120 protein-coding genes, 1 tRNA gene and 2 pseudogenes (1 of these 123 running past the window's edge) are annotated in these 115343 nt (G+C 42.9%); 17 read left to right on the top strand and 106 right to left on the bottom strand.

The features are described 5' to 3' along the window. Positions 1-247: 247 nt before the first annotated feature. Positions 248-1171: a ketopantoate reductase family protein gene (locus ACFQ0C_RS24590; protein ID WP_379370492.1), complete on the bottom strand. Its 924-nt coding sequence runs from the start codon at positions 1169-1171 to the stop codon at positions 248-250. A 147-nt stretch (positions 1172-1318) separates the two neighbouring features. On the opposite strand from ACFQ0C_RS24590, the gene ACFQ0C_RS24595 reads away from it, so the two are divergent. Further along, entirely contained in the window at positions 1319-1870 is a 552-nt protein-coding gene (locus ACFQ0C_RS24595) for a TetR/AcrR family transcriptional regulator (RefSeq protein ID WP_379370494.1), read from the top strand. Positions 1871-2608: 738 nt separating this feature from the next. On the opposite strand, the gene ACFQ0C_RS24600 is transcribed toward ACFQ0C_RS24595, so the two are convergent. The 9 genes and pseudogenes from ACFQ0C_RS24600 to ACFQ0C_RS24640 all read right to left on the bottom strand — a co-directional run bounded on the left by ACFQ0C_RS24600 (position 2609) and on the right by ACFQ0C_RS24640 (position 10711). Continuing rightward, a complete protein-coding gene (locus tag ACFQ0C_RS24600; RefSeq protein WP_379370496.1) occupies positions 2609-3520 on the bottom strand; it encodes a phosphotransferase family protein in 912 nt (303 codons plus the stop codon). A 33-nt stretch (positions 3521-3553) separates the two neighbouring features. Next, positions 3554-5311: an ABC transporter ATP-binding protein gene (locus ACFQ0C_RS24605; RefSeq protein ID WP_379370763.1), complete on the bottom strand. Its 1758-nt coding sequence runs from the start codon at positions 5309-5311 to the stop codon at positions 3554-3556. 22 nt (positions 5312-5333) lie between these two features. After that, positions 5334-6791: an ABC transporter ATP-binding protein gene (locus ACFQ0C_RS24610; RefSeq protein WP_379370498.1), complete on the bottom strand. Its 1458-nt coding sequence runs from the start codon at positions 6789-6791 to the stop codon at positions 5334-5336. A gap of 35 nt (positions 6792-6826) precedes the next feature. Beyond that, positions 6827-7249: a chromate resistance protein ChrB domain-containing protein gene (locus ACFQ0C_RS24615; RefSeq protein WP_379370500.1), complete on the bottom strand. Its 423-nt coding sequence runs from the start codon at positions 7247-7249 to the stop codon at positions 6827-6829. Then, positions 7246-7680, bottom strand: a complete 435-nt coding sequence (locus ACFQ0C_RS24620; RefSeq protein WP_379370502.1) for a Chromate resistance protein ChrB — start codon at positions 7678-7680, stop codon at positions 7246-7248. The genes ACFQ0C_RS24615 and ACFQ0C_RS24620 overlap by 4 nt, the downstream gene beginning before the upstream one ends. An 11-nt stretch (positions 7681-7691) precedes the next feature. Continuing rightward, positions 7692-8363: a chromate efflux transporter gene (gene chrA / locus ACFQ0C_RS24625; protein WP_379370765.1), complete on the bottom strand. Its 672-nt coding sequence runs from the start codon at positions 8361-8363 to the stop codon at positions 7692-7694. Further along, positions 8337-8605 (bottom strand): annotated as a pseudogene (locus ACFQ0C_RS24630) (chromate transporter); the annotation flags it as partial. The pseudogene ACFQ0C_RS24630 and the gene chrA, both read right to left, overlap by 27 nt. Before the next feature lie 933 nt (positions 8606-9538). Beyond that, entirely contained in the window at positions 9539-9922 is a 384-nt protein-coding gene (locus ACFQ0C_RS24635) for a hypothetical protein (protein ID WP_379370504.1), read from the bottom strand. A 228-nt stretch (positions 9923-10150) separates the two neighbouring features. Continuing rightward, positions 10151-10711, bottom strand: a complete 561-nt coding sequence (locus tag ACFQ0C_RS24640) for a manganese efflux pump MntP (RefSeq protein ID WP_379370506.1) — start codon at positions 10709-10711, stop codon at positions 10151-10153. A 119-nt stretch (positions 10712-10830) separates the two neighbouring features. On the opposite strand from ACFQ0C_RS24640, the gene ACFQ0C_RS24645 reads away from it, so the two are divergent. Beyond that, positions 10831-11388, top strand: coding sequence for a Chromate resistance protein ChrB (locus ACFQ0C_RS24645; RefSeq protein WP_379370508.1), 558 nt, complete (start codon positions 10831-10833; stop codon positions 11386-11388). Between the two features lie 961 nt (positions 11389-12349). Here ACFQ0C_RS24645 and ACFQ0C_RS24650 read toward each other — a convergent pair. From ACFQ0C_RS24650 to ACFQ0C_RS24660, 3 genes are all read right to left on the bottom strand, one after another. Continuing rightward, positions 12350-13081 (bottom strand): methyltransferase domain-containing protein, encoded by a 732-nt coding sequence (locus ACFQ0C_RS24650; RefSeq protein ID WP_379370510.1) that lies wholly within the window; start codon positions 13079-13081, stop codon positions 12350-12352. Positions 13082-13755: 674 nt separating this feature from the next. Next, on the bottom strand, positions 13756-13971 hold the full coding sequence (locus ACFQ0C_RS24655; protein WP_379370512.1) for a VOC family protein: 216 nt from the start codon (positions 13969-13971) through the stop codon (positions 13756-13758). Between the two features lie 246 nt (positions 13972-14217). Then, positions 14218-14661, bottom strand: a complete 444-nt coding sequence (locus ACFQ0C_RS24660; RefSeq protein WP_379370514.1) for a cell wall hydrolase — start codon at positions 14659-14661, stop codon at positions 14218-14220. Positions 14662-14980: 319 nt separating this feature from the next. On the opposite strand from ACFQ0C_RS24660, the gene ACFQ0C_RS24665 reads away from it, so the two are divergent. Together ACFQ0C_RS24665 and ACFQ0C_RS24670 are read left to right on the top strand one after the other, a co-directional pair. Continuing rightward, a complete protein-coding gene (locus ACFQ0C_RS24665; RefSeq protein WP_379370767.1) occupies positions 14981-15325 on the top strand; it encodes an MFS transporter in 345 nt (114 codons plus the stop codon). Between the two features lie 288 nt (positions 15326-15613). After that, complete coding sequence (locus ACFQ0C_RS24670) at positions 15614-16042, top strand: exosporium protein C (RefSeq protein ID WP_379370516.1); 429 nt, start codon at positions 15614-15616, stop codon at positions 16040-16042. A 275-nt stretch (positions 16043-16317) separates the two neighbouring features. Here the strand turns inward: ACFQ0C_RS24670 and ACFQ0C_RS24675 are convergent, their stop codons facing one another. Both ACFQ0C_RS24675 and ACFQ0C_RS24680 read right to left on the bottom strand, forming a co-directional pair. Next, complete coding sequence (locus ACFQ0C_RS24675; RefSeq protein ID WP_379370518.1) at positions 16318-16776, bottom strand: hypothetical protein; 459 nt, start codon at positions 16774-16776, stop codon at positions 16318-16320. Between the two features lie 110 nt (positions 16777-16886). After that, on the bottom strand, positions 16887-17375 hold the full coding sequence (locus ACFQ0C_RS24680) for an NUDIX hydrolase (protein WP_379370521.1): 489 nt from the start codon (positions 17373-17375) through the stop codon (positions 16887-16889). 585 nt (positions 17376-17960) lie between these two features. Between ACFQ0C_RS24680 and ACFQ0C_RS24685 the strand changes: the two genes are divergently transcribed. Then, the gene (locus ACFQ0C_RS24685) at positions 17961-18971 is read left to right on the top strand and encodes a phosphotransferase (RefSeq protein ID WP_379370525.1); all 1011 of its coding nucleotides are present in this window, start codon (positions 17961-17963) and stop codon (positions 18969-18971) included. Positions 18972-19275: 304 nt separating this feature from the next. On the opposite strand, the gene ACFQ0C_RS24690 is transcribed toward ACFQ0C_RS24685, so the two are convergent. The 7 genes from ACFQ0C_RS24690 to ACFQ0C_RS24720 form a co-directional block, all read right to left on the bottom strand. Continuing rightward, complete coding sequence (locus tag ACFQ0C_RS24690) at positions 19276-19446, bottom strand: hypothetical protein (protein WP_379370527.1); 171 nt, start codon at positions 19444-19446, stop codon at positions 19276-19278. Between the two features lie 305 nt (positions 19447-19751). After that, positions 19752-22034: a coiled-coil domain-containing protein gene (locus ACFQ0C_RS24695; protein ID WP_379370529.1), complete on the bottom strand. Its 2283-nt coding sequence runs from the start codon at positions 22032-22034 to the stop codon at positions 19752-19754. A 319-nt stretch (positions 22035-22353) separates the two neighbouring features. Continuing rightward, positions 22354-22491: an S-layer homology domain-containing protein gene (locus ACFQ0C_RS24700; RefSeq protein WP_379370531.1), complete on the bottom strand. Its 138-nt coding sequence runs from the start codon at positions 22489-22491 to the stop codon at positions 22354-22356. A 529-nt stretch (positions 22492-23020) separates the two neighbouring features. Next, entirely contained in the window at positions 23021-24826 is a 1806-nt protein-coding gene (locus ACFQ0C_RS24705; protein ID WP_379370533.1) for a stalk domain-containing protein, read from the bottom strand. A 37-nt stretch (positions 24827-24863) separates the two neighbouring features. Then, positions 24864-25028: a hypothetical protein gene (locus tag ACFQ0C_RS24710; RefSeq protein WP_379370535.1), complete on the bottom strand. Its 165-nt coding sequence runs from the start codon at positions 25026-25028 to the stop codon at positions 24864-24866. Between the two features lie 250 nt (positions 25029-25278). Continuing rightward, positions 25279-25917: a response regulator transcription factor gene (locus ACFQ0C_RS24715; RefSeq protein ID WP_379370537.1), complete on the bottom strand. Its 639-nt coding sequence runs from the start codon at positions 25915-25917 to the stop codon at positions 25279-25281. Between the two features lie 19 nt (positions 25918-25936). After that, entirely contained in the window at positions 25937-28108 is a 2172-nt protein-coding gene (locus tag ACFQ0C_RS24720) for a GAF domain-containing sensor histidine kinase (RefSeq protein WP_379370539.1), read from the bottom strand. A 219-nt stretch (positions 28109-28327) separates the two neighbouring features. Here ACFQ0C_RS24720 and ACFQ0C_RS24725 point away from each other — a divergent pair, with 219 nt between their 5' ends. Continuing rightward, complete coding sequence (locus ACFQ0C_RS24725; RefSeq protein WP_379370541.1) at positions 28328-28885, top strand: hypothetical protein; 558 nt, start codon at positions 28328-28330, stop codon at positions 28883-28885. 146 nt (positions 28886-29031) lie between these two features. Here the strand turns inward: ACFQ0C_RS24725 and ACFQ0C_RS24730 are convergent, their stop codons facing one another. After that, a complete protein-coding gene (locus ACFQ0C_RS24730; protein WP_379370543.1) occupies positions 29032-29193 on the bottom strand; it encodes a hypothetical protein in 162 nt (53 codons plus the stop codon). Between the two features lie 894 nt (positions 29194-30087). On the opposite strand from ACFQ0C_RS24730, the gene ACFQ0C_RS24735 reads away from it, so the two are divergent. Both ACFQ0C_RS24735 and ACFQ0C_RS24740 read left to right on the top strand, forming a co-directional pair. Next, the gene (locus ACFQ0C_RS24735; RefSeq protein WP_379370545.1) at positions 30088-30366 is read left to right on the top strand and encodes a hypothetical protein; all 279 of its coding nucleotides are present in this window, start codon (positions 30088-30090) and stop codon (positions 30364-30366) included. Positions 30367-30605: 239 nt separating this feature from the next. Beyond that, positions 30606-30866, top strand: a complete 261-nt coding sequence (locus tag ACFQ0C_RS24740; protein WP_379370547.1) for a YpbS family protein — start codon at positions 30606-30608, stop codon at positions 30864-30866. 108 nt (positions 30867-30974) lie between these two features. On the opposite strand, the gene ACFQ0C_RS24745 is transcribed toward ACFQ0C_RS24740, so the two are convergent. Both ACFQ0C_RS24745 and fumC read right to left on the bottom strand, forming a co-directional pair. Further along, positions 30975-31604 carry an NUDIX hydrolase gene (locus ACFQ0C_RS24745; RefSeq protein ID WP_379370549.1) on the bottom strand — a complete coding sequence of 210 codons (630 nt, stop codon included), beginning with the start codon at positions 31602-31604 and terminating at the stop codon, positions 30975-30977. A gap of 96 nt (positions 31605-31700) precedes the next feature. After that, positions 31701-33095 (bottom strand): class II fumarate hydratase, encoded by a 1395-nt coding sequence (gene fumC / locus ACFQ0C_RS24750; RefSeq protein WP_379370551.1) that lies wholly within the window; start codon positions 33093-33095, stop codon positions 31701-31703. Positions 33096-33262: 167 nt separating this feature from the next. Here fumC and ACFQ0C_RS24755 point away from each other — a divergent pair, with 167 nt between their 5' ends. Next, positions 33263-34015, top strand: a complete 753-nt coding sequence (locus tag ACFQ0C_RS24755; RefSeq protein WP_379370553.1) for a PAS domain S-box protein — start codon at positions 33263-33265, stop codon at positions 34013-34015. 387 nt (positions 34016-34402) lie between these two features. Here the strand turns inward: ACFQ0C_RS24755 and ACFQ0C_RS24760 are convergent, their stop codons facing one another. Next, the gene (locus ACFQ0C_RS24760) at positions 34403-35341 is read right to left on the bottom strand and encodes an aldo/keto reductase (protein WP_379370555.1); all 939 of its coding nucleotides are present in this window, start codon (positions 35339-35341) and stop codon (positions 34403-34405) included. Positions 35342-35568: 227 nt separating this feature from the next. Here ACFQ0C_RS24760 and ACFQ0C_RS24765 point away from each other — a divergent pair, with 227 nt between their 5' ends. Both ACFQ0C_RS24765 and ACFQ0C_RS24770 read left to right on the top strand, forming a co-directional pair. Beyond that, positions 35569-35871, top strand: coding sequence for a hypothetical protein (locus ACFQ0C_RS24765; protein ID WP_379370557.1), 303 nt, complete (start codon positions 35569-35571; stop codon positions 35869-35871). 173 nt (positions 35872-36044) lie between these two features. Then, entirely contained in the window at positions 36045-36224 is a 180-nt protein-coding gene (locus tag ACFQ0C_RS24770; protein WP_379370559.1) for a hypothetical protein, read from the top strand. 126 nt (positions 36225-36350) lie between these two features. On the opposite strand, the gene ACFQ0C_RS24775 is transcribed toward ACFQ0C_RS24770, so the two are convergent. Continuing rightward, positions 36351-36929 (bottom strand): YitT family protein, encoded by a 579-nt coding sequence (locus ACFQ0C_RS24775; RefSeq protein ID WP_258212315.1) that lies wholly within the window; start codon positions 36927-36929, stop codon positions 36351-36353. 98 nt (positions 36930-37027) lie between these two features. Continuing rightward, positions 37028-37885 (bottom strand): DUF421 domain-containing protein, encoded by an 858-nt coding sequence (locus ACFQ0C_RS24780; protein WP_379370561.1) that lies wholly within the window; start codon positions 37883-37885, stop codon positions 37028-37030. A gap of 231 nt (positions 37886-38116) precedes the next feature. Between ACFQ0C_RS24780 and ACFQ0C_RS24785 the strand changes: the two genes are divergently transcribed. Then, the gene (locus tag ACFQ0C_RS24785; protein WP_379370563.1) at positions 38117-38323 is read left to right on the top strand and encodes a DUF1657 domain-containing protein; all 207 of its coding nucleotides are present in this window, start codon (positions 38117-38119) and stop codon (positions 38321-38323) included. 163 nt (positions 38324-38486) lie between these two features. Here the strand turns inward: ACFQ0C_RS24785 and ACFQ0C_RS24790 are convergent, their stop codons facing one another. The 6 genes from ACFQ0C_RS24790 to ACFQ0C_RS24815 form a co-directional block, all read right to left on the bottom strand. Continuing rightward, positions 38487-39104, bottom strand: a complete 618-nt coding sequence (locus ACFQ0C_RS24790) for a hypothetical protein (RefSeq protein ID WP_379370565.1) — start codon at positions 39102-39104, stop codon at positions 38487-38489. 527 nt (positions 39105-39631) lie between these two features. Beyond that, positions 39632-40075 (bottom strand): MarR family winged helix-turn-helix transcriptional regulator, encoded by a 444-nt coding sequence (locus tag ACFQ0C_RS24795; RefSeq protein ID WP_379370567.1) that lies wholly within the window; start codon positions 40073-40075, stop codon positions 39632-39634. 342 nt (positions 40076-40417) lie between these two features. Further along, positions 40418-40834 (bottom strand): hypothetical protein, encoded by a 417-nt coding sequence (locus tag ACFQ0C_RS24800; RefSeq protein ID WP_379370569.1) that lies wholly within the window; start codon positions 40832-40834, stop codon positions 40418-40420. Between the two features lie 2 nt (positions 40835-40836). Beyond that, positions 40837-41094, bottom strand: a complete 258-nt coding sequence (locus ACFQ0C_RS24805) for a hypothetical protein (protein ID WP_379370571.1) — start codon at positions 41092-41094, stop codon at positions 40837-40839. A gap of 340 nt (positions 41095-41434) precedes the next feature. Then, positions 41435-41516 (bottom strand) — tRNA-Leu (locus tag ACFQ0C_RS24810). 103 nt (positions 41517-41619) lie between these two features. Next, entirely contained in the window at positions 41620-42309 is a 690-nt protein-coding gene (locus ACFQ0C_RS24815) for a YqjF family protein (protein WP_379370573.1), read from the bottom strand. A 154-nt stretch (positions 42310-42463) separates the two neighbouring features. Here ACFQ0C_RS24815 and ACFQ0C_RS24820 point away from each other — a divergent pair, with 154 nt between their 5' ends. Further along, positions 42464-42610 carry a hypothetical protein gene (locus tag ACFQ0C_RS24820; protein ID WP_258212328.1) on the top strand — a complete coding sequence of 49 codons (147 nt, stop codon included), beginning with the start codon at positions 42464-42466 and terminating at the stop codon, positions 42608-42610. Position 42611: 1 nt separating this feature from the next. On the opposite strand, the gene ACFQ0C_RS24825 is transcribed toward ACFQ0C_RS24820, so the two are convergent. The 5 genes and pseudogenes from ACFQ0C_RS24825 to ACFQ0C_RS24845 form a co-directional block, all read right to left on the bottom strand. After that, positions 42612-42983 (bottom strand): spore germination protein GerPE, encoded by a 372-nt coding sequence (locus ACFQ0C_RS24825; RefSeq protein WP_258212329.1) that lies wholly within the window; start codon positions 42981-42983, stop codon positions 42612-42614. A 77-nt stretch (positions 42984-43060) separates the two neighbouring features. Then, positions 43061-43234: pseudogene (locus ACFQ0C_RS24830) on the bottom strand (spore gernimation protein GerPD); the annotation flags it as partial. Further along, positions 43231-43896: a spore germination protein GerPC gene (gene gerPC / locus ACFQ0C_RS24835; protein ID WP_379370575.1), complete on the bottom strand. Its 666-nt coding sequence runs from the start codon at positions 43894-43896 to the stop codon at positions 43231-43233. The gene gerPC and the pseudogene ACFQ0C_RS24830, both read right to left, overlap by 4 nt. A gap of 85 nt (positions 43897-43981) precedes the next feature. Then, on the bottom strand, positions 43982-44188 hold the full coding sequence (locus ACFQ0C_RS24840; protein WP_258212331.1) for a spore germination protein GerPB: 207 nt from the start codon (positions 44186-44188) through the stop codon (positions 43982-43984). A gap of 1 nt (position 44189) precedes the next feature. Further along, complete coding sequence (locus ACFQ0C_RS24845; RefSeq protein WP_258212332.1) at positions 44190-44426, bottom strand: spore germination protein; 237 nt, start codon at positions 44424-44426, stop codon at positions 44190-44192. Positions 44427-44577: 151 nt separating this feature from the next. Here ACFQ0C_RS24845 and ACFQ0C_RS24850 point away from each other — a divergent pair, with 151 nt between their 5' ends. Next, the gene (locus ACFQ0C_RS24850) at positions 44578-45036 is read left to right on the top strand and encodes a hypothetical protein (RefSeq protein WP_379370578.1); all 459 of its coding nucleotides are present in this window, start codon (positions 44578-44580) and stop codon (positions 45034-45036) included. Positions 45037-45071: 35 nt separating this feature from the next. Continuing rightward, positions 45072-45410: a L,D-transpeptidase gene (locus ACFQ0C_RS24855; protein ID WP_258212492.1), complete on the top strand. Its 339-nt coding sequence runs from the start codon at positions 45072-45074 to the stop codon at positions 45408-45410. Between the two features lie 5 nt (positions 45411-45415). On the opposite strand, the gene ACFQ0C_RS24860 is transcribed toward ACFQ0C_RS24855, so the two are convergent. The 24 genes from ACFQ0C_RS24860 to sleB all read right to left on the bottom strand — a co-directional run bounded on the left by ACFQ0C_RS24860 (position 45416) and on the right by sleB (position 70160). After that, positions 45416-46768, bottom strand: coding sequence for a cytochrome P450 (locus tag ACFQ0C_RS24860; RefSeq protein ID WP_379370580.1), 1353 nt, complete (start codon positions 46766-46768; stop codon positions 45416-45418). Positions 46769-46903: 135 nt separating this feature from the next. Then, positions 46904-47299, bottom strand: a complete 396-nt coding sequence (locus ACFQ0C_RS24865) for a YlbF/YmcA family competence regulator (protein WP_258212493.1) — start codon at positions 47297-47299, stop codon at positions 46904-46906. An 84-nt stretch (positions 47300-47383) separates the two neighbouring features. Next, complete coding sequence (miaB, locus tag ACFQ0C_RS24870; protein WP_258212335.1) at positions 47384-48850, bottom strand: tRNA (N6-isopentenyl adenosine(37)-C2)-methylthiotransferase MiaB; 1467 nt, start codon at positions 48848-48850, stop codon at positions 47384-47386. 178 nt (positions 48851-49028) lie between these two features. Continuing rightward, positions 49029-49598 (bottom strand): phosphate propanoyltransferase, encoded by a 570-nt coding sequence (gene pduL, locus ACFQ0C_RS24875; RefSeq protein WP_379370770.1) that lies wholly within the window; start codon positions 49596-49598, stop codon positions 49029-49031. A 125-nt stretch (positions 49599-49723) separates the two neighbouring features. After that, positions 49724-50590, bottom strand: coding sequence for a 2-oxoacid:ferredoxin oxidoreductase subunit beta (locus ACFQ0C_RS24880; RefSeq protein WP_258212337.1), 867 nt, complete (start codon positions 50588-50590; stop codon positions 49724-49726). Beyond that, positions 50578-52329, bottom strand: coding sequence for a 2-oxoacid:acceptor oxidoreductase subunit alpha (locus ACFQ0C_RS24885; protein ID WP_258212338.1), 1752 nt, complete (start codon positions 52327-52329; stop codon positions 50578-50580). Before ACFQ0C_RS24885 ends, ACFQ0C_RS24880 begins: the two co-directional genes overlap by 13 nt. A gap of 230 nt (positions 52330-52559) precedes the next feature. Beyond that, positions 52560-53504 carry a dipeptidase gene (locus ACFQ0C_RS24890; RefSeq protein WP_379370583.1) on the bottom strand — a complete coding sequence of 315 codons (945 nt, stop codon included), beginning with the start codon at positions 53502-53504 and terminating at the stop codon, positions 52560-52562. Between the two features lie 122 nt (positions 53505-53626). Next, a complete protein-coding gene (locus ACFQ0C_RS24895; protein ID WP_025335291.1) occupies positions 53627-53887 on the bottom strand; it encodes a stage V sporulation protein S in 261 nt (86 codons plus the stop codon). A 139-nt stretch (positions 53888-54026) separates the two neighbouring features. Next, positions 54027-54821: a TIGR00282 family metallophosphoesterase gene (locus ACFQ0C_RS24900; protein ID WP_258212340.1), complete on the bottom strand. Its 795-nt coding sequence runs from the start codon at positions 54819-54821 to the stop codon at positions 54027-54029. Positions 54822-54969: 148 nt separating this feature from the next. Next, positions 54970-56517, bottom strand: coding sequence for a ribonuclease Y (gene rny, locus ACFQ0C_RS24905; RefSeq protein ID WP_171651547.1), 1548 nt, complete (start codon positions 56515-56517; stop codon positions 54970-54972). Positions 56518-56812: 295 nt separating this feature from the next. Beyond that, complete coding sequence (locus ACFQ0C_RS24910) at positions 56813-57508, bottom strand: regulatory protein RecX (protein WP_379370586.1); 696 nt, start codon at positions 57506-57508, stop codon at positions 56813-56815. A 66-nt stretch (positions 57509-57574) separates the two neighbouring features. Beyond that, on the bottom strand, positions 57575-58621 hold the full coding sequence (gene recA, locus ACFQ0C_RS24915) for a recombinase RecA (protein WP_308861680.1): 1047 nt from the start codon (positions 58619-58621) through the stop codon (positions 57575-57577). Positions 58622-58814: 193 nt separating this feature from the next. Beyond that, entirely contained in the window at positions 58815-60056 is a 1242-nt protein-coding gene (locus tag ACFQ0C_RS24920) for a competence/damage-inducible protein A (RefSeq protein ID WP_379370589.1), read from the bottom strand. 50 nt (positions 60057-60106) lie between these two features. After that, positions 60107-60685 (bottom strand): CDP-diacylglycerol--glycerol-3-phosphate 3-phosphatidyltransferase, encoded by a 579-nt coding sequence (pgsA, locus tag ACFQ0C_RS24925; protein WP_171651551.1) that lies wholly within the window; start codon positions 60683-60685, stop codon positions 60107-60109. Beyond that, a complete protein-coding gene (rimO, locus tag ACFQ0C_RS24930) occupies positions 60682-62010 on the bottom strand; it encodes a 30S ribosomal protein S12 methylthiotransferase RimO (protein WP_379370591.1) in 1329 nt (442 codons plus the stop codon). The genes pgsA and rimO overlap by 4 nt, the downstream gene beginning before the upstream one ends. Positions 62011-62154: 144 nt before the next feature. Next, a complete protein-coding gene (locus tag ACFQ0C_RS24935; RefSeq protein ID WP_379370593.1) occupies positions 62155-62649 on the bottom strand; it encodes a YajQ family cyclic di-GMP-binding protein in 495 nt (164 codons plus the stop codon). Between the two features lie 193 nt (positions 62650-62842). Further along, entirely contained in the window at positions 62843-63700 is an 858-nt protein-coding gene (locus ACFQ0C_RS24940; RefSeq protein WP_379370595.1) for a helix-turn-helix domain-containing protein, read from the bottom strand. Positions 63701-63739: 39 nt separating this feature from the next. Further along, entirely contained in the window at positions 63740-64504 is a 765-nt protein-coding gene (locus ACFQ0C_RS24945; RefSeq protein ID WP_258212347.1) for a DUF3388 domain-containing protein, read from the bottom strand. A gap of 110 nt (positions 64505-64614) precedes the next feature. Beyond that, the gene (locus ACFQ0C_RS24950; RefSeq protein ID WP_379370598.1) at positions 64615-65451 is read right to left on the bottom strand and encodes a hypothetical protein; all 837 of its coding nucleotides are present in this window, start codon (positions 65449-65451) and stop codon (positions 64615-64617) included. Positions 65452-65616: 165 nt separating this feature from the next. After that, the gene (locus tag ACFQ0C_RS24955) at positions 65617-65874 is read right to left on the bottom strand and encodes a DUF3243 domain-containing protein (protein WP_258212349.1); all 258 of its coding nucleotides are present in this window, start codon (positions 65872-65874) and stop codon (positions 65617-65619) included. 78 nt (positions 65875-65952) lie between these two features. Next, the gene (gene ymfI / locus ACFQ0C_RS24960; protein ID WP_379370600.1) at positions 65953-66708 is read right to left on the bottom strand and encodes an elongation factor P 5-aminopentanone reductase; all 756 of its coding nucleotides are present in this window, start codon (positions 66706-66708) and stop codon (positions 65953-65955) included. Beyond that, complete coding sequence (yfmH, locus tag ACFQ0C_RS24965) at positions 66705-67991, bottom strand: EF-P 5-aminopentanol modification-associated protein YfmH (RefSeq protein ID WP_379370602.1); 1287 nt, start codon at positions 67989-67991, stop codon at positions 66705-66707. The genes ymfI and yfmH overlap by 4 nt, the downstream gene beginning before the upstream one ends. Positions 67992-67993: 2 nt before the next feature. Next, positions 67994-69277, bottom strand: a complete 1284-nt coding sequence (gene yfmF, locus ACFQ0C_RS24970) for an EF-P 5-aminopentanol modification-associated protein YfmF (RefSeq protein WP_379370604.1) — start codon at positions 69275-69277, stop codon at positions 67994-67996. Positions 69278-69365: 88 nt separating this feature from the next. Continuing rightward, positions 69366-70160, bottom strand: coding sequence for a spore cortex-lytic enzyme (gene sleB, locus ACFQ0C_RS24975; RefSeq protein ID WP_379370607.1), 795 nt, complete (start codon positions 70158-70160; stop codon positions 69366-69368). A gap of 184 nt (positions 70161-70344) precedes the next feature. On the opposite strand from sleB, the gene ACFQ0C_RS24980 reads away from it, so the two are divergent. Both ACFQ0C_RS24980 and ACFQ0C_RS24985 read left to right on the top strand, forming a co-directional pair. Beyond that, positions 70345-70560, top strand: coding sequence for a hypothetical protein (locus ACFQ0C_RS24980; RefSeq protein ID WP_379370609.1), 216 nt, complete (start codon positions 70345-70347; stop codon positions 70558-70560). 136 nt (positions 70561-70696) lie between these two features. Continuing rightward, positions 70697-71107: a hypothetical protein gene (locus ACFQ0C_RS24985; protein ID WP_379370611.1), complete on the top strand. Its 411-nt coding sequence runs from the start codon at positions 70697-70699 to the stop codon at positions 71105-71107. Between the two features lie 140 nt (positions 71108-71247). On the opposite strand, the gene ACFQ0C_RS24990 is transcribed toward ACFQ0C_RS24985, so the two are convergent. The 43 genes from ACFQ0C_RS24990 to ACFQ0C_RS25200 form a co-directional block, all read right to left on the bottom strand. Continuing rightward, entirely contained in the window at positions 71248-73767 is a 2520-nt protein-coding gene (locus ACFQ0C_RS24990) for an FtsK/SpoIIIE family DNA translocase (protein WP_379370613.1), read from the bottom strand. Between the two features lie 78 nt (positions 73768-73845). Next, positions 73846-74067 carry a YlzJ-like family protein gene (locus tag ACFQ0C_RS24995; protein ID WP_379370615.1) on the bottom strand — a complete coding sequence of 74 codons (222 nt, stop codon included), beginning with the start codon at positions 74065-74067 and terminating at the stop codon, positions 73846-73848. Next, a complete protein-coding gene (locus ACFQ0C_RS25000) occupies positions 74064-74807 on the bottom strand; it encodes a ClpP family protease (RefSeq protein WP_379370617.1) in 744 nt (247 codons plus the stop codon). Before ACFQ0C_RS25000 ends, ACFQ0C_RS24995 begins: the two co-directional genes overlap by 4 nt. A 184-nt stretch (positions 74808-74991) precedes the next feature. Further along, positions 74992-76668, bottom strand: coding sequence for a ribonuclease J (locus ACFQ0C_RS25005; protein WP_379370619.1), 1677 nt, complete (start codon positions 76666-76668; stop codon positions 74992-74994). 190 nt (positions 76669-76858) lie between these two features. Further along, a complete protein-coding gene (gene dapA, locus ACFQ0C_RS25010) occupies positions 76859-77734 on the bottom strand; it encodes a 4-hydroxy-tetrahydrodipicolinate synthase (RefSeq protein ID WP_379370621.1) in 876 nt (291 codons plus the stop codon). A 35-nt stretch (positions 77735-77769) separates the two neighbouring features. After that, entirely contained in the window at positions 77770-78987 is a 1218-nt protein-coding gene (gene dapG / locus ACFQ0C_RS25015; protein WP_379370623.1) for an aspartate kinase, read from the bottom strand. Continuing rightward, complete coding sequence (locus tag ACFQ0C_RS25020) at positions 78984-79184, bottom strand: hypothetical protein (RefSeq protein WP_379370625.1); 201 nt, start codon at positions 79182-79184, stop codon at positions 78984-78986. Before ACFQ0C_RS25020 ends, dapG begins: the two co-directional genes overlap by 4 nt. Before the next feature lie 36 nt (positions 79185-79220). Next, entirely contained in the window at positions 79221-80261 is a 1041-nt protein-coding gene (locus ACFQ0C_RS25025) for an aspartate-semialdehyde dehydrogenase (protein ID WP_379370627.1), read from the bottom strand. A gap of 31 nt (positions 80262-80292) precedes the next feature. Next, a complete protein-coding gene (locus ACFQ0C_RS25030; RefSeq protein WP_258212363.1) occupies positions 80293-80889 on the bottom strand; it encodes a dipicolinate synthase subunit B in 597 nt (198 codons plus the stop codon). Continuing rightward, complete coding sequence (gene dpsA / locus ACFQ0C_RS25035; RefSeq protein WP_379370630.1) at positions 80886-81785, bottom strand: dipicolinate synthase subunit DpsA; 900 nt, start codon at positions 81783-81785, stop codon at positions 80886-80888. The genes ACFQ0C_RS25030 and dpsA overlap by 4 nt, the downstream gene beginning before the upstream one ends. Before the next feature lie 218 nt (positions 81786-82003). Beyond that, a complete protein-coding gene (gene dut / locus ACFQ0C_RS25040; protein WP_379370632.1) occupies positions 82004-82450 on the bottom strand; it encodes a dUTP diphosphatase in 447 nt (148 codons plus the stop codon). After that, positions 82443-83693 carry a M16 family metallopeptidase gene (locus tag ACFQ0C_RS25045; protein ID WP_379370634.1) on the bottom strand — a complete coding sequence of 417 codons (1251 nt, stop codon included), beginning with the start codon at positions 83691-83693 and terminating at the stop codon, positions 82443-82445. The genes dut and ACFQ0C_RS25045 overlap by 8 nt, the downstream gene beginning before the upstream one ends. A 271-nt stretch (positions 83694-83964) precedes the next feature. Beyond that, the gene (locus ACFQ0C_RS25050) at positions 83965-85008 is read right to left on the bottom strand and encodes a polysaccharide deacetylase family protein (RefSeq protein ID WP_379370636.1); all 1044 of its coding nucleotides are present in this window, start codon (positions 85006-85008) and stop codon (positions 83965-83967) included. 125 nt (positions 85009-85133) lie between these two features. Next, positions 85134-87236, bottom strand: a complete 2103-nt coding sequence (pnp, locus tag ACFQ0C_RS25055; protein WP_379370639.1) for a polyribonucleotide nucleotidyltransferase — start codon at positions 87234-87236, stop codon at positions 85134-85136. Positions 87237-87502: 266 nt separating this feature from the next. After that, positions 87503-87772: a 30S ribosomal protein S15 gene (gene rpsO, locus ACFQ0C_RS25060; protein ID WP_258212369.1), complete on the bottom strand. Its 270-nt coding sequence runs from the start codon at positions 87770-87772 to the stop codon at positions 87503-87505. A 167-nt stretch (positions 87773-87939) separates the two neighbouring features. Then, the gene (locus ACFQ0C_RS25065) at positions 87940-88878 is read right to left on the bottom strand and encodes a bifunctional riboflavin kinase/FAD synthetase (RefSeq protein WP_379370641.1); all 939 of its coding nucleotides are present in this window, start codon (positions 88876-88878) and stop codon (positions 87940-87942) included. Positions 88879-88920: 42 nt separating this feature from the next. Continuing rightward, on the bottom strand, positions 88921-89844 hold the full coding sequence (gene truB, locus ACFQ0C_RS25070) for a tRNA pseudouridine(55) synthase TruB (protein WP_379370643.1): 924 nt from the start codon (positions 89842-89844) through the stop codon (positions 88921-88923). Then, positions 89841-90845 carry a DHH family phosphoesterase gene (locus tag ACFQ0C_RS25075; protein ID WP_379370645.1) on the bottom strand — a complete coding sequence of 335 codons (1005 nt, stop codon included), beginning with the start codon at positions 90843-90845 and terminating at the stop codon, positions 89841-89843. Before ACFQ0C_RS25075 ends, truB begins: the two co-directional genes overlap by 4 nt. Then, positions 90842-91198: a 30S ribosome-binding factor RbfA gene (gene rbfA / locus ACFQ0C_RS25080; RefSeq protein WP_258212373.1), complete on the bottom strand. Its 357-nt coding sequence runs from the start codon at positions 91196-91198 to the stop codon at positions 90842-90844. Before rbfA ends, ACFQ0C_RS25075 begins: the two co-directional genes overlap by 4 nt. Positions 91199-91203: 5 nt before the next feature. Then, positions 91204-94095: a translation initiation factor IF-2 gene (gene infB / locus ACFQ0C_RS25085; RefSeq protein ID WP_379370648.1), complete on the bottom strand. Its 2892-nt coding sequence runs from the start codon at positions 94093-94095 to the stop codon at positions 91204-91206. Then, on the bottom strand, positions 94088-94417 hold the full coding sequence (locus ACFQ0C_RS25090; protein ID WP_258212375.1) for a YlxQ family RNA-binding protein: 330 nt from the start codon (positions 94415-94417) through the stop codon (positions 94088-94090). Before ACFQ0C_RS25090 ends, infB begins: the two co-directional genes overlap by 8 nt. Continuing rightward, positions 94404-94718, bottom strand: coding sequence for an RNase P modulator RnpM (gene rnpM, locus ACFQ0C_RS25095; protein WP_258212376.1), 315 nt, complete (start codon positions 94716-94718; stop codon positions 94404-94406). The genes ACFQ0C_RS25090 and rnpM overlap by 14 nt, the downstream gene beginning before the upstream one ends. Before the next feature lie 68 nt (positions 94719-94786). Beyond that, positions 94787-95884 (bottom strand): transcription termination factor NusA, encoded by a 1098-nt coding sequence (gene nusA / locus ACFQ0C_RS25100; protein WP_258212377.1) that lies wholly within the window; start codon positions 95882-95884, stop codon positions 94787-94789. Between the two features lie 39 nt (positions 95885-95923). After that, positions 95924-96382, bottom strand: a complete 459-nt coding sequence (gene rimP, locus ACFQ0C_RS25105; RefSeq protein WP_379370651.1) for a ribosome maturation factor RimP — start codon at positions 96380-96382, stop codon at positions 95924-95926. A 167-nt stretch (positions 96383-96549) separates the two neighbouring features. Further along, on the bottom strand, positions 96550-100857 hold the full coding sequence (locus ACFQ0C_RS25110; protein WP_379370654.1) for a PolC-type DNA polymerase III: 4308 nt from the start codon (positions 100855-100857) through the stop codon (positions 96550-96552). Positions 100858-100948: 91 nt separating this feature from the next. Continuing rightward, positions 100949-102397: a proline--tRNA ligase gene (gene proS, locus ACFQ0C_RS25115; protein ID WP_379370656.1), complete on the bottom strand. Its 1449-nt coding sequence runs from the start codon at positions 102395-102397 to the stop codon at positions 100949-100951. Between the two features lie 142 nt (positions 102398-102539). Next, positions 102540-103793 (bottom strand): RIP metalloprotease RseP, encoded by a 1254-nt coding sequence (gene rseP / locus ACFQ0C_RS25120; protein ID WP_258212381.1) that lies wholly within the window; start codon positions 103791-103793, stop codon positions 102540-102542. A gap of 164 nt (positions 103794-103957) precedes the next feature. Continuing rightward, a complete protein-coding gene (locus tag ACFQ0C_RS25125) occupies positions 103958-105100 on the bottom strand; it encodes a 1-deoxy-D-xylulose-5-phosphate reductoisomerase (protein WP_379370658.1) in 1143 nt (380 codons plus the stop codon). A gap of 22 nt (positions 105101-105122) precedes the next feature. After that, positions 105123-105923: a phosphatidate cytidylyltransferase gene (locus ACFQ0C_RS25130; protein WP_258212383.1), complete on the bottom strand. Its 801-nt coding sequence runs from the start codon at positions 105921-105923 to the stop codon at positions 105123-105125. A 20-nt stretch (positions 105924-105943) separates the two neighbouring features. Further along, positions 105944-106711: an undecaprenyl pyrophosphate synthase gene (locus ACFQ0C_RS25135; protein ID WP_258212384.1), complete on the bottom strand. Its 768-nt coding sequence runs from the start codon at positions 106709-106711 to the stop codon at positions 105944-105946. A 58-nt stretch (positions 106712-106769) separates the two neighbouring features. Further along, positions 106770-107324 carry a ribosome recycling factor gene (gene frr / locus ACFQ0C_RS25140; protein WP_379370661.1) on the bottom strand — a complete coding sequence of 185 codons (555 nt, stop codon included), beginning with the start codon at positions 107322-107324 and terminating at the stop codon, positions 106770-106772. A gap of 4 nt (positions 107325-107328) precedes the next feature. Further along, positions 107329-108054, bottom strand: a complete 726-nt coding sequence (gene pyrH, locus ACFQ0C_RS25145; protein ID WP_258212386.1) for a UMP kinase — start codon at positions 108052-108054, stop codon at positions 107329-107331. A gap of 95 nt (positions 108055-108149) precedes the next feature. Further along, on the bottom strand, positions 108150-108800 hold the full coding sequence (tsf, locus tag ACFQ0C_RS25150) for a translation elongation factor Ts (protein ID WP_379370664.1): 651 nt from the start codon (positions 108798-108800) through the stop codon (positions 108150-108152). A gap of 92 nt (positions 108801-108892) precedes the next feature. Beyond that, entirely contained in the window at positions 108893-109591 is a 699-nt protein-coding gene (rpsB, locus tag ACFQ0C_RS25155) for a 30S ribosomal protein S2 (protein WP_258212388.1), read from the bottom strand. Positions 109592-109795: 204 nt separating this feature from the next. Then, entirely contained in the window at positions 109796-110314 is a 519-nt protein-coding gene (locus ACFQ0C_RS25160; RefSeq protein ID WP_379370666.1) for a hypothetical protein, read from the bottom strand. Continuing rightward, positions 110304-110885, bottom strand: coding sequence for a DUF6115 domain-containing protein (locus ACFQ0C_RS25165; protein WP_379370668.1), 582 nt, complete (start codon positions 110883-110885; stop codon positions 110304-110306). Before ACFQ0C_RS25165 ends, ACFQ0C_RS25160 begins: the two co-directional genes overlap by 11 nt. A gap of 27 nt (positions 110886-110912) precedes the next feature. Further along, complete coding sequence (locus ACFQ0C_RS25170; RefSeq protein ID WP_379370670.1) at positions 110913-111239, bottom strand: hypothetical protein; 327 nt, start codon at positions 111237-111239, stop codon at positions 110913-110915. 33 nt (positions 111240-111272) lie between these two features. Continuing rightward, complete coding sequence (locus ACFQ0C_RS25175; protein ID WP_379370672.1) at positions 111273-112676, bottom strand: flagellar assembly protein A; 1404 nt, start codon at positions 112674-112676, stop codon at positions 111273-111275. 22 nt (positions 112677-112698) lie between these two features. Continuing rightward, positions 112699-113484: a FliA/WhiG family RNA polymerase sigma factor gene (locus ACFQ0C_RS25180; RefSeq protein ID WP_258212393.1), complete on the bottom strand. Its 786-nt coding sequence runs from the start codon at positions 113482-113484 to the stop codon at positions 112699-112701. 18 nt (positions 113485-113502) lie between these two features. Next, positions 113503-113919 (bottom strand): hypothetical protein, encoded by a 417-nt coding sequence (locus ACFQ0C_RS25185; protein WP_258212394.1) that lies wholly within the window; start codon positions 113917-113919, stop codon positions 113503-113505. A gap of 3 nt (positions 113920-113922) precedes the next feature. Next, a complete protein-coding gene (locus ACFQ0C_RS25190) occupies positions 113923-114417 on the bottom strand; it encodes a chemotaxis protein CheD (RefSeq protein ID WP_258212395.1) in 495 nt (164 codons plus the stop codon). Further along, positions 114414-115034: a chemotaxis protein CheC gene (locus ACFQ0C_RS25195; RefSeq protein WP_258212396.1), complete on the bottom strand. Its 621-nt coding sequence runs from the start codon at positions 115032-115034 to the stop codon at positions 114414-114416. The genes ACFQ0C_RS25190 and ACFQ0C_RS25195 overlap by 4 nt, the downstream gene beginning before the upstream one ends. Before the next feature lie 5 nt (positions 115035-115039). Beyond that, positions 115040-115343: the 3' portion of a chemotaxis protein CheW gene (locus ACFQ0C_RS25200; protein WP_379370675.1), read on the bottom strand. The gene runs 158 nt beyond the window's last position; the window shows 304 of its 462 coding nt (coding positions 159-462); its start codon lies beyond the right edge, outside the window — the gene reads right to left on this strand; it ends in the stop codon at positions 115040-115042.

Genomic DNA, 115343 nt, shown 5'->3' on the forward strand with positions numbered 1-115343 from the left:
CGTCTGTTAGCTACGGAGCAGCTTGGCCTTTACTCCGACCGGACTTTCACCGGCAAGTTGTGCCTAGCTTGGCTAGGCGCGCAAGTCTTAGACTGCCGCTGTTGTTGTTCAATTATCGTCTCCCGTTAGTTAAGTCAAGGATGCTACGAAAAAACTATTTATTTCGATTTTCATATTCAGATTAATGCCCACTTGAAGGATTTAATAAAAACAAATTAAAAATTACCATAATATTTTAACAAAAAAATTACTGAACATGTATTTCTGATTTGATATCATTTTGGCTTAAAAATTTCATTAAATCATTACTCAGCTGCACAATCTCATTGTTAGCATTATTCGCATAATCCGGCAACATCATATCCCTAACCATTTTAGTTCGTAGCCATGTCATGAAGAAAAGATCCAAAAATAAGTTTGGAAATTTAAGCACCATTTTAAGCATTGGTGGATCAATTGAAACGCCAGCTTTTTGTATTGCCCTTAGATACGCTTTTAAAGTGACTGTTATTTTGCGTGCCGTCTTTCTGGTTCTGGCTGTTTTTTTGTCAATTATCTTATTCTCAGAATACAAAACGCTCAACATGGCAATGTCTGATACGGAATGTGTGATTAGATACGCTTGCATATCCTTTTTAATAACGTAGGGAAGCTTTGCTGTTTTAAATAATTTTGCGAGGTTTTCTATGCGTTCTGTCACTACACCATTAATTTCTCCAAATGCAGTTGCCACTATAATCTTTGGTAGAAATCGAGCATGCAATACTCCATCTTTAATCTGTCCGCCGAAGCCGGGAAAAGCTGGTAAAAGTCTATCCCCTACGATATCCAGCCACGAAGAAAATCCAATTGAATTACTAGTCATCGTAACTATATTTTTGCTTTGATTATCTTTTAGCGCTAACAACGCTGATTCGGACCGATCATAACGAACGGTAACGAAAATAAAATCGTATACATCGTCATTTTCGAGCGTATCAATGACATTCACTTGTATCGATCTAACTGTACCTTTTTCTTTATATTGCAGGCCATTTTCTCTTAATGATTTAAATCTATTAGATTGTGCAAACAGGCTAACGTCAAACCCTGCTTCAATAAGCTTAATTGCGTACATGCTCCCGATGACACCTGCACCAAAAATTAAAATTCTATCTTGTTTTGCTGACATTAAAACCACCCCTACTTATTACATTTCTTTTTGATTATCAGACAACATGTTGTATGATGTGATTATAAATTTTTATTATTCCTTGATCAACCATCAGTTTTTTATTATTTGTCGGATGATATTCTTATTCGCTAGTAGGAGGGAAACATGAAAAAGCAACCCCAAATAACGGAGAAAACTAGACAAAAGTTTATAGAAGTTTTTTGTGAGTTATATAGCCAAAAGCCGATTGAGAAAATTTCGGTTCAGGAAATTGCGAATAAGTCAGGATATAACCGCAGCACCTTTTATCAATACTTTACTGACATTTACGAATTGTTAGACTCTGTTGAAAATGACTTATTGAATGACATGAAAAAAGAATTGGCGAATAAAGAGCTATCGATGCATACGGTCCAAGATACGCTCTATTGTCTGGACAAAAGAGAACATCTCCTGGTTCTTAATGCCCTTTTGGGTGATTATGGAAGTACCCGTTTTTTAAAACGCTTGAAAAAAGAAATCACTTTGGATCAATTAGAATTAAACGTTCCGCAAAACCATTCCTTAACGCCATACTTAATTGAGTTTTACCTGACAACTTCCCTTTCTTTATTTCGTCTTTGGCTCCAGCGTCAAAAGGATTTATCGTCAGAAGAATTTTTCAAGTTAGTGGAGAACCTATATTCAAGAGGGATTACGCCCTATTTTAAAGAATGAGTCTGTCATTCAAACCAAATACATATGTTGTATAACAATAAAAAAGCGCGCATAAGCTTGTTTACACAATATACTCCATAAAGACTGACTTAACCTACTCTTAAGGGATTGTTTTTATATGGTGTCATACATTAATATTGTGAATTTCTATTCACAAAAAAAATAAGTTGTTCTTTTTCCCCACCTATAAAAAAACGAAGCACATTTTTTTCGTGTGCTTCGTTTTTTTATCTTTAATCTGAAGAAAATTTAATTAGTCTGTTTCTGACCCGTTCATCACTCATCGTTTGGATGATGTCTTACAGATCCGGAGTATTTGCTCGACCTGTAAGAGTTATCCTTAGAATTGTTGCAACATCTCCGACGTGTCCTTGATAATCTTCAGGGTTTTTCTTAAAGAGTTTCATGTCTCTGGCGAAACCATGCTTCTCCGAGATATCCTTTACTTTTCCAAACCATTGTTCCCGGTCGTCATCTGCATCATAAACTTCTAAGTAATCATTAACGAGCTGTTTTGCAATGCCGTAAGGAATTGTTTTAGGGAGATCTCCCGTGGATCTACTTGGAGAATGGAAAACTTGTGGATTCGTGCCATTTTCCTCTATATTCAATTTAAAAAGAAGGTTGTAAAAAGATAATCCCTTCTAAGGGATGTAAGGTTGTATTAATAAAATCTATCTTTAAAATAACAAAAACAAACCCTCACTGTTTTGTTTCATAACTTACCTAGAGTAACGTTTAATTTAACTTTGCTAACAGAACCTCGATAAAAGCAACACTCAATTCACCTCTACTGTGAGATTCAATCATCGTGTCCAAAATTTCTACAACATTCCATACACGTTTAAAATCAACTCCTATCGGTTGCTCCGAGATATATCCGGACAGAAGAGATTCCCGTTCCGCTATCCCCCATTTCCGAAGATCAAATATGGGATGGCTAATATACGCATCACCAAAATCAATGGTACCCGTATATTCGCCTGTATCTGGATCAACAAAGGTGTGGGTTGTCGCCGGATTCGCATGGACAGCCACTAGCAATCCGGTATCCGGTAGATATTCCATTGACTTCTTAGCAACCATCTGTGCACGTTCGGACTCTCTTGAGCTTCCGTTAATGCGAAGTTTTTCTACTAGACCATCAAACGCTCCATTTATTTTATTTTTTGTATCCTCAAATGTACGATCTCCAGGGAATAATCCGCTATCTATGAATGGTTGCTGTGCAATTCCATGAACTTGTCGTAACGTTATACCAAGCTGGAAAAGCATTTCTTTACGGGCTGGAGCGGATAAGTCGGCGTGCTTCACCGCGATACCCGGTATACGAGTCATACAAGTGTATTCAATACTCCCCTCTTTGCCGTAACCATAAACTCTCGGCACACGAATATCGGGATATTTTGCTAATTCTCTCAAGAAAAATGCCTCTTTTTCCAAACTGGTCTTCGCACGTAAGCGGTGAGGACGCTGGGTTTTTAGGATAATGTGATCATCAACTGCATAGGTTCGAGCCTCTCCACCCGATTCATCAACATCTGTTAAACCTTTTGCGTCCGGGACATGTCGGCGCACGAGAGAAAGAACGGTAGCTTCGTCTAATACTGGATCTGAAGCATTGGGTTGCAAATTAATGTCTTTTGCCACAAGGGATCAATCCTTTCATATTTGAATTCATTTTTACTGCCAACCTAGCTCTTCTAGTTGCTTGAATACACTGTACCAACCCTTTTCACCAGCCAGTTCATCAGGAGTTCCAGACTGCGCTATTCTACCATTATCCATGATATAAACTTCATCGGCGTCAATGATCCCTGATAAACGGTGGCTTATCGTAATGATGGTCCTTCCTTCACATATGGTGCGAAGTGCTTGGAAGATCGCGCCTTCTGTTACTGCATCCATGCCAGATGTAGGCTCATCCAGAAGAAGTAAGGGTGGGTCAGTAACAATGGCTCTGGCAAGCGATAGCAGCTGCATTTGGCCAAAAGATAGTTTACTGCCCGATTCCCCAAGCATCGTTTCATAAGCATTTGGCAAGGTAAGAATAGCTTCATGAAGACCTACAGCCCGAGTGGCATGTTCGATTGCTTCTTGATCAATTAAAGAATCGCGAAGCGTAATATTATCTCTTATCGTACCTTCGAAAATATGGACAGTTTGAGGAACAATCCCAATCATCTTTCGCTTCAAACTCGGTTCCATTCGAAATGGATCGAATCCGGAGATGGAGATACTTCCTGTTTGTGTGCCGTATAAACCAGCAATTAGCTGTAAGAGTGTGGTTTTCCCCGCCCCTGTCCTACCTATGATGGCAACCTTTTTACCAGGTTGGATGGTCATCGAAACGTTTTTGGTGATCATTTTTCTATCTGAGTAGCCAAAACTTACATTTTGAAGCTGTACTTGAACTTGCTTAAAGTCAAAATCAGAAGCAGATTCGAGCTTTTGCAGCTCCCCCCTTTCCTCGGTAGGCTCCATTAGAAATTCAGCAATTCGGCGCATACCGGCTCGTGCCTGCTGGATATTCTGATATTCCTGTGCCAGGTTTTCAATCGGGCTAAACAAGCGGCCAATTAAATCTGCTAACGCAGCTAGTCCACCGACGGTTACACCCACACTGCCTGGAAGCCCTGTTTTCGCACCAAACCATAAAATACAAATAATCGTAAACGCACGAATAATTTGAAGAATGACTGGAAAACAAGAATCATATCGGGACACTCGATTACGTGCAACCAAGTGTTCTTCTATGGGAGCCTGGAAACGATCTTTATAAAATTCTTCTTTCCCATATGCTTTTACGGTTCGAATCCCGCTATAGAGTTCTTGGATAAACGTGTTAATAGCCGATACCTTTTGGCGTATCTCGGTCTGCCCACGAAACATCTTTTTACGTACCATATTGGAGAAAATATAAATCGCAGGAATGGCAAGTAAGGCAATAAAGCAAAGTGTCGGGCTAATTAAATACATCGCGGCGATAATACCGAATACTTTCAAACAATCGGTGATCGTACTTATCAATCCTGTGGAGAATAGCGCGTTCACAGCATCCACATCTACGGTTAAGCGGCTCATGGTTTCTCCAACCGGTGTTCTGTGGTAATACTTCATGGACAGCTTAGACAGGTGCTTTGCCATGACAAGCCGAAGCTCCAAAAGTACATGTTGAGCAATGTACGTTGTTAAAAGTGATTTTCCAATATTAAGCAAATTACTCAGAATGAACGCGCCAAAATAAAGTAGCGCAAGTTTCCAAACACCATCAAATACCCCACGAACCAAATGCTCGTCAATAATCTTCATAATTAAAAACGGAGGGGCTAATTCAATGATCATAGATCCGACAATAACCAAACCCAGCAGGATGAAAAAGAACCATAAGGATTGAAACGATGATTTCATGTATCTAATGATTATAAAAAATGAATTCATGGGTTTAGTTGATGTCTTGGGATTATGCGATTCCAGCTTCTTCACTCTCCATCCAATGCTGCGCCGTATAAATCATCTCATATATTCCTTTTTGGTACACGAGCTCCTGATGTGTCCCATGCTCTGCGATCTCACCCTTATCCAAAACAATGATTCGATCTGCTTGTACAAAGGCGGATAATCGGTGTGAAAATAATAAAATCGTCGTGTCAGTGAGCTCCTGCCGCAGCCTCTCAATCATACGATGTTCGGTACCAATGTCCACTGCGGAGAAGGGGTCATCTAGGATTAAGATGGGGCATTGCGTATAGATGGCTCTTGCTAATGAAATACGCTGTCGTTGCCCACCTGAGATACGAACCCCCTTTTCACCCACAATTGTTTCAAGACCGTCAGGAAACAATGGTAGATCATCCACAAGCGCTGAAACATAGATGGCTTTTTGCAATCGTTCATCTAGTAAAATTTGTTCCTTCGGCTTTAGTGTAATATTCTCGGCAATGGTTGACGAAAACAGAAACATATCCTGACCGGAATATCCGATGGTTTGTACTCTAGTATCAGCGTTATAATTTTTTAGTTCCTTGCCATGTATGACAACGCTTCCACTATATGAGTAAAGCCCAGTCAGTGCGGCTGCCAAAGCACTTTTTCCACAACCTACAGAACCCGTAATCGCAATAAAGTCACCTTGATTTGCACCAAAACTAATATTTTTCACGGTGTTCTCTGCAGCATTGGGGTATTTAAAATGTAGTTCTTTAACAATCAATCTTCGATCGGAATTGTTAGCTGACTCATCGTCGTTTCTATTCTCCCGTGATCTATCAGCCGTTATTTTTTCTTTAATTCGATCCCAAGATGCTTTTGCCGCGTGAAATTTGTTCATGACATCTGCTGCCTTTTGTGTACGTCCGGTCATCGCCATAAACATGGCTAAAAAGGAAGTAAAATAACCCACCGACCATTCACCGCTCGTTACCTTCTGTCCTCCCCAATATAAGATGCCAAATACACCTATCGACGCGATGGTTGTATAAACAGGTAGCATACCGCTTTGAAAAAGACTATTACGGAGATTCCATTTCACTTGCTCTTTACAATAATCTTTAAGACGCTCTCGTTCCGTATCTTCTCTACCAAATAGACGCAGGATCTGCGTTCCATTTATCGTCCTTTGTAAGTGGGATGTTACGCGAGACGATGCTTTCCTTGATTGAAGCGAAACTCGGTATAAAGGATGTCTGACTGCCTCTGCAGCCAAAAGTGCAAATGGAATGGGGATAGAACAAATCAGTGTAATCCCGGGACTGTAAATTAATAAGGCGATGTATCCGAGTAGTATAGGTCCACCAACTATAACCGTATTGTACAAAACACCCCCTAAGGAATGAATGAAAAATTGCTTCTTATAACGCATGATGTAGGCGGATAAGGAATGAGGATTGCCATTAGGCAATCGAAATTGTCTCGGGTTCATTCTGCACTCTCCTCTTGAAGCTGTGTATCACACACTCATATTTTCATTTCCATAAATATTTGAGCATACAAACCTTCGTAGACGACATAGCCCATTTCTAGCGCCTTTTGATCGTTTTCGCTGACACTTCGTATGCCTCTACAGATTAAATCTAATCCGGGAGCTACCGGCTCAAGCAATACTTCCTGTACGGTATCCGCTTCATCCACAATACGAGCTATACGTTGCAAAACTTGATCCTTGAGATCAAATTCCTTAATTAGGGTGTGAAACGTACAATGTCCCCTTCGATGTGAATACCGAACTCCAGGCATGTCAAACGGTTCTGCCCCTTCCGGCATTTCTTTTGATCCAGCAGGGATAAATAAAAATTCTGCTTCCTTATCGATAAATCGTCTAATTAACCAAGCACATGCCATGCGGTCAACGCCAACTCTTTCTCTTGTCACCCATTTCATTCATTTTCTCCTCCTCTTGCTGTTAGTAGTGCTTCTCTCACTATTTGCCCTAATTCACATTTAAAATAGTCTTGAAGCTGAAGTTGTTGGTATTTCCGTGAAAGTATTACTAAATCGGGATCAGTTTGCTTCAGTTCCTGTATAATGTCCTCGTAATCAGGCTCAACTTGGGCAACAAACTGTTGAATGATGGCTTCCTCCTGCCCAAATAAAGCAGATTCCGATTCCCATAGCGTTGCCTCCCCGCCAAGTTCAATAATCTCAGAAGCAAGCCACTGAAATTGTTCCCACGTCCGTGAATTCGAAGGCAGGATCCAAGCTGCATCATGAAGTAAAATAGAGCCTAGCTTTTTGAGCTTTCTCCACACATACACTCGGGTTGAGGTTGGTTTCGGGGGAATTTTATAAATTAGAATAAGCCAATTATGCATTGAAACACCTCTCAATGGGTTAGTGGATAGACAATTAAACCAACTACAGCAGCCCCTAATACGATTATCGGTTCAGACAATTTTTTTACACGCCAGAGCAGAATTAAGGTAACAATTGCGAACAACAGTGTCGGAATATCAACGATCGATCTTTTGCCCAGTACGATGACTGCACCAGCGATAGCCCCGGAAGCTGCTGCTGTTACACCTGTAACAAAATTCACCAGACCTGGGCGCTTTCCATACTTTTTGAAAAATGGGGCCGGAATGATCGTCAGTAAGAATGCAGGTAAAAAGGTAGCCAGTGCTGCAACGGAGGCGCCGGAGAAACCTGCTACCAGATAACCAATGAACCCAGTTGTGATGACCACCGGTCCTGGAGTAATCATGGCTACGGCAACGGTATCCAGAAACTGATTGTCTGTCAACCACTGATGTTCCTTCACCACTCCTGTGAAAAGGAACGGAACAATGGCAATACCGCTTCCGAAGACGAACGCACCTGCTTTGGTAAAAATAATGGGTAAATCTAACAAAATGCCTGAATCACGGTAGGCAGCGGCACCGACGGCTGTATGTGTTGCTGGTTCGGCAAAGAGTCCGACAAACGAAGCATTTGCACGGTTCCACCATTTTGGCGGCGCCCAGAGAACTTTATCTTTACCAATCGTCTTACTGGTCAACTTATATGCATTGAATGCAATAATCCCTATTACACTAGAACCGACAGCGTAGAATACAGCTCGCATCCAGGACAAACCGCCAAACGTCTGATAGGCCCAACCCAAAGCAACGACCATTATGAAGGAAGGAAGGCAAAAGTTAAGCCTACCAATGTAGAACCTATTACACCATAGTGTACATATCCCAAATAGAAGCTCAACTGAGCCGCAAGCGGACCTGGAGCGAGTTGAGATAGTGCCAAACCGTCTTTATAGTCTTCGTCGGATATCCATTTGCGGTTTCAACTAAATCCCGAAGCATATACCCTACCAATGTTATGGGGCCGCCGAACCCGATCGTGCCTAGCTTTAGGAAATAAAAAACCAATTGCCATAACGTATAAGGTACTGCTTCAGGTTACATTGTTTGTCTTACTCTGGACAGCTCTGGTATAACATAACCACTCCCGCTTGAAATGTAACTGTGGTTACATTATATATGGGAGACCGTAAATAAAACAATCTTTTTTTGAATCAAAAAATCCTCAAGTAAATAATGAATGTATCTCACCTTGCTATCTTCATGGCATTAGGTATTGGTATAATTTTTCATTAATGATCAGAAGCATTGGCGCGAGTGAGTTGGAAAAAGAAAAAAAGTCAAGTCTCCTATGGTTTCAGTTATTGCTGGCATACAATTTGACTTAAAACTTTGTTTTTTACCGAACCTCTTTTACAGATCATGAGGCTGAACCAACCGTCTTGGCGGATGGTGTAGTCTATTTCCGCATTGTTGCTACACCAGCTATTTTCATTCCCTTATGACCATATTCGGGAGTATTCTTCGCGCGGTGATGGATAACAAAAACCCGATGAAAGGAGCTTTTCAAGGTGCAGGGAAGTAAAGAGCCTACTGTAAAACACAACAATTGGAATGTGGATTATTCGGGTCTTAGGAGTTTAAATTTTTTGTTTATATTTTGATATGGGTATTATTGATGTTTGGCATTCCACCGCTGTAAGTGATGAAATATTCCTTAGGAGGGGGATATAGAGGTTGAATTTCAATTTAATGAAATGCAACATACAGGGGCTCTCTGTAAAAAACTTACTTGAACCATGATGTGTAGAGAGATGTACCAATTCAATGAGTTTGTACTTGAAAAAGGAGCTGTGTACACAGCTCCTTCTCTGTTTTAGAATGGTTTTCTATAAACCTTGATGATACGTGTACCGTTTCGGATAAGCCTTTGCGCCTGCGCTAGGTTGATCCGGACTAAGACGGAAATGTCGCTCGTCGAGTTTTCCACGTCGAATACCTTGAATATCCGTCCGTTGGCAAACAATACGCCTTTCAACTCGACTTTCGTAGTGCTCGTAGGTTTCGGATCTACTTTTGCAAATGTCGTACGCTTTACACCTGCACGAAGGAGTGCTGCTGCTTGTTGTGCGGTCGTCCGCACTCCAAATACTGGATCAATTTCAACTCCGGTTGTTATCGCCTCCACCTCAACAATAATAAAAAAACGATCGCCGATCTTAGCTATGCTATTTGCTCCGATATTTATCGGTTGCGCCATGTTTCATCACCCCCTCGCACTACAATATGAGGGGATGCAACCGGGGGCATGATATAATCGTCTATTTATCCGTTCATACCTATAAATGTGCAAAATGCTCGTATTTGATTTACTCCAATCTTCTGCCCGTTAAGCACAACGCGGCTGCCGATCTATGCCGGCAGCCGCGTTGTGCTTTGTTTATTCAACTATCGTTCCTCATTAGTTGAACGAACCATCGTAAGCAATTTAGTGATTTACTAATTGAATTATAGCCTCAATTAGTATCCACAACCCAAGCAGTCCAAGAATAATACCAGCCAATTTTTCTGACCATTCACCCAGATATCGTTTTAGCTTTGATCCAAATGTAAGTCCTATATACGTAAAAATGAATGCTTGAAGTGCAACCAAACTAATCGTTAAGGCAATAGGTACTCCAACAAAACCAATTGAGAAACCAACAGCCAATTCATCTAAACTGATGCTAAGTGCTGTTACGATTAAAGTCCATCCAACCAAATTCCGTTCCAGCTTCTGTTCATCTTCATCCTCGTTTTCAAAGAAGATTAGCCAAACGGCGACCGCTAAAAGCGCGATTCCACCAATAAGTGAAGCCCAACTACCAATGAGTTGACCCACGCTGTTTCCGATGAATAACCCAATTAAAGGCATTAACGTCTCCGCCAAGGCAAATGTAAGTGCGATTTTTGTTTTTCCTTTAGACTTGATGAAACCCAAAGATATCGCAATCATAAGCGTATCCATGCCCAGCGATAAAATTAAAGCAATCATTTTCAAAGCGACCAACTTGATCCCCGCCCCTACATTTGTAAATAAATGCAACAAGTGTTACATTTATTTATATAGTATAACACAGGAAATGCAACATTTGTTTCATTTTTTAATCAATTGGGAGGGTAGGAGCTTTGAGCGAAAAGCGAAAATGGCTTGTATTATCTTATCGTGTACCTTCAGAACCATCTACACTGCGAGTTCGCGTATGGAGAACGCTTAAATCAATTGGGGCCTATTATTTACAGCAATCCGTATGCGTGCTCCCTCTTACAGCAGATATTCAAGGGAAAGCAAAAAAACTTCAAAACCTCATTTCCAATAATCATGGTGAGGTATTACTGTTAGAGGTTGAGCAGTTTTCTAATGTTACAGAAGAACAGATGGTCAGTTCATTTAAACAACAACGCCAAATCGAATATAGGGAATTTGTTGAGAGCTGTGATGCCTTTCTTGAAGAGATTGTAAAGGAAACAAGTATGGGGAAATTCACTTATCATGAAGTAGAAGAAAACGAAGTAGAATTGATACGACTCAAAAGGTGGCATCGAAAAATATTGAAACGTGATTTTTTTCAAACGGAGTACACTACAAAAAGTCAAAAGAAATTGGATGATTGTATAACTTCACTCAAACACTTTACAGATCGAGTATATAGAGAAGAAGGAAACAAAGAAGGGGAATTGATCTAACGTTTATTTTTCTTTTCAGGTTAATCAGCTTAACGACAACGCCGATCAATGAAATGAAATTCTACCACAACTATTGTTTACGCTAATCTGCCCTTTACTTCAACGGACAACGGCAGCCGATCGTGTTGTGATTGAACTATTAGTTCTGCGTTAATATTAATGATTTCATTTTCTCTAAAAACTGCCTAACCGCCATGGGTGAGCCCAGTACGCTGAAACGATACAACATGTGGAATTGTATGAACTATATTATTTCACTTCTAAGGTTCCAAGATTCTTCTGCCAATTTAAGCAGTGCCTGAGTGACTAACAGCAGATCTTGATATTTCTTTCTGGTTTATTCTATTTTCTTCCTCTAAGTTACTAAGCAGCTTATTAATAACCATGATAAACCTAAGCGATGCACTCGCAGTAAATCCGAAACGAGCAAGTTTAGAATTCCCGTCCCAACCCACATCTCTAGGTCCTTGCATTCATATAGTTTAGAAATAACTCTTCCTCAGCCACATCTTCCAATCATTTGTCCCGAGAAATTAAAATTAAAAAACCGCGCTAGTCTCGATTGAAGCTAGCTGCTTTCTCTTAACTCATCCTACTCCTAGTCAATACTAGCTGCTTCACTCAGTTCTTTAGTAGCGTTTCATCTTACACGGTAACAATCCCATGTTAATCTAGAGACGTTAACGGTGAAGTTTTCATCTACACCGAAAAACGGACAATGTTCTTGTCGCATATTGAAAATCGGACAATGTTTGTGTCGTCGGCTCGCGACAAGAACATTGTCCCATTATTAAAAAGAGCCGCAATATATGTGACCATGAAACGGATAATGTTTGTGTCGTCCGACAATATAAATGAATGTCGGACGAACCACCACCACTGTTTAAATGAAGCTCTTTTTTGGGATTGCCCTCGGCGGACATTGAACTATCGTTTTCGATAGTTTAGCGACGGTTCTTCTTTAGCCTGGAAAGCGCGTGACGAATACAAATTCTAGCCCGGGGCGATCTGGTGCATCCCGAATAGCCTCAACATGTAAATTTGTACCTCTTATGGAGTCAATTATTTCGGACCGGTTCCGGAACTTCAGTGTCGAGTCCGAACTTATTACTGTACCGTCCTTTTGGAACACGAATGTTTGACGGAATGTAACTAAAGGGAGTTGTACATTCAGCAGATCTACCCATTTCTCTATCTTTCCTATTTCTGGCACATCAATTACCTGAAAGGATTGCTCGCGGTTCCAGTCCTTCCACGCTTCCTTTGAAGGGTCCCGAACCTCAAATACAAGCCGTCCACCAGGTCGAATAATATCACGACATTTGCGAAGCGTTGACATCCACTCTTCATCATCTATAAAGACTTGTGCGACGTTTCTAGTCATCGTGACTAGATCTGCTTTCAGTCCAGAGAGCATTGCAGCTGTACCATGAATCCATTTGACCCGATCTGCATATGCCTTCTGGCTTGCAACTTTGAGCGAAGCGACCGCTGGATCGATCCCAATGACTTCTTTGCCGATTGCGGCTAATCGACAAGCAAGAATGCCGGTTCCGCAACCAAGATCAATTATGGACTTCGCACCGAATTCGTCTGCCATTGCAATGTATGGATCAAGATCTGGACGTTCCGCTGAGTCAAAAAAATCGTAAACATCTGCAAGACGTCGCTCTTCAAATATTCTGTCAGCCATTGAATTTACCCACCTTTACTTTATCAGGCTCCTTGTTATCTCAATGTAAATTGTATCGCATTTTCCCGTTCACAAAAGGGTAGAGATTAGATATAACGATACTACCTCTATAACGATCGCGTTTCTTCAACGCTTCTGCTAGTTAGTTTATCGGCCGGGGTCGAAAAATTAAACAACTTATATTTAAACGACTTTATTATGAATTAAGCAACTTAATAATCAACACAACAGCTACAGCTCGCATCTATTTACGTGCGCGCGTAACTTTCAGCTGCGCATATGATCTCATAAATCCCATTGCTTTTCTAGGTGTGCGGGGTTTGACGCTTACGAAGTTAAGAAACGGTGAAGAAGCGAAAAACAAAACCACCCAAAGTTGGAATATAAAAAAACTTGCTTATCAAGGTTTCCCGGGTTTGTAAGTATGGTGCGGTCAAGAGGACATTTGTGCGTTCTGCCGAAACACAATGTTCCAACATAAAAAAATAAAAGCCTGAGTCTCTCGATCTTTATTTTTCAATGTAATGTGGGAACATTTGTGTCTTCAGACATCTATCTCTTGAATTTAACTATCCTGCCAGTTACGTCAACAAGGATTAATAGGGCAGATACGTATGTCAGGAATACAAATATGCCAGCTTAATACACGAAGAAAGAGGGATTGTCGCCCCGCTTCACTTCTCCTCTTTCGGCCACCCGCCCCATATACCCATGCAATTGCCGTCTGTGTCGAGGAATTGGAAGCTATAGCCGCCGCCTGGTTTATAGACCATCTTCTTGACGTTAGCGCCTTTTTGCTTCATCTCTTCGTAAAGTTCATGGATGTTATCCACTTGGAATGAGAAGAAAATTTTCCTTTCCCCTCCCGCGATTTTAGAAAACAGAGGCAATCTGGTAGTGGCTGCCTTCTGTTTCTATCACCACATTACGATAAATGGGTTGAACACTTTCAATCTGATTTGGTTACATTAAAAAAAGTAGGCTAATCCGTTGAGCCTACTGATAATAATACAATTCAAGACAACAACTTTATTCCACTAAACAAAAAGAAGCCGCGATATACGCGGCACTTAATGAGATAAAGTTTTTGTCAACCGACACCTGGCTGTGACATTGAGCTCTTTTCGTTTATAAAATTAAAACGTATTATATACATTTTCACATTCATTCGCGGTCGGTTCATAAAAACAGTGCTTCTTCCATCGTCCTACGAGCGGCTGATTATACCAAGTTGGCGGACATGGTCCGGGATTTTCGAACGTTCCTGGACGGAAATACCATAGGGAGTATTTGCCGGGCCAATTCCGCTCCCCATTCACAGTCCGTTGCGCCAGACGGCGTTCCCTCTCTCTTGCGTTTTGATAGTACATACCATGTTGCAATGCTTCGAACGCATGCGGCTGGTTGATCATTTGGGGAATTGTCCGGATTCCTTTAAAATCGGAGCAATTCGCCCTTATTCGGTTAATGCCAACATTTCCAACAAGGAGCATGCCCATTTCGCCTTCGGTCTCAGCTTCAGCTCGAAGCAACCTTGCCAACATATCAATATCCTGTTTCCTGGCTTTTACGACTGCCATTGGCTCACCTCTTTTAGATTTCTAGACACATCATATTGTAGGTGAAGCGGATGTGTTACTCTGGCATAATAGTGAGCGATAATAAATAGCCGTTCCACCACATTCTTCTGGCCGTTAGCTTAATACTCTGTCCAATTGATTGATTGCAGTGATTTGGCTAGTATATACCCACGTTATGTAACCATTGTCGGGAATGAGATAATCTTCTTGTCACACGACACTTTTTTCACACTGTCGAAACCATATATCATATTCGTGAAGCCCCCTTTTCGAGGGTGATAAGAAATGGATTTTTATTTTGGGGCTAAGTCTAAATGACATGGTGACTCCATTAATCCCCATTCTGCTTGCCTCGTCGGGACCTTTTGTTATTGGGAGTATTGATGGAATCTCCGAAAGCTTAGCAGGCGTTTTAAAATTATTCTCCGGCCGACGTTCGGATCGTCTGAATAATAGAAACGGTCTTGCCATTGTCGGGTATGGCTTATCCGGTTTAGGAAGAGTAGTCCTGCTTATATCAAGTTCCTGGGACGGTGTTTTTATTTGGAAACTCGTAGATCGAACGGGGAAAGGAATTCGAACAGCTCCTCGGGATGTACTTATATCGGAATCTGGCGGAAAGAAAACGCAAGGAAGAGCATTCGGTTTCCATCAAATATGTTAGCTGCTTCAATCGGGATTGGTGCTGCTTATTTCATCTTACGGGTAGGACCTTAACGATGTTTTCCTCTTCTCTCTCATACCTGTAATGATTGGCTGAGTACTGTTATGGGGTATTAAGAAAAGGAAGCATGAGCCTGAAAAAAAGGATATTTCAGTTGCCACAAAATCAAAACTTGACTGGAAACAGTTAAATCTGAATGTAAAAAATGTTCCATCTTATTTATTTGTCCAATCACGCTTCTCTAGTCCAACATACTATGAAATTATCAAACTAGAGGAGATGATATTTTTGGTTCGTGTTCTTGATAAAGCTGCCGTTCAGCCGCTGCGCAGATTTAACCTAGCCAAATCTTTTATTATCAGACGTTCACCCGCCAGGAATGTTTTGGCAACCATTCGAATAAGAATACCCTCTTTGAATGCCCAACCTAACCGGGTGGAATTAGTAGCGACTGTCGGTGTCCGTGGGGTTACAGGCATTGCTCAAATTCTATTCAGAATCCTCCGTGACGGAGTAGAGATCTTCAATACGCAGCAAGGTATTGAATCAACTGGTTCTGAGCAAAACTATGCGGTCACGTTTCAAGCAATTGATAGAAACGTAAGAGCTGGCACCCATGTTTACACAGTAACTGCAGAAAATCGAACCGCCAATACAAGAGCGGATATCGTCGGCCCGATTTCCTTTAGCGGCCTCGCCGTGCAAACGAGAGGCTAATTTGGAACTTCCAGCACCTGAATAAGGTGCTTTTTTGTTGGGGTTCTAGACTTCAGCCGTCTCCTGAAAAACTTCTGCCTACATAGTCCTGGAATGGCAGGGCTCCATGTGCATGCCCTCTCAGGAGTAACCTCCGTCGATGACGGACATTCGCGAGCTGGACTGCCCCTGCTCAGTCTGGAGAACCTCATGTGCATGAATATTATGCCGTGACTTCAATGGATTTTGGCCATACTCACGTCATTCAAGGAACAACGGGGAGTGTTTTTGTTCTACTAATAGCCACGTCTAAAACTAATAGATTTAATATAATTTTCTACGTATTTCATCTCATTAGCAATCTCCTTTTTCATATCAGCGTCCTTGCATTCCATTTTCAATAGGGCTAAATTCATATGATGGTGAAATATTTCTTTCCTGTTTTCTTTATACTTTGGGCATTTCAAACCAGGATCATATATTTTGCAGGTGCCATCAATAAAAAATCTTAATTGTTCTATTTCTCCCCCTGATAAAAGTATGCCAAAATTCGGTAAACCCTGATAATGATAATCTTTGTAGTATGAAGAGTATTTTTGATTGGAATATATACTAGATATTCGCATCATATTGTTAAAGTGACAGATAGCCAATACTGATATTATTTTGTTGACAATCCACTTTAATGCTGCGGGGTTGTTTATATTTATTTTTTCATATGAGTTAGCCCATTTTTTAGTTGATGTTAATGACATAAGTCGGTATTCTTCGATAAAATAGAATAAGAAGCCGCAGATTGAGCGACTTCTGTTGTTTAAATATCATTCCAATCCCCGTAAGTGGCTTTTCAACGGGCTGGCTGGCTTCATAAACTTCTTTGAAGCTTGACACTACATTCTGACGTTGTCGCAGTGGCGTACTCCATATAATTCACAGAGCCGTTAAAGTTCAAATAAGCTTCATAACGCATGCGGATTGCGGGTAAAGTAATCAAATCCAGAACATTTTCCTTTGGAACCCACCTGTACTCGCTCGTTTCATCAGAAGTAGTTAACTCTCCACCCACAGCTTTGCACACGAAATCAAACATGACCTTCGTAGGAACATCAGTCACACCGTCATACCACTTATGGATCGCTGTATTGGAAACAACACTAATTAAATGGCTAACAGTGGCGTCTATTCCACTTTCCTCTTTGATTTCACGAATCACGCCATCAATCAGGTTTTCTCCAACTTCAGTTATCCCACCAGGATACACCCAACCATCGTTATGGGCTTTTACTAATAGGATATTTCCATTCCCATCTTCTACAATTCCGCCTGCCGATACAATATGTGTCGGAAACGCCATTTCACGACCTCCTAATACGTTAAGATTGGATATTTATTCCATTAACAAAGTTCGCGCATCCGCAACATTGCAGCCCTTATATTGGGAAATAACCCCAGTATTCATCGTAATTCAAACTGAAGCTGATTAAAACCCCTTGACACTGACGTCGCTCACATTTCAGTAACACCGGGAACCGGAATGTGTATCTTTTTATGTGTAACTCAAAACTACGTTAAACTCCTATTAGTTCAGTTGCCGAACGAAGCACGGCTACCTCACTGAATTTTTGTTCTTCATTTATTGAAACTTTTCAAACTCATTTTTTAACCAGCACTGATATTGGTAAGAGGCGAGATCGGTTCTTTTAACGTCGTTTGGCATTTAGGCAGGGTACTTGTCAATTGTGTAACCAATCCAGAGTGTTATATGAAGTGGGACTTCCTTGATTTGCTTACAATCACTCTATTCTCTTCCCTGCTGTCTGTAACGACAAGTTTTTTAATGGTTTCTTAGGCGCTAGACCATACACGCCCCTCCCTCCATGAATAACCTAGCAAATAGCGCTATTCTCCACATTTTCTCTTGAAAGAGGCGATGTTGTCCATGGTAAATGCCTATACCAAAAGCCGAATACGCAAAATTGTCGGCCGCTTCGGCCTAATTCCGTTGCGTTCAGACTCCATCGCGTCTCTTTATCGAAAGAACGCCATCGTCCGAGTACGGACGGAAAGCGGAACCTATGCGATGAAGCCCTTCTTCCGGAGTAATTTACTCCACTCAGGTACAATTGATCAAATAAGAACAGCTGCAGACTATATACAGCATTTGATGAATAATGGCTTCAATTCCATGCCTAAATGGCTTGTGAGCAATTCCGGAAAATTATGGACTTTAAACCAAGGAAGACCCTTCTATGTAACCACATGGATAAATGGGAGAAGCGCGGATAATCAAGAGGATTTCGAAAAGCTCGGACGAGCTCTTGCCTCCTTGCATACAACATCCAGTCGTTCCTTCCCCAATAAAGGTCCCCTTTATAATCATATTCGATTATGGAAGAACCAAGATCGTCTCTTTCGCAGACGGATGACAAAAGCAAACCAAACGAATAAATGGACCCGCAGATGGTATAAAAGGTTTGGAGAATCCTGTAACCAGTTTTCTGATCGGTCCTGGACCGAATTAATGAGCCCGGAGATTGCAGACCTTTTAGTTAAGGAAATGATTCGTCCCGCATTGATACACAGTGATATTACTTCACAGAATGTCATTATTGCCGATGACGGACAGCTTTTCATTATTGATTGGGATCGCATTAAGTTAGGCTCGATCTATGTTGATGTAGCAACAGCCCTCATGAACACGACTCGCTTTAATCCCGTCCTCATTCATTCATTGTTAAACGGGTACGAAGAAGTCCGTCCTTTAGACCGGACCGAACGTAAAATGATTTCTTCCTTGTATCGGTTACCTCGAGAAGCTTGGTTTGCCGCTCGGTTCCCTAAAAGCCCGAGAAGCCGCAACATGTTAGATATTATGGAGCAAACATGGCATCTCCGATTAAAGGCAATGGATTTATTAGATGAATGGGCAAATCGACAGGGAGAGGAATGATGTCGTAAAAAAACCTTTTAGGAAAAAACTTGCCGTTACTTATGATACGGTTCTCACTGCACATGATCTTAAACTATCCTGCCAGTCCCTCGGTTTAATCGTTAAGGTCTCGACTTTCATGTAATCCGTCGGGAATGAGATAAGGTTCTTGTCACCCGACATGTTGTTTGTAGACCATTTCTTAGATCCTACAGGAAGGTTTAATAACAAAAGAGGAGTTGCAATATTCACCTTTCATTTCTTTGCCTCCCCAATTAAAAAGCTGCTCTTCCATCATTTAGCGACGAGAAGAGCAGCCAGTTACTCAAACTTGATTTTTTGGGATACCGTTTAAACTTGGGTCGTAATCAGCGGCTTTGTTGCTCGTTAGCGTTTGCGCTTCTTCGGTGAAATGAGCGTGATTCTGCTGGTTTTCTTTCTTATCTGCTTTGTTATCTTCGCGGTCATACTTTGGATCTGCGTCATTTTTGGGCATAGCGTTCACCTCCATCGTCTCACAGTTAGTATGAGAAGATAGCTTGAATTTTATCCCAGTTGTCAATGACTAACTCCATTATGGAATTATATTGTCTAATGACAACACAAACGGTCAACCATCAAAAACCATGGTTCGAGCCGAACTCCGTCACTGCATAGTTCCCTAGCGGTCATTTGTAAATTATTGTATTTTACATATGTCTCTGTAAAGCGTTAATGTATTAGTATATCTTTCTTCTTTTCAGGGCGGGCTCAGTAGCCACTAAAAAAGAGGCGGCCAGAGCCGCCCCATCTCATGGCCGTTTATGAATAAATACCCTGGTACCCTAACAATTTGGCAATCATGTCAAGCAGTCGTTGCTGTGAAGTCAATTGTTGAGATATGTCGTCAAATCGTTGGTTTAGTGATTGTTCTTTGTCAGAAATGTTGCTGATGATGTCTTGTTCTAAAACTTCAGTTACCTTTTGATTGAGATTATGGAAAACATTTCGCATCTCGGACATTTCTTCAGAAATGCCATCATATTGCTTGCTCTGTAATTCTATTGTTTGGATAATATTACGCAGCTCGGTCACTTCTTTAGATAAATACTCAATACTTTTGTTTAGCCATTCTTCTCTTGCAAGCACTTCATTTCTAACCTCTCGATCAAGAATCTGTATAGCGTTACGCATTTCTGATACTTCTGCCGAAATCGCGTAATATCGTTGATCCATTAATTCAGCAGCGGCATTCATTTCACTTCGGAATTCTTGTTCCAGAACCTTGGTTGCCTTTAGAGGCGTTTGTTGATGAATCACATTGCGTAGTTCCTTCACTTCCTCCGAAACACTTTCATAGCGTTCATTCAGTAGCTCCGTAGTGGTAGTAAGTATTTCTCCTTTGATATCTCGCTCCGAAGCTTCAGTTACCTTGCGTTGAATGATTTGGATCGCTTCGTACAATCCGGCAACTTCTTCAGTTACACCGTCAAATTGATTGCTCAGTAATTCTATCGTATCAGCAACTTCATTTTCGTTGTCTCGTTCGAATGCATCGGCTACACTCTGACTGAGTGTCCGGATCTCACTACGCAGTTCTGTTACTTCGTCAGAAATGCCGTCATATCGTTGGCTCAGTGATTTTGTAGTGGCATTCATTTCACTTTGGATTTCTTTCATCAGCACATCGGTTACCTTTTGCATATGGAGATGGATCACATTGCGTAATTCCTTTACTTCCTCCGAAACGCTTTCGAAACGTTCACTCAGCAACTCCGAAGTGGCAATAAGTATTTCTCCTTTGATATCCTGCTTCGAAGCTTCGGCTACCTTGTGCTGAATGGTTTGGATCGTTTTCTGCAGCCATGTTAATTCTACAGATATACCCTCAAATTGCCTTCTTAGCAATTCTACTGTGTCAGTAACCTCACTCTTGATATTTTGTTCGAAAACCTCATCTGCCTTCTCGCTGAGAACCTGCATCATGCTACGCAGCTTCGTTACTTCTTCCGAAATGGCGTCAAATCGTTGCTCCAGTGATTCTGCAGTGGCATTCATGTCACTTCGGATTTCTTGTTCCATTGCTTCTGTTAACTTTTGCGTGTCGAGATGAATCCCCTTCTTTAGTTCCTTTATATCTTCCGAAATGACTTCATAGCGTTCATCCAGTATCTCCGCTGTGGCAGTAAGTATTTCTCCTTTGATATCTTGTTCAGTTGCTTCGAATACCTTGTGTTGAACGGTTTCGATCGCTTTTTGCAATCCTGTAACTTCTGCAGATATACTCATAAATTGTCTGTTCATTAATTCTATCGAGTCAGCAACCTCACTTTCGATGTCATGCTCGTATATTTCTACTACCTTCTTGGTGAGAATCTGGGTCAAGTTACGAAGTACTGTTACTTCTTCCGAAACACCATTAAAGCGATTGTTCAGTTCTTCAACTGTTGCCGTAAATTTTTCACCATTAATGGCTTGTTCCGAAACTTCGATAACCTTTTGCGTGTGACCTTGGATTGTGTTACATAGCTCCGTGACCTCATTAGTTAGCTGAACAAACTGAGAGGTTGACTGATCCGTATCAGGTGATTGTGATATAAGCATGCTGCCTGCTGTAGAGGATATACCCACTTTTTGATTCGAGTCAACTAAGTGGTTGTCCTTTGCGTTCCTTGCAGCTTTATTTGCTTCTATCTTTTGTGTGAGGAGCTGCACCATGTTTCGTAATTCAACTGTTTCTTTACTTAACTGTAAGCTGGAGCTGCTCACAGCTAGAGGTAAAGTTGAGTTGTTTATGACTGAAGCTAAATGGGAGTCAGGTGAGGATGCAGATGTGGATAAAGGCTTTTCTTCCTCAGTAAATGTGATAATTGCCTTCAGCTGCATTTCATGTAAATATTCTTTTATTAGCTTATGCGGTTTATTGGCAGCTCTCATCTTGGAAATAATCTTAAAAATTTCGTTGGCTTCTTCTGTGTATCTTTGGGTTCCACCAACTGATATGGTTGGAAGAAATTCACGAAAGTGATTAGACCATTCCACCATAGTTGCTCGCGTTTTTCCGATTTTACTGGCGATCTCGGTGAGCTTGTATGTTCTCTTCATTGTTATCTATCGTCGTCCTTTCTTCTTATGTCCATTAGGCTTAGGCATTAGCAGTATCATATTATTCAGGACAATAAGCAAATGACAACGGATGTGTGAAGTATTTCTTGCATGAGGAAGAGGTACCTCCCCAGCTACTGAAAATCCCAGCTATGAAAAACATTTCATAGTTGATGATGACTAAGGCGAAGCGCATACTTCATTGAACATAAACCAGATGATTCCTGATAAAGTTCAGGAGTCATCTGGTTGACAGCATACAAGAATAGGTTCAAGCAGCTTTAACTATTCCCTGCCCCTTCTTGAACATTACTTGACATCACTTGCCCAACATCTCCAGTTTCACCAAGGCTCGCAGGATAATAACCGCACCCTGAGCTCGAGTTGCAGCCATACCCGGGGCAAAGCGGCCTTCACCTACACCTTTTGCCAAACCGCTGCTGCTGGCTATATTCACTTAATCAACGGGCTAAGAGTCTATTTGTATCGCAGTCCGTATAACTCGGGTAAGCTCCGCTGGAAGTTATCGGCCCACAGGCTTCCCTCGGGGGACGGTGTCTTCCGATTGCCCCATCCACTCGCTCTAACAATCAGAATTGCCAATTCCTGCCGCGGGAGTACCTGATCAGGCCTGGACTTCTGTAGTCTTTTTTCGACCGTTTGAACCCAAGCACATCCTCTTACCATTTGATTGATTCCTCTAAATCCGTTCGTATCGGGGTATCCCCTCCTCCTTGCATTTATCAACGAACTTCTTATGAACGCACATCCAGATTTACAGCCTGCTTTTAGGAAATTTCAGTAGCTAGAGACTAACCCTCACATTCACATTAGTCCGATGAAAATAAACTTCCTGATAGTTCTTAGATAAGCAACAAAGTGGTCATTTATGGAATACAAAAACGGCTCTTTTCGCAATGACGCGAACAGAGTCGTGTGTATATTACTTAAGGAATTTGCACTTCAAGCTCACTAAGATAATNTACTTAAGGAATTTGCACTTCAAGCTCACTAAGATAATTGCTCGTGGATACTCCTCTTGGAGGGGCAAATTCAAATTCTACCGAATCGGCATATTTGCCTGTATAACTGACCCGAACTTGCAAAGGTATAGGCGCATGACCTTCCGGTACCCATCTTGCAGATGCTTTGTACCGGCCAATCGGTATACCATCGACTCCGCCGCCACCTTGCACGGGACCTCCGCGTTTAATTATCGTTTGGCCAGGATTGCCGTCAATAAGCGGGCCAACAGGCGTTAGTGTCATTTCCAAGTCACTCATATTGAACTCAGGAAGAGACTCGTCAAAAGTGGAAAAGTTAGGATAAATATAGATTTGCCCGTTAAATGTATTCCAGGTAAAGTTCCGAACGGCTCCTTTACTCCCCGTGAGAGGCTGATCCACGTCAGCGTTGAGATGAAAGGTGAACTCTTTTCCATTGAACGATTTTGTAAAGTCAGCTCCCATCCGCCAGGATGTGGCCATTTGGGGCAGTTCAATCACATAATGCCCAGAATCATCGGTAACTGCAAGGATGTTGCTGTCATACAGCAGGGTGTTATCTGCAAAAACCGTAACACCCTGCTGCGGATGACCTTTGGCGTCGCGAACATATCCTTTTACAATATAAGGTTCAACCTCCTCAGTGGCAGGTGCTGGAGCGGGTTCCGGAGCAGGTGCCGGGTCGGGAGTGGAAGCCACACCCCCCTCTTCGATCTGAATCGTCGCAGCAGTGCCACTACTGGAGAAGGAGACTTGGTAACCGCTGTTCTCTGCCACAAATCGCAATGGAACTAAGGTATTACCGTTAATAATCTGCGTGGGAATATCCATGCTTACAGGATTTCCATTGACCTTGGCGGTTGTGCTGTTTATCGTTAGCTCGATGGTAAGGCCATCCTTCGTTCCGATAGCCTGTTTCACCTTTCCTGTGTCCTCCCACTTTACTGTGAAACCTAGCGTTTCGAATAGCCTGCGGAATGGGACAAGCGTCGAACCATCCTTCAGGATAGGCCTAGCACTGTCGAACTGAAGCTCCTGTCTCTTGAAGAACACTTGAATTGCTGGGCCATCTGCCGGAGTAGGTGATGGAGCCGGGACAGGCGTTGGTGCTGGTGCTGGTGGTGTTGAAGGTGTAGGCACGGGTGCTGGCGATGTACTCGGGCTCTGCGATGGGACTTGTGTCGGTTCCGATGATGTTGGGGTCCCACCCGATGTCATCGGTTTTTTATATTTAATCGGTTTGGAACTAACCGTGCCTTGCGGAGTTTCGATTTCCAAAACATAATACTGTGTCTCTTTAATCGTGCCGTTGTCACTTGCATACAGGTCGAAGGTAAGCTCACCACCTTCAAAATAACCGACGGGTTCTTTCACATCCTTACGAAAGCCCGGATTGACAATAATATTTTCATGAGTAGTGCCGTTGGCTGTTGTAATCGTTTTGTCCTGTACCATGCCGAGCAGCCAGCCGGTGGTCATGCGGTTCGTTCTCCACACACCTTGATAATTATCTTTGCCATAATCATCGGTCGAACGCAGTACAACAGCGTTGATTGTTGTCTTCTGGGCGAGGCTCAGCTGCAGCTTGAAGTGACCGTCCTTGTTACCCTCAGGTGTAAAATCTGCTGAGCCTACAACGTCAGATGCCGTATCAAGCAGATTGAACTCCTTAATCTGCAAGCCTACGGGAGGCGTTTCCCCAAAGGCACCCGCATATCCATTAAACGCAAGACAACCTGCCAGCAGAAGGGATAGCACTGATATTTGCTTCTGTTTGTTAAGTTTCAATATCATTCATTCTCCTTTTCCCTAATTTGTCGCTCGGTTAAGCTACCTCAGGCTTAGCCTCAGGTTTAGCAGCAAACATTTCCTTTGTTTTCATTGTCGAAGACACTTCCGGCTTTGCTTCGGGTTTTGCACTCATCGCAACAGGAAAAGCGATGGCTGCAAGTAAAACAGCCCCTAACACTAACTTGAATCCTTTGCTCATCGCAACAACCTCCATCTTTTGGTTTCTCTTACTAAATTCATCTTACAGTGGGTACGACTGGGTTTCATGAGTTATGGCTGGGAAATGAAATGGGAATAAAATAGGATCATCCTGGGAATAGGTTTGGGAATGTATGCCATAATTTTCACATTAAAAAACCCGTCCACATTAAAGCGGTCCGGGATTTTTTTCTACGGATGAAGTCTATTCTCATTAAAGAAGGTGAATCGACAATACGTGCTTATCCAGCCTAATCCTCACGTGATTTTTGAACTAATCGTTTGGCGGCATTACGGTCTGTAACCTGAAGCTTGTTCAATATATTAGAGACATAATTGGCTACCGTCTTATTGCTGATATGCAGCCTGGCAGCGATCTCAGCGTTGCTGTCTCCCTCCGTGATTCGCTCCAATATTTCCATCTCGCGCTTGGTGAGCTCCGAAAAGGCGGGATTATCCACCGGAACGGTATGGGGGTGGGAGAAATAATGCATCATCCGTCCGGCAATATCCGAACTGAACACAGCACCACCGCTACCTATCATTCGAATCGATTGTAGCAGTTCCTCCTCATCCGAATCCTTTAGGACATATCCTTTGGCACCGACACGCATCGCGGTGAAAACCGACTGGTCATCCCTGAACATTGTCAGGATCAGAACCTCGATCGCTGGATGCTTCTCTTTAATCTGTCGCGTTGCTTCGATACCGTTAATGCCGGGCATCCGGATATCCATTAGCACAAGATCGGGCTGTAGACGATCTACAAGCTCTAGCGCATCTTCCCCGGATGCTGCCTCCCCAACGACTTCAAGATCATCTGTCGTCCGCAGTAAATTTCGTACACCGCTGCGAAATAACGGATGATCCTCTGCAATAACAATCCTCAACACCGTTCTCCTCCTTCTATTAAATCGGCAAAATGGCCAGCACGCGTGTGCCTCCCTGCTGCAACCGTTCTATCGAACATTGTCCACCTAATTCCGCCGCTCGTTCCCGTAAGGATTGAAGGCCAATCCCCCCCTTACCCGGAAGCTGCTGCGCATAAGACGGCGGCAGGCCTGTGCCGTTATCCGTCACTTCAATCACCAATTGCTTAGTCGCTGATATACTAAGTTTAATTGTACAATCGGTTGCTTGACTGTGCTTAATTACATTGACTAACGATTCTGTAACGATACGGTAAGCAGCCACCTCCACCGCAGCCGGTAAATCCGGAAGTTGTGGAGGCTCGATCAGGCGGATTTGAGTGGGAATCGTCCCTAGTTCATCAGCGAGCAGTCTGGCCGGCTTATTCAGCTCGCTGACTCTCTCTTGGATCGCACTGATCAAACCAAGTTCATCCAGAGAGGGCGGCCGCAAATCATGAACGAGTGTACGAATCTCACCCACCGTTGCACGAATAACTCGCCTAAGATCACCCAGCATCTCTATGGCAATATCGGGCTTTCTGACGACATATTTCTCGACCGTAGCCACATTTAGCGCTAGCGCCGCCAGGCGGGGAGCCAGATCATCATGCAGATTTTTTCGAATTTGCCTGCGTTCCTCCTCCCTGGCGAGCACCAGCTTTTCCCGGGATTCCTGCAAATCCTTCGCAAGCAGCTTCATGCCAAGTGTCATGTTCACATTCTCAACGATCGGGCCTGCTTGGTGCAGCAGTACATCCAGAAATTTATTGTCTTCAGATGAAAAGGCTTCTCCGGGCGAGCGGCTGGACAAGTAAAGCATCCCCAATTGCTCTCCACGGTGAATGATCGGAAATGGCCGCACCTCATGGATCAGCACTCCAACCGATGCGACAAGAGCATCCTGCCCTCCCATTCCTAGTGCAATGCCTGCATAAGGTAAGCGCAGTGATTCCTTTACTGTAGAAGCGAGAACTTCCAGCATGGCCTCCGGCGCCAAAGGTTGAACGAGCTGGCTACCGAGCTCCAGCAAAACCGCATAAGGATCATCGTGGCGTCCTTTCATCATGCGATTCACGAGCCGCTGAAGCTTCTCCTTAAGCGGAGCGAACGCAACCGCCACCACTGCTGTCGACGCCAAGGAGATGAACAGATTATCCTTTGTCTCGAATAAGTGGCTTAAGTAATAGACCGAAAAAATGTAGATCGCCGCCACACTAAGGGATAATGCACCATAGACCAACGTTCGATTGACCAGCGGATCAATGTCCCACAAGCGATGCCTCAGAACTGCCATTGTAAGCGTGAACGGAATAGCGAGTAAGCTTAAGTTAAGAAGTGCATTGAGATACACATAGATCATCGCACTTCCGTCATTCATGCGCGGGTCGAACAAAATACTCATCCCGACAAAACCGATCATGCCTATCGCTAACCCATATACCACCCATTTGGTTTGTTGGCGCTGCGCCGGCGATGATACTTTCAGATACCGATATATTTGCGAATAAATAAGAATCAGTGTCGAGGACGTATACCACAACAACTTAAGGTAAGCAGAAATTTCAAATTTATCCCATATACTTCCTTGATTAAAAAAACTGCTGATATCCACGACCGATATGAATAGGAAGACCACGATGGTCCATCTTGGTACAAACGAACCATTGGGAAAAAGCAAAAATAACAGTGATAATCCGATCCAGCCGAGAGACGCGACAAATGAGAACCACCATTCCTGCCAAGCAATCCCTTGTGAAGCGACCGAGGTCAACGAAGGGAAAGACGTGCCGAATGCAACCATTGCCAAGGCGGCCAGTATAGCCATCGGTTCGCGAAATCCTTTCCAAAAGATAAGCAGTGCCGCGGCATAATAAACAAACGTAAAAATAACATCAATACATACGAAAATTAGTGCATACGTCCCCAGAGTCGGATGAATTGCTCCGGCATGTTCAAGAGGCATTGCTGGCACCCAGTTGCCACAGCCGCTAACAATACACGTTGAAACGAGCTGTTGGTAGTATTTGGGTATGCCAGCCGAATATAACACGACAGTAATTAGGGAAAATAGGACCGACAGAAGCTGGAGGTAGAGTAGTTGTCCCCTCTTGTGCAGCCGTGGTGCGGTTTGTGCTGTTCGCTCATCGATCCGGGCTTGCGGTTGCGGCATAAGTCCCCCTTAGCTTTTATACTCAAATCTATTTTTATTATATCGAGCCGCATGCAGCTTGAATATGGAAAAAACGTAATTTCCCGGCTGGCTCCCGGTTTTCCCAAAAATGTCCCAGTCTTGTTTCCTCAAACATTGTGTGCACACTACCCTGTTATCCGTGATGTTCAAACCTCTATAATCAAGCTCATTAACGCACTTACAGGAGGTTATAATCAAATGAATGAAAAACGAGTTGTTCAATGGTTAGGTATGATTTGTCTATTGGCTGGCATCTCCCGAATGGGGATGACGCCAACTTCGATCATTTGGGGAACAGACAGTTGTCCGGAGCTGATCTTCGGGCTCGTTGCAAGCATTCTCATGTCTGTCGGTACCATAGCCACATTTATGGTCCAATCAAGGGAAACCGGAATGATCGGATTTATTACAGTTCTTGCAGTCATTATCAGCAATATCGCGACAACCTGCATGCTGTGGTCTTCCTTTCCATCTGTCCATACGTCATTGAAGCCGGACGGTATCGCTTTCCAAACCTTGCACATGTTTGTTGTGATTGGATTCACAGCGGGGACATTATTATTTACGTTTCTAACCTACCGAGCACATGTATTTCCACGTTGGATCATCACGTTGCTGGTTATGATGTTATTATCCATGGTACTGCCGATCGAAGACAACAAATATTTTGCATTCTTCTGGGGATTAGCTTACGTGGGTATGGGCTACGCCATATGGACAGATAAATTAAATTCATCGGAGGAAACTTACAAATAAGACATCAAGGCTGTCCCAAAAGACATATTCATGACTTTTGGGACAGCCTTTTTTTAGTTATGCATTATCCTGCAGTTACTTTAATGAAAAAGGGAGCAACTGCCGACGGCGACCTGCTCTCCGAATGATTGAATTATCGTTTTACGTTAGCTTAATCCCACCCAATCGAATACACTTGATAGCCAGGAAGTAACGAAGGGGTAATTGTTGGTTCCCCATATTCTCTCCGAAAAAGCCCAGTCGCTTCCTTCTTCCAATTCCATAATTTCCACAAAAACATCCTGAACCTCTTCTTTATTCCGAATCATAATAAGAACTTCATAAAAGCACTGTAATCCTGGGTGTTTCATTAGGTTGTATCCAATTGAACTTTCATCTGTAATACCAGTGAAAAAATCCTCAACTGATCGAGGAGTTGCCCCAGCCGGAACGCATTCGGAAGGAGCTGCTCGAGGTAATAGATATACTGCAGCGTGAGCTTGGACTACCTGAGCCGAATGTCACCCTCTTAAGGGTGTACATCACCTTTTGATACCGTCAGCGATCTGAGACCTTCTGTACACCAGCTCGTCCTTTTGCTTAGCCTGCAGTAATGCAAAGTGATAAGTAAACAGGGTGAATTTATATAGAGCCAATATTAATATTTTCCTTATTTCTTAAATCTATTGAGTTCCTCCACTGGGTACTTCTTCAAGAATGCTGAGTTTCTCCAAAGCACTATATTGTCCTTTAGACATGAAAAAGTTCTCTTCACAGTAGTAGGTTTTATTAATCCACCTGTCTACCGTAAGGGGAGCATAGCAGTCCAAGGCTGCCGCTCTTTTTTATATTCAAGCCATCTAACATCAAACACACCACGCCAATGGAGTCACTTTGCAACTACGATACATGTGAAACGTGTAAACACGCATTGTTTTCGTGTTTTCGTTATTTCTTACTCTATATCGACCGGCAAGTTTCCTCCAAACGTCCCATTCTCTTTACCATCAATTACCTTTTTTCTTCAGGAGCTGCCTTGTTGTCTAGGTTATAAGGATGCAGAAGATCGTAGACAAGATATTGACGGCGGTAGAGTTGGCTTTTTTATTGTTATGAACAGTAAAATTTAGCCTGTCTTAGCATCATTAAAAAAGAGGCTGGAAATACTGATTAATTAATGATACATTTAGTATCAAATCATGAGTATGGGAGGTCGAATTCTTATGGATCGGTGGAAGAAATGGTTACTTTGCATCTTTGCAGCAGGACTGATCATAACGGGCTGGAACACATGGAAGCTTCAATCCACACTTCATTATGAATTTATCCCCCACCATTTTCCGACCAAAACGAATTCGCTTCAACCCGATATTCCCAATGATGGCTCCAGCTACAGCATCCAGCTTGCCCGCGAAAAGCGGCTTAAGCAGCAAAGCTCCGCCGATCGTGTGATAGCTCCAATGTCTGATTCCGAGAATCTGACAAAAACTCAGTCCAAATAGGCATACATCGATTATCTTTCCGACAATATTTATGCTCACCTTTGATATAGACACCTCAATCGAACATTGATGATACAAAAAGTATCACAAATGTCTTAGCACAATCCTTTTTGGCATCTGGAATAAGAACCTTGCCGAAAGCTGGCGAACCTTATTTTTTTGAACTGCATCTTGCCCGAGCAGACCCATACGTAGTATCATAACTACCAACATATTATTTAATAAAGGAGCTTTCTCCCATGTCCGTTCATGAAGCTATTACAAGCCATACTCGTAAAATGCATTCCCACCTAGAGGTATTCCAAGAACTCGATAATCAACGTGAAGAAGCTATCGAGCATGTCATTTCCTTATGTGCATCCGGCCAGCCATTCACTGTCGATGCCATCAACAGGATTACCGCCAGTATCAATGAGCATGCAAAGCATGGAATCTCTCCAACACGTCCCTTTGTTACACCAAGTATGGTTGAACAATACATCAACCGTACTTCTCGTTAATAGTGATTCCAACAGCTAAATCATTCATTTGACGAACCAAACAAAAAGCTCTGAACAGGAAAGTAACCTGAACAGAGCTTTTCCTATTATTTCAAAAAAAAGTTGCTGTCATTTCTCTGCTATTTTCAACATCATTTCATAATAAGTAGAAGAACGGGGCACAAAATCACTACGATCGAACAAACGTTCCGAAAACTCCAAGATTCCTTCTTCATTGGTCTCCACTCCAACGGCATGGATCTTGTCTTCCACATTATTCTGCTCGGCTAATCGTTTAACATCCTCTATAGAGACACGGTACAACCCCGTCAACTCATCCGCTTGCAGCTTATAGGAATCGAGGGGTTGATTGGAGCGGTATACAAATATATGGCAAATCTCACGGTCTATCAACCCATCTGCCAGCCTTTTCTCATCTAACAAAACACCGCATGGCTCAAGCGATCCGAAAGCAACCGATATCCCAAGCTCCTCTTCAAGTTCACGGTTACCCTCCTCTATCCCTTCACCGGCAAGAAGATGTCCTGCGCAAGAGATGTCAAGCAAGCCGGGAAATGTATCTTTTTGCGGATGCCTTTTTTGAAACAACAGTGTCCTATCCCCATCTTGCTCATTTACAATCCAGCACTGAAACGTGCGATGCCATAAGCCTTGAGCATGCACCTCTGTGCGGCTTGCAGTGCCAATCGGCTTTAAATGCTCGTCATAAATATCAAAAACCTCTTCAGCTTGTGCCATATCTTAACTCCTTACAGCTATTGACAACTTCTATAGCTCCCATTATACATGCAATTGATTAAACTCTCTTTTACGAACCCTTATTTATAAAAGTGTCTAACTTAATTTCTCAGGGTGAATCATGTCCTCAGGCCGAACAAAAGTATCAAACTGCTCTTCCGTCAGAAGACCACTTCGCAGCGCGGCTTCCTTAAGAGATAAGCCCTGCTTGTGTGCCGTCTTCGCGATGGAAGCCGCATTCTCGTATCCTATGTGGGGATTCAATGCTGTAACGAGCATTAATGACTGCTCCAGATACCTCTGAATTACCGCCCGATTCGGCTCTATTCCCACCGCACAATGCTCATTGAAAGAAGTCATAGTATCTGTCAGCAACCTGGCTGATTGGAGAAAATTATATATAATGACCGGCTTGAATACATTGAGCTCAAAATTACCTTGACTGGCAGCAAAACCAATCGTCGCATCATTGCCCATTACCTGGCAAGCTACCATGGTCATAGCCTCGCTTTGTGTTGGATTGACTTTACCCGGCATAATCGAACTGCCCGGTTCGTTCTCCGGGATAGAGATTTCGCCAATACCGCAACGAGGGCCACTTGCCAGCCAGCGAACATCATTGGCTATCTTCATTAAATCCGCCGCAAGCGCCTTGAGCGCCCCATGTACAAAAACAACCTGGTCATGGCTTGTAAGAGAGTGAAATTTATTGTCGGAGGAAACAAATGCCTTCCCGCTTCCCTTGCTGATTTCCTCAGCTGCAAATTCGCCAAACCGGGGATGGGCATTCAATCCGGTACCTACGGCAGTACCACCTATGGCCAGCTCCTTCATTGTACCGATGCTATCTGCAATCATACGCCCTGTCTTATCTAGCATCGCCCACCAACCGCTGATCTCTTGTCCTAACGTCAGAGGAGTTGCATCCTGCAGATGAGTGCGCCCGATTTTTACAATATCAGCGAAAGCCTCCATCTTCTGGCGCAGTGTTTCTTTGAGCTCCTCCAGTGCCGGCAGGAGCCTATTCTCGACCGCTAGAACTCCCGCTACATGTAAGGCTGTCGGAAAGGTGTCATTCGAGCTCTGGGACCTGTTTACATCATCATTAGGATGTATTCTGGTCTTGCTCTCCTTCGCATCCAGAAGCTGATTGGCGCGATGAGCAATGACTTCGTTGACATTCATATTGGACTGTGTGCCACTCCCTGTCTGCCATACAACCAACGGGAAATGCGCATCCCATTTGCCTTCCATAATTTCATCAGCCGCCGCAACGATTGCCTCTGCTTTTTCCTGCTCCAGCTTACCTAGCCTTTGATTTGCTAAAGCAGCCGATTTCTTGAGTAAGGCAAACGCCTGTACGACCTCTAGCGGCATAAGCTCCGTGCCTATCCGGAAATTTTCGCGGCTCCGTTGAGTTTGGGCCCCCCACAGCTTATCTGCGGGAACTTGTATTTCTCCCATTGTATCGCGTTCTAATCTGTAATCCATTCCCAGTGCACCTCCGTTAATAATACTCATGTTATTATACCCAGTTATTGTTCGATTCTGTTGGAAAAAACTTCTATGAATTTTCGTGCTACAAAACGGTTTCAAATGCGTATTTATTGTGTAAATAGTTTAATAGCACTACATTACGGGGGAGGAATATTATACCAATGTACACCTTAGAGAGCCGTTTCACAGAAGCATTAGAAGGTATGTATTACACTTTCGAGGATGAAGACAACGCAACAAAATTTATAGAGTTGAACAATGCTTTTGCCAAATTGATAGGCATTTCTAAATCTGAGCTGCTCGTCATGAATCCAGACGCTCTATACGTGCCCGAATCTTCTAAAAAACAAATACTGAAAAAACAACGTCTTCAGCAAAAAGGTTATTTATTTTCAGAAGAACAGCTTCTTGGACACAATGGTGTTAGATTGAACGTTGAAGTACACAGCAGTAAGGTACACTGGGGTAACAAGGAAATATATTTCCATGTTGTCAAAGAGATCTCCGAGAGAAAATGGGTGGCCAGCCAGGTTCGAAACAAGCCGGTCTTAGCATCCGGCGTGTTGGATGAGCATTTGAACATTTGCACCATTCATAATCATTATGAGCCGCTGCCATTCATACTGGAAACAGGTATGCCAGGCGCTTCCCTCTTTTCTTATATAGACGAAGCTGATTTAATGAAGGTCAAACGCAGCGTCTCCAAGGCCATTGAATATAGGCAAGAAAAGCAGGTCGCCTTCCAAACCATAGGATTATATGCCGCTGGACCTGTAAAGCTCCGGGTTATTGTTAAACCGCTTGTAAACGGCAGCAATGAAATTATTAAAGTCGCTTTTGTACTGGTTAGAGCAGAAGGATTTGGAGTCTTTAATGAATCCCTGGTTCCTCCATTACTGTTAGCTTGTCTATGATTAACCTTGGTTACGAATTGTTATTCTTTTAAAAACAACGGATGATCCTCCATTGAGACTCATCCGTTGTTTAATCAGAAACTATTTATTGCTTTATTACTTGAAAGGTAGTATAATGAATAAATTGTATCAAAATCAAGCAACCCCTCCATCAAATTTCCTCGGTTCGCTTTTTTGTACTACCACCCATAAAAATCACTAAAATTCCAACAACCCTAAGAGTTTTATAATCGTGTTACTGATCCACACTGGCGCGGTCTAGGAGCCGCAAGGATGAAAGAGAGGTAGGGCTTTCGTTGTTTTAGTACTCAGTCAGTGTTTTTTATGAAAAGGCAGTTATAGCAATGAGCTAATTGATACAATTTCAGATTCTGGATAGAGCCCTATTTATTGAGCGTCTATATCAGCAATTACTTTACGGCTTGTGGTTTCCAAAGCAGTTAATTCTTCAGAAGTTAGATGAATGTCAACAGCTTCGACATTTTCCTTCATATGATTAATGCTTTGGGAGCCTACAATAGCTGTAGTTAGAGCATCCTGATGCAGCAGCCAGCTAATGGCAACCTGAGAGATGGCCTTATTTTTTGTTTCAGCAATGTCTTTAAGCAATACGATCAATTCCCTTGATTTCTCCATATGCTCTGGATAGAACAACCGCCTTTTGCTCCGGAAATCATCCTCTTCCAGTTGTTTACCACCCAGATGAAATGCACCCGTTAATATACCCTTTGCAATAGAGCTGTAGCTCATTATGCCGATATTCTCTTGAACACAATAAGGAACGATATCTTCTTCGATAGACCGATGCAGTAAACTGTATTCAGGCTGAATAACGTCAATTTGTGCGTAATTTGATGCTTCCTTCAACTGTTCTAACGAGAAATTAGACACTCCGATAGCACGAATTAAGCCTTCTTCCTTCAGCTTATTAAATTCGCCTAAGGTTTCGGATACTGGAATCTCAAAGCTTGGCCAATGTATGTAATAAATATCAATATAGTCCGTTTTCAAACGATTCAAGCTGCTTTCTGCCGAACGACGAACATCAGCTAGTGCCAGATTTGCCCGGCTCACTTTGGTTGAAATGATTGTCTCCTTGCGCTTTCCTTCCAAAGCGGCGCCGACCACTTCTTCAGAATGGCCTGCTCCATAACCCTCTGCCGTATCAAAGGTAGTAATTCCCATCTCAAAAGCAGCCTGGATCGCCTTAATATTGTTATCATCACTTGTAAACTCCCAAGGTCCACCTCCAAGCTCCCAGCAGCCAAAAGTAATTTTCGAAACCTGAATATCTGTTTTGCCCAATGCTGTTGTCTTCAAGTGCATTCTCTCCCTCATATGAAAAACTTTACACGCAGAACAGCCATTATATGAATCAGCCTGCTGCGATAGTTCTATCATAACCAACTCATGAGCATTTTTCCAATTATAGAGACAAGTTGTCGAAAATAAATATATATTGACAAGCTTTGTAAAGTATTGACGAATGTGTGACCTCCAGTTAAAATGATTGGGTACTACCATTTACATAATAATCCAGTGAGGTGATGTTTATGAGTACTGAAATTCCTTATCAACAAGCTGCCGCTAACTATCAGAATCCTTATAGTCAACAAGCATCTGTGATGTCAGTCAAGGATTGGATCTTAACCTTTATCGTAACTGCTATTCCTGTTGTCAATATCATCATGCTGTTTATTTGGGCATTTGGCGACAGCGCTAATCCGAATAAGAAAAACTATTCTAAAGCAACACTACTCCTGGCCGCTATTCTAATTGTATTATATGCTTTGTTCTTCGTTCTTTTTGTTGTTATTCTGGGAGCCGGCCTATCCGGTATAACTTCGGAGCTTTAATACGATTGCGAAGAGAGCCTGATGGATATCAGGCTTTTTTTGGCGTTAATATGGACGAAAGCCGGGCTTGGTGTGAGGCTGTTGGTATTATTTTATTGTAAACATGTATATAAGCGCTATGTAGTGAGACATTAGTAGTTAAGTACTATAGCTGAGAAGGAGCGGGATAACAGATGGAAGAACAATATCAGACACAGCAAAATGAACTGCAATCAGACGAGAATACATTCGCTGCTGAGGGGCGATCGATAACACAAGAGCAGCTAAGCGATATGTTCTTTGCAGGTACCAGTGATGGTCTAGTACAACTGGAAAACCGTACAATTGAACTAAAACAGGACAACAATAAATAGAAAAGTTTTCTATACATCCAATAAACAACAAGAGCTCACGGGATCATCCAGTAAGCTCTTCTTTGTTTAACTTGTGCTTCCTTAGTCCGCTAATTTCCAGCATTCTAACTTATTCACGCTACTACTTTATTTCATGGTACAAATACTGGTTGCAATACCTCCAGCTGTAACGGTAAGGATGGATAATATAAACGTTTCCATGGACAAGAGAATTCCACCCAAACTAATTATTATAGCATCGGATACAAATATAATAATACCTACATTCATGAATGAGCGCATGGACATAATTTGTGCCAATAAATCGGTACCTCCTGTGCTTACTTCATATCGCAACATGATTCCGATTCCAGCACCCAATAGAAACCCGCCCAGCACAGAGCTGGTAAAGGGAGTCAATTCAACATAATAGAGAAAATAATATTGAAACGGATCCAAAAGGTCAATTAAAAATGAAGAAACGACCATACCATACATACTGCTGTAGAACAGCTTGCGAGATTGAAACCACGTTAAGGTGAGGATAGGAATGCTCGTAATAATAATTAAAGTTCCGACTTTAATTTTAAATAAATAATTAATAATAAGAGCAATTCCTATCAGCCCGCCGTCCAGAACCTTAAAGGGAACTAGAAAAAAATCTATCCCGCAAGCAATTAATAAACTTCCAATAAGAATGACAATTATTTTTCGAGCAGAAAGCATATAAATCAGCCCCTAACAAACGCATGTCTAATTTATATGCTTGTTCCATTAAAAACTGGCAATAAATACAAAATATTTTGTTCCATAATTTTTTATTTTTATAGGAGATAAGGTTTTACATCTGAAATTACTTTCATTAATGTCTCTGAGCAATCCGCATACATTTGTTTAGTCTGCTTCTCTTTGGTGGATAGGCTGAACATCTCTATGTCTGCTTCACATTTTTTTAACGTAGCTAATAATACCGCTTTTTCTTGAGGGGCGGGAACTTTAATTTTATCATCATATAAATCTACGTATAATTGTCCGTAAGAGTCGACCTGACCGAGAAACACATTTTCAAGTAAAATACCCTGCTTCTCCAATTCCGTATTAAGCCACCCAGGATTTAATCCCAAAACGGCAAGCGGTTCTTTCATCATTACTCCATCCATTATGACTGCTTGCGGCGATTGCTCAGGCCCTACTTTCATCCCCATGTGAGCTGGAGTTATCGGTTGGTACTCTTTTTTGAGTAAAACATTAATATCTCCACTGGATTCCATAATAGCAAATTCGACATCAGCAGCTCTAAATATATTCTTTTTCCGAAGCTGCTCGAGCAGTTCGTCCGTTGTTAAACGTTCTTTCTTGAGATTATCCTCCTGGATTTTGCCGTCTTTAATTAGAACTGAAGCTTTACTGTCTATAAAATCTCTTGCTCGCTTGCTTTTTAGCTGCAATAATTCAATCCCTAAGGAAACTGCTCCCCAAACGAGCATAGACACCAGTCCCAAATACCAGTTGGCTTCAATATCCAGAGAGATCACCGCAGCTAAGCTGCCGATCGTTATGCCCGTTATATATTCAAATAATGAAAGTTGAGAAATTTGTCGTTTCCCCAAAACCTTTGTAATCAAAAATAAAGCAACAACCGCAACCAACGTTCTTACAGCTACTTCTATCCACTCTGGCATTTTATATTTCCTCCCTGTTCCATATCATTTACAAAATCCTTACTTAGATTATTTGATTATGGGAGGGATTTTACAAAATTAAAATTAGGTTAATTAGCATTTATTTAACTTTTAGCACTAGCTCCATCTGGCTGCATTATTTTCAACGGATTAGGTTAGATTATATGGAGTCACTAATTAATAAAACAGAGTAGTGAACTATTTTACGAAAACAGAGAGGTGGAATTACAGATGACGGTATCGGCACAGGTTAAAACTTGCCTTGCTTCATTAAAGAGCGCTCAAGCTAGCTTAGAATCGTTTGCATTAAACACACAAAATCAAGAGGCCAAGAACATGTTTACCTCTGCATCACAATCGACTATGCAAATCATTCAAGATGTTCAATCCCGTGTACAACAGCTGGAAAATGAGGAGCCGCAATATAAAGGGTTCTAGATCGGTCGTCGTAAAAAAGCCATGCTGAACAAGCATGGCTTTTTAATATGAAAAAGCTTATAAAACTTTCCCCCTACTCCGCGCCTTGCTATCGTTTCCCGAACTCATCCACAGCCAGGTGTGCTGAAACCTGCATTCGATGAAACTGATCACCCGCTTGGCTTTAAACGAGACTAAAGTCCCTGCGATTCCCCCTCCGGTATAACCGCCGATGTACAGCAAATGCACGCAGGATACGCATTATGTTTAGTAAGAAGTTGCAAGCACAGATTCCTTGATGATTATCTTTGTTTTTCCTGCAATATTCGGGGTCTAACCAGCAGTTGGCACGTTCCTTCAAATCCCTTACAGATCGTTCAATCGCTTCTGTTACCCAATGGATATTCCTCAGCAGCCCTTCTGTTTGTTGTTGAGGAACAGAGAATCTACCTTCTTTCTCCCATAAAATGTGAGCCCGGTTTAATGAGACAATAACCGAAAGACGCATAGTCTTAGGTCGCAACAAATCCCCCCAGAAATAATGGGCCATCTCTATCGTAACTCCCGCTTCCTGAAAAATACTATGCTGGTTCATTCTAGAATCATGAATTCTATCGTTTTTGGAGCCATGCCAATTAATATCAATGTCCGAGTGGGGTAATTGAGTGTCCGGATTCCATATAGAGCCCGTTAAGATTAATCCGTCGATGCCGGGATGAAGCGAAATCATATTTTGAACCAAGTTCTCGACAAGCCGCGCCCGATCAGGCGGTAAAGGCCCTGTATGGATTAATTCAGCCATTCGATAGACTCTCCTTTTCTAACCGATTTCGTGAACGTTATGGAAGACGCACTCTTTGGCGATTAGTTCCACATGATATGTATGTTAGCAAAATCCAATCGACTTACTCATAATTCATCGTTGACTATTAGAATTCTAATTATAGATCAAACTTAATCAGCGCTTTACACTCCTCCGATCAATCATCAGCCTATAGAAAATCCTGCAAATCTACATTAATTTCCTACCACATTTATTTTTATAGTGAAAAAACCTGCGATAACGCAGTTATTTTCTTGAAAAACGGTCCGGTTTCACTAAGGATGATAAAAGAGATGCACTTTTGCATGAATTCAAGAAAACTGCTGATAAATCGGTCAAAAGCTGTATAAATGCAGGTTTTGGTGGGCTCAAGACTTCAAAGCATGTCTTGTACGCTGTCATTTATCTTCTTAAGATATCGCCAAGATTTGAGCTGCGTACTAAGCAGGAATCGACATCGTCAAACGCTGATTTCGGTTTTGATCTCTATTTATAGTACGAAAGTTTTACTCCGTGTTATGCTTAATCTGTTTTAGATGCTCGGACAACTTGTTTAGCAGTGTGCCTAATTGTCGTTTCTCTTCCTCTGAAAAACAAGACAGCGGATCAAACTCCTCCCCCGATTGAAAGGCTTGTTTCAAGGATGCTTGCTTCTTAAGACCCTCCTCAGTAATCGCAATATTGACCATTTTCTTATTACTTGGATCCTTGCTCCTTTTTACCCAGTGCTGACGCTCCATATTGTTAATAATGACGGTTGCAGTTGGACGATCACAGTAAAGCATATCGGCAATTTGTGAGGGGTTTAAGGACGTTTTCTCAACTAGTTTTCGGAGTACATACTGCTGCTTTAATGTGATCTGATGAGGTACAACCTGCTTTTGTAAATATCTCTGCCAAGTTAGGAAAATGACGCCTATTCGAGACATTATCGGAGATTTATCCGGCATTTCGATTTGACTCCTTACAATAGTTAGTATTCTAATTAAAATATACAATAACTCCTTCATGGAGGACAAGACATAGAAAAGGTAATTAATGGCGATTCCAGTCAAATGATTGACCTAAAAGAAAAAAGCCTTGATAAAAGGCTTCTTACTTGGTATGCGGTCGGCGGGATTTGAACCCGCACGTCCATGGGACACCACCCCCTCAATGTAGGGATAGCACTTCCTCATGTATCCGCAAATGTCCGAAAGCCTACTCCTATAAGGCTTTTGGACGTTTCCCCTTATGTTTCCTGTATTTTATGGATGCTACCACGGTAATTTCAACTACCATAAAGGTAGTTATCATTTTGAAATATAGAATGAATTATTTTCATTTTTAATAGTAAGACCCAATTCGTCAACAGCATAATGCCAAGTCATGGGAAAGTATGTAATATCATTGAATACCAAAATTGGAAACTCTTCATTATCATTATCAATCCATGCATCATTTACATAAACATTAAAATCGGGATTCTTAGCAAAAAGAGTATTTGATGAAGTTCCATTATCAAACTCAAGTTTACCTGCCTTGTTTGAAGTTTTACGAACAACAAATCCAATTTCAGAATCCCATCCTGTTTCGATTCCTAGTGCTTGTGTGAATTTGAATGTCATTGGAAAGTACGTAATATCATTGTACGAAATGATAGGATATTTAATTGAAGAGTTCGGTACTGATGTTCCATTTACAAATATACCATATGTAGGTTTGATCACTTTTACTTGTTCAGTAGGTATGACTTCTTTAGATGGTGTTGGAACTGGTGTGGCAGTTTTTGAACTGCTTGAGTTTCCGCTTGATGAACTACTGCTTCCACCATTATGGTAATGGTATCCAGTACATAATCTTTTTTAACGGATGCAGCCGAACAATTATGCCCACCACTAGAATCAGTTCTTCCAGAGTGTGCATACGATACAGATGTTAATGAGAGTGAAAGTAGCGCAATGGAAATTATAATCCTTTTAATCTTCATAGTAAAATCCTCCTATTTCCATAGTTCAATATACCCATGGATTTTACCATGAATTTCTAGTTTTTACAATGTGGGGGTTATATGCAAACAACCAGCTAAAGCTTCCCTGTTCAGCTACTATCTTGATGTACCTGTTTCGCTTCCAACATAAGGAAACTGATAAAGCAATAGCAGCCATTGAAGCTTCATCAGAGCTTCAAGTGGCTGCTATTTTATTGCTACCACCGTGCTACCGCGGAGGACAAATATCAAGAAATCTGTAGACGATCCTACTCACTACTGATAACTAAAAACAACAAAAACCCTTATGTACCAAGGGTTTCCACGTTTTAAATCCATATGCGGTCGGCGGGATTTGAACCCGCACGTCCATGGGACACCACCCCCTCAAGATGGCGTGTCTGCCGTTCCACCACGACCGCAAAATATGATATTAATCAACCGGAATTTGAATATACCATATGTACTTGCCTTATTGCAACTCGTTACACCTGAAAATTTCAGACAAATAAATACAGCAGCCCATTATTCACTACCTGCCCTGGAAATAGGCCATATTAGTACATCTAACTGCTTGGAAAAATGAAGCAGCGGTTTCGTATCCAGAACTCTAATTCCTTGACCGGAAGCCATCGTGTTGATCTTAAATTCAGCTTCGGCAGCATGCAGTGTCCAAGGAAGGTGATGTATTTCTCCACGCCAAATATGATTTTTCTTATCAACACTGTAGAGGCAATATCTTTCAGTTAACCAATGTTCAAAAGTTTGAGGTTTGCTGTAGAATGCGGGCGAAACTGGCGAGTAAATACCTTCATACGAAACTGAGGCTCCCCGCTTATCCGTTCGATGGCTGACATAATTATAGACTCCTTTCCTTTCCTCCAGCTTCATACTTGCATTAAAATAAGGTAAATAAAAAAATCGTCTTGCCGCCATGACCGCTAACCGGTTTGCAGCATCCAAGCTAAAGAAATAGACACCTGGCTTGTCCCCCACCGTAACATACGTTCTTACATTCAACTCAGCAAAAGCACTTGTATAAGGAATTGGCGGCAAGCCGCGCAATCGAATGGAGTTCATTCGAAATGGTACAATACTAATCCACGCATCGCCATCAAATGTATCAAGCTTAAGTCCTGGCGGAACAAGCTCACGCAGATGATCGTAGTGTACCGGCCAATGGGCGAACAACAAATCAAGCCAGGATTGCATCATTAACCAAGAACCTTTCGGTAAAGGCCACGGCCTATGGTCAATAGAATAAGGAGGCCTCATTACTTATCGCCCCTCTCTAATTTTTTAAGTAATTAAGCTTAACATAACATACAAATGGACAAAATAGTTGTAAATATGTGTATAGGAGGATACTATGATCCCTCAATATTCTGTCGCTCAACTTTCACCGGAAATCTTAACTGAAATTAAACAGCTGGAGGAGCGCATACGAGCTAACGCCAATGAAAATATCGTTCTTATCGCATACGCAGAAGAGAATGAACCGAACAACAATGCTTAATCTACTCTCCATTAATAACTTGCCGAATATGCTTAATACGCGATTCGGCTTGTATATTCTTATTGCTGCCAATTTGAAGAACAGAAGCAGCCGCAATCCCATCTACAAAAATTCCCCCAACCTGAATTCTACTGCAGTTATTATTAAATGAAACCTTGACTGACTCATTTTCTGTTAATGGCAGTGGAAGATCTCTTGAAAAAATACCAAAATCATCAAAGTTGCCCTCATCACCCTTAAACATGGATATGTTTCTTTGAACAGCCAATGCCTTGGAAACAGGTTTTATCAGCTTGTTATCTCCGACCTGCAATATAGATGCTAGCGATACCGTATTTACTTTCACTTCTCTCACAACGGATTCTCGGATCATGAGCTTTTTTCCTCATCCCCATCCCCATCTTCCTGCTTATCTTCATTCTTTTCTTCCTTCTTATCCTCCTTTTTTTCCTCAGGAGACAAGTAAAAATTACCTCCGACAATTACAGGTTCCGGAGGTGTATCAAAAATAGAAGAGCATATGATTTGCTCGGTATCTCCAATCAAAAAAACAGACGAGCTCGAAACCCCGATTATTCTTACATCACCAACTGATAACATTTTATTTGTCACTTGGATATTCATGATTCGCCCGCTTTCTTGGTAATAAATTTATTATAATAGCTGTCAACCGCAGCTCTGATATCATTCTGTGTTCTAAAAAGCACTGCATCCTGAATTGAAGATAACTGATCATCAGTCGCTCCGGGAGTCATCTGACGTAAATAATAGTCTATACGTGCATCCGTTTGTTTCAATAAATCTTCAACAATCATTTTCTGATGCCATGAATCTAACTGCTCACCATATTGAGCTTGAAGCACTCCCAATTGCTTGGGAACCTGCTTCTCTACATATATCTTCAATTCTCTGGCAAGCTCATTTGGCAGCTCCGCCCCTGATTTAATCTTCGAATCAATCTGCGTTATATCCGCATCCTTAGCAGCCTCATCCTCCGTAGTTACACTGCTTCCGTTCACGGCTATATCCTCTAAGGCACCCGGTGTTATCCCTATATTTAAGGTTCCATCCAGCTTTTCCACTTTCAATTGATCGAATTTATATTCCACCTTATCAATATGAATCCGTTTCTGCTCTTTCCAGCTTTTCATCTCCGTCTGCAAAGCAACCATGGAAGTTTGCAAGGTAACTATAGATTTTTCCATTTCGACAATCTTTCTAGACTGCACTTCCATCTCTCGTTGCATTTGATGAATATATTGAGCCCATTGCTGCCAAAAATTCATAATCACAGCACCTCCTCCATCCATCCTATGCAAAGGAAGCGAAGTGGGTGTTAGCCCAATTATCGATACAGTTGTTTACTTCAACTTATGATGGTTTAGGCAAAGGCACGAGGGAAACAACTGAAGCCGAAGCGTCGCTTTCAGCCGCTGGCTGCGTGTAACCACCGGAATTATATATATTAGAGAGAGGTTTAATCAATCCGGCTGTACCAATCTGGAGTACCGAAGAGTTCGTTACATTATTTACCTTCAACTGATGTATCACTATGTTTTGATTAACGACTAAATTCATGCTAAACGACCCCCTGATTCCCAACGTTGGTTTGGCCCAAATCCTCCTCGTCTTGATCATTAGTAATTGTACTGCTGATCGCATTGTTCGTGTGCGCAAAATCACCTACGTTAAATGATCCCGCTCCCGCAAATGTTTTGGAACTGCTGGAAGGCGAGAGCTGCACAGCATCACCTATTTGTACGATTGAACCGTTGCCTACGCTTATTACTTTGATGTTACCTACAATTGACGGCATAGACACTTCTCCTTTTTCCATTCATAGGTTAGTGTATGTCAGCATACGCCCATAGGCTACTTTATACATGGATCAAAATTCCTTATTGTATCAACAAAGAGACTCCTTACATATAAATAAAAGAGAACTGGGCGGAGAGGAGCGATGCATAATGGCCGACAAAGAAAATAATAACAAACCGTCTCAATGGCATGAAATTGAAACGTTGCTCGGCAGTAAGCTGCCAGGATTGCCAACTAGCAAACAAATGGATTTATTGAAGGATACATCCTGGATCGAAGAATACGTTCAAAACATACTTGAAAAAACAATGCCCAAACAGGGAGTCAAGAAAATTGTACGAAGTAAAGCAGAAGTGTTTGAAACCCATTATCATGTTATTGTTAAAACGCCTATATCTTATGAAAACAATCCGGTTGTAAAGGTTAGAACGGATCTCATTAAAATTGAAGAAATGCTTGACAATAAAAAACACCAGCTCATTCGTCTTCCTTGCCTCGTTGTTCCGAGCACAGCCAGGGCTACTTATAAAGAAGGTAGCCTGCAAATTAAAATCCGCAAAAAGAAGCTCAACAAAGCCTACCGGGAAGTTTCCATTCGATATATATAACACTGAGTATTACTTAGTTCTCTGAGAAGGAGTGAATTACCGTGAGGCGGATCATTGTTGATTTATCAGATCGAATGCTCTATCTTTTGGATGACAATAAGGTAATTCGAGGATTCCCAATAGGCATTGGAAAGGAATTAACCAAGACCCCAATCGGAATTTATACGATCATTAATAAAGTCCCAAATCCAGGAGGACCTTTCGGCGTCTTTTGGATGGGACTTTCACGGCCTCACTATGGGATTCATGGAACGAACTCACCTATTTCAGTCGGTCACGAGGTATCTCACGGCTGCATTCGTATGTATAATGAGGATGTCCTGACTTTATCCAAACTCGTATCTATTGGTACACAAGTAACCATCCGAGCCTGATCCCTTTATCTAGCCGCTACGATCATCTTTAAGCCTAGCTTGGGCCGCATCGTAACGAGAGGCTCAGGCTCCACCTCCGGGTGATTAGGTGCTAAGCTAAGTTTATACCGGCTGCCAATCGTGGCTAAAATCAAAGCCGCCTCCATAAGTGCAAAGTTATTGCCAATACACACCCTTGGACCTCCACCAAAAGGAAAGTACGCGAATTGTGGAATTCGCTTCAATAGTTCCCCGCCAGCAAAACGTTCCGGGATGAATTGCTCCGGGTGGTCATAGTATTTCGGATTGCGATGCATAGCAAATTGACTCATCATTAAAGTATCGCCAGGCTTAAACTTATGCTCTCCAATTTCGACCTCCTCAGTTGCCTCCCGGTTTATTACCCATACAGCGGGATACAGCCTCATAGATTCCCATATCACCTGCTGCAAATAATCAAGCTTTCCAAGGTCGTCAATGGTCGGTTTCCTGCCCCCAAGCACTTGATCAAGCTCCTGCCACAATTTGTATTCTACTTCCGGATAAGTTGACAATAAGTACCAGGTCCATGAAAGAGTGTTTCCTGTAGTTTCGTGGCCTGCCAGGAAGATGGTCATTACTTCATCACGTACCTGTTGATCTGTCATGCCTGTTCCATCTTCTTCATCCTTAGCGGCAAGCAGCATGGAGAGCAGGTCATCAGCGGTACCATTCGTATCAGGATTGTTTCTGCGCTCTTCTATGATTCCGAATATGATGTCATCCAGCTTCTTGGCCGCCTGCTTAAACTCCAAATTACGCTTTGTCGGTATGCTCTCCGGGATGTCAAAGATGGAAGAAGCTTTGCTGCTCACATATTTCATCCCAACTTCCACCGCTTGTCCTATATCATGCAACCCACCCTTCAAGCTTGTGCCAAACATCGTCTGCGTTATTATATTCAAAGTCAGCTTCATCATATCGTCCGTTATAGAGCGCTCAGTTTGATCCTTCCAGCCTTCTAGAAGCTCATAGGTCAACTCAACCATAGAATCTGCATACTTACTTATACGATCTTTGCGAAAAGATGGCTGCATCAGCCTGCGTTGGCGTAGATGTGCATCTCCTTCACTAGTTAACACTCCTTCTCCAACAACCGCCTTCGCTATCTGCAGCCCTTTTGCCTTTTGGAACGATTTTTGCTTTGTTACAAGTACTTCCTTAATAAGAACCGGGTCGTTGATCAAATACAAATGACGTGCCGGGCCAAATCGCATATGTGCGACAGCTCCGAATTCCTGCTGTGTTCTGATCAGAAATCCAAGCGGATCCTTACGAAAAGCCAGTAAATTACCAGTAATCGGCAAACCTTTCGGACCAGGTGTTTTAGTGGTTACCAATGCTGTTTCCTCCTAAGTGTTTCACTGCATTTAGTATCCTTTATTTTCTTATTTCTATACCATAAAATGCTAAAAAACCGCCCTCATCGAAAATCCGATGCAAGACGGCTTATAAGTTTTTTTATTTTAAATAGACTATTCAGAAGCGCCAGATTCTACAGTCACCTTTTCTGAAACCGTATCACGGATTACAGACATGACAAGCTGAAGCAAATAATTAATATCTTCTTGGGATTGACGGAACTCATTAACAATAGGTATCGAATCCAATTGATCCTGCAGCTCCTCAATTTCCTTTTCAATTTTAGCAACCATTTTTGCATTTTGGAACGATTCGAAAGCAACAATTTCTTTTTGTTTCTTTTTGATTGCGCTAATTAACGTTTGAATTTGATCATTAGATGAAATTTGAACCTCAGCCTTTTGAAAAAATTGTACCTCATTTGAGGTCGAGATTAGATCAGCTAATTCCTTGGCTTTTGATAAAATATCTTCTCTTACGATCATTTCTGTATTGGTATAGTGCTCCATATCGCTGCATTGCATATGATTATCATGATGGTCATGATTATGGTTTCCTGACATTGCTTCCTCACGCTCCTTGAAATGTATGAATTAGTTGGCTACTGCTGCAGGTACCCAGTCACCCTTGATATACCAGGTTTGAGCATCCGTTATTTTAACAGGAACGACCTTGCCAATCAATTCCTTCGGTCCCGTTAAATGCACGAGCTTATTCGTACGCGTCCGTCCTGCTAGAACTTCCGCATTATTCTTACTCTCACCTTCAACCAGTACCTCAAGAATCTGTCCCTTATAATTATCGTTACATTCCTTGCTGAACTGCCCCAAAATGTCATTCAAACGGTACAACCTGTTCTTCTTAACTTCCATCGGCACATCGTCCGCCATATCTGCGGCAGGTGTACCTTCACGCGGTGAATAAATAAAGGTGTAGGCACCATCGAATTTGACCGCTTTAACCAAAGACAACGTTTCCTCGAACTGCTCTTCAGTCTCGCCCGGGAACCCGACAATAATATCCGTAGTCAAACTGGCATCAGGAATGGCTTGCTTAATTTTGGCAACGAGATCCAAGTAATGCTCACGCGTATATTTACGGCTCATCCGTTTCAAAATCTCATTGCTGCCTGATTGAACCGGCAAATGAATTTGCTCCACCAGATTTCCTTTTTTCGACAAAACTTCAATTAGATGATCATCGAAATCTCTAGGATGCGAAGTCGTGAAACGAACACGAGGAATATCAATTTTGGAAATATCATTCATCAAATCCCCGAAACGATAATTGCTGTCCTCAAAATCTTTCCCGTATGCATTTACATTTTGACCGAGCAGCATAACTTCCTGAAAGCCCTGTCTTGCCAAATCCCGAACCTCAGCTAATACATCCTGAGGCTTACGGCTGCGTTCTTTGCCCCTGGTGTAAGGAACAATGCAGTACGTACAGAATTTGTCACAGCCATACATTATGTTTACAGAAGCCTTAATTCCTTCGCGCTTCTTCGGCAAATTCTCTACGATGTCGCCTTCTTTAGACCACACCTCTATTACCATTTCCTTACTGAAAAAAGCTTCTTTTAACAGCAATGGAAGGCGGTGTATGTTGTGGGTTCCAAATATTAAATCAACGAACGGATGCTTCTTTAAAATACGATTAACAACGGCTTCTTCTTGTGACATACAGCCGCACACGCCGAGCACCAGCGAAGGCTTCTCGATTTTTAGATGCTTTAGATGCCCTAATTCACCGAACACTTTATCCTCAGCATTTTCTCGTACCGCACATGTATTCAGCAGAATGACATCAGCTTGACGCCGATCCTCGGTTGACTGGTAACCCATTTGCTCCAAAAGTCCCATTATCGTTTCCGTATCATGTTCATTCATTTGGCAGCCGTAAGTTTGGATATAATAATATTTATCTTTCCCAAAAACAGTCATTTCTTCAGGAATACCGAAATCATAATGAACCTGAATATCCTCTTTCCCTCTCTTTTTTGCATTAGTGAGAGAAGGAGGTTGGAAATATTTCTCATAATCCTTCGTTTCTTTAGGCAATGTTGCACCTTCCTTCTATATAAACAAAATTCTCTTTTTATAGTCTGACAATAAATTATAGCATTTTTTCTTCCCTTAATCCAAGTGCTATAAAAAGGCGAAATCCGCACAAATTATTAATATGAAAAATCTCCACAATAAGTAATGTGGAGAGCTTCTATGTAACATATTTCGTCGGTTACGATAAGATCAGAGCCATATCCCCTGTCTTAGCACCAGCCGCGTTGGCTTCATCCGTATCGATATGCATATCAAGTGCATACTGATCGGATACACGCGCCAATACCTGCTCAAATATTAACGATCTTTCGCCCATAATTTTAACCGAAAGCAGCTGCTTATCGACTATCCCCCATTTAGCGGCATCATCGGTATGAAAATGAATATGTCGGGCTGCAATAATAACCCCTTCCGCAATAGTAACCTCTCCCGCAGGTCCAATTAGCTGAATCCCTGGAGTTCCATTTGTATTTCCTGATTCACGAACCGGCGGGTTCACACCTAATAAAAAAGCATCTGTCCGCGAAACCTCCAACTGTGTATTTTCTCGCGCCGGACCCAAAATACGCACTTTCTCGAACTTCCCCTTAGGTCCAACAACCGCTACCGTTTCTTCCGCGGCATACTGACCTGGCTGTGACAGATCTTTGAGCACTTTCAATTGATGTCCTTTTCCAAACAACAGCTCAATATGCTCCTCAGATAAATGAATATGTCGGGCTGATACCCCAATCGGTACTTGTTTCATCATATACACCTCATACTATTTCAGATTGTATTAATTTAAGAAATGCTGATTCTTCTGATTTTTATTATATCGTTTCTCTATGAAAAAAGCATATGGCAAGCAGCCATATGCTTTGGATTGAAAATCTATTTAAATTCAGTTACCAATTTATCAAACTCTTGTTCAGAGATTTTCAAGTTAAGTTTGGACATTCCTTCTTCTTTAAAACCAGGAACGTGATTTTCATAGCTTGTTTTAGTAGTATTTTGATAAATTAAGCCAGTAAGCAAGCTATTGGTTTCCATAATTTTAGTCATCGCCATTACACGGTTGGATGGATCGTAATCAGGAGTTTCTTCCAAGTCTACGATGTTCTCTTTAAACCAGTCATACGTGTTTACTTTGTTAAAAGTAACACATGGGCTGAATACGTTGATGAATGAGAAGCCGTTATGCTTCATACCAGCTTCGATCAAAGCCGTCAACTGCTTCAAGTTACTGGAGAACGATTGACCAATGAAGGTCGCGCCAGCCGCCAAAGCTACTTCTAACGGAGACAATGCGGATTCGATTGAACCAGCAGGTGTACTTTTTGTTTTGAAGCCTTCAGCACTTCTTGGTGAAGTTTGGCCTTTGGTCAAACCATAGATTTGGTTATCCATTACGATGTAAGTAATATTGATGTTACGACGGATCGCATGAACAGTATGACCCATACCTATTGCGAAGCCATCGCCGTCGCCGCCTGCAGCTAAAACCGTCAACTCACGGTTAGCCATTTTCAAACCTTGAGCGATTGGAAGTGAACGACCATGAACACCATGGAAGCCATAAGCGTTGATGTAACCAGAAATTCGGCCGGAGCATCCGATACCGGAAACGATACCTAGATTCTCAGGCTCCAAACCTACGTTAGCAGCCGCTCTTTGAATTGCCGCTTGTATGGAAAAGTCTCCGCATCCCGGGCACCAGTTAGGTTTAATATTGTTACGAAAGTCTTTTAATGTTGCCATACAAGGTTCAGCTCCTGACAAAATGTAGTAATTTCTGCCGGCAAGAATGGATTACCGTTATATTTAAGCAAGCTCTTAATTTTGTCTGCATGACCTACGTTCAATTTGATTAAGGAAGCTAATTGACCCGTAGCGTTGTTCTCAATAACAACAACAGTTTTTGCTTTACTCATAAAAGGCTCTAATTCTGCAGCCGGGAACGGATGCAATAGACGTACAGTTGCATGATTAGTTTTAATCCCTTTTGCTTCCAGACGAGTTCTAGCTTCATCAATTGTTCCACCAGTTGAACCCATGCCAATGATCAGCAATTCAGGCTCTTCATGAGGTGCATCGATAAGGATAGGATTCGTTACTTTTACATGCTTTAATTTCTCCATACGCTTATCCATCATTTTCTTACGGTTATCCGTGCTTTCAGATGGACGGCCTTCTTGGTCATGCTCTACGCCGGTAACATGGTGAATCCCATGCTTTTGACCCGGAATAACACGAGGAGAAACTCCATCCTCAGCAAACTCGTAACGTTTAAACAGCTTGTTAGGCTCATTTTCCGGAAGCTCGCCTTGCTCCAAGCGGCCGCGGTCAATTTGAATTCTATTGTAATCGAGCATTTCACAGGATTGTTTACCGAGTGATAGCTGCAAGTCAGTAAGTAAAATTACAGGACATTGGTATTTCTCAGCCAAGTTGAAAGCTTCAACCGCATCGTAGAAGCACTCTTCAATCGATGAAGGGGAAAGCACAATTTTTGGAATTTCACCATGTGTACCGTAAATCATAGCATACAAGTCGGACTGTTCTTGCTTCGTAGGAAGACCTGTACTTGGACCTCCACGCTGAGTGTCCACAATAACGATAGGAGTTTCGGTCATACCAGCAAGGCCGATTGCTTCCATCATCAAGGATAGACCAGGACCTGCGGATGCTGTCATTGTACGAACGCCACCGTAGTTGCCTCCGATTGCCATCGTTACAGCCGCTATTTCATCTTCCGTTTGAATTACGGCACCGCCGAATTTAGGAAGGGTTTTGGTTAAGTATTCCATGATCTCAGACGCTGGTGTAATTGGGTATGCAGGCATGAAACGGCATCCCCCTGCAAGAGAACCAAGACCGATTGCATCGTTGCCGATCATGAACAATTTCTGCTTACCGTCAGCTGGCTCCAATTGGAACTCAAGCAATGGTCCGCCGTTAGCTTCCAAAATAAATTCAGCCGCTTTACGAACTGCTTCAATGTTCTTCTCAACAACAGCTGCACCTTTACGTCCGAACTCTTCTTCAACTGCTTTATTAAACACTTCCAGCGGCAAGCCTAGCAAAGCCCAAGATGCGCCGGAAGCAGCCATATTCTTAAATAGTGAAGTTCCTAGCTCTTCAGCGATAGCGGTAATCGGTACCGGGAACAAGCGAGCTTTAATTCCTTCAGGTACAACAGGATTAAATTTGGCGTCTGCAACGATTACACCGTTGTCACGCAGCTCAAATGCGTTCAAATCGATTGTTTCTTGGTCAAATGCAACAAGGATGTCCAGATCATCGGAAATAGCACGAATTGGCTTTGTGCTGATTCTGATCTTGTTATTGGTGTGTCCCCCCTTGATACGAGAGGAGAAATGGCGGTACCCATACAAATAATATCCAAGACGATTCAATGCCGTCGAGAATATTTTATCGGTACTTTCAACACCTTCCCCTTGTTGTCCTCCGATCTTCCAAGATAATTGGCTAATCACCGTTGTCCACTCCTTTTGATAGTCACTGACTTTGCAACTGATCAACTTATGTTTAAAAGAAACTTAATATTTGGATAAAAAATTTCTTTCAGTTGTCAACCAAATTTTATGATTTTAAGCGATAAAAAGCAAGTGCTTTTCAATAAAACAAACATAGTATTTTTAGATGATATCCATATCAAATTGAGATTGGTTTATCTATTATACATATCCAAGACAGATGTAAGCGTTTATGAAATGGGTAAACTCGTTTCAAAAAACGTCAACCAGTTCCGATACAAGAAGTTTTCCACTATTTGATCCTTGTAATACCTGGAAAGCTGTTGCGCCAAATTATCCAGTTGGCCTGCATGCTCCAAGCCGGGCATCTTAATATTAAATCCATCAAAGTCGGAGCCTAATACAACCTGTTTTTCTCCGCCCAGCGCGCACACACGCTCTATATGCTTCATTAGTTGGGAAATAGAAGCGTCCCCTTTATCACTAACAAACCAAGGTACGAACGTAATTCCTATTCGGCCTCCCCTAGTAATTAAAGCACGTATTTGATCATCATTCAAATTTCTCGGATGTGGACAAACTGCGTATGCATTCGAATGTGTTGCTACGAAAGGCTTTTTCGAATGATCTGCAAGATCCCAGAACGAACGAACCGATAAATGGGAGGCATCTAATATTATGCCCAAATCATTGCACTCTTTAATAAATCTTTTTCCCTTTTTTGAAAATCCCCCTTTTCTTGCTTCCAATATTCCATCCGCCGCCCAATTCGCGTAGTTCCAGGTTACTCCGATCATACGGACACCGAGACGAAATAATATTTGCGTATACAACGAATGATCATTAATAGCGTCTGCACCTTCTAATGTAAGAATAGCTCCAACCTTCGTCCCATTCATCACCTGCTGCAAGTCGGATTGGTTTTTGATTACGATCAATTTATCCATTATTGCGATCTTCTGATAAAAAATATTTATGTACTCCAAGTAATCATCGAATTTAGGCTGCTTAATGGACTCCGGCAAGTAAATGGCAAAGCATTGAATCTTAATTCCCGACTTCATCATATTTTCATAGTTAACATCCAGCTCAGCTTGTTGTGGAGCATAAAAATCGATCAGCGGATTCTCATACATTTTCCATAACACATCACAATGACCATCAATGATAACCATCTAGCTACCCCCTCTAAATTTTACGTATGAAGGATATACGGCACTTCCTTAGAACTGCAAATAAAAAAACCTGTTTACAACGTAAACAGGCGCTTACTATGAAACTTATAATGAAAGCTGAGCTATCTTGGCTCCACAATCAATTTAATAGCCGTGCGATCTTCTCCATCAATCACGATGTCTGTAAATGCTGGTATACAAATCAAATCAACCCCGCTGGGAGCTACGAATCCACGAGCGATTGCAACGGCTTTAATAGCTTGATTAAGAGCACCGGCACCAATCGCTTGCAGTTCGGCAGCACCACGCTCACGTAATACCCCTGCTAGTGCGCCGGCTACGGAGTTAGGATTAGACTTTGCTGAAACTTTTAATACATCCATGAAAAGTACCTCCTCGGGAATGATGGATTGCTTCCAGTACTATTCATATTCTAGAATTTTGCAGTTAATTCCTTCATCCCGAAGATCGAATTTTCTAACAATTAAGAATTGTCAGTTATTTATCATTGGATGGCTCATTTTACTCAAAAAGCAATTGATCCTCATCCATCCGAATTAATTGTATCTTTTTGCCCAAACCACTTATAGGATCTAAATCAATACAAACCGCGTGAAAATGCCATTTGCCTTCATCAACCACAAAACGGACCGGAAGCTGCGTTCTAAATTTCTGCATAACCGCTGTTCTCTCCATGCCCAAAATCCCATCTTGAGGACCAACCATCCCCACATCCGTTACATATGCCGTTCCTGAAGGCAGGAGACGCTCGTCATGCGTCTGAACATGGGTATGTGTCCCAACTACTGCAGACACCTTCCCGTCCAAATGCCAGCCCATTGCAAGCTTCTCAGAGGTTGCTTCCGCATGGAAGTCTACAAGCACGTATTTATGCTTCTTCTTCTGGGACTCAAGGATTGAATCCACTTTCTCAAAAGGACAATCCAGTGGAGGCAAAAAGGTACGTCCCTGCAAATTAATAATCAGCAGTTCCTGATCCTTTACTTTGATTGTCGTAAAGCCTCTGCCAGGCGTCCCTTTTGGAAAGTTAGCCGGTCTTACCATCCGATCCTCATCATCGATAAAATCGAATATATCCTTTTGATCCCACGTATGATTGCCCATTGTAATACCATGAACTCCAAGCTCGAACAATTCCTTTGTGATGGCCGCTGTGATTCCTCTTCCCGCTGCTGCATTCTCGCCATTGGCTATAATAAAGGTTGGATTCAGCTTCGTCTTCAATCTTGGCAGGCAGGCTTTTACGGCCTTGCGACCGACTGACCCCACTATATCGCCGATGAACAAAATTCTCATGCTATATCTCCCATCAAATGTAATAAAATTAGTTGTATGCCTATGTTTTGCTCTTCTGGTTCAAACTTTTATTATACCGTACTACTGTTATAAAGACAAAGAAAAGTGGCTATTCAGCCACTTTTCTCCTTTAACTATATGCATTTGTTTATTTAGCGTATTCGACTGCACGCGTTTCACGTATAACGGTAACCTTGATATGACCCGGATAATCCAGTTCACTCTCGATTTTCTTCGTTATATCACGCGCCAGGCGGAATGCCTCTGTATCATCGACCTTCTCAGGCTGTACCATGACACGTACTTCACGGCCGGCTTGAATAGCGTAGCACTTCTCCACGCCTTCAAACGACTCTGAAATCTCTTCAAGTTTCTCTAGGCGCTTGATATAAGTTTCGAGTGTTTCACGGCGCGCTCCCGGACGAGCAGCGGACAGAGCGTCTGCCGCGCCAACCAGCATAGCAATAACCGAAGTTGCTTCACAGTCACCATGATGGGACGCAATGCTGTTTATGACGACCGGATGTTCCTTGTACTTTTTGGCAATTTCTACGCCGATTTCAACATGAGAACCTTCAACTTCATGATCCAAAGCTTTACCGATGTCATGCAGGAGACCGGCACGTTTCGCCAATGTCACGTCTACCCCGAGCTCTCCCGCCATCAATCCTGTTAAATAGGCCACTTCCATCGAATGCTTCAACACGTTTTGTCCATAACTTGTTCTGAACTTCAGTCGGCCCAAAATTTTGATCAAATCCGGATGCAGCCCATGAACACCGGTTTCAAATGTTGCTTGCTCCCCGTATTCACGAATGCGTTCATCCACTTCCTTGCGGGATTTCTCGACCATTTCTTCAATGCGAGCGGGATGTATCCGGCCGTCTGCAACTAACTTCTCAAGTGAAGTGCGTGCAATTTCACGACGGATCGGATCAAAACCGGACAGAATAACGGCTTCAGGGGTATCGTCAATAATAAGATCGATTCCCGTCAACGTTTCCAAAGCTCTAATATTTCTTCCTTCGCGTCCGATAATGCGGCCTTTCATTTCTTCATTAGGCAATGAAACTACGGATACAGTAGTTTCGGCTACATGATCAGCAGCGCATCTTTGGATTGCTAACGTGATAATTTCGCGTGCCTTCTTGTCGCCCTCTTCTTTAGCTTGCTGCTCAATTTCTTTGATCAACTGTGCCGTTTCATGGCGAACTTCTTGTTCAACATTGTTAAGGATGATTTGTTTAGCGTCATCCGTGGAAAGAGCAGAAATTCGCTCTAACTCCGAAACTTGTTTTTTGTAAAGCTCATCAATTTGCGATTGTGTTTCTTCAATTCTCTTCTCTTTGTTGGCGACTTGCTCTTCTTTCTTTTCCAGAGATTCTAATTTTTTATCCAGCGATTCCTCTTTTTGCAACAAACGTCTCTCTTGTCGTTGTGTTTCATTTCGACGATCACGAATGTCTTTTTCAGCTTCGGTTCGGAGCTTATGAATCTCATCCTTCGCTTCCAGAACCGCTTCTTTCCTTAGTGCCTCCGCCTCTTTACTCGCGCTTTCCTTGATTTGCTGGGCGGCTTGCTCAGCACTTGAAATCTTCGCTTCTGCAATGGATTTGCGGATAAAATAACCAATCCCTAAGCATATTGCACCAACAAAGAGGATGATTAAGATCCAGATGACCGGATTCAATTGCATCCAGTTCACCTCCTCGTTGTTTCTCCAAGGGGTAAGCTTGGGACAGTATGGTTTTTAATCCGTTTTACAAGCGTAAGAATAAAGTAAAAATTGGCGATTTTACTTTGCGAATCACCCCGATCAGGCAGGTCAAGATGATCCTTGTATAAATATACACATTATTATTTTATCTTTTGTCGAAGAAGCTTGTCAAGGTGTCCACTGTATAATTGATTTCCCATATGAAAAGAAGCTCGATAGAGCAATCAAATGGCCATTGTTTAATTATGTTAATAATATACAATATTAATTTAATTTAGTAATCGAAATCATCTGTTTCTATCAGATGATCTTCATCGAAATCTGCTGAGCTGCTTATTGTTTTCATTACACGCGAGATGGTACCCAGGCTGTAGCCTCTCCGTTGAAGAAACATCATCACCTTACTTTTTGCTTTCAGGACATCTTTGTTTGCTTCACTCTGATACTTCTTGGCCCCTAAATCGAGGGCACTTCGATATTCCGCATCCTCATCGATTTGATCAAGTGCCTGTGTAATTTGCTCCGGCTTTACGCCTTTTTGCCTCAATTCCTGTTTTACCCAGTTCCGGCCCTTCTTTTGTGACTGAATCCGCTGCTTCGTCAGCTGATCAGCAAACAACTGATCATCAATATATTGCTCCCGTTTCAAACGGTCCATTGTGGCAGTAATCAGTGGGGGCTCATAGCCTTTCTGCTTCAAGCGATTGGCCAACTCATGCTGGGAATGCAGTCTTGAAGCCAGCAGCCTTACAGCATCCAAATAAGCCCGCTGCTTATCCTCCGCTTGTGCAATCTCATTCATTTCTTTAATGCTGACCCTTGTTCCCTTAACAAGCCTGTACTTAATTAAAATATCCTCATGCAAGGAACATGCGAATAGTTCGTCAATATATAAATTATACCGGTCCTTCGATTTCTTTTGCCGCTCCACCTTTGTAATCGTGCCGGATAAATTCATTTCATTTTCCATAAATAAAACACTCCAAACCTAAGGCAAAGGCACCTTATACTAATAGTAAAGGTGCCTCCAACCTTGCTATTCAATTGCTTCCAAATCTTCATCCTCTTCCACTTCATCCAAGTCGGACCCAGTAGCTACTATCAAATTACTATTTTCACGTATCTTGCTATCGATCATATCTGCAATATGTGGATTATCCTTTAAGAATTGCTTCGCGTTCTCACGGCCTTGTCCCAAACGATCATTGTTGTACGAATACCAGGCTCCGCTCTTTTGAACGATATCCATTTCAGAACCAATGTCGATAATGCTGCCTTCTTTGGAAATACCTTCGCCGTACATAATATCAATTTCCGCTTGTTTAAACGGTGGTGCCACCTTATTCTTTACAACCTTGATACGTGTGCGGTTACCAACCATGTCATTGCCCTGTTTGATTGTCTCGATTCGACGGACATCCAAACGAATGGTTGAATAAAACTTCAATGCACGACCCCCTGGAGTCGTCTCTGGATTACCGAACATGACGCCTACTTTCTCACGGAGCTGATTAATAAAGATCGCAATTACTTTCGATTTATTAATAGCACCAGAAAGTTTACGCAATGCTTGCGACATGAGTCGGGCTTGCAAGCCTACATGGGAGTCGCCCATCTCGCCCTCAATCTCTGCTCTCGGAACCAAAGCTGCGACAGAGTCAATTACGATGATATCAACTGCACCACTGCGTACAAGAGCTTCAGCAATCTCTAACGCTTGCTCACCCGTATCAGGCTGAGACAACAGCAGTTCATCAATGTTAATTCCTAATTTGCTTGCATATAGTGGATCTAATGCATGCTCAGCATCGATAAAAGCAGCTTGTCCGCCGGCTTTCTGTACCTCAGCAATTGCATGCAATGCGACTGTAGTTTTACCAGAAGATTCAGGCCCGTATACCTCTATAATTCTACCGCGCGGATAGCCGCCGATACCCAGTGCAATGTCAAGAGCCAAAGAACCGCTGGGAATAGTCTCAACCTTCATATGGGTGGATTCACCCAGCTTCATAATAGAGCCTTTACCAAATTGTTTCTCAATTTGACGAAGGGCACTTTCCAATGCTGCACGCCGATCTGCCAAAACAGTCACTTCCTTTTTTTATATTGGATAATTACATGATAACTGGTTTTGATTGTGTTGCCAAGCATTTTTTTACGAACATACATTCGATTAAAAGTCAAAAGAAAAACCGTAACAAAGTAGCTTTGACTTGTTACGGTGCTTCCGTAAATCTATTATATTACAATATGAACCCACAATACAAGAGTATTTTTTAAAGAAGCTTCCAAAGCTTGTATAGGGCGCTTTTGGCCGCACGCCATTTGATAGAGTCCCTGTTGCCGGTAAGCTGCAGCTGCTCGACTACGGTCTCCCCTTGCTTCCGGGCAATCCCCACATAAACAAGACCAACCGGCTTACCCTCCGAAGAATCGGGACCCGCTACTCCAGTAATAGCTACCGCGTAATCTGAATCGGCTTGTACCAGCATTTGCTCGGCTAATAGCTTGGCAGTCTCGCCACTGATAGCTCCGGGTGCCCCCGGACCTTCGAGAACATTCATAGGCACATTAAGCAGCTTATGCTTCAGCATATTGGAATAGCATATGATGCCTCCTCTATACACTGCAGAGCTTCCTGGAACCGATGTGAGCATGTTGCTGAACAATCCTCCTGTGCAGCTTTCCGCCGCAGCCAGAAGCTGCTTTCTGGCGCTCAGAATGCGCACAATTTCTTGCTCTAATGTTACATCTTCCGATGCATAGACAAATTGTCCCAGCCTGCTGCGAATTTCATGTTCAACTGGATCCAGCTTCAGGTTCGCCTCTTCTACCGAAGCAGCCCGAGTTGTCAAACGAATGGCGACCTCGCCTTCCTTGGCATAGGGAGCAATCGAAGGATCGGTCTGAGCTTCAATAAGATCCAGTAATTCATGCTCTAGTGACGATTCCCCGATACCCGCAAATTTAAGCATCCGAGAGTATAGAGGATGCACATGATTCATTTTGGCAGAGATCCATGGAGCGGCATACCTTTCAAACATCGGCTTCATTTCTTTAGGCGGACCTGGCAATAATACATAGTGCGTTTGATCTTGAGTCAATGCAATTCCAACCGCAAGGCCTGCATCATTGATTAACGGATCGCTATTTTCCAGCATCAGCGCTTGTCTGCGATTGCTTTCGACCATATGGATCCCACGCGTACTGAACATCGATTCTATTGCGTCCATTGAAGGTTGATGCATAATAATTTGCCGGCCGAGAAACGCAGCGAGCGCATCCTTGGTGAGATCGTCCTGTGTAGGTCCAAGCCCTCCCGTACAAATGATCAGATCAGCACGACTTTTGGCTGTTTGCAGCGCCTCTGTCAAGCGGCTCATGTTATCGCCAACAACCGTCTGGAAGTAGACGCTTACTCCTAAATCAGCACAAGACTGTGCCAGAAATTGTGCATTCGTATTCAGTATTTGCCCTAACAACAGTTCAGTTCCAACCGCAATAATCTCCGCTTTCATATTCTCATCTCCTCTGAATAAAACAAAAACAATAGGAAAATCCTACTGTTTCATTCGTTAAAATTAATAACATGTTTGTTTTTAATAAAGTAATCAAAGCCTGAGTACAGCGTAATAATAGCTGCGATCCAGCTTGCGAACATATCGAACCTGAAGTTAATGAAGGCAAACGGAAAATTATTAATCAGTAGAGAGATGATCGCGGTAATTTGTGCAGCTGTCTTCCATTTGCCCCACTTGCTTGCCGCTATGACATGCCCTTCCAGCAAGGCAATTTGACGCAAGCCCGTAACCGCAAATTCCCGGCTGATAATGACAATAACAATCCAAGCCCCTACTTTATCCATCTCTACAAGAGAGACGAGGACCGCTGACACCAATAGTTTATCCGCTAACGGATCAAGCAGCTTACCCAGATTAGTTACGAGCTTCCGCTTACGGGCAATATACCCGTCCAGACCATCCGTCCAAGCGGCAATGATGAAAATAAGCGCGGCAATAATCTGATTGTAGGTAATGCTGAATTGCTCAATGCGTATATGCGGAAATTTCACGTTGACCAGTAAAAAGAGCATGATAATTGGAACTAAAAAGATCCTCGCCAAGGTGATCTTGTTGGCCAGGTTCATGCCACAACCTCCCCAGATAAATCAAACTCAAACGAATGGGTAATACGAACTTTTGCTAATTCTCCAATTGCAAGCTGTGAACCTGTTACGAATACTTCCCCGTCGATTTCAGGTGCATCATATTGAGATCTGCCAACATATACGTCATTGCGGCCATCATACTTTTCGATTAATACGTCTACAGTATGACCGATACGATTACCATTGCGCAAATTAGAGATTTCTCTTTGAATTTCCATTAATGTATTGGCACGGTATTCCTTCACTTGATCAGGCACTTGATCCGGCAGCTTAGCGGCAGGTGTATCCAGTTCCTTGGAATAAGCAAACACACCTAAACGATCAAACTGCACATCCTGAATAAATTGCTTCAGATTTTCGAAATCCTGCTCAGTCTCACCAGGGAAACCGACAATAAGCGAAGTACGTAATGAAACATTAGGAATTCTCGCACGAATTTTCTCAAGCAAAGCTCTGGCATCCTGTTGTCTGCCCGGTCTTCTCATACGCTTCAATATGCTGTCTTCACTATGCTGCAAAGGCATATCGATATACTTGCAGACCTTCGGATTACTCGCTATTGTCTCAATCAACTCATCGGTAAAGAAACCTGGATAAGCATAATGCAGTCGTACCCACTCGATACCAGATACCTCTGTAATCTTATTGAGCAACGTAGGCAGCATAAAGCCATCATATAAATCGGTACCGTAATTGGTGGAATCCTGAGCTATTAAGCTGATCTCTCTAACTCCTTGGGAAGACAGTTGTTCCACTTCAGCTATTATAGATTCCATGCTCCGGCTGCGGAATTTGCCTCTCATAATCGGGATACTGCAGAACGTACAGGCATTATCACAGCCTTCGGCGATCTTCACATAAGCGGTGTACCTCGGGGTTGTAACCCTTCTAGGCAGTGGCTTGTCATAATTAAATACCGGGTTTCCAACCAGCATCGGTTTCTTCCCAGCTAACGCATCGTCAATGATGTCATTAATTTTATCAAAGTCACCTGTTCCAACAATACCGTCAATCTCAGGCATTTCCCTCATTAGTTCCTGCTTGTAGCGTTGTGTTAAACAGCCGGATACAATCAGTGCCTTCAGTTGACCTGTTTCCTTCAAATCAGCCATATCTAATATCGTATTTACCGATTCTTCCTTGGCGGCATCGATAAATCCGCATGTATTAACAATGATAACAGTTGCATCTTCCTTATCACTCACCAGCTCGTAGCCACGTCCAAAAACCAATCCGGACATAATTTCGGAGTCAACGAGATTTTTCTCGCACCCCAACGTAACTACTTTTACTTTCTCTGTCATGTAACTTCCTCCAATATTTAAGCCTGCCTCTAATAGTATCAAGTATAATACAACGGACTGAATAGTGTCAAAAAAAGAACCTGTGCAAAAAGCAGCATTCCTGCTCCCGCAAAGGTTTTCATTACTTATTGTCGACCTACAAAATCAACGGAAATTTAAGAATTGCAGTTCCAGAGGAATATCCTCTTTCCTAAGCAATTGGATTATTTGTTGAAGATCATCTTTATTTTTCCCTGTAACCCGAATCTGATCACCTTGAATTTGGCTCTTAACCTTCAATTTGGAATCGCGAATCAGGATATTAATTTTTTTGGCATTATCTTGGTCTATACCTTGCTTTAGCTTGATTCTTTGGCGTACGGTTTGCGAAGATGCAGGTTCAACTTTGCCGTAATCCAGGTTTTTCAGCGATATTCCGCGTTTGGCCATCTTTGAGTACAAAATGTCCAATACATTCTGCAGCTTGAATTCGTCATCGGAAACAATGACCAGTTCTTCCTTTTCGATGGCGATTTTGCTTTTGCTGTTTTTAAAATCGAACCGGGTGCCTATTTCTTTTTCAGCTTGATTGATCGCATTGTTCAATTCCTGCATGTCCATCTTGGACACAATATCAAAAGAACTTTCTGCGTTACTCATGGCTACACTTCCTTTTTCTTCATAATTCTGCAATCCTATTGAACCCTAGGAGTCTATCCGACGAAGGCACCTTCGTGAATATTTATTCATTACTTGGCCTTCTAGATATTACCTAACATAATTTTCTAATATAATAACATAAAAAGACACCGCCAGCCAACGCTTGGGGTGTCTACAGTCGCAGTCGTCACAATCAAACCTTTTGTAAATCGATTTGAATCCGTTTAGCGTTAGGTGTATCTCCGACCTGTACCAAAGTTCCGTTCACCGTTAGTTCAATGGCGTTGGAGCGGCCAAAAATGAGAAATGCTGAGTTAGCTACCTCCCAGGTTTGAGATTTCCCATTGGTATAGGTGCCTTGCTCAACAACCTCTCGATTCTGCCCCAATGAGTCTATCTGGACCCAACATGCCTCACCTGTTACTTTCATTTGAATGGTCAGTTTATCGGCATTGGAGACGGAATAATAATCCGTTCCACTCTGACTCTTCACGAGCTTAACTTCGATTTTGGGAGCAGGGGGAGGTGTCGGAACCGGTGCTTCGGTCTTCTTCTCGGTCAAGGACACTGCTGCGCTTCCGCTATTTAAATTGGTCGAAGGGTCTAGCTTTTTATCTGTTACCCGATTAGGTTCATCAGTAGGCTTAGCATCATTCGGATTTCCCGGATAATGCATATTCAGATAGTAGTAAATAATCCCTAATATAAGTACTACAAAGGACACCATCATAACATTAGAAGCCCACTTACCGATTTTCTCGGTATTGCGGCGCGTTCGCTTGCTGCGGATTGGCTCGATGAGCTGCTCCTGCTCATGGGCCGGTATTACATTTTGATATAACCGCAATACTTCATTTGGATCCAAGCCCACCGCTTCGGAATAGCTTTTTATAAACGCTCTCACATAGAAAGTACCAGGCAGTATCTTGTAATTCCCCTCTTCAATTGCCTCTAAATAACGCTTGCGGATTTTGGTTGTTTCCTGCAGGTCATCCAGCGAAATTTTATTCTCCATCCGTGCTTTTCGCAACAGTTGGCCAAGATCGGACATATTCTCACCCCTTTTCGATGCCGTCATGATGTGCTGATTTTAATAATCTCCAAATCCGTTGGTAAAGGTTTCGTACGAAATCTCTTCATCTGGATTATTGCGCAATTCGACTATGTAATCGAAATGATCATAGGTATATTCGGATTCACGAATAAAAATATCCGGATGCTCAATTACCTTCGTAGAAGGCATACTCATGATCTCTTGCAGCAAGGTGTGATGCTTTTCGTTTGATCGTATAGTCGAAACTATACCATCAATAATAAACACACTGTTTGCTGACATTTCGTCCTCTGACAATTGACTGCGGACCGTCTGACGCAATAATGTCGATGAAACAAATGTCCAACGCTTGTTAGAGCAAACGCTCCCTGCAATAATGGACTCGGTTTTGCCGACTCGAGGCATCCCGCGCAGCCCCACGACTTGATTGCCTTCACGTTTGAAAATTTCCCCTAGAAAGTCAACTAATAAGCCAAGCTCATCGCGAGTAAAACGGAATGTTTTGCGATCATCAGAGTCTCGTTCAATGTAACGGCCGTGACGTACAGCTAAAATATCAACCAGTTTGGGCTCGCGAAGAGCCGTTATAGTTATATTATCCACTTTTCTCAACATTTTACCCATTAAATCAATTTTTTCATCATCATTGGTTTGCAGGAGCATGCCGCGAGTACGGTCTTCAACCCCGTTAATGGTAACAATATTAATATCAAGCATCCCCATTAAGGATGCGACATCCCCTAGAAGACCGGGACGGTTTTTGTGAATTTTGTATTCCATGTACCACTGCTTTGTTTCCATTTTTACACCCCATAGTAATTTTAAATGATCATCTATATTTTATTGTAATAGTTTACGAAAATATTCTACAAATTTCGATAAATTCCTTCTGCATGTCAGGAAAAAGATTATTATGGCTTAATAACCGTAATTTCTTCGTTCTGATAAGCTTGTAAGCCCGGTGTCCATTGCTTTTGCAACTGGTTCAATACAGCGGTCATTACGAATTCCCATTGTACATTAATAGTGGTTGCCGATATATTCATGATCGGTACCTGCAAAGCTTTCATCCGCTGCAATACAGTCGCTTCCAACGGAGAATAAACAACTAACCAATCTGGACCATGCTGTCTGACTTGAGATTGAAATGGCGGGTACCATCCTTCGGCATCAGATAGGGATATATATTCCGCTTCCTCTGAAGGCGCCCATATCGAGGGAATAGGATTGGTAGAGGTTGTGACCCACTCCAATCTTTTACCTATCACTTGCTGCTGCTTAACCCATTCCTGCCACTGTTTCTCTAAAAAACCTTGCCCTGTCTGCTTCCACACAATATGCTCGCCACTGATAGGTACCGTGGACTGTGAAATGGCATCATCCAGCAAAATCCATTTTTTATCCGCCAATGCAGCAGCCTGAGTGGCTGCCTGCGAAGTGAGTGTGTTGCCTATAACGATTATGTAATCATAAGGCGAAGTTTTTATTTTCTCGACCAGCGGATTCTCAATCGCAGCTACATTAGGTAACCATTCAAATGCTATGTGATTAGTATCTCGCCATGCAAGCAGCGTTTTCTGAAATAAAGCTGCTGTTGACTCATTTAAACCGGGAGTTGTTATTACCAATACTGATTGTTTGGATTGTAGTAATTGAGGATTTATTGTCGGAATATTTTTACCACATGCGCTAATAAATAAAACCAAACAAATAAACATCAACCATCCTGCAGGTTTCATCTTAATCAAACTTCTCCAAGCCGCCTTTCATCATCCTGTTTACCCTACATAGAGTTTTCATAAAATTTAAGACAATCCATATAAGTATACCATGAAAACCAGGGAAAAGCCTCCCGAGCAGGAGGCCAAAGAAATGCAAGGTATTAAATTTAATAACAATCGCAGTTTGTAAAATTAGGATATCCCAGGTGTTACAAGCTTTACCATAAGGCGCGCAATAGTTTTCTTCTCATTCTCATCGGCTACATCCCATAGTTCCTTCAATACCCGTTCTTCTTGGTTCTCGGGATCAACCTTATCCGAAAGAAATTCTCCGATTTGAACGGCCAATTTATTAATCGTTTCATCCTTCATACCGGCATTTTCAGCTTGCTGCACACGCTCATTCAAAAATTCTTTCCATCGGTCAAACACCTTCAACACAGTTGCCATATTGATTATGCCTCCCTAGAAATGAAGTTGTACTACGAATACTAATGTTCACTAAAAGGGGGGGAAATATGCAGATGGTTAGGTAAGCCATCCGCCGTTAGGGCTTATGATTTGACCGGTAATGTATCCGGACTCTGGTAATGCCAGAAAGTACACCAGCGAAGCGATTTCATCCGGCTGTCCAAGGCGGCCTGCAGGAATTTCATTTTCTATCGCCGCTTTTTCAGAAAGATCAAAATTAGCCATCATCTGTGTGTCCACAGCACCGGGAGCTACTGCATTCACAGTTACATTCGATGGTGCAAGCTCCTTCGCCAAAGCTTTGGTAAAAGCATTAACACCGCCCTTGGCTGTTGAATAAGCGACCTCGCAGGAAGCACCTGAAATGCCCCAGATAGAGGATACATTAATAATTCTGCCGTATTTTTGCCGGATCATCGGTCCCATAAATTGCTGCGTGGTTAGAAAGGTTCCTTTCAGGTTGACACTCATCATGTCATCCCACTGCTCTTCGGTTACATCCGACAGCAGACCATATTGGCTGATTCCAGCATTGTTAACCAATATATCCGGTACCATTTCATGTTGGTTCAGCTTTTCCTGAAGCCGCATAATTTGTTCCTTGCTTCTCAAATCAGCAGTTGCTGTCAGCACCTTGGCTCCATGCTTCATACAATTTCTTGCCGTTTCATTAGCAGCCTCATGCGACTGCAAATAATGAATGACCACATTCATCCCAACCATGGAGAAGCGCTCGGCTATGGCTGCACCAATGCCGCGGCTCCCCCCCATAATCAGAACTGTTTGCTCAGTGAAGGGTCTAGGTTTATTCATTTCTGCTCACTTCTAACGATTGATACAGCAAGCTGATTCCAGTCAAAATGCTTCTGAAGCACTTCATTCACATCTTCTATTTTCAGCTTCTCGTAAACAGGCAATATATCGAATAAATCGATATCCTTAAACCTGTATTTCGTAAACTCATTGGCAATCGCTTCGGGTGAATTCAAAGATCTCATGAATCCGCCTATTTTCTTTTTCCGGCTTCTTTCAAAATCTGCGGCATCGATGCCCTTAGCTTTGACAAGATCGATTTCCTCGCAGACTCGGGAGATTAGTTTCTCCGGATCCTTGGTATCACCGCCAAGCACAGAGAACGCATAATTTTCTCCGATATTATACTCACTGCCAAAGCTGTCAGAAATGAGCTGCTCATCATACAGCTTTTGGTAAATGGTTGAGCTTGGGCTTAGTAAAATATCCAGCAAAAGCTTCATCGTTAGTTCGCGCTCAAGAAGCTCCTTGCCTTTAGCCGTTTGCTCAGGCTCCTTGCAGCCAAATAAACATTTGGGTAATGAAACGGGTAGTAAAGTAACCTTTTCCTTTTGCTTGACACCAGATGGCTCTGATTCGAAATGCCTTATAATAGTGCCTTGCGGCTTATAATCCTTAGCGGCTTGATTTTGTTTGACCAGCTCCATAATTTCCTCAGGCTTCACTCCACCCACGACAAAAAGGCTCATATTGCTTGGGTGATAGAAGGTGTGGTAACAATCGTATAGAAGCTCCTTAGTTATGTGGGAAATGGACTCTACCGTTCCGGCAATATCAATATGTACCGGATGTTTATGATACATCGTTTCGATCAAGCCAAAGTAGGAACGCCAATCTGGATTGTCTTCATACATCTTGATTTCTTGACCGATAATCCCTTTTTCTTTCTCGACATTTTCATCGGTAAAGTAAGGATTTTGGACAAAATCCAACAAGGTTTGCAAATTGTCATGGATATCCTCGGTTGCTGAAAAGAGATAAGCCGTCTTATCAAAGCTTGTGAAAGCATTGGCTGAAGCACCACGAGAAGCGAACACTGAGAAAATGTCTCCTGTAGGCTCCTCGAACATTTTATGCTCCAGAAAATGCGCAATTCCGTCCGGCACCTTAATTTCCTGAGAGCCTTCTACTTGAAAATGATTGTCAATTGAACCGTATTTGGTTGAAAAGGTCGCATAGGTTTTGGAGAAGCCTTCTTTGGGAAGCACAAATACAGATAATCCGTTAGGGAGCTGCTCCGCATATAAAGTTTCTTTCACATGGGGATATGGAATCACCTTCATGTCTATTCTCCTCCCTTCCGGTCGCGCAAGAAGTAAATCGTATCGAGCTTCACCTGTTTGGCAACCTCTTGAATCTGTGATTTCTCCGTCGAAACAACATCATCGATTAAAGCCGGAACTGTACGTTCAACTCCAGACAATATATTGTTAAAATCAAATGAAATGATCTCGAATGCGGAATCCTGCAGTTCTCTTAAATGCCCTGTAATCATCGCCTTTGTTTGCTGCATTTCAGTATCACTGATATCGCCGGCAATCATAGCGTCCAACTGCTGGCGTATTATTTCAACCGCTTTCTCATATTTATCCAATTCAATGCCGGACTGGATAGTCAATATGCCCTTATGTCCATCCAAACGTGAGGATGCATAGTAGGCAAGACTGGCTTTTTCCCTAACATTAGTAAACAGCTTCGAGTGTGGATACCCACCTAGGATGCCGTTGTACATGAGCATGGTAGGATAAGTCGAATCCGCATAGGTTGTATTCGTCCTGAGACCCATATTCAGCTTGCCTTGATTGACATCCAGCCTTTCAACAACCTCGCGCACATCGCTTACTTGATGGTGCTGCACTTTGGCTGTATAGCTTCCTGCAGCTTGCCGCTGCAAACTAAAGCTATTCTCGATTAATGGGAGTACTTCCTCTAGAGTCGTCTGTCCGACAATATAGACATCAATAGGTGAAGTTTGCAGCCACTGCTCATAATTAGCGTATAAGGAATCCGCCGTAATTTTCTGTAAAGCATCGATATTCCCCAACGGATGCAGCCTGTAAGGCTCTTGCTTGCACATTTCCTCCACACATCGTTCAGCTGCATATCTAATTTTATCGTTTATGATTGATTCAATTCGTTTCTGCAGTGTGATTTTCTCTGAGGCAATGTATTTATCCACAAAACGGCCATTGCTCAAAGCCGGTTTCGTAATTGCTTCGCCGACAAATCGGATGCCTTGCTGCAGCAGCGAATCCTTACTGCTTACGAAATGATCCTGAATCAAATCCATACGGAATTGAACCATTTGGTAATCGCCGCGTTTGTAAATATCAAAGCCGAAGCCTGCACCATATAAATCGTCCAGCCTCTCTCTAAATTGCTTGGTTTCCGGATAAGTTTGGGTTCCACGGCGAAGCACAAACGGAATGAAGGCAGTTGGAGTTACTGTTTCCTCCCCTAGCGGAGTACCAATGTATACCGATATGGCATACGTTTTAAATTGATCCGTGGGCAATACATGGACACGAATGTTACCAATCGCTCCGCGTTCAAATTGGATGTTTTTCAAAGGGACATTGCTCCTTTCCAGATCTACAAATCCATTATATTCCTTTGGAAACAGAAGAAGCAACCGCAAGGGTTGCTTCACGCTAACCTTATTTACAAAATATATGCTTCCCGATCTGCTTTACCTGAGGCCGGCTCCATATCCATGCGGACGTTGCAGTTTCCGGATTAAAATAATATATGCAGCCGCCCGATGGATCCATACCATTCAACGCTTCCTGTACTGCTTTTCTGGCACTTTCATTAGGGGTTAGCCATATTTGACCGTCTGCTACCGCCGTAAAGGCGCCAGGCTGGAAGATGACCCCAGAGACTGTATTTGGAAAACTAGGTGATTTTACTCGATTTAAAATAACGGCTGCAACAGCCACCTGACCTATATAAGGCTCTCCACGAGATTCGCCGTATACTGCGTTGGCCATCAGCTTCAGATCCTGTTCCGACAGCCCCATATTGCTGGAAGGGGCCAAATTTCCATTGTCTGAAGGGGCTGTCGCGCCTCCTGACGATCCCGCTGAACCTCCTCCACCTCCACCAGAGGTTGAGGGCAGCTCGCCCGCAGTTGGCTTATATTCTTTCGTCGCTTCCCACAGCTTCAATTTTGTTTTAGCACCCAAAATACCATCAACCTTTAAACCAAATTCCGACTGAAACCATTTTAAGGAACGCAGTGTATTATAACCAAAATCACCATCCACTTCATTTTTGTAAAATCCCAAAAACTTAAGACGGCCTTGCAGCTCATAAACATCTTTGCCATTTTCACCGTATCTAACATCATTCTTACTGAAGGTTTGCTCTACATCAAAATGGTGCTTGATTTGGTAACCCGAGAATAAAACAAAAATCAAACAAAACGTAATTAACACCAACCGCTTGTTCATCAATGGATACTCACCTTTCTTAACTGCATATTGGTAACCTTTTTAAGGTTATTATGAGAAAGGAAGGGCGCTTCTATTCAGATAATACTGATAAAACAGCTTACTTAGGGCCATCGCTTTTCCAATTGTGAAATCACACTGTCCACTACCCAGAATATACTGAGAGAAATGGGGTGTGAAGTGTATGAATAAGCTGGAGCATATTCTATTTTTAATTGTCATTTATGTATTATTTGTTATTTCTTGCACCATTATTTGGTATACGGCCTTGCGATTTTTTCTTCCTGCTCTCCCCTTAAGAATTCCCTTGTCTGTATCAAACTCTGTGCTGACTATCTTTATTGCATTCCCGCCAAAATCAACATTAAAAAAATTGCAGGAATCCGATGACGATGATTAAAAATATGGAATATTGCTTGAGCATGGTGCATCCTTTTTATTGCACAGCCTATTCAAAGGCCTATTTCTAAATGCCAAGCTTCAAGCTTAACTTGGGAAGCATACGCTGTGTTATCTTACGAAAAGGCGGTAATCCAATGGCATATAACCCACATGGAAATCCTTATAATCAGTACCCTTATCATCCACATCCTTACCCTCATCCATATAATCCCTGGTATCATCAGCAATGGCATGGTGGCTGGAACGCCGGTCATACAGGACATGGCTGGCAAGGAGGGCATGGCGGTTGGCACGGCAATACAGGCGGTCAGCATGGGCATGGCGGCTGGCAGGGCAATACAGGTGGTCAGCATGGGCATGGCGGCTGGCAAGGCAATACAGGTGGTCAGCATGGGCATGGCGGCTGGCAAGGCAATACAGGCGGTCAGCATGGGCATGGCGGTTGGCAAGGCAACACCGGCGGTCAGCACGGGCATGGCGGCTGGCAGGGCAATAGAAGTCAGAGCAATAGAAGCCAAGGCGGTAATCGTTCGAAGTCAAAATAGCAAGCAGTGTCATAAGGAGGAGAAGTATTTCGCTTCTCCTCCTTGCAAGGCTAGTTTCTTTCACGGCTATCCGCTGAAAACTTATCAAGTCTGATATTAAAAAAAGCATACCGTCGACTTCAGACGGCATGCTCCATATATTAAGAACTCATTCTATCTTGATATTGTTCCAGTGAAACTAACACCTCGCGCGGTTTACTTCCCTCATAAGGACCTACAATACCCTTTGCTTCCATCGAATCAATTAATCTGGCGGCTCTAGTGTAGCCTACACGCATACGACGTTGAAGCAGGGATACCGAAGCCTGCTTGGCTTCCAAAATAATTTGAACCGCTTGATCATACAATTCATCTTCAACTTGCTCTTGTACTTCAGGCTGCTCTTCGATCTGCGGAACCATATCCTCAACATAGTTCGCCTGACCTTGCGTCCTGACAAAATTAACAACCGTTTCCACCTCGTTATCCGATAGAAAGGCTCCTTGTACACGTACCGGTTTAGATGCTCCCATAGGCAAATAAAGCATATCGCCGCGCCCGAGCAGCTTTTCAGCTCCTACCATATCAAGAATAGTTCTGGAGTCGACTTGTGAAGAAACCCCGAATGCAATTCTTGATGGAATGTTGGCTTTAATTACACCCGTGATAACATCTACGGATGGTCTTTGTGTGGCAATGATCAAATGAATTCCGGCAGCGCGTGCCATTTGAGCCAAGCGGCAAATCGCATCCTCAACATCGTTGGCCGCGACCATCATTAAGTCGGCTAACTCATCTACAATAACAACGATGTAAGGAAGTGGGGCTCCTGTCTGAGTTTCCACAAGCATATTATTGTAGCCTTCAATGTTCCGCGTACCACTCTTCGAGAAGAGCTCGTAACGCTTTTCCATCTCAACAACAACCTTTTTTAACGCTAAAGAAGCTCTTCTAGGATCCGTTACAACAGGCGCAAGCAAATGTGGAATGCCATTGTAAACATTCAATTCAACCATCTTAGGGTCAATCATAAGAAATTTAACTTCATCGGGCTTAGCCTTGTACAAAATACTAGTAATAATCCCGTTAATACATACAGATTTACCCGATCCAGTGGCACCCGCTACAAGCATATGCGGCATACGCGCCAAATTACCGACAATTGGCTGTCCAGAAATATCACGGCCAAATGTTATAGACAGCTTGGAGCTGGACTCTTGAAAAGCTCCGCTTTCCATCACTTCACGCATAGTGACAATAGACACTTCTAAATTCGGTACTTCGATCCCAATTGCCGATTTTCCAGGGATTGGTGCCTCCATCCGAATGTCTTTAGCAGCCAGAGCAAGAGCGATATCATCCGTCAAACTAACGATTCGGCTAACTTTGACACCTACATCAGGCTGAATTTCATACCGCGTGACTGATGGGCCACGAACGACTTCCAATACTTTGGCTCTTACGCCGAAGCTTTCCAAGGTCGCTTCCAGCTTGCGAGCTACCGCTTTATAATCCAACGAATCGGCACCCTTGCCAAGATTTGGCTTGGATAGCAGATCAAATGAGGGAAGCTCATAAGGTAGAGCGACCGGCTTATTATTGATCGTGAAATCCTCTACAGCGCCAGAATCATCACTGGAAGGCTCAGCATTTGCATCAGGAGCTGACTTTCCAACATCCGGACCTTTGCTTTGCGTTGTTGATACCTCATGCTGAACATGCTCCTGAAAGTCTCGTATAACCGGAATCAATGGATCGGGTTCCACCTCTCGCTGGAAAACCAATTGTTCCTCTGCTGGAGGCTTAGACATTGTTTGGACTTTTACTTCCTCTTCAATCTCGTCGCTGCTGTTCACTGCTTCAATTTCACGATCAACAGATTGTTTGGGTTGAAGCAAGTCATAAAATAAAGAGCGTTTCTTGCCCTCCTTCTTTATTTTACGCTCCGGTTTTAATGTTTCCTCATCAAATTCGCTCTCATCTGGAATAAAAGGAACCATAGTTTTTTTCTTAATATTCGGTACAGCAGCTTGTTTCGTTCTTCTTTCTAGTATTTTACGTTTTATGTACTGAGCCAGCAATGAATCGGAAAATGACTGCTTCCCTTTTAGCTTCTCGATCAGATCCACAATAGATATACCTGTTAACAATATAAATCCGATGACTAGCAAGGTATATTGAATCAGCTTAGCCCCAATATTCGCGAATAAGGAATACAAGATCGCATATAAAGAAGCCCCAAGCATTCCCCCGCCTACTTCATTAGTAAGGATGGCTTGCCCTTTGTCCGTCGCTTTAAGCCCGTCTACCATACTGCTCCATGACTGACTCATTATCATGCCAGCTGTAAACTTACCTTTCGGGTAAAGCTGCTCAAACAAGCTAATATGGCTCATCATCAAGAGTGCTAAAAGCATTAGGAAAATTCCAGCTTTGCGGGATGTTTTCCATGTCGGCCATTGGCGCTTCACCATTACATACAGACCCACATAAATGAAAATAAGCGGGAAAATGAAATCCCAGGAGCCTATCACAAAACGAAACAAATAAGTCAAGGCCCGGGCCACCGGTCCTTCCCTTGATAAAGCAATGATGGAAAGGGTCAGAATGACAATCCCATACAGTTCATACTTCAAATTGGTTCTAATTGCTGCTTTGGCTTTCTTTTTCGGTCTTGCCACACGGCTCACCCCCCAATTCAAAATTATACCATACTTTGGGGATCAACTTAACTAGGCTAAAAAAATCAGACCTTTGAACTAGCTAACCGGCTGAAATTCAATTATACGCCCCGGGCTATATTGCGGATTTAAATAATCTTGCGGGTTACAGCTCGTAATTCGGACAATCGTTGCTTGAGTTGAATTAAGAGGCTGAACCTGCATCATAATTCCATTCATTACTATTTCGACACTAGTTGCCTCCATCTCTTCTATTCCCTCCATAACGACTTCCATAGGCAGCACTGTATAGTGAATCATTGTACCATGCCTCCTGATCCCGCATTTCGTCTCACTTCAATCTGACGGTTTAATTCACGTATGGCGTCGCCTACTCCACCGATTGCATTGATTAAGCCATATTTGACCGCATCAATGCCAATAACTGTAGTCCCTATATCCCTTGTCAGCTCCCCTGTTTTGAACATTAACTCCTTCAGCTTTTCCTCTGTTACGCGTGAGTGACTGGTAATAAAGCGAATGACACGCTCCTGCATTTTATCCAAATACTCGAATGTTTGCGGCACGCCGATAACAAGCCCATTTAGACGGATAGGATGAATGGTCATCGTTGCCGTCTCGGCAATTATAGAATAATTAGAGGACACAGCAATGGGAACACCAATGGAATGCCCTCCCCCAAGAACAAGTGTAACGGTTGGTTTAGAAAGAGTAGCAATCATTTCGGCTATAGCTAAACCTGCTTCTACATCACCGCCAACCGTATTCAATATAATAAAGACCCCTTCAATTTTTGGGTTTTGCTCAACAGCCACAAGCTGTGGAATCAAATGCTCATATTTGGTTGTTTTGTTTTGTGGAGGCAGCACCAAATGCCCTTCCACCTGTCCAATTATCGTCATGCAAAATATGTTCGATTCCCCTGCTGGAGTAGCTGTTTGTCCCAGCTGCTGTATCGTGTCAACCACCGTGCTTCTTTTGTCATCGGGACCTGTTAATGGTTGGTTAGGTTGTGGATCCTGCTGTTTAATATCAGTCATTATAAATTCCCCCTGTTCATCCGTTTTTTCATCTCCCCTAGTATGGTTTGATCGTGCAAAATTATACAAAAAAACCACCTTATCAGCGACTAAAACGCCTAAAGGTGGTTCCTTTTATCGGAATCAATGGTTAATAACATTAGCTATTTATTAAGGTTTCAAGCTTTCGACTGGTGGTTTTGGATCATACTTCCATAATGATAGGAAGGATCATAGGTCTTCTTCTGGTTTGTTCATATAAAAATCGTCCAAGTGCATCTTTCACATGAGTTTTTAATGAAGCCCACTCATTTACATTCTCACTCATCAAACGATTCAGAGTGTTGGTTACAATACGGTTAGCTTCATCCAGCAAGCCTTCGGATTCTCTTACATATACAAAACCTCTGGAAATAATATCAGGCCCGGATAAAATAGCACCGTCTTGTTTGCTTAAGGTAACCACAACAACTAATATGCCATCCTGAGACAGCAGCTTGCGGTCCCGAAGTACAATATTGCCTACATCCCCAACGCCCAAACCATCAATTAAGATATTACCCGCAGTTACCTTCGAGCCTTTACGAGCAACGCCATCCAGAACTTCCACGGTATCGCCATTATCGACAATAAAAATATTCTCTTTTGTGATCCCAACGGATTCTGCTAGCTGTCCGTGCTGGCGAAGCATCCTGTACTCACCATGAATCGGAATGAAATATTTAGGCTTCATTAAATTCAACATAAGCTTGAGCTCTTCTTGACTTCCGTGTCCGGATACATGTACGCCTGTAATGGATCCAGGACCGTAAATTACGTGTGCTCCTATTCTCATCAATTCATCAACGGTTCTGCCGACATAACGTTCATTACCAGGAATAGGCGTAGCTGCAATAATAACTGTATCCCCTGGTAAAATATCAACCTTGCGATGTGTAGATCTTGCCATACGGGTCAAAGCCGACATTGGCTCGCCTTGACTTCCTGTGGATAAAATAGCAACACGGTCTGCGGCCATTTTATTCACTTCTTCAGGCTCGATTAGCATACCGTCTGGAATACGTAAATATCCAAGCTCGCTTGCGATAGATACAACATTAACCATGCTGCGACCTATAACAACAAGCTTTCTACGAGTTGTTTCCGCTGCGTCAATAACCTGTTGAATACGATGGATATTGGAGGCAAAAGTAGCAATAATAACACGCTGTTTCGCTTTCCGGAACACTTCCTCAATCTCCGTGCCAACGCTTCTCTCAGAGCCTGTATAACCTGGACGCTCTGCATTCGTACTGTCAGATAACAAAGCGAGTACACCCTTGCTGCCGATTGCAGCCATACGGTGTATATCTGCATATTGTTCATTTACAGGGGTCTGGTCGAATTTGAAGTCACCTGTATGGACAACATTACCTTCAGGAGTTTCCAAGCATACACCAACCGAATCAGGAATACTGTGATTAGTTTTAAAGAAAGTTGCCGTCATGCAACCAAGCGGCAATTCCGTCTCTGAGGAAATCAAGATCCGTTTCGTCTCGCCCAGCAGATTGGCTTCCTTAAGCTTCGTCTCAATCAATCCTAGTGTAAGCTTGGTACCGTATACAGGAACGTTGAGGAATTTCAATACATACGGAAGTCCACCGATGTGATCCTCATGTCCGTGAGTAATAATAATTCCTCTAACTTTGTCCCGATTTTCCGTTAGGTAAGTGATATCAGGGATAACAATGTCAATTCCGAGCATGTCCTCTTCAGGAAACTTAAGACCACAATCAATAACAACAATATCGTTAGCATATTGCACGACATACATATTTTTTCCGATTTCACCCACGCCGCCCAGGGCAAAAATCGAAAGCTTATCTATATTTTTCTTAGACAATTTAGAAATACCTCCTATTTAAATTTGACGACGAATTTTATATGAACCATTAACCAAATCCAAAACCGCACCAGTCACTTGCCACCATTATACCCGATCAAAAACTACAATTACAAGTAGTCACTTCTACCGTTATTGTCCCTAAAAAAATAAAACCGATGCTTATAGAACGCACCGATTTTGAGTAAACTCATTCAAACAAGGATGCTATGAATAGTCCTTCTTCTTCGGTAACATTCATTAATGGCAATCGTAATCCGCCTACTTGCATCCCCTTCACATTCAGGGCATGTTTAACTGCTGTAGGATTAGGAACGCGATGAGGACATTCAAACAATCCTTTAAAAATAGGATGGAGTTTAGCATGAATTTGCGCCGCTTCGCGAACATTCCCTTGTAAGTAACAGTTTATCATATTTTTCATATCTTTTCCAATCACATGACTGGCGACACTCACAATGCCATAAGCCCCGATAGATAAAACAGGCAATGTCATATTATCTTCACCGCTGTAAACCCGGAAGCCTTCAGCAGCTCCATTCACAATTTGCGTCAACTGATCAAGATCAGCGCAATCTTTAGTGGCCACAATGTTAGGTATGTGTGACAGACGAATCGTTGTATCTACATTAATGTTGATCCCCGTACGACCAGGTACATTATACAAAATACAAGGAATGGTAACGGCTTCGGCTACCGCTTTATAGTGCTGGTATAAACCTTCTTGAGAAGGGCGGTTATAATAAGGAGCTACAAGCAAAAGAGCATCCACGCCCAGCTTCTCGGCTTCCCTGGATAAATGGATGGAATGGGCTGTGTCATTACTTCCGGTTCCCGCAATAATTTTGCAGCGCCCGTTGGCATGCTTTACAGCAAATGCGAACAACTGAAGCTTTTCTTCCTCTGTAAGTGTTGGAGATTCTCCTGTTGTTCCACAAATAACCAAGCTGTCGTTGGCCTGTTCCTCAATTAAATAATCTATCAGCTTTGCTGTTTGATCCCAATCAATTTGTAAATTGGCGTCAAAAGGCGTCACCATTGCCGCAATCAGTCTTCCGAAATCCACGACAAACTCCTCCTACTCTTTTATCAATAATTTACTTATCGGTATAATTGAAATTTCTTATGCAATGCGCGGACCGCATCAGCCATATCCTGCCCTTGAACAAGAACCCAAATCGTTGTGTTAGAATCCGCAGATTGCAAAATCTGTATATCTTTCTCCGTCAACGCTTCGACAATATGCGCCATAATGCCGGGGACACCGTTCATTCCACCACCAATAATTGAAACCTTGGCGCAATGCGAAGCGATACTCGGTTTATATCCAAGCTCAGTTAAAATGTTTACAGCGTTCTTGGCCTCGTGATCAAAAACCGTGTAAACTACTCCCGCAGGATTTACATTAATAAAATCAATACTAATATGATGTTGAGCCATCGCTTTAAAAACTTTCAGCTGCAGGTCGTATATGCCTTCTCCTGCACTCACTTGTATTTGAGTAATATGCTCAAAACTGGCTATTCCTGTAACGCTTCGATCCTGAATCCTGTCCTTTTCACCTGGGATTGCTTCCGCAACGGTCACTAAAGTGCCAGGATCCTTACTAAAGGTTGAACGGACACGAATAGGAATCATAGCATTCATCGCTACCTCAACAGCCCTAGGATGTATCACCTTGGCTCCGTGATGAGCCATATTGCATATTTCCATATACGTTACTATGGGCAAACGTCTAGCATCTTCCACAATGCGAGGATCCGCCGTCAAAATGCCGTTTACATCAGTAAAAATATCAACTATTTCTGCCTTCAGAGCAGCACCTAAGGCTGTAGCTGAAGTATCGCTGCCACCTCTGCCTAAAGTCGTAAAGTCATTGCCTTTAGTCTGGCCTTGAAATCCCGCAACAATGACTACTTTTCCTTGATCTAACAGATCCAAGATCCGCTGCGGTTGAATAGAAACAATTTGGGCATTTCCAAAATCGTCATTGGTCGTTATACCCGCCTGGGCTCCATTTAATACGGTTGCAGTAATGCCCTGCGCATTAAGTAAGCTGCAAAGCGTCGCAGCAGAAATGAGTTCCCCACAGCAAAGCAGCATATCTTTCTCTCTGGCAGGCAAATGATTGCCATTCTTGCTTATCATATCAAGCAATGTATCTGTTGCATAGGGCTCGCCTCTTCTCCCCATAGCCGATACTACGACAACTAGCTTGTAGTTTAGTGCTAATGCGTCTTGAATGTGTTCTATGACATGTGCTCTTGCTTCGACAGTGGAAAGGGACGTGCCTCCGAATTTCTGTACCAGAATTTTCATGAGGGTCCCTCCTGAGGGCTTTCGTAGAAAGCCTTCTTCGTAAGCGTAATCTCGAGCATCCATAGGATGCTTACTGCGTAAGGATATTCTTGGCTTTCGTAGAAAGCCTTCTTCGTAAGCGCAATCTCGAACATCCATAGGATGCTTACTGCATAAGCATATACTTGGCTTTCGTAAGCGTATGCTTCAAAAAACACAAGCCAGGCTTCCCTACTCAGGAAGCCCACTTGTAATTACTTCTGTTCAATGGCGATATATTCCGCTATTTGTACAGCGTTCCAAGCTGCGCCTTTTAACAAATTATCCGAAACAATCCACATGTTAAGTGCTTTAGGATTACTTAGATCCCGGCGTACCCGCCCTACAAATGTTTCCAATTTACCGGCAGCATCAGTAGCCAGCGGATATTGTTGTTCAGCAGGATTATCCTGAAGTACAATACCAGGGGCATCTGCTAACAGCTGCTTTACTTCTTCAACATCGAAATCCTGCTTTAATTCAACATAAACCGACTCCGAGTGACCGTAAATAACAGGTATGCGAACGCATGTAGCCGTTACTTCCAATGAATCATCGCCCATGATTTTTTTAGTTTCATTGATCATTTTGATTTCTTCATAAGTGAAGCCATTGTCAGTAAACTTATCGATTTGAGGGATCGCATTAAACGCTATTTGATGTTTAACTGGAAGAGCTCCAACCGGCAAAATTTGTGGTTCAACCGGATTGCCTTCTAAAATTTCACGAGATTGGCGAAGCATTTCATCAATAGCACGCGCTCCCGCACCAGAAACGGCCTGATATGTGGAAACGATAATGCGTGAAATCCCGTAACGATCATATAAAGGCTTTAATGCTGCGACCATTTGAATCGTGGAGCAATTCGGATTTGCAATAACTCCCTTATGCTCGTTTATTTTATCAATATTAACCTCAGGAACGACAAGTGGAGTTTCCGGATCCATCCGGTATGCGCTCGTATTATCGATACATACAGCACCGTGTTTGATAGCGTGAGGAATTAATTCCAAACTTACGCTGCCTCCAGCACTGAACAATGCTATATCAATGCCTTTGAAGCTATCAGGAGCTGCCGCTTCCAGAGTTATCTCTTGGCCTTTAAACTGCAGTTTACTTCCAGCGGAACGCTCGGAAGATAAAAGCTTCAATTCATTAATGGGGAAATTGCGTTCCTCTAACAAACGTAAGATTTGTTCTCCTACAGCACCTGTTGCTCCAACAACAGCAACATTGAATAATTTTTGATTCGACATCTGTTCGTCTCTCCCCTATGCGAAGTAATCATTATTGATAATTGAACCGTTCAATAACCATAGGTTGAAGCTGTTTCCCTTGAAGGGCCGCTTCGCAGGTTTCCATAATCAAGTCCATACGGGCAACCAAGGAATTTGGCTTCGCCGTAGGTGCATCTTGACCGAACGGAACAAAATAAATGTTTTTGGTAATTAAAAGCTTGCTAATATTCATTGCATTCAAACCAAGACCATCATTCGTAGAAATTGCCAATACCACTGGACGGTGGTTGCGCATCTGTGCTTTAGCGGCCATCAAAACCGGACTTTCAGTCATGGCATTAGCCAATTTACTAGTTGTATTACCTGTACATGGAGCTATTGCAAGCACATCCAACAATTTGCTCGGACCTAACGGCTCTGCATCAACAATTGAAGAAATAATATCATTCCCTGTAATCTCTTTCAACTGTTTCTGCCAATTTTCTGATGTACCGAAGCGCGTATCCGTAGTAAGTATTGTATAAGAAACGATAGGAACCACATGGGCTCCAGCGTCGATAAATCGCTGTATTTGCGGCATCGTCTCAGCAAACGTACAATGGGACCCTGTCAAAGCAAAACCAACTGTCTTTCCCTGCCAATTCATTCCACATTCCTCCTCTGTCCTGCATCCTCAAGAATAATTCGACTCAAGGTATCAGCGATGATGCGACCGGCTGTTTTCGGCGCAACAATTCCGGGGAGTCCTGGAGCGAGCATCGCTTTGATTCCTCTTTTTTCTGCAAAACGAAAATCCGTTCCGCCTGGCTTAGAGGCCAAATCAATGATCACTGCACGATGTGGAATATTGGCAATAATTTGTGCTGTGACTATCATAGACGGAATTGTGTTAAAAAGCAAGTCAATATTAGCTGTTTGGCTGTGTAAATCCTGTGTGTAAAAGGGTGTAAACCCCATCTCCCAAGCACGCGCATAGTACTCGGGTTTGTTGACGCCTACCTTCACCTTTGCCCCCAATCCTTGCAGTGTACGTGCCAAAGTAATCCCCGTTCTACCAAACCCGAGCACCATAGATTGCGAGCCGTGTATGGTAAAATCCGTATTTTGAATCGCCATCATTATGGCACCCTCTGCCGTCGGAATAGAGTTATAAATGGCCACATCATCCCGATCGAAGAGCTCAACAATTGGAATCGAATACTTCGCACCTAAATTGCGCAAGTAAGGTTTAGCCATTCCTGTAAAAATTTTAGCGTGTTTGGGCAATGCTTGGATATGTGCATCTGTCAAGCGAAGCTCCGATGTCGAAAAGATACTTTCCACATTACCGTGATCATCCGTTCCTACCGCTGGCAAAATCACCGCATCAAGCCCTTCAAGAGCCTCAGGACTCAGCTCGGATCTCGTAATTCCGCTGAATTGATTTTGCAGATTATCAAACCCGATCAAGATGACGGAAGCATCCAGCTCGGAGCATTTATAAATGACTTCAAGCTGCCTGGCATCGCCGCCGATCAAAGCCACTTGAATTCCTGTAAGCATTCATTCTCACCTCTTTCTAATCGCAATCCATAACTCATACTATGCTCTCGCCCAATAATGGGTTACTTCGCTTGACAAAGAAACGGCTGCACAAACAACTGATTGATAAAAACAAAAAGAGCACTTCCCGCTTGCTGCTGCAAACAGAAAAGTGCTCAAAAATTAATTAGATATTCAGTTATCTTGAATGATCAACAAATGTTCTCAAGCAAGCTTTGTTATTTAGTACCGGTATGACCGAAACCACCTGATCCACGGTCCGTATCCTCAAGTTCATCAACCTCGATTAGTTGAACCTTAGGAACCTCCTGGAATACCATCTGGGCAATTCGCTCATTTCTTTTAATAATGAATGATTCCAAGCCGTGATTGATAAGCAGCACCTTGACCTCGCCGCGATAATCCGCATCAATCGTTCCCGGTGAATTTAAAGCTGTAATTCCATGCTTCAGTGCTAGCCCGCTCCGAGGACGAATCTGTGCTTCCAGCTCGGAGGGCATTGCCAATGAGAAGCCAGTCGGGATAAGCATTCGCTGACCTGGATTCAATTCCACTGATTCTGTAACAGCGGCATAGAGATCAAAGCCGCTTGCCAGAAGCGACATTTTTTGTGGCAGCTGTATATCTTCATTTCCTGGCAGCCGCTTGATTTGAACATTATACAAGTTGATCCCTCCTGAAGCCATCAATCACATCTGCTTTTTGGCCCACCATGGCTAGTGCAAAAGGGGTCGATAGCATCTCTTGTGTCAACGCTTGAATATGATCGAGTTCTACACTCTCAATACGTTCTATGATCTCATCCAAGCTATAATGTTTGCCGAGCATCAGCTCGTTTTTACCCAAACGGTTCATCCGGCTGCTCGTGCTCTCCAAACTGAGGATCAGACTGCCTTTCATCTGCTCCTTGCCTTTTCTAAGCTCGCTTGCAGTGAGCCCTTCATTTTTAAGTTCGCTCAAAAGTTCCATAGTTACTTTCAGCACATCCGCCGTCTGCTTAGGTGCTGTGCCTGTATAAATAGTAAACATACCGCCATCCTGGTAAGACGTGTGGTAGGAATACACTGAATAAGCCATGCCGCGTTTTTCTCTAATTTCTTGGAATAATCGCGAACTCATTCCGCCGCCGATAGCATTGTTCAACAAGACCATTGCATATAAACGATCATCTTTTGCAGACAGACCTGGCAATGACAGACAAATATGATTTTGCTCCGTTTTCTTCTCATGGTATTCCAGGTTACTGAAAAAAGTAGGTGCAGCGAACGTTTGTTCAGTACCATTGTTTTGAAAGCTTCCAAAATGCTGTTCCATTAAAGCAAGAATGGAATCATCTACATTGCCGGCAATAGCGATGACCGTGCTCTCAATACTATACTTCTCTTTCATGTACTGACGCAGTGTATTTGAGTCCATAGCCGTCAGGTTTTGCTCAGTTCCAATGATTGTATAACCTAAAGAATGATCTTCAAAAGCTGCTTTAGCAATTAAATCATGAACCATATCATCAGGTGTGTCCTCATACATGGATATCTCTTCGAAAATGACATTCTTTTCTTTCTCAAGTTCAGTTGGATCGAAGGTCGAACGGAAGAACATATCAGCCAGCGCCTCAACCGCTATAGGTAAATGCTCATCCAGCACCTTGGCGTAGTAGCATGTATACTCTTTTGACGTAAATGCGTTGACATTGCCTCCAATGCCATCAAACAATTCTGCTATATCCTTGGCGGAGTACTTATCCGTCCCCTTGAACAGCATGTGCTCGATAAAATGTGAAATGCCGTTAATCTCTCTGCTCTCATTACGGGAACCTGTTTTCACCCAAATCCCAAAGGATACGGAGCGGCAAGTTGGAATAGGTTCCACGATGACCCGCAGCCCATTGTTCAAGGTATATTTATTCAATGAAGGGAGCCTCCTCGGAAAATCTCTTTATGTATTTCAGAATGTACTTTTTCAGCAAAGCTGAATCATTCTGATATTGCAAGAAAAGCAACTGCTTTTAGACACGAATGTATCTTCTTTGTACTGCTTCGATCTGAAGCTTTTCTTTAAATATCAGAATGTGCTTTTTCAGCGAAGCTGAATCATTCTGATATTGCAAGAAAAGCAACTGCCTAGTCACGAATGTATCTTCTTTGTACTGCTTCGATCTGAAGCTTTTCTTATATTACCATTATTGCTCAGCAGACTCAACTTTAGGAACACGGTTTGTGGAAATTACCTCGCTTACGGTCCCAAGCTGTAGTCCTTTGTTTTTGATCACTTTAATCATCCGCTCTAACGCTTCGCTTGACGATGACGTCGGATGCATAAGAATTAATGAGCCCGGCTCTACTCTTGTAGAAATTTTATTCACAATAGTGGAAGGCGCTGGCTTTTGCCAATCTACGGTATCCAGCGTCCACAATATGGTTCTTAGCTTTTGCTCACGGGCAATGTCGACTGTTGCTTGGTTAAAATCGCCCGAAGGAGGGGCAAACAACACATTGTTTACACCCAGTTCTTTTTCAAGCAGCTGCTGGGTTTTGTATATCTCTTGATAGGCTTGATCTCGTGATATTTGACTCATATTTTTATGGGAATACGCATGATTGGAAAGCTCATGCCCTTTATCCTTAATAATTTGTGCAGTTGGAACATTTTTTTTCAACCAGCTTCCATCGAAGAAAAAGGTCGCCCGGACATTTTCTTTTTCCAGAATACTAAGCATTTTGGGTAAAAACTGTTCTCCCCATGCAACGTTGATCATCAGTGCTACCATGGGTTTCTCTGGATTTCCCTTATAAACAGGATGTGATCCCAATTGATCCAAACCGATGGCCGGCGGCACCTCCCTCATGATTAAATGCAATTGACCTGGTGATTGCCGCTCAAGTGTGAGGGCAAGCGACTTTTCTATGTCAACCTCCACCCCATTGTAGCCAGGTATCGCCTTCCATACTCTATCCAAACGTGCGTTGATAGGGGCAATCCGACGTTTTTCAGCTTCCAACATGATCTGTTCCTGAAGCATTGCCGTTTGATCCTGCAGCTTGCTCCAACCCGCATTAGCCTTTATGGCAGAAGGAATATCCATATGAAACGGACTTGATGCAGGTACATTCGTTGAATGTTGTTTGGCCTGTTGTATGAAGGTTTGCACACTTTCTGAGCTCTGCAGCACCAGCATGACCGTTGCAAACAGACAGGTCATCACTATCACCTGAACATGTTTCATAAGCTTGCTCCTGTCAATGGAATCGTTTGTCCCATAAATATGCACCGAAGGACAAGATTAGACCAAAACAAAAAGAGACAGAATGCTCTGGCTCTTTGTCGTTGCAATACTATGAAATAAAGCGATTATGATTGAGCTGGTACTTGTGGAGTAAGAACGGCTTTACGAGAAAGATTAACGCGGCCCTGTTGATCGATTTCGGTTACTTTAACGGTAATAGTGTCTCCAACCGCAACCACATCTTCCACTTTAGCTACACGTTCTGTAGATAGCTGAGAAATGTGAACTAATCCTTCTTTCCCAGGCAAAATCTCCACAAATGCACCAAACTTCTCAACGCGTTTAACTGTACCTAAATACGTCTCACCTATAACTACTTCCTTAACAATACCTTCAATGATTTGACGAGCTTTATCGTTCATCTCTTGATTGGAGGAAGCAATAAATACTCGGCCATCTTGTTCGATATCGATTTTCACGCCGGTTTCTTCAATAATTTTATTAATAATTTTGCCGCCTGCACCGATAACATCACGGATTTTGTCCGGATTGATATGCATAGTTAAAATTTTAGGCGCATATTTGGAAAGCTGAGCTTTAGGTTGTTGAATACGCTCCAGCATTTTGCCTAAAATGTGCATTCTGCCTTGTTTCGCTTGCTCTAGCGCTTGTCCTAAAATAGCACGGTCAATGCCGTCGATTTTAATATCCATTTGCAAAGCTGTAACTCCAGCCGCTGTACCTGCTACTTTGAAATCCATATCGCCGAGATGGTCTTCCATACCTTGAATATCACTCAAGATGGAGAAATGCTCACCATCTTTAATTAATCCCATAGCTACACCCGCAACAGGCGATTTGATTGGCACCCCTGCATCCATCATAGCAAGCGTACTGGCACAAATACTTGCTTGTGATGTGGACCCGTTAGATTCCAATACTTCGGATACAAGACGAATCGTATAAGGGAAATCCGTCTCTGAAGGAAGAACAGGCTCCAAAGCGCGTTCGCCAAGTGCTCCATGACCAATTTCACGGCGACCTGGAGGACGCAATGGTCTTGCTTCGCCGACACTAAACGGCGGGAAGTTATAATGATGCATAAACCGTTTGGTTTCTTCCAAGTCAAGCCCGTCCAAAATTTGCACATCCCCAAGCGCTCCAAGCGTACAAATACTGAGAGCCTGTGTTTGTCCACGTGTAAACAATCCGGAGCCATGTGTGCGCGGCAGCAAATCAATGTCGCATTCAATAGGACGAATTTCGTCTAAGCCACGTCCATCCGGTCTTACTTTATCGTGAGTAATGAGTCTACGTACTTCTTCTTTAACAATATCATATAACGTTTCTTTTACATCGGCCAATTTCTCTGGTGTTTCAGCATACTCACCTTTGAAATGTTCAACTGTTTCTTCATTCACCGCATCAATAGCATCTTGACGAGCATGCTTCTCAGCAATTTTAACAGCTTCAACCAATCTGGCTTGCGCAAATGCTCGAACATCGCGATTGACTTCTTCATTTACCGTATGTAATTTAACTTCCATCTTAGGCTTGCCAGCCTCTGCAACTAACTGCTCTTGAATGGCAACGATATTCTTGATTTCATCGTGACCGAACATGATTGCTTCGAGCATAACTTCTTCTGGAACCTCATTAGCTCCTGCCTCAACCATCATAATAGCATCTTTAGTACCGGCTACAACTAGATGGATATCACTTTTATCAACCTGCTCCAGCGTTGGATTAATCACAAATTGACCATCCACGCGCCCAACGATAACTCCGCCAACCGGACCATTAAAAGGAACATCCGAAATGCTCAACGCCGCAGAAGTACCAATCATAGCAGCAATTTCCGGTGCACACTCTTGATCTACGCTCATTACGATGGAAACGATTTGTACATCATTACGGAAGCCTTCCGGAAATAAAGGACGAATCGGCCGGTCAGTTAGTCTGCTTGACAATATCGCTTTTTGACTTGGACGACCTTCCCGTTTAATGAAACCTCCCGGAATTTTCCCAACCGCGTACAGGCGCTCCTCATAATTCACAGTTAAAGGAAAGAAATCCAGATCCTTTGGTCCTGTCGAAGCCGTCACCGTACACAGTACTACTGTATCTCCATAGCGAACCATTACCGCGGCATTCGCTTGCTTGGCAAAACGGCCCGTTTCAAGAATTAAGGGACGTCCACCTAAATCCATTTGCACTCTTTTTTCCATAAAAACCTCCTGAAAGTTATCATAATATTATAAGGAAACTTACTTCATAAGCATCCTCGGAAAATGAATGTTAGGTTTTACTAAATTTAATCTATATATCATTTCTGCATAATCCTCAGTATTTCCTTCTTTAATCGAAATAAATCTCTCTATTCCACAAAGAACGAAGTTATGCATACGAAAAAGCAACCTCGCTATCTGTTGTCCAGGCCCAAACCGGACCCGAACAGCAGACAACCATGGTTGCTCTTTTGCAGCTAATCCTATTAACGACGAAGTCCCAGCTTAGCGATCAAAGCGCTGTAGCGGCTAACGTCTTTGTTTTTCAAATAAGCTAACAGTTTACGGCGTTGGCCTACCATTTTCAAAAGACCACGACGGGAATGATGATCCTTCTTGTGAGTCTTAAGATGGCCAGTCAAGTTTACAATGTTTTCTGTAAGAATTGCAATTTGCACTTCCGGTGAACCTGTATCGGACTCATGCGTTTTGTGCGTTTGAATCAATTCTTGTTTACGTTCTTGTGTCAATGCCATTATTGAGTCACCTCCATGAATGATTTGGTATCCCCAAAGGCCCAGAGATCGTCGGAGTTCTCGATTCTCCATGCCAAGGTTCTAATGCTGCCGTTAACGACAACGTTGTTGATTATAACATAAGTTGCTAGTAAAAGTAAAATAATAGTTAGTCATTTTCTATAATATTACGCCAACAGCAGCTTAGCCTGCTCTGCATCTCTTTGAATTTGTGCTATCAGCTCAGCGACTCCCGAAAACTTGCGCTCCGGCCGAAGATAACTAATGAAATCTACAGTCACCTGATTACCGTAAATAGACTGAGAGAACTCAAACAGATGCGCTTCCAAAGTTGGCTGCTCGAGATTTGTCTCAAAGGTTGGCTTTTTTCCGACATTCATCACACTGTTATAGGTTTGTCCATCAACGGTAACACGAACCGCGTACACACCTAAGGCAGGAATAAGGAAAGGATCAAGCAAATCAATATTGGCCGTAGGAAACCCGATCGTTTTTCCTCTGCCGTCTCCGTGTACAACGATCCCATTTAACGAATAAGGTCGTCCCAATAAAGCGTTCGCCCGTTCGAGATTTCCTGACAATAAATGTTCACGGACCAATGTGCTGCTGACCTTGCTTCCATTTTGATGAAACGGTCGGATCACTTCAACGGCAAACCGTCCCTGTGCCAGCTCGCATAAAGTATCGGGAGTACCAGCCCCCAAATAACCAAAGGTAAAATCAAACCCAACAATTACGGTGTTGACTTTCATTGGTATGAGCATGTTTTCAACAAAATCGGAAGGAGAAACCTTCATCAGCTCATTATTGAAAGACACAACGTACATATTATTTACGCCTAATGCTTCCATAAGCCTTTTCTTTTCTTCCACGGGTGTCAAAAGCTGGACATATTTGCATTGGCCCAACACTTGTCTGGGATGTGGATGAAACGTCATGATAGAAGCGGGTATATGCAAGCCTTCTGCAGTATGAATGGCGCGCTTGATAACCTCCTGATGTCCCAAGTGAACACCATCGAAATCTCCAATAGCGAGTACCTGCGGCCTCATTTCTGAGAGATTGCTTTGTGATATTATAGGATATGCTAATTCTAGCGATTGCATAAATACAAAGTTCACCTACAATTCTTATGAGACGATAACATTCTAAGAGAACACTTTTACAGGATGGAGCACGGAGCTGCCGGAATCCCATTGAAAAATCCCAATAAATTGGGCACTGGGGGAATAAGCGGTAAGCATCCGGTCATGAATTGCTTGAAGCTGCTCATCGGAAGGTGTAAACACAACCTTTTGGCCGAGAAGCGCTCTACGCGCTTGTTCATCGGTTAAATTGACTGAAGGTAAATGAGCTAATGCTCTTTGTGCCGGGATCAGTTTCTCTGCAATTGTTCCTTGCATCATTTCCTGCTGAATCTGCTCCAAAGTCAGACATTGCTCAGGACCGATGCTTCCAGTAGAGGTCCGAACCAAATCCGACATAACAGCTGGATAGCCTAATTTCTTGCCGATATCTACACATAAAGTTCGAATATAGGTGCCTTTCGAACATTGTACATGGAATCGGATTTCCGGACATGGAAGATCTAGATCCATTTGCAAAATATCGATTTTGTAGATGGTTACCTTCCTTGATTTACGTTCCACTTCCAGCCCTTGACGTGCAAGCTCATACAATCGTTTGCCATCTACCTTTACAGCCGAGTACATTGGAGGGACTTGTTCAATCTCCCCTACGAATGATGAGATGACTTCCTCCACTTGAGCTTGCGAAAGACGAACCTCATCGGCACGCTCAATGATCTCTCCGCCTGCATCCTCGGTGTCCGTAGCAATACCAATCTTAAGAGTAGCCTCATAGGCTTTAGGAAGCTCTTGAATATATTCCACAAGGCGTGTAGCGCGCCCTATGCACAACGGAAGTACACCCGTTACCTGAGGATCAAGTGTTCCTGTATGGCCGATGCGCTTAATTCGGAGAATCCCCCGGACCTTGGCTACTACATCGTGGGAAGTAAACCCCTTGGGCTTCCAAACGGGTAGTATCCCTTCGAATGTTTCTTTTGTCATGCCAGTGCCAACCCTACTTCCTTAACAACCTGTTGGACAGCTTCCTCTAAAGTACCATAAATCGCACAACCTGCAGCTCTTACATGACCGCCACCGCCGAATGTTTTGGCGACTTGCGCCACATCCACTTTACCCGAAGACCGTAAGCTTACCTTTACGACGCCACCTGCTTTTTCCTTAAAAAGCAAGCCTACTTCAACACCCTCGACATTTCGAGGATAATTGACGAGACCGTCCAGATCATCGCTTGATGCTCCGCTGTTCACCAAATCCTCCAGGGAAACCGCAAGCCAGCCCACTTGATTGCCGTGAGCAAATGCCAATGTATTCAAGCTGCTCTTGATTATAGAAATTTGTGGATAAGTAAGCTTCTCCAATAAATGCTCAGCCAGCTCATGACCCTTAACGCCCCGCTTCAGCATATCTGCAGCAATATTCATTACCTTAGCAGATGTGTTGGCGTAGCGAAAGCCGCCTGTGTCTGTCAGCAAGCCTGAATATATACATACGTTCAGCTCGTGGGATAATGGAATATCCAATTGCAAAGCCAGATCATACAGAATCTCGACAGTAGCTGCCGCACTATCCATAACTAAGTTAACGCTGCCAAAACGGTCGTTGGTTGAATGATGATCGATATTCAGTATTTGGGCGTCATCCGTAAATACTCTGTGCACGCTACCGATTCTGGAATAATCCGCACAATCCACACTAATGATATTTTGATAAGCAGTTATCGCGGCAGGATTCGCTTCATAATTAACTATAGAATGCCGACCAGCTGCCATATACATGAATTTATCAGGCATATGTCCTTCATTAATTAAAGTAAACCGCTTGCCCAAAGCACTTAATATCCAGGCAACCGCAAATGTTGACCCGGCAGCGTCCCCATCCGGTTGGATGTGAGACGCTACCAGGAAATCATCATGGGTCAGTATAAACTGAGCTGCGGCTTCCAATTCGGCTGCGTAAGCTTCAGAATGAGACGATACCGTCATAACCCTGCGTTCTCCGCATTAACTTGATCCAATAGACGCTCGATCTTAGTTCCATAATCAATGGAGGCGTCAAAGCGGAACAGCAATTCCGGAATTTTGCGCAAGCGAATTCTTTTACCAATCTCTGAACGGATAAACCCGCTTCCGCGGCCTAATGCTTTCAATGTTTCTTCCTTCTGCTCATCGGTTCCCAGCACGCTAAGAAAAATTTTGGCCTGAGATAAGTCATTCGTGAGGTCAACTCCGGTTACAGTAATAAAACCGATACGTGGATCCTTCATCTCTGACTGAATAATTTGGCTCAATTCCTTCTTAATCTGCTCACCGACTCTACCTACTCGAACTCGAGCCATTCAAATCACCTCTCAACAGTTTCCATAACGAAGGCTTCAATAATGTCGCCCTCTTTAATATCGTTGAATTTATCCAGAGATATACCACACTCATAACCTTGTGATACTTCTTTTGCATCGTCCTTGAACCGTTTAAGTGAGTCAATATTACCCTCAAATACGACAATACCCGCGCGGATCAAGCGCATTTGTGCGTTACGAGCAATTTTCCCGGAGGTGATCATACAACCTGCAATAACCCCGATTTTGGAAACTTTGAAAACATTACGAACTTCTGCCTGACCAATAATATTTTCTTTATAGATTGGATCAAGCATCCCTTTCATAGCATGTTCAATTTCTTCCATTACTTTGTAAATGATGCTATGCAAACGAATATCCACTTTTTCCTGATCAGCGGTATTTTTAGCCTGCGGCTCAGGACGAACATTAAATCCGATGACGATAGCGTTTGAAGCAGAAGCCAGAATTACGTCCGACTCGGTAATAGCGCCAACTCCATGATGTAAAATTTTTACACGTACGCCTTCGATATCGATTTTCTCCAAGGAACCGCGCAGTGCTTCAACTGAACCTTGAACATCACCTTTGATGATAACATTCAGATCTTTAATCTCACCATCTTTGATATGTTTATACAAATCATCCAATGTAACGCGAACATTCGCGCCCATCTCCGATTGTCTCAAGGTTACTGCACGTTTTTCGGCAATTGCTCTCGCCTTACGCTCATCCTCGAAGCAAATAAACGGATCGCCAGCTTGCGGCACCTCAGTTAAACCGGTGATTTCAACCGGAGTCGAAGGGCCTGCTTCTTTTAATTTCTTGCCTTTATCATTAACCATTGCACGAACACGACCGAAGCAAACACCAGCTACGAAGCTGTCGCCTACTCTCAATGTACCATGCTGGATCAAGACGCGGGCAACTGGGCCTTTACCTTTGTCAAGCTCAGCCTCAATAACGGTTCCTCTGGCACGTTTATTAGGGTTAGCTTTAATTTCTTGAACCTCAGCTACCAATAAAATCATATCCAAAAGATTCTCAAGTCCGATACGTTGTTTTGCGGAAATGTTGCAGAATATTGTGTCTCCGCCCCACTCTTCCGGAACGAGCTCATACTCGGTTAGCGCCTGTTTGATTTTCTCAGGATCAGCGCCCTCTTTATCTACTTTGTTAACTGCAACGATGATAGGCACTTTGGCAGCCTTAGCATGGGCTATGGCTTCAACCGTTTGCGGCATAACACCATCGTCAGCGGCAACAACAATTATCGTAATATCCGTTACTTGAGCTCCACGGGCACGCATCGAAGTAAAGGCTTCGTGACCAGGTGTATCAAGGAAAGTGATTTTCTTGTTATGAGTTTCAACTTGATAAGCACCGATATGCTGGGTAATTCCCCCTGCTTCGCCTTCCGTAACACTTGTTTTACGGATAGCATCCAGCAATGTCGTTTTACCATGATCGACGTGACCCATGATCGTTACGACCGGTGGACGTTCAAACAGATCCTCTTCTTCATCTTTTTCTTCGAATTGCTCGAACTTATCTTCCTCGACCGGAATTTTCAGTTCTACTTCTACTTTATAGTCGCTTGCAAGCAATTGAATGGCATCAAGATCAAGCTCTTGGTTAATGGTAGCCATAACACCAAGGAATAACAGCTTCTTAATAACTTCTGAAGCATCCTTATGAAGAGACTTCGCCATTTCACCTACCGTCATGGTGCCGCGGACAATAATTTTCTTAGGTGTATTATCGATCTTTTCTTTCTTAACCGTCTCTTGCTGATATCTGCCTCTGTTATTGCCCTTGTTATTGCCTCTATTGTTTTGCGGACCTCTGGATGAACTGAATTTATTATCGTCAAAACGCTTTTCGTTAGGCTTCGTTTTCTTTGCCGTCTTGCCGTTTACTCCACCAGCATTTTCTTGATCGTTGTCAACGGGTCTGGCACCTACTGACTTATTAAACGGGCCAGAGCTTCCAGCTCCTCTTTGCTCAAAAGGCTTGCGCTGTTCAAAGGTGCCTTGTCCTTGAGGACGGCTCGCTCTTTGATCGCCAGGACGTCCGGCATTACCGCCAGTCGTACCGCTTGGACGGTTAGCTTGCTGTCCTTGGCCACCTTGATAGCCGCCTGGACGACTTTGACCACCGCTTGGCTGGCTGCTGCGTTGCTGGTAGCCTCCGCCTTGGCCTCCTTGTTGACCGCTGCTTGGTTGACCGCTGCGCTGTTGGTAGCCGCCTTGGCCGCTGCCTTGTTGTCCACTGCGCTGCTGGTAACCGCCTTGACCGCTGCCTTGTTGTCCACTGCGCTGCTGGTAGCCGCCTTGACCGCTGCCTTGTTGCCCGCTGCGCTGTTGATAACCGCCGCCTTGCTGTGAACCTTGGCCTTGAGGCCTATTGCCTTGATAGCCGGAACGCTGCTGCCCTTGAGAGCTGCTGCCAGTTTGATTACTCGAGCCTTGTGTTGATTGGGAACTAGCAGGTCTTGGCGCTGGTGCTGATGCAGCTGAACTTGGTGCTGCTGCTTGAGTTGAAGCCGCTTGAACTGTCTTCTCTGCTTCCGGCTTTGCTTGCTGAACCTGCGGCTGAGCCGGTGCTGATGCTGATGCCGGTGCTTGTGCTTGTGGCTGAGACGTTACTTGCTGCGCCGTTTCCTTGGCAACTGTACTAACCGCGCTTGAACTGCGTTTGGCAGCTGCATTTGCTTTAATGTCTTTAAAAAACTTCTCTACACTATCCACTGTATTATTCTCCATTACGCTCATATGATTGTTAACCGGGATACCTAGTCTTTTTAATATTGTTATAATCTCTTTGCTACTCATATTTAAAGACTTAGCATATTCGTATACTCTTAGTTTTTCCTTATTGTTGTCTTGATTACTCAATACTGTCCACCTCCGTACGATTTTCCAGACTTTTCTTCAGCATTTTCGCAAACCCCGCATCGGTCACGGCTATAACAACTCGCGATTCCTTCCCGATGCTTGCTCCCAACTGTTCACGGCTGCCGTACTGATGTAGGGGAACCCGATAGGTATTGCATTTATCGCCCACTTTTTTACTTGTATTGACCGCAGCGTCTTCAGCAACAATGACAAGCTTAGCTTCGCCCTTGCGAACTGAATCGATAACGGCTTCTTCACCTGTAGTTATTTTGCCGGCTCTCATAGCCATGCCTAAATTATTAAAAAAGTTATTCTTCATCATCCACCGCTGCTTCCTTGCCGGCAATAAATTCATCTTCCACTTTGATGAAGTCTTGCTCCAAAGCATCGTAGATGTCTGCACTTACCGTTTGTTTCAATGCGCGGTCCAAGGCCTTGCTCTTCTTAGCCAGCTTAAAACAGGACAACTTCCCGCAAAGGTAGGCACCCCGCCCCGCTTTTTTACCGCTTAAATCTATCAGTATTTCGTCACTTGGCGTTTTGACAACGCGGATCAATTCTCTTTTCGGCATCATTTGCTGACAGGCAACACATTTGCGAAGAGGAATTTTTCTTTGCTTCATCCGTGATCACCTCCGGTGCAACCGCACAGCGTATATATTGTCACCACTACCTGTACCGGCTGCTGGACTCAGTCAACGCTTACTGAATCCTGATTCATCTCATCATTATATGTTTTCGGGCGGCCATATTCTTGCTCAGCCTGAGTTTCACTCTTGATGTCAATCTTCCAGCCCGTCAATTTAGCGGCTAACCGCGCATTTTGACCCTTAATTCCAATGGCTAACGACAGCTGATAATCAGGTACGATTACACGTGCCATTTTCTCGCTTTCGAACACATTAACTTCCAGTACCTTCGATGGGCTCAAAGCATTGGCTACATACTCATCCACTTGCTCGATCCAGCGCACAATATCGATCTTTTCGCCCTTGAGCTCGTTCACAATGGTTTGCACGCGCATCCCTTTAGGGCCTACACATGAACCAACAGGATCTACTTCTGCATTGCGGGAATGAACGGCAATTTTTGAACGGAATCCTGCTTCTCTGGCTACGGAACGAATTTCAACAACTCCATCGAAAATTTCTGGCACTTCCAGCTCAAAAAGACGCTTCAATAAACCGGGATGCGTACGCGATAAAATAATTTGTGGCCCCTTGGTTGTGTTCTCAACCTTGGTTATGTAGGCTTTAACCCTATCGCCTTGTTTAAATTTATCGGTTGGCATCAATTCGGTTAACGGCAGTGCTGCCTCAATTTTTCCCAAATCAATGTAAATATTACGCAAATCCTGACGCTGAACGATACCTGTAACGATATCTTCTTCTTTATCAACAAAAGCATTGTAGATTAATCCGCGCTCCGCTTCACGTATGCGTTGAGTAACTACTTGCTTGGCTGTTTGTGCTGCGATCCGTCCGAAGTCGCGTGGCGTGACCTCAATTTCGACAATATCATTCAGTTGGTAGTTGGCGTTAATTTCACGCGAAGCTTCCACCGAAATTTCCAGACGCGGATCCAATACATCATCTACAACCGTTTTGCGTGCATATACTTTGATCAATCCAGTGTGACGATTAATGTCGACACGGACATTCTGGGCTGTATTAAAATTACGTTTATAGCTAGAGATTAGCGCAGCTTCGATTGCATCGATCAGCACTTCCTTGGCTATACCTTTCTCCCTTTCGATTTCCGACAGAGCATCAATAAAATCGGTATTCATTTGAACGGAGTTCCCCCTCTCATAAAATCCACTATTTATTTAAAATACGATTGCCAATCTCGCACCAGCCACTTTGTTAAAAGGGATTGCGTGCTTCTTTTTGCCGATTTCTATTTCAACGGTTTCTTCATTAAACGACAGCAGCGTGCCTTCGAATTCCTTCAATCCATTAATTGGCTCATAGGTGGTTACAAATACATTTTCGCCTACAGCGTTATAATAATCCTGCACTTTCTTCAATGGACGTTCCGCACCCGGTGATGAAACCTCTAAAAAATAGGCAGTAGGAATAGGGTCATCTTCGTCTAATTTTTCACTTAAAAATTCACTAATACGGCCGCAATCATCAATATCGATGCCGCCTTCCTTATCCACATACACACGCAAAAACCAGTTACTGCCTTCCTTTACATACTCTACTTCGACCAGCTCAAATCCGTTCTCTTCCATATAAGTCTGGAGAAGCGACTCTACTACGGATTTTATTTGCGCGCTCAACCTGCTTTTCCTCCTATCGTCAATGAAAGCCGAATGCTTTCATGTCTATAACAAAATGTAAAGAGTGGGTTTCCCCACTCTCTAAGATCGGAACTTATTACGTTGTTACCAAAGAAGATTATACCATAAGGCTTATAGGTATGCAATAAGATGAGTGCTTGCCCCTTTTAGAAAAGCGATAATTGATTGGTCTCCGGCAGTCCACGGAAGCAGCCCATACTGCCCAGCAGCTCTACAATCGTTTTGGATGCTTTGCTGCGGCTTTGAAAATCTTCTATGGAAAGGAACGTACCGCCATCCTTTGCAGCTGCAATATTGATAGCCGCATTCTCCCCGATACCAGCCATTGCAGAAAAAGGAGGGATAAGTGAATCGCCTTCTATAAGGAATTTGGTGGCCGTTGATTTGAATAAATCTATAGGCTTGAAAGAAAATCCGCGAGCCGTCATCTCCAAAGCCATCTCGAGAATAGAGATCATGCTCTTTTCTTTCGGCGTAGCCTGAAACCCTTTATCCTCAATTTCAATCAACTTCCGCAAGATCGCATCGTATCCTTGGCACAGTAGCTCCAAATCGAAGTCATCCGCCCGAACCGTAAAATAGGTCGCATAATAAGCGATTGGATAATATAACTTGAAGTAGGCCGTACGAACCGCGGAAATAACGTAAGCAGCGGCATGTGCTTTTGGAAACATGTATTCAATACGTTCACAAGATTCGATGTACCATGCCGGAACCTTGTGTTTCTTCATATCTTCCTTCCACTCCGGCGTCAATCCTTTACCTTTTCGCACACTTTCCGTAATCTTGAAGGCAAGCCCAGCATCCATTCCTGCTTTATAAATCAAGTAGAGCATAATGTCGTCACGGCAGCCGATAACGGTCTTAATGTTGCAGGTGCCTTTCTTGATCAGCTCCTGTGCGTTTCCGAGCCATACACCGGTACCGTGGGACAAACCGGATATTTGAAGCAAGTCTGCAAACGAGGATGGCTGTGTTTCCTGCAGCATCTGCCTTACGAATTTAGTACCCATCTCCGGAACTCCGTATGTAGCAACAGGCGTTCGGATCTTCTCAGGCTCTACACCAAGTGACTTCGTGGAGTTGAAGATGCTCATTACCTTCGGATCATTCATAGGAATCGTTGTTGGGTCAACGCCCGTCAAATCCTGCAGCATCCGCATCATCGTTGGATCGTCATGACCGAGAATATCGAGCTTCAGCAAGTTGGCGTCAAAGGCATGGTAATCAAAATGAGTCGTCTTCCATTCCGAGCTCGTATCATCGGCTGGAAATTGTACAGGGGTAATATCATCTACATCCATATAGTCCGGTACTACTACAATACCGCCGGGATGCTGACCGGTGCTTCGCTTAACTCCCGTAAAGCCAAGTGCCAAACGGCTAATCTCAGCGCCGCGCCATTTCTTGCCTTGTTCTTCCTCATACTTTTTCACATAGCCAAACGCCGTTTTCTCCGCTATGGTACCAATAGTCCCTGCACGAAACACACATTTCTCACCGAATATTTCTTTCGTGTAATTATGGGCAATCGGTTGATATTCACCCGAAAAGTTCAAATCTATATCCGGCACCTTGTCTCCCTTAAAGCCAAGGAATGTTTCAAACGGTATATCCTGCCCTTCACCCTTGAGCTTGGCCCCGCAGTTCGGACAATCCTTATCCGGCAAGTCAAATCCGCTCGGTATACTTCCATCAAGAATCCATTCACAATGCTGGCAGGAGGCACAAATGTAATGCGGCGGCAAAGGATTAACCTCTGATATACCAAGAAACGTTGCCACAACGGACGAACCCACGGAACCCCGTGAACCTACCAAATACCCATCCTGGTTCGATTTCTTAACGAGTCTCTCTGAAATCAAATAGTTGGCAGAGAAGCCGTACTTAATAATCGGCACCAATTCCTTCTCCAGCCTGGCCGTTACAACTTCAGGAACCGGTTCTCCGTATATACGTTTGGCTGTATCATAGCAGGTATTGCGGATTTCATCGTCAGCGCCTTCGATAATAGGCGTAAACAACTTGGTTGGGAACAGCTCAAGCTCTTCAAACTGGTCCGCCAGCTCGGAAGTGTTGGTAACTACAACTTCCATAGCTGTCTCCTTGCCGAGATATTCGAATTCCGCAAGCATTTCCTTCGTTGTTCGCAAATGAACTTCCGGTTTGCGAATATCTTTTAATGGGCTAAACCCGGTAATCCCATTAATAGTAATGTCGCGGCAAATTTTATCCCGTGGATTCAGATAATGAACATTGCCGGTAGCTATCACTTTTTTACCAAGCTTGCGCCCGATCTGCAGCACCCTGCGGTTGGCATCCTCCAGCTGTTCTTTGCTGCCAACCAGCCCTTTTTCCACTAGATGCATATTGACGCAGATCGGTTGAATTTCCAAAACATCATAAAATTCCGCAACCTGCTCCGCTTCCTCCACAGACTTGTTTAACACAGCCTCGAAAAACTCGCCCTTCTCGCAGCCGGAAACAATAATCAAGCCTTCTCTCATAGCCATAAGCTTGCTCTTAGGTATGCATGCAACCCTATGAAAGTACTCTGTATGGGAAAGGGAGATCAAAGAAAACAAGTTTTTCTTGCCGACCGCATCTTTAGCATAAATACAACAATGAAACGGCCTCGTTGTTTTCAAATTTTTGCCCACATTATCATTCAATTGGTTCAAATCCGTCATACCACGTTCTGCCGATTCTTTAATGAGGTTAAATAAAATATAACCTAGAGCAACAGAGTCATCCACAGCTCGGTGATGGTTGTCCAAACCAATCTTGAATTTATCAGCCAATGTGTTCAACCTGTGATTTTTCATCGTTGGATACAGCAGCCTTGCCAGCTCAAGCGTATCTAATGAAGGGTTAGTCACCTCCGGCATACCAAGCCGCTTGCAGTTAGCTTGAATAAAGCCCATATCGAATCTGGCGTTATGAGCAACCAGTATACTGTCACCGATAAATTCAATAAATTTCGGGAGTACTTCTTCCAGCTCCGGCGCATCACTAACCATATCATCGTTGATATTAGTCAACTGCTGAATATTATAAGGAATCCGTTCATGAGGATTAATGAAGCTGGCAAAGCGATCGATCTCTTTTCCATTCTGCATTCGCACGCCGGCTATTTCAATAATTTTATTGCTCACAATGGATAAACCCGTTGTCTCGATATCAAATACTACATATTCGGCTTCACGCAAATCATCTGAACGAGGGTTAAGAACAACAGGAACCCCATCATCCACTACATTAGCCTCTACACCGTAGATCATTTTAATCCCATGCTTCTTTGAGTACTTGTAAGCGTCCGGATAAGATTGAATACCACTGTGATCGGTTACTGCTATCGCTTTGTGACCCCACTTGGCCGCCATTTTTATGTACTGATCAATAGATGTTATTCCATCCATAGTACTCATGGTCGAATGCAGGTGAAACTCAACACGCTTCTCTTCAGCGTCGTCTTTACGATCAGGGGGGGCTGACACTTCGTTAATATCATTAGGCATAAGGACGAGCTCAGGAATTTGCATGAATCGATCATATTCTACTTTGCCCCGTACTTTGAGCCATGTGCCGTTTTGAATTAAGCTATAAATCTTTACATCTTCCTTAGTTTTGGCAAAAGCTTTGACCATCATGGAATCCGTAAAATCGGTTATATTAAACGTAAACAAGGTCATCCCGTTTTTGAGTTCTTTCGAATCAAGCCCGAATACTGCGCCTTGAAGTGTAATTTTCTTTTCTTCGTCTTGCACCATTTGGATTGGAATCGGTGCATCTTTAATATCGTAACCTACCATTAGCTTCAACTCTGCCTCATTTAGCGCATCTGCTTCCTGGTCAGCCTCGATTGAAATCATCATTTCTTGAGTAACAACTTTTCCTTCTTCAGCGATTTGCTGGGCAAATTTCTCGTATTCTTCTTCCCTTGCCTCATTCATTGCGTAGCGAACCTGCAGCTCAACACCAAAAAAATTGGAAAAATAGGTTTGAATCCACTGCCCGATATTTTTCTTTTTTGCCAGCTCCAACCCTATGGAATCAAGCATAAGCAACGTTAATTGATCCCCTTGAACCTCGATCTTTGCTTTATTCATCCAGCCGTTGACCGAAGTCGCTTCACGCTGCACCCATTCAACAAACATTCCCCAATACTCATGGGCAATTGAATCAGGCGGCACTTCATCGGTATATCTCAGCATAAAACGAATAGCCGCAATATGAGCGAATTTATCACGAATCATTTTACAAAATGAACGGTATACCTCTTGAGGAACAATGCTGTTTTTGATGATATAAAATGTCCATTCCCGATTCGTACGGCTCGTCTCGACTTTATCGATGTAGCCATCTAGAAAAAAAGAGTTCACAACCTCATCAGGCACCCGGGCCTGAGCCATCAGCATTTCAAACCGTTCTCTTTTCAGTGCTGTATTACTCATGAACTTCCTCCCCCAAATCCCCGAAAAAAATACAAAGGGCAAACAGGAGATGTTACTTTCCGATTTGCCCTATATTTACTAAACTAGTGTTCTAATAAGCTCTGCCAAATACAACGGTATGCTTGGAAGCCTCGCCGCACACGAGACAAGTCGACTTATGCTCCACTGGATCAAATGGAATATTACGGCTGGTTGCGCCCGTTTCTTCCTTAACCTGAGCTTCACACGCCTCTGAACCGCACCAGCCCGCTAATGCGAAGCCGCGCTTCTGTTCGAGGAAGGCTTTGAACTCGTCCAATGTATCTACAGAACTAAAATTATCGTCTCTGAACTGCTTAGCTCTATCATACATTTGTTGATGAATTTCCGCCAGCATGTTTTTCACTTCTTCGACAAAATTCTCCTGCTTCACGATCCGTTTTTCACCGGAAATTCTTGAAACAAGCACCACTTGCCCATTCTCCATATCACGCGGCCCCAGCTCAACACGTACCGGTATTCCACGCATTTCGTACTCATTGAATTTCCAGCCAGGACTTTGGTCCGGGCGATCATCAACCTTGACCCGCACTCCAGCCTGCTTCAATTCTTTAAACAGCTCGTCCACTCGTCCTACAACCTGATCTCTTGTTTTCGGAGGTCCGATAGGAATCATAATGACCTGTGTTGGAGCAACCTTAGGCGGCAATGCAAGACCGCGATCATCCCCATGTACCATGATCAAAGCGCCAATCAGCCTTGTACTCACACCCCAGGAGGTCGTATGGCAGAACTGATGCTGGTTCTCACGGTCTAAATATTTGATATCAAATGCTACTGCAAAGTTTGTTCCTAAATAATGCGACGTTCCAGCTTGAACAGCTTTGCCGTCTTTCATCATCGCTTCAATGGAGTATGTATCCACTGCGCCTGCAAACTTTTCAGAAGGAGTTTTCTGACCGATAATGACCGGAATCGCCAGGAAATTTTCTGCAAAGTCCTTGTAAATATCCAGCATTTGCATAGTTTCGCGGCGTGCATCAGCTTCATCCTCATGGGCCGTATGTCCTTCCTGCCACAAAAACTCGCTTGTCCGCAAAAACGGCTGCGTTCTTTTCTCCCAGCGTACAACATTCGCCCACTGATTGATCAGCAGAGGCAGGTCACGATAGGAATTAATCCATTCTGCATACATGTGGCCAACCATGGTCTCTGAAGTTGGACGAATAGCAAGCCGTTCTTCCAGCTTTTCACCACCAGCTTCCGTTACCCACGGTAACTCGGGATTAAAGCCTTCGATGTGATCCTTCTCCTTCTGGAAGAAGCTTTCCGGTATAAACATTGGGAAATACGCATTGCGATGACCTGTTTCTTTGAAGCGTCCGTCCAGCTCACGCTGAATGTTTTCCCAAATTTCATAGCTGTCAGGCTTAAACACAATACAACCGCGAACGGGAGAATAGCTCATCAAATCCGCTTTCTTGATTACATCAATATACCATCTGGAGAAATCTTCACCTTGAGGTGTTATCTCCTTAACAAATTGCTTTTCCTTCGACATGAGTTGACGTTCCTCCCAAAAACCTTAACGTAATTAATATTCAAATGATTACATGTTCAAAAAGTCAGCCGGCTAAACCTCTTGAGGTACTTCGTGATCAAATGGCGACTTTTTGAACAGCCTCTAAAGTTAACTACGTAGTTTATCCTGTAATAAGCCTTAATATATCATTGTATGTGACAGCGATCATCAGCAGCATCAGCATCGCAAATCCTACAAAATGGACCATGCTTTCTCTACTTGGATCAACCGGCTTCCCACGAATGGCTTCAAAGCCCAGGAAGACAAGTCGGCTTCCATCCAGAGCAGGGAAAGGCAGCAGGTTGAATAAACCTAAATACAAGCTCATTAAAGCTGTCCAGAACGTATATTGAGCTATTCCAGCGCTAGCTTGTTCACTTGTGAATTCAACGATTCGTACCGGTCCGCCAAGATCATCCATCTTGAACTGCAGTGTTGCGAGCTTGCCAAAGCTATCTAGTATAGAAACTGTAGCAGAGGACATGCTTTTCCATCCATTAACTAGTCCGTCAGTAACGCCAGCTTTACGGTTTTCTGCCATCAGAGTAACGCCAACAAGTCCTCCACCTTTATCCTCAGGAGTAACTTCCTTGCGCATCTGCTCTCCGCCTCGATCTACTATCCAAACCATCGGCTTATTAGCGGATTGCTTAATTAAATTTTTAAGCTTATTGCCATCGGCGCCTATCGGCTCATTATTAACGATTAACACAATGTCATTCGCGACCAGCCCGCCTTTTTCAGCGGGTGAACCAGGCTCGGTACTGCGAATTTTTACTTTGTCCGGAACTCCTGCCATAAATACAACCGCGACGAACAGTACAAAAGCCAATATAAAGTTCATCATCGGTCCTGCAAAAATGGAGAGCGAACGTTGTCCTACCGTCTTACTACCAAACTGACGATTCCAGGGAGCAATTTGGGTTTCCTTGTTTTTACTAACCATCATTGCTTGTGGATGAACCTTTAAATGCCTTATTTCCCCATCCACATCCAGCTTGATCATTAGACTGTGTTCCAAATCAATTTCTTCCACAACGCCAACTAGACTATCCAGACGTTTATCGAAATCATTCAGATAAATATGAGTGATTTGATCATCATGTATAGCAAGCGCTACCCGTTGTCCTTGATTAATCTGAACCATTTCCGGATCTTCGCCTGCCATGCGCACAAAGCCGCCGATAGGTAACAAGCGGAGAGTATAGCGAGTCTCATCCTTCTTAAATGAGAGTAGTTTAGGGCCAAATCCAATGGCAAATTCTCTCACTAAAATTCCTGCACGCTTAGCGAAATAATAGTGCCCCCACTCATGTATGGTCACCAGTACAAAAAACAAAAGTACTATTTGAAAAACATTCTGCAACGTAGCCAATTCGCAACGTCCTCCCTTTAGCATCGTTTAGTCAAGTATGTGCCATGGCTAGGCTCGTTCTTTAAGATTAACATTATTCACAATACGAATACAAACTGCACCATGTTATGAACATATTATCTTGCTAACGAATTCATGCTAGAGAACATCTTCATTCGAACATATTAATTTATGCGTTTGGCAGCAAGTCTAGCCCAGGAATCGGCTTCCAAAATCTGATCTAAATCAGGCTTAGATACAATAACATGTTTGTCCAACACATCCGAAATAATCTCTTCTATTTGCAGAAATTTAATTTCACCTTTTAAGAACCGATCAACCGCAGCTTCGTTGGCCGCATTGAATACTGTTGTAGCCGTACCCCCTGCTATTCCACTGTCATAAGCCATTCTCAAACATGGAAACCGATCAAAATCCATCTCACGAAAATTCAGTTTCCCTATTTGTGCAAGGTTCAATGATGCCGTCGGTGTCTTTAAACGTTCCGGATAAGTAAGCGCATATTGAATCGGCACTCTCATATCAGGGTTACCCAACTGAGCTATTATGCTATGATCAGCAAATTCTACAAAGGAATGAATGATACTCTCCGGATGAATAAGCACTTCGATCTGCGAATACTCTAACTGGAACAACCAATGAGCTTCAATCACTTCGAGTCCTTTATTTACCATCGTTGCAGAATCAATAGTGATTTTTGCGCCCATGGACCAATTAGGATGCTGCAGCGCTTGCTCAACAGTAACATCCTGTAAATCCTTACGCGTGCGGTCTCTAAATGAACCGCCAGAAGCTGTTAATGTTATTTTATGTACACTTTTCATGGATTCGCCGTTAAGACATTGAAAGATAGCTGAATGCTCGCTATCGATTGGCAGCAATTTAACGCCGCGGCGCTTAACCTGCTCTGTTACGATATGCCCTGCTGTAACCAATGTTTCTTTATTAGCCAGCCCTATCTGCTTGCCAGCCTCAATTGCAGCAAGTGTCGGTCGAAGCCCTTGACTGCCAACCAAGGCACTGACCATGTAGTCGGCATCCGTCCCGGCAGCAACCTCTAGTAAACCATCGTCACCGTAATAAATCCGAGTCGTCGAGGGAATCATTAGCCTTAATTCATCTGCTAAGCTTTTCGTTGCAACCGATACCTTCTTGGGCTTAAATTGATTGACTTGCTCGGCTAACAACGTTAAGTTATAACCTCCAGCAAGCCCCTCAACAGCAAAAAGCTCCGGATAATGTGAGATCACATCTAACGTTTGGGTTCCAACTGAACCTGTAGATCCAAGGATCGCAATGCGTTTCATCTTACTTCACCTCAACAATGAATTAGGCATGAGGAATCAAAGAAAGCAGATGAACCGCTGGAAACACAATCAACCAGCTGTCCACTCGGTCCAATACACCGCCGTGTCCGGGTAAAAGCGTCCCGGTATCCTTAATCCCTTTAACCCTTTTATATGCAGATTGGATTAAATCTCCCATCTGCCCGACTATTGCAATTATGAGCCCTAATAACAAGGCTTGTTTCCAAGATAGCATGTCCGGTTGAATGAAAGAGAAACTGACGGCGACAGCCATGGATATGACGATACCGCCAACAGCCCCTTCAATTGATTTTTTCGGACTAATCGTTGGCCATAAAGGATGTTTTCCAAACGCAGAGCCGGTAAAATACGCACCGGAATCTGTCGCCCAAATACAAAAAAAGACAAGCAGCGTCCAAAAAATTCCACCATGCTCCATCATGCGAGTCTCAATCATATAATGGAATCCAATCCCAATATATACGACACCCAAGAACAGCGTAGAAATTTTATCGATGGTCACTTTATTTTTGGATGTTACAGTAATACATAGCATAATAAATAAAATCAGCCATGTCAGATGATCTAACGATGTTATGGAATAATCTCCTGCTGCTTTCCAAGGAAATGCTAAACAAACCACAGCCAAATAGCCTATCCACACCGTTATTTTATGCGCTTGTAAACTGTTCATTCGAACATATTCATTAAATCCGATTATGGACAGTATAAGGATTAAACCGGTAAACCAATAGGATCCCAAGTACAATAAGATGAAAAAAGCAAGACCTGCAGTAATCCCAGTAATGATCCTCTGCTTCAATTCCATTCCTCCATTACTTGCTACAAGCCGCCATATCTGCGCGCCCGACGTTGATATTCTGCCACGGCTTCATAAAAATGCTGTTCTGTAAATTCAGGCCAGCATAAGTCAGTAAACCAAAGCTCCGAATAAGCCAACTGCCACAGCATAAAGTTGCTGATGCGGAGCTCTCCACTGGTACGGATTAACAAATCCGGGTCAGGTAGTGGATGTGTTAATAAATAGCTTGAAAAAACCGAATCATCGATGGCTTCAGCTGTTATTTTACCGTCCGCTATATCTTGCGCCATCTGTTTGACTCCAGACAGCATCTCCTTGCGACTTCCATAATTCAAAGCAAAATTGAGAATAAGTCCTGTGTTATGCTTCGTTTGATCAATTGCATCGTGGACTGCCTTAAGGGTATAGTCTGGCACCCCTTCTTGCCATCCTGTCATACGAATTTGCACATTATTGGCAATCAATTCTTCAATTTCCTTTGGAAAAAATTCAAGAGGAAGCTTCATTAAATATTCGACTTCTTCCTTCGGCCGTTTCCAATTTTCTGTGGAAAATGCATACATCGTTAGCACGTTCACACCGATCGCATTCGCAGCCATTGTAATTCGTTTAACGTTCTTCATCCCCGAATGGTGACCGGCAATGCGCGGCAGCCCTCGCTTCTGCGCCCATCGACCATTGCCGTCCATGATGACCGCGACATGGTTCGGAATATTTTCAGCATCAATGCGCGAGATCTGTTCCTCACTGCGTTGATTACTTCCAAACCATTTTTTGAAAGGTATCATTTCATTTGCCTCCAATAAGGAAAGACTAAAAGCCCCCTCAAGAGGGGGTCTTTTCAAATTATACTTCCATAATCTCTTTTTCTTTTGATGCTAGAACTTTTTCAACTTCGCCGATATATTTATCGGTAAACTTCTGAATATCCTCTTGATGTTTACGAGATTCATCTTCAGAAATACCGTTCTTCTCCAGCTTCTTGATGTCATCATTCGCATCGCGGCGAATATTTCGAATGGCTACCTTAGCCTCTTCCCCAAACTTGCGGGTCATCTTGACAAGATCCGCTCTGCGTTCCTCTGTCAATGCCGGTATAACGATACGAATCATCGATCCGTCATTGGATGGGGTAATACCAAGGTCCGATTTCATGATAGCTTTCTCGATAGCGGATACGGAACTTTTATCCCATGGTTGGATCATTAAAGTACGAGAATCCGGAGTATTGATATTGGCAAGTTGACTGATTGGCGTCATGGCTCCATAATATTCAACTTGTACACGATCCAGCAATGCTGGAGTAGCTCTTCCTGCGCGCAGGCTGGAAAGATCCTTCTTTAACGAGCCGATTGCCTTATCCATGCGGTCTTCCGCACTCTTTTTAATTGATTGTGGCATATTATTAAACACTCCCTTTTACAATCGTACCTATTTTCTCTCCGAGTACTACGCGTTTTATGTTACCACTCTCGGTAATGGAAAAGACGATTAACGGAATATTGTTGTCCATGCATAACGATGAAGCCGTTGAGTCCATAACACCCAGGTTTTTATTCAAAACCTCCATATAAGTAAGGGTTTCGAACTTCTCTGCGCTAGGATCCTTAAACGGATCTGCCGAATAGACTCCGTCTACTTTGTTCTTGGCCATCAGGATTACTTCTGCTTCGATTTCAGCCGCTCTCAATGCTGCAGTTGTATCGGTGGAGAAGTAAGGGTTACCCGTACCTGCAGCAAAAATAACAACTCTTCCTTTTTCAAGATGGCGGATTGCTCTCCTTCTAATGTAAGGCTCCGCTACTTGCTGCATCGTAATGGATGTTTGCACACGCGTTGGGACATCGATGGTTTCCAATGCATCCTGCAGCGCAAGTGAATTCATCACAGTGGCTAGCATTCCCATATAATCTGCCGTTGCTCGGTCAATCCCTTTTTCACTACCCGCAATGCCTCTCCAGATGTTTCCGCCGCCTACAACGATAGCCACTTCAACATTGAGTTCGACAACTTCCTTCACTTGCAAGGCAATGGATGTCATGACTTCTGAATCGATTCCATACCCAAGCTGTCCTGCCAATGCTTCTCCACTCAACTTCAATATAACTCGTTTAAAGATAGGACGTTCCAAGCTTAAATACCCCCGTTCAAAAAAGCAGCTATGGTTGTTTATGTTTAAAAAAGAAGGAACACTAAGTGTTCCTACGTTTCTTGTATCCTTATTTATTACTTCTTCACTTGTGCCATAACTTCTTCTGCGAAGTTTTCTTGTTTCTTCTCAAGGCCTTCACCTAGTTCAAAACGAACAAAGCGACGGATCGTGATGTTCTCGCCAATTGTAGATACTTTTTCGTTAAGAAGCTGGCTTACTTTTTTGTCAGGGTCTTTAATGAAGGATTGCTCCATCAAGCAATATTCTTCGTAGTATTTACCAATACGGCCATCCACCATTTTCTCAACGATGTTAGCTGGTTTGCCTTCGTTTAAAGCTTGATTTTTCAAGATTTCACGCTCTTTATCAAGCGCTTCTTGAGGCACTTCTTCACGACGTACAAATAAAGGGTTAGCTGCTGCAATTTGCATAGCAATATCTCTTGCAAACTCACGGAATTGATCTGTTTTACCAACAAAGTCAGTTTCACAGTTGATTTCTACAAGCACACCAATACGTCCGCCTGCATGGATGTAGGATTCAACAACACCCTCAGTTGCAATACGTCCTGCTTTGTTAGCTGCTGCTGACAATCCTTTTTCACGAAGCAATTCAGCGGCTTTGGTCAAATCACCGTTCGCTTCTTCCAACGCTTTTTTACAATCGAGCATACCTGCTCCTGTTTTTTCCCGCAATTCTTTTACTGCTGCTGCATTAACCGCCATGATTTGGCCTCCTTGTAAGATAGACTATGTACTCTAAAAAAAGGGCGGTGAAAGGATTTTGCACCTTTGAACCACCCTTTCCTATTCAGCCCTTAAGCTGTTGTTTGTTCACCTTGGTGTGCTTCGATAACTGCATCAGCGATTTTAGCTGTTAACAGCTTCACCGCACGAATCGCATCGTCATTACCAGGAATGACATAATCGATTTCATCTGGATCGCAGTTTGTATCAACGATACCAACGATTGGGATACCCAATTTGCGAGCTTCTGCAACCGCGATACGCTCTTTGCGAGGATCGATGATGAACAATGCGCTAGGAAGACCTTTCATGTTCTTGATACCGCCCAAGAACTTCTCCAAACGCTCTTGCTCCTTACGAAGAATAATAACTTCTTTCTTAGGAAGCACTTCGAATGTACCGTCTTCTTCCCATCTTTCCAATTCCTTCAAGCGATCGATACGCTTTTGGATTGTTTGGAAATTTGTTAAAGTACCACCCAACCAACGTTGGTTGATGTAGTACATTCCGCAACGCTCTGCTTCTTCCGCAACGGAATCTTGAGCTTGCTTCTTAGTACCTACGAATAAAATCGTGCCGTTATCGTCTGCAACGGATTTAACAAAGTTGTAAGCTTCTTCAACTTTCTTAACCGTCTTTTGCAAATCGATAATATAAATTCCGTTTCTTTCAGTGAAGATGTAACGATCCATTTTTGGATTCCAACGACGGGTCTGATGACCGAAGTGTACCCCTGCTTCTAAAAGCTGTTTCATGGAGATTACTGCCATCTTCACACACCTCCTCTAAATTGGTTTTTGGGTCTCCTCCGCCAGATCGCACTTTCGACATAAAACTTCCCACCAGGAAGCACCATTACGCGAATTGATCAGCGTGCGTTTTAACACCGTGAATAACTATACCACAACTGAAAATTGTATGCAATACCTGAAGTAAATAGAACAAAAGCCAAACCTTTATAAAAGGTTTAGCTTTTATCGTGAAGTAATAATCGACACCACTTGATTAAGATCCAATGCTCCTTTAAAAACATGAATCCCGGCTATAATCTTATCATTTAATTGCTGCTTGGCCATTATATCTTCAAAAGCCGCACGGTCTGTAATAACACCGCTTTTCATAAGCATATCGGCAACAACCCCTGCGGTTTGCCCTCCATTGATAAGAATATAAGTCTCCTTAACCGTTTCTTTGACTGCTAGCGGGGTTACAGCAGCAGCTGGCTGCTTGTCCTTCTCTTCCTTCAGCTTCTGCTGCACAAGAGTATCTACCTGCGCCTGAGTATACAGCTTCTGATCATTCTCAAAAACCTGATAATATTTAGAAGCCGCATCCTTGAGCTGCTGCCGGTCCATCCCGGCAGGAGAAGCAGGATTCGCAGTTGCACCTGTCTGTTTGCTCGGGGAGGCCGCAATGTTCATCAATTGCAGCAGAATAGCCCCAGCGATCAAGCCGGTTCCTAAACCGTACAATAATGATTTGTTAGTGGGCATTCAAACGTTCCTCCTGCTTTGCCAACTGGATGATCAGGTTGACTTCTCCCTTGTTCATGCCTAGTTTCTTCGCAATATGATCAATAGATTTACCTTGATCATACATAGTAAACAAATCGGAATATCGCACTTTCATATTCATAGGAGATTGCAACGCTTCAGCTTTATCGTCTATTACTTCAACGGCAATGTCTGCAGAAGCTTGACGCGGCTCTGGAGGAACAGAAAGAGGCTCTGTTCTCTGGCGGGAGAGTTGCTTTTGCAATTCTTCCGTAGTAACACCAAGCTTCATGATTTCTTGTCCGACTTGACCCGACTGCTTCTCAAGCATTTCAATGCGGGAGGTTAATCTGGCGGCTTGCAATTCGTAGTCCCGCCTAGTTTCAGCAAGCAGTTGAATCAATGCTTTATTTTGTTCATCCAATTCTGCAGTAAAATGCTCCATGGTTTCTTCAATTTCATAAATAGTAGGATTTTGTTGTCCTTTGGATATGCTTGGTTTAGGCATAATCTTGGCATATACAATAAAAACCAAACCAAACAAAACAATATAGACCCAAGGTTGATCCAATGCGTTCACCTTTTTCCAATCATTAGATTACAGAGATAAATCAATATGCTTTCCTTTATAAGGGTGATCATTCCGGCCAATTGCCTTCGAATCCTCTGTGGCACCGGCTGCCGGTTTACTTCTTGACTTTTGTCTGCGATCACCCGACTTGTCCCGTTCCTGGTCATGAACGGATGCATGAAGCACATCGTCCGCTTTACTTGCCACCTGACGCTCTTTCTCCGCATGTTTAAGAGACGCAGCAGCAAGCTGAACTTGATCCTGCTGAGGTTTATGATTCAATTGATTCTGCAGCATGCCTGCTTCATCATTTTTATGTAAGGCGAATTGGAGCTCAACCGGTCTCATACTCATGGAAACTCCTCCTTGAGTTTATAAAAGGTTTTATTATAACGGCATCATCGCTATATCTCCGTCGGACAAACGAAACCTTACACGAGTAATGGGATCCTTAATAAATTTTGTATAACGTCCGATAACCACTTTTGCACCACTATAAATAGTAGAAACGACTTCGACCTTGGCTTGGTCGGAATCCTCAAGCGACTTCTCAATCTCAAAAATTCGATCTTTAATCGTACTCTGCTCTTCTGTAAGTTGTCTTTTGGTATGGTTAAGCTTTATCCGCATAGCCACCTTATCAGGTCCCATTTGACCCGTTGCTGCTAATTGATCCAACAGGACCAACGCTTTGTCGGTTTTATCCACATTCTCGTTTACAGTTCGCAGCTGTGTTCTTAATTGCACCAGTTCATTGCGCAGGTCAGGCAGCACTCCAACTTCAATTACAGTTGCCGTAGACATCGAGTTTCCTATTGTTCGTGCGGCAACCAGCTCTCCAGCTTGAATAGTGCCTCCCACAATAAGTCCCTTGGTTCCTTTGCAAATGACCTCTTTACTTGCACGAATCGTTGAATGCATAATGCTTTGGCTGACCAGAACTTCATGAGCTATAATTGTAGCGTCTTGTATAAAAGAGCTTTTAATCCGTTTGCCGGCGCGGATTGTGCCTTTATTGTGACCCAAAATACCAGCGCTAATTTCAATAGACCCATCCGCATCCAAGTCGGCGCCTTCCACGCTACCCGTTATACGTATATCTCCAGCAGCTTTAATTTTAAATCCCGTCAAGACACTACCGCGAATAACAACAGAACCTACAAAATCTATATTTCCTATGTTATAGTCAACATCGCCGTTAACTTCAAAAATAGGAAATACATTTATTTTTTCACGTTCAGTTTGAGTGATCATTCCGTCAATAGCCGAATACATAGCGATTTGCTCTGCATCCATAACCACATTTTTCCCAGGTTTGAGACGTGCTTCCTTTCCGTCCTTCGCAGGCAATGCCTCTCCCGTTACAGCTCTGCCAGGAATGCCTTTAGTCGCAAGAATGCGTTGAGCTATTAATTGCCCTTTGCGTACATTATGGATGGTTGTAACCTCTTTGAAATCGACTTTGCCATCCTCAAGCTCTGTTGGCTTTTTGGAATCGTTGCCCAAATCAAATTGATAGCTAATATATCCATCATGACCGTTTTTCGGTGGCGTCCCGGTAGCAATTAGTGTTTTGCTCAAAAATATCTCTTTAGGATTACGGATAATGTCATTCAATTTTGAGCGATTGATTCCATGAGAAATTTGATAGCTTTTTAAAACCTCTTCAAGCTGTTCCATATTAAAAGTCAAGCTATCTTCATAGTTTTTAAATTGTAAGAAAGCATTAAGCTTATCATCGGACAAAGAAATTTCCATAAAAAAACTGAGTGGAATAGCTTGCTCCGCCATAATTTCCCTCACTTTCTAAGTATCAAGAATCTTGAAACAACTGCTCTTGGTAACGCCCAAGTGAGCCTCGAAGCCTTAAGATCGCTTTGGAATGCAGCTGTGAAATGCGTGAAGGCGACAGGTTCATTACCTCAGCAATTTCACTTAAGGATAATTCCTCGTAATAAAAAAGTGAGACTACCGTTCTTTCCTTTTCTGTCAGCCTTTCAATCGCTTTGGCCAAAGTTTCTTTCAAATAAAACTCATTTACTTTATATTCAGGATTTTTAGCCTTCTCATCTATGAGTAAGGAAAGGCGCGTTTCCGAATCTTCTTCACGAATAGGGTCGTCAATAGAGCAAACGGTTGTAATAGCTATTTCTTGCACCATCTGCCGAAAATCATTTTCACTAACCTGCAAATACGAACTAATTTCCTCATCGGTAACGGAACGCAAGTACTGCTGCTCCAGCTTCTGGTAAGCCTCTTCAATTTTCTTTGACTTTTCACGCACGGATCTCGGTACCCAGTCTCCCTGGCGCAGACCGTCTATAATGGCACCACGGATACGCCAGGAAGCATAGGTTTCAAATTGCAAACCACGCAAGTAATCGAATTTTTCAATAGCATCAATTAATCCCATAACGCCAAAGCTGGCCAAATCATCTTTTGCCACATTTTTCGGTAAGCCAATAGACAGACGGTTCGAAACATAATCCACTAAAGGTAAATAAGTTTCGATCAGCGACTGTTTTGCTTCAATCAAGCCGGATTCTTTCCACTGCTTCCAGACGTCAATATTGGATAAATGCGACTTTTGTTGAATCATTAACGGTTGCCACCACCCTTATTTTTCCGTCATGTGACGTACGGCTTGAGCCAGCTCCCCTGCATCCAAGTTCTGTTTGCTAGATAGCTTTGGGGGATTCAATGGAGCGAAGCCCGTTCCTCCACCGGATGAATTCGATCCCTTAAGCATTTCGTGCAGGGCCGCATCTTCATCCGGTGTTGACATATCTAGTGTTGTCCCTTTGTGTTCATCTGCAGGTTCATGGTGTAGCGCCTCAGTTACGGCTAATTGGTTAAATCCTGCAATCGTCCCTAGCACCCAACGGAACAAAAAGACGATCGCAAACAATATAATGAAACTGTAAAAGCTTCTTAACAACGTCGTCATCCAAATATTATTGAAAATAGAAATCAAAAATGTAAGTACAAACGATATGCCGCCAACAATAAAATTCCAGCGAATAGTACCTAACATAGCCTACAGCTCCTTTACTCCTTGTAATACACTTCGGATTAAAAGGACGCCCGTTTGGCAGTCGAATTCAATAGTTCTTCCATAGTTGCCACCCGTGTCTTCTGCCCGCAATGGTATGGAAAATTGCTTCAGCATCACTTTGCAGGATTCAACATTTCTAGGTCCAATACGCATCGTGTCGGAATTGCCTGCAAAAGCGAACATTTGTGCGCCACCCGCCATTTTTGCTTCTAATCTGCTGACCACAGCTCCTAATGCCTGCATTCTGGAAATCATATCCGGAATTGCAGTATTAGCATACTTGGCGATATTTAATTTGCCTTCTCTCGCAATATCGGAATCAGGCAGCATAACATGTGCCATTCCTGCGACCAAAGCTTTTGAATCATATAGAGTAAGACCAACGCAAGACCCTAACCCTGTCGTTTTCAGCACCCCGGTCAAGTGTGTAACATTCAGATCAGCCATGGCTACTTTAATATAGTTATCTTGAATCATGGAGTTTCTACTCCCAAAGCAGCAAAAATTTTGTCGAAAGATTCCGGATCGGGGATGAGGAAGAAATGACCTTCTATTTCATCATTGCCGTCCAAAAATTTCGTATCAATAAGTAAAGCAGAGTCTCCCATTTGACCGAATTGGAGAAGACCGTAACTCAGAATCGCACCCGCCATATCGATAGCCAAGGAGGGTACAGTTGGTGACATATAAAGCCTTGTAAAATCAGCTAATGAAGATAAATAAGAACCTGCCAAAATATTACCTATTTCGCTTAAAGCGGAAAGCTCCATCTCTGTATAATGTTCGTCATCAACCACGTCAATCCCTACCAGGTTACGCAATAATTTTTTGGCGGAATCTAGCGATAATATGAAAAATAAGTTGCCTGGAGTCTCTCCTTCTACCCTCAGGAAAATAGCAATGACCACTTGCTCATCTCCGCCGACACTATCCGCAATTTCCTCAAAAGCTACCATCCGGACTTGCGGAACCAACATATCTACCGGTTTATCGAGCAATTTGGACAAAGCAGTAGCTGCATGTCCAGCACCTATATTTCCTACTTCCTTGAGGACATCCACTTGAAAATCTGCGAATCGATCAAATAATCCCACACAAATTACTCCTCCAGATTTTCTAGTTGGATAATTTCGCTTTTGTTTAAAACTTCTTCAAGATTTAAAAGAATTAAAAGTCGTGTGTCGCTTACTTTCGCTATTCCTTGCAAGTATCTGGCTTTAATTCCTCCAACAACCTCAGGCGGGTCATCAATGCAATCCGTGTCGACATCTATGACATCATTAGCGGAATCAACGATCAAGCCTACCTCAATATCCTTTACTGCCACAATAATAATTCGTGTATTGTCTGTATATTCATTTTCGGTAAATCCAAATCTGCCGCGAAGATCGATAACAGGGGTA

This window comes from Paenibacillus sp. GCM10027630, from assembly GCF_042676305.1.
Lineage (GTDB): Bacteria > Bacillota > Bacilli > Paenibacillales > NBRC-103111 > Paenibacillus_S.

Coding starts and splice junctions, on each gene's coding strand:
- ACFQ0C_RS24590 (WP_379370492.1), bottom strand. CDS start 1,171: ATGTCAGCAAAACAAGATAGAATTTTAATTTTTGGTGCAGGTGTCATC.
- ACFQ0C_RS24595 (WP_379370494.1), top strand. CDS start 1,319: ATGAAAAAGCAACCCCAAATAACGGAGAAAACTAGACAAAAGTTTATA.
- ACFQ0C_RS24605 (WP_379370763.1), bottom strand. CDS start 5,311: ATGAATTCATTTTTTATAATCATTAGATACATGAAATCATCGTTTCAA.
- ACFQ0C_RS24610 (WP_379370498.1), bottom strand. CDS start 6,791: ATGAACCCGAGACAATTTCGATTGCCTAATGGCAATCCTCATTCCTTA.
- ACFQ0C_RS24615 (WP_379370500.1), bottom strand. CDS start 7,249: ATGAAATGGGTGACAAGAGAAAGAGTTGGCGTTGACCGCATGGCATGT.
- ACFQ0C_RS24620 (WP_379370502.1), bottom strand. CDS start 7,680: ATGCATAATTGGCTTATTCTAATTTATAAAATTCCCCCGAAACCAACC.
- ACFQ0C_RS24635 (WP_379370504.1), bottom strand. CDS start 9,922: ATGGCGCAACCGATAAATATCGGAGCAAATAGCATAGCTAAGATCGGC.
- ACFQ0C_RS24650 (WP_379370510.1), bottom strand. CDS start 13,081: ATGGCTGACAGAATATTTGAAGAGCGACGTCTTGCAGATGTTTACGAT.
- ACFQ0C_RS24660 (WP_379370514.1), bottom strand. CDS start 14,661: ATGGCAGTCGTAAAAGCCAGGAAACAGGATATTGATATGTTGGCAAGG.
- ACFQ0C_RS24665 (WP_379370767.1), top strand. CDS start 14,981: ATGGTGACTCCATTAATCCCCATTCTGCTTGCCTCGTCGGGACCTTTT.
- ACFQ0C_RS24675 (WP_379370518.1), bottom strand. CDS start 16,776: ATGTCATTAACATCAACTAAAAAATGGGCTAACTCATATGAAAAAATA.
- ACFQ0C_RS24680 (WP_379370521.1), bottom strand. CDS start 17,375: ATGGCGTTTCCGACACATATTGTATCGGCAGGCGGAATTGTAGAAGAT.
- ACFQ0C_RS24685 (WP_379370525.1), top strand. CDS start 17,961: ATGGTAAATGCCTATACCAAAAGCCGAATACGCAAAATTGTCGGCCGC.
- ACFQ0C_RS24690 (WP_379370527.1), bottom strand. CDS start 19,446: ATGCCCAAAAATGACGCAGATCCAAAGTATGACCGCGAAGATAACAAA.
- ACFQ0C_RS24695 (WP_379370529.1), bottom strand. CDS start 22,034: ATGAAGAGAACATACAAGCTCACCGAGATCGCCAGTAAAATCGGAAAA.
- ACFQ0C_RS24710 (WP_379370535.1), bottom strand. CDS start 25,028: ATGAGCAAAGGATTCAAGTTAGTGTTAGGGGCTGTTTTACTTGCAGCC.
- ACFQ0C_RS24720 (WP_379370539.1), bottom strand. CDS start 28,108: ATGCCGCAACCGCAAGCCCGGATCGATGAGCGAACAGCACAAACCGCA.
- ACFQ0C_RS24725 (WP_379370541.1), top strand. CDS start 28,328: ATGAATGAAAAACGAGTTGTTCAATGGTTAGGTATGATTTGTCTATTG.
- ACFQ0C_RS24730 (WP_379370543.1), bottom strand. CDS start 29,193: ATGATTCGGAATAAAGAAGAGGTTCAGGATGTTTTTGTGGAAATTATG.
- ACFQ0C_RS24735 (WP_379370545.1), top strand. CDS start 30,088: ATGGATCGGTGGAAGAAATGGTTACTTTGCATCTTTGCAGCAGGACTG.
- ACFQ0C_RS24740 (WP_379370547.1), top strand. CDS start 30,606: ATGTCCGTTCATGAAGCTATTACAAGCCATACTCGTAAAATGCATTCC.
- ACFQ0C_RS24745 (WP_379370549.1), bottom strand. CDS start 31,604: ATGGCACAAGCTGAAGAGGTTTTTGATATTTATGACGAGCATTTAAAG.
- fumC (WP_379370551.1), bottom strand. CDS start 33,095: ATGGATTACAGATTAGAACGCGATACAATGGGAGAAATACAAGTTCCC.
- ACFQ0C_RS24755 (WP_379370553.1), top strand. CDS start 33,263: ATGTACACCTTAGAGAGCCGTTTCACAGAAGCATTAGAAGGTATGTAT.
- ACFQ0C_RS24760 (WP_379370555.1), bottom strand. CDS start 35,341: ATGCACTTGAAGACAACAGCATTGGGCAAAACAGATATTCAGGTTTCG.
- ACFQ0C_RS24765 (WP_379370557.1), top strand. CDS start 35,569: ATGAGTACTGAAATTCCTTATCAACAAGCTGCCGCTAACTATCAGAAT.
- ACFQ0C_RS24770 (WP_379370559.1), top strand. CDS start 36,045: ATGGAAGAACAATATCAGACACAGCAAAATGAACTGCAATCAGACGAG.
- ACFQ0C_RS24775 (WP_258212315.1), bottom strand. CDS start 36,929: ATGCTTTCTGCTCGAAAAATAATTGTCATTCTTATTGGAAGTTTATTA.
- ACFQ0C_RS24780 (WP_379370561.1), bottom strand. CDS start 37,885: ATGCCAGAGTGGATAGAAGTAGCTGTAAGAACGTTGGTTGCGGTTGTT.
- ACFQ0C_RS24785 (WP_379370563.1), top strand. CDS start 38,117: ATGACGGTATCGGCACAGGTTAAAACTTGCCTTGCTTCATTAAAGAGC.
- ACFQ0C_RS24790 (WP_379370565.1), bottom strand. CDS start 39,104: ATGGCTGAATTAATCCATACAGGGCCTTTACCGCCTGATCGGGCGCGG.
- ACFQ0C_RS24795 (WP_379370567.1), bottom strand. CDS start 40,075: ATGCCGGATAAATCTCCGATAATGTCTCGAATAGGCGTCATTTTCCTA.
- ACFQ0C_RS24805 (WP_379370571.1), bottom strand. CDS start 41,094: ATGAAGATTAAAAGGATTATAATTTCCATTGCGCTACTTTCACTCTCA.
- ACFQ0C_RS24815 (WP_379370573.1), bottom strand. CDS start 42,309: ATGATGCAATCCTGGCTTGATTTGTTGTTCGCCCATTGGCCGGTACAC.
- ACFQ0C_RS24820 (WP_258212328.1), top strand. CDS start 42,464: ATGATCCCTCAATATTCTGTCGCTCAACTTTCACCGGAAATCTTAACT.
- ACFQ0C_RS24825 (WP_258212329.1), bottom strand. CDS start 42,983: ATGATCCGAGAATCCGTTGTGAGAGAAGTGAAAGTAAATACGGTATCG.
- gerPC (WP_379370575.1), bottom strand. CDS start 43,896: ATGAATTTTTGGCAGCAATGGGCTCAATATATTCATCAAATGCAACGA.
- ACFQ0C_RS24840 (WP_258212331.1), bottom strand. CDS start 44,188: ATGAATTTAGTCGTTAATCAAAACATAGTGATACATCAGTTGAAGGTA.
- ACFQ0C_RS24845 (WP_258212332.1), bottom strand. CDS start 44,426: ATGCCGTCAATTGTAGGTAACATCAAAGTAATAAGCGTAGGCAACGGT.
- ACFQ0C_RS24850 (WP_379370578.1), top strand. CDS start 44,578: ATGGCCGACAAAGAAAATAATAACAAACCGTCTCAATGGCATGAAATT.
- ACFQ0C_RS24865 (WP_258212493.1), bottom strand. CDS start 47,299: ATGGAGCACTATACCAATACAGAAATGATCGTAAGAGAAGATATTTTA.
- pduL (WP_379370770.1), bottom strand. CDS start 49,598: ATGAAACAAGTACCGATTGGGGTATCAGCCCGACATATTCATTTATCT.
- ACFQ0C_RS24880 (WP_258212337.1), bottom strand. CDS start 50,590: ATGGCAACATTAAAAGACTTTCGTAACAATATTAAACCTAACTGGTGC.
- ACFQ0C_RS24890 (WP_379370583.1), bottom strand. CDS start 53,504: ATGGTTATCATTGATGGTCATTGTGATGTGTTATGGAAAATGTATGAG.
- ACFQ0C_RS24895 (WP_025335291.1), bottom strand. CDS start 53,887: ATGGATGTATTAAAAGTTTCAGCAAAGTCTAATCCTAACTCCGTAGCC.
- ACFQ0C_RS24900 (WP_258212340.1), bottom strand. CDS start 54,821: ATGAGAATTTTGTTCATCGGCGATATAGTGGGGTCAGTCGGTCGCAAG.
- rny (WP_171651547.1), bottom strand. CDS start 56,517: ATGCAATTGAATCCGGTCATCTGGATCTTAATCATCCTCTTTGTTGGT.
- ACFQ0C_RS24910 (WP_379370586.1), bottom strand. CDS start 57,508: ATGGAAAATGAAATGAATTTATCCGGCACGATTACAAAGGTGGAGCGG.
- ACFQ0C_RS24920 (WP_379370589.1), bottom strand. CDS start 60,056: ATGAAAGCGGAGATTATTGCGGTTGGAACTGAACTGTTGTTAGGGCAA.
- pgsA (WP_171651551.1), bottom strand. CDS start 60,685: ATGAACCTGGCCAACAAGATCACCTTGGCGAGGATCTTTTTAGTTCCA.
- rimO (WP_379370591.1), bottom strand. CDS start 62,010: ATGACAGAGAAAGTAAAAGTAGTTACGTTGGGGTGCGAGAAAAATCTC.
- ACFQ0C_RS24935 (WP_379370593.1), bottom strand. CDS start 62,649: ATGAGTAACGCAGAAAGTTCTTTTGATATTGTGTCCAAGATGGACATG.
- ACFQ0C_RS24940 (WP_379370595.1), bottom strand. CDS start 63,700: ATGTCCGATCTTGGCCAACTGTTGCGAAAAGCACGGATGGAGAATAAA.
- ACFQ0C_RS24945 (WP_258212347.1), bottom strand. CDS start 64,504: ATGGAAACAAAGCAGTGGTACATGGAATACAAAATTCACAAAAACCGT.
- ACFQ0C_RS24955 (WP_258212349.1), bottom strand. CDS start 65,874: ATGGCAACTGTGTTGAAGGTGTTTGACCGATGGAAAGAATTTTTGAAT.
- ymfI (WP_379370600.1), bottom strand. CDS start 66,708: ATGAATAAACCTAGACCCTTCACTGAGCAAACAGTTCTGATTATGGGG.
- yfmH (WP_379370602.1), bottom strand. CDS start 67,991: ATGAAGGTGATTCCATATCCCCATGTGAAAGAAACTTTATATGCGGAG.
- sleB (WP_379370607.1), bottom strand. CDS start 70,160: ATGAACAAGCGGTTGGTGTTAATTACGTTTTGTTTGATTTTTGTTTTA.
- ACFQ0C_RS24980 (WP_379370609.1), top strand. CDS start 70,345: ATGAATAAGCTGGAGCATATTCTATTTTTAATTGTCATTTATGTATTA.
- ACFQ0C_RS24985 (WP_379370611.1), top strand. CDS start 70,697: ATGGCATATAACCCACATGGAAATCCTTATAATCAGTACCCTTATCAT.
- ACFQ0C_RS24995 (WP_379370615.1), bottom strand. CDS start 74,067: ATGATTCACTATACAGTGCTGCCTATGGAAGTCGTTATGGAGGGAATA.
- ACFQ0C_RS25000 (WP_379370617.1), bottom strand. CDS start 74,807: ATGACTGATATTAAACAGCAGGATCCACAACCTAACCAACCATTAACA.
- dapG (WP_379370623.1), bottom strand. CDS start 78,987: ATGAAAATTCTGGTACAGAAATTCGGAGGCACGTCCCTTTCCACTGTC.
- ACFQ0C_RS25025 (WP_379370627.1), bottom strand. CDS start 80,261: ATGTCGAATCAAAAATTATTCAATGTTGCTGTTGTTGGAGCAACAGGT.
- ACFQ0C_RS25030 (WP_258212363.1), bottom strand. CDS start 80,889: ATGAATTGGCAGGGAAAGACAGTTGGTTTTGCTTTGACAGGGTCCCAT.
- dpsA (WP_379370630.1), bottom strand. CDS start 81,785: ATGCTTACAGGAATTCAAGTGGCTTTGATCGGCGGCGATGCCAGGCAG.
- ACFQ0C_RS25050 (WP_379370636.1), bottom strand. CDS start 85,008: ATGAAACATGTTCAGGTGATAGTGATGACCTGTCTGTTTGCAACGGTC.
- pnp (WP_379370639.1), bottom strand. CDS start 87,236: ATGGAAAAAAGAGTGCAAATGGATTTAGGTGGACGTCCCTTAATTCTT.
- rpsO (WP_258212369.1), bottom strand. CDS start 87,772: ATGGCATTGACACAAGAACGTAAACAAGAATTGATTCAAACGCACAAA.
- ACFQ0C_RS25065 (WP_379370641.1), bottom strand. CDS start 88,878: ATGCAATCGCTAGAATTAGCATATCCTATAATATCACAAAGCAATCTC.
- truB (WP_379370643.1), bottom strand. CDS start 89,844: ATGACAAAAGAAACATTCGAAGGGATACTACCCGTTTGGAAGCCCAAG.
- ACFQ0C_RS25075 (WP_379370645.1), bottom strand. CDS start 90,845: ATGACGGTATCGTCTCATTCTGAAGCTTACGCAGCCGAATTGGAAGCC.
- rbfA (WP_258212373.1), bottom strand. CDS start 91,198: ATGGCTCGAGTTCGAGTAGGTAGAGTCGGTGAGCAGATTAAGAAGGAA.
- ACFQ0C_RS25090 (WP_258212375.1), bottom strand. CDS start 94,417: ATGATGAAGAATAACTTTTTTAATAATTTAGGCATGGCTATGAGAGCC.
- rnpM (WP_258212376.1), bottom strand. CDS start 94,718: ATGAAGCAAAGAAAAATTCCTCTTCGCAAATGTGTTGCCTGTCAGCAA.
- nusA (WP_258212377.1), bottom strand. CDS start 95,884: ATGAATACCGATTTTATTGATGCTCTGTCGGAAATCGAAAGGGAGAAA.
- ACFQ0C_RS25110 (WP_379370654.1), bottom strand. CDS start 100,857: ATGAGTAATACAGCACTGAAAAGAGAACGGTTTGAAATGCTGATGGCT.
- proS (WP_379370656.1), bottom strand. CDS start 102,397: ATGTCGAAGGAAAAGCAATTTGTTAAGGAGATAACACCTCAAGGTGAA.
- ACFQ0C_RS25125 (WP_379370658.1), bottom strand. CDS start 105,100: ATGAAACGCATTGCGATCCTTGGATCTACAGGTTCAGTTGGAACCCAA.
- ACFQ0C_RS25135 (WP_258212384.1), bottom strand. CDS start 106,711: ATGATACCTTTCAAAAAATGGTTTGGAAGTAATCAACGCAGTGAGGAA.
- frr (WP_379370661.1), bottom strand. CDS start 107,324: ATGCCACAATCAATTAAAAAGAGTGCGGAAGACCGCATGGATAAGGCA.
- tsf (WP_379370664.1), bottom strand. CDS start 108,800: ATGGCGGTTAATGCAGCAGCAGTAAAAGAATTGCGGGAAAAAACAGGA.
- rpsB (WP_258212388.1), bottom strand. CDS start 109,591: ATGGCAGTAATCTCCATGAAACAGCTTTTAGAAGCAGGGGTACACTTC.
- ACFQ0C_RS25160 (WP_379370666.1), bottom strand. CDS start 110,314: ATGCCCACTAACAAATCATTATTGTACGGTTTAGGAACCGGCTTGATC.
- ACFQ0C_RS25170 (WP_379370670.1), bottom strand. CDS start 111,239: ATGAGTATGAGACCGGTTGAGCTCCAATTCGCCTTACATAAAAATGAT.
- ACFQ0C_RS25175 (WP_379370672.1), bottom strand. CDS start 112,676: ATGGCGGAGCAAGCTATTCCACTCAGTTTTTTTATGGAAATTTCTTTG.
- ACFQ0C_RS25180 (WP_258212393.1), bottom strand. CDS start 113,484: ATGATTCAACAAAAGTCGCATTTATCCAATATTGACGTCTGGAAGCAG.
- ACFQ0C_RS25185 (WP_258212394.1), bottom strand. CDS start 113,919: ATGTTAGGTACTATTCGCTGGAATTTTATTGTTGGCGGCATATCGTTT.
- ACFQ0C_RS25190 (WP_258212395.1), bottom strand. CDS start 114,417: ATGATTCAAGATAACTATATTAAAGTAGCCATGGCTGATCTGAATGTT.